Below are 86157 nucleotides of genomic sequence, written 5' to 3' on the forward strand. Positions count from 1 at the left end.
ACACCGGGATCCACAGTGGGAGCTGGCTTGCCAGCGATGGCGGCCTGTCAACCAACCTACCCAAGCCAATTGTAGGAGTGAGCCTGCTCGCGATGGCGGCTTCTCATTCAACAGGTGTGTTGACTGATCCACCGCCATCGCGAGCAAGCTTTGCTCCTACAGAGGATCTTCATTGGTCGAAAATCTCGATCACACCGGGATCCACAGTGGGAGCTGGCTTGCCAGCGATGGCGGCCTGTCAACCAATGGGAACCATTCGGGTGTACAAAAAACTGTTCTCTGGAGATCCCCTAAATGGCAGGCCACCTCACAAAATGGCTTTGATCTCCCGGCCAAACCGCTCCCGATACACCGACGGTGGCACCCCGACCACGCTGCGAAACGCCACCCGAAAGCTTTCCACCGAACGATAACCACAGCGCAGTGCAATCTGCTCGGTGTTGTGGTCGGTACTCTCCAGCAACTCCCGCGCACGGCCCAGACGTTCATGTTGCAGCCAGGTTTTCGGCGATTGGCCGCTGGCCTCGGTGAAGCGCCGCAGGAATGTGCGTTCACTCATGGCTGCTTCGCTGGCCAGGTCGCGGACCTCCAGCGGTTCATGCAAACGCTCGCGTGCCCACTGCATGACGCGGGAAAGATCGCTGCGCGGGGTGGGGCTGACCGGTGTCGGAATGAATTGCGCCTGGCCACCGGTGCGTTGCGGTGACATCACCAGGCGTCGTGCCACCGCGTTGGCCACCTGCGTACCGAAATCCCGCGCCACCAGATGCAGGCAAGCATCGATGCCGGCCGCGCTGCCGGCAGAGGTGATCAACTGGCCCGAGTCGACGTACAACACGTCCGGGTCCACCAGGATATTTGGAAAACGTTCCGCCAGTTCGCGGGTGTAACGCCAGTGCGTGGTAGCGCTGCGGCCGTCGAGCAGGCCGGTGGCCGCCAGTACGAATACGCCTGAACAGATCGACAGCAAGCGAGCGCCCCGGGCGTGGGCCTGGCGCAGCGCGGTGAGCAGTGCATCGGGCACGGTTGCGTTGCGGTCACGCCAGCCGGGGATGATGATCGTCCGCGCCTGCTGCAGCAGTTCCAGGCCGCCATCGGCCAGTACTTGTATGCCCCCCATGGCGCGCATGGGGCCTTGATCGACGGCGGCGATCTGGTGGCTGTACCAGGGGAAATCGAACTCCGGGCGCGCGAGGCCGAATATCTCCACGGCGATACCGAATTCGAAAGTGCAGAGGCCATCGTAGGCCAGGATCGCGACCAATCCAGGGGTGGGCTGCATTTGGCGGAAAGTTCCCGGTGAGTGTCTTGTGCGCCACTTTAGCCGCAAGTGGCCGGCAGATAAAGTCTGCTCACACCCACGACACTCAGGAGCAAACCCATGACCAGCCTGGTCCTCGCAATACCCGCCGCCCCTTCGGCCATTGCCTTCATGCATTTCAGTAACCGCCTGACCTTTGAAACCGATTGCTCTGACGTTCACGGCAGCCTAGCGGCTGGCGAGGTGGATTTTGTGTTGGTCGACGTGAGGGGGCCGCTGGCGTTCGAACGGGGCCACTTGCCTGGGGCGATCAATATTCCGGGGCGACTCCTCAACGCCGAGCACCTTGCGGCCTATCCGAAAACCAGCCTGTTCGTGGTCTATTGCGCAGGCCCGCACTGCAACGGCGCGAACAAGGCAGCAGTGAAGCTGGCGGCGCTGGGCTATCCGGTCAAGGAGATGATTGGCGGCGTGACCGGATGGCTGGATGAAGGGTTTGCGTTGAGTGTTGCGACGTCGCAACCAGTGAACCATGTGCTCGGTTGCGAGTGTTGATCCCATCCAGGAGATCGCAAACCGCGCCAGCGCTTGCAACGCAAAGCTGGCGCGGTCTTTTTCTATATTTATTTGTCGCTTCAAAATAACTGAAGTGGCGGAAGCCGCCATAGACTGCCGGCCACTTCGGTATTTGTCAGTTACAAACTGCGACCGAACGCTGCCAATAAAAGCCTCCGCACACAGGAGTTATAAATGAAGAAGCTAGTGATGTTCGGTGCCCTGGCACTGTCGATGTTGTCCCTGACCGCCGTGGCTGCAGATGCCAAGCCGATCCGCATCGGTATCGAAGCCGGTTACCCGCCATTCTCGATGAAAACCCCTGACGGCAAGCTCACTGGCTTTGACGTGGACATCGGCGACGCGCTGTGCGAGCAGATGAAAGTGAAGTGCACCTGGGTCGAGCAAGAGTTCGACGGCCTGATCCCGGCGCTGAAGGTCAAGAAAATCGACGCAATCCTGTCGTCCATGACCATCACTGACGATCGCAAGAAGAACGTCGATTTCACCATCAAGTACTACCACACCCCGGCGCGCTTCGTGATGAAGGCAGGCACCGACATCAAGGACCCGCTGACCGAACTCAAAGGCAAGAAAGTTGGTGTACTGCGCGCCAGTACCCACGACCGCTTCGCCACCGAAGTACTGGTGCCGGCCGGCATTGAACTGGTGCGTTACGGCTCCCAGCAGGAAGCCAACCTGGACATGGTTTCCGGTCGCGTTGATGCGCTGCTGGCCGACTCGGTCAACCTGGACGACGGTTTCCTGAAGACCGACGCCGGTAAAGGTTTCGCTTTCGTAGGCCCGACCTATGAAGACGCCAAGTACTTCGGCGGCGGCGCCGGTATCGCTGTGCGCAAGGGTGATAAGGAACTGGCCGACAAATTCAACACCGCCATCGCTGAAATTCGCGCCAATGGCAAGTACAAGCAAGTGCAGGACAAGTACTTCGATTTTGACGTTTATGGCCATTAATACGCTGTAGAAAAAAGTGGCCCCGTTGACGCGCGGGCCACTTTTTTTATGCTTTCTTTCCATCGAAACGAGAAACCTGTGGGGGCGGGCTTGCTCCCACAGTGATCTGGTTGTTTCTGACAGCGGAGTTCTCCCATGCAACGCATCGATCACCCACTGCCCTGGAGCCATCTCGGTACCGAGCGCACCCTCAGTGTGTTTCGTTATGGCACGGGTGCGCGCAAGGTCTACATCCAGGCCAGCCTGCACGCAGACGAATTGCCGGGCATGCGCACGGCCTGGGAACTGAAAAAGCGCCTGACCGAACTTGAAAGCCAGGGGCAGCTGCAAGGCGTGATCGAACTGGTGCCAGTGGCCAACCCCATCGGTCTCGACCAGCACCTGCAAGGCAGTCACATGGGCCGCTTCGAACTGGGCAGCGGCAAGAATTTCAACCGTTCCTTCGTCGAACTTAGTGCCCCCGTGGCGCAGTTGATCGGCGACCGTCTGGGCAGTGATGCCCAAGCGAACATCACGCTGATCCGCCAGACCATGGGTCAGGTAATCGATGGCTTGCCGGCGCCGGCGTCACAGTTGCAAGCCATGCATCGTTTGTTGCTGCGCCATGCCTGCGACGCGGACATCACCCTCGATCTGCACTGCGATTTCGAGGCGGCGATTCATCTGTATGCGCTGCCGCAACACTGGCCGCAATGGCGATCCCTGGCCGCGCGTTTGAAGGCGGGCGTGGCGTTGCTGTGCGAAGACTCCGGCGGCAGTTCGTTCGACGAGTCCTGTTCTTCGCCGTGGTTACGCCTGGCCCGGGCATTCCCCGAGGCGGCGATTCCACCGGCCAATCTGGCGACCACCCTGGAGCTGGGCAGCATGGGCGACACCCGGGTTGAGCAGGCACAAGCCAATTGTGAAGCGATTCTGGGCTTTCTCGCCGAACAGGGTTTTATCAAGGGGCAATGGCCGCAAGCGCCGAGCGAATGCTGCGAGGGCATGCCGTTCGAGGGCACACAGTACCTGTTCGCACCGCACCACGGCGTGGTGAGTTTCCTGCGCGAAGCCGGGGAGTGGGTCGAGAAGGGCGATGCGCTTTTTGAAGTGGTCGACCCGTTGAGCGACAAACTCACGACGGTGTGCGCCGGTACCAGCGGCGTGTTGTTTGCGATCGATCGTGGACGTTATACGCAGCCGGGCACGTGGCAGGCGAAGGTGGCGGGGCGAGAGGCCATTCGGGCGGGCAAGTTGATCAACGATTAAAGCGAATGTCATCGCCAGCCACACCCGAGATGCCTCGGTCTGCTTCACAGTGTTAGGCTCTTCCCCGAATCCTGCGCACTGTGAAGGAAGGCTTATGTTGAAGATTCTCGCTCTGCTCACGCTGCTGGCGTCCGCCGCTGTCCACGCTCAAACCCCGTTGCAAACCGATCTGCCGCTCAAATACCTGGAACAGTCCACCGTCGATTCCCGCGATCAACCGCTGGTGATTTTTCTCCACGGTTACGGCAGTAACGAGCACGATCTGTTCGACATCAAGGATCAATTGCCCACGCAATACACCTACCTGTCGGTGCGGGCGCCGATGGTGATGCAGGAAGGCAGTTACCAGTGGTTTCGCAAGAAAGGCGAAGGTGCCTACAACGGCGAGACCGATGATCTGAAGTCCAGCGGCCAGTTGCTGCTGGATTTCGTCGCACAGGCGACGAAGAAATATCAAACAGATCCGGACAAGGTGTTCCTGGTGGGATTCAGCCAGGGCGCGATCATGTCCTATGAGGTTGCCCTGCGCCATCCCGACGCGGTGGGTGGGATTGCCGCGTTGAGTGGGCGAATTCTGCCAGTGTTGCGGTCGGAATTGATACCGGATGAAAAACGCCAGTCGCTGGCGATTTTCATCGGTCATGGCACGGCCGACAAGCGTCTGCCCTACAGCGACGGCACCGAAGCCAACAGCTTGTTGCAGAGCATTTCACTCGAACCGGAGTTTCACGCCTACCAAGGGGTTGGTCACACCATCAGCGCCGAAGAGATCGCGGATTTGAGCGCCTGGTTGCAGCGCCTCAACCCCTGAGGTTTATTTGCCGCTGACGATTTGCTTAATCAGCGTCTCGTGGGCGGCCATGTCGCCAGGGCGGGAAATGACCTGGACCACGGTCATGCGCCCGCCGGATGCAGCCATCAGTGTGGTGTTGAGGGTTTGGCCGCCGCCCTGGGTGGCGGTGCTGTCGACCTGACGAAGGCCCAGGCCGGTACTCTTCAGGGTCAGGCTTTTCTCACTGAGCTTGTTGTAATCCGGCAACGCCTTGCGCTGTGCCGAGTCGAAATCGGCGGCCGTGCCATCCAGAAATTCGCCGTCGTTGTCCTTGACCTTGACGCCTTCCGGCAGGTTGTTTTCTGCGGCGATCACTACCGTCTTGGTGGCTTCGTTGGCGTACATGGTGCCGCTCGCACCGGTAGGGCTGGCCGGTAGCGGATTGGCGACGAAACCCTTGGGCAAGGTGAACGTGAACTTGCCGCCGAGCATCGAGACCTTTTGCACCTGTGCCGCTTCCTTGGCAGGTGCCTTGGCAGCCTGTGCACTCAAAGCCCCCAGGCTGGCAGCTGCTGCCAGCAACAGGACAACGGCTTTTTTACTCAACAGTGACATTCGCAAATCTCCAGGGATGGTCGCGCGGTGGGGGGCGATCATCCCATGGAGGTTGCCAGGTATTCCAGTGCGGGGTAACAGACGGTCGCAGGCCAGGTACCTGGAACTTCTAATCGTTCGAAAGGGTTGACGGTGTCGCGCTGGGCGGCGTTTTGACCAGCAGGCGTCTGGTGACGCCGAGCATGGCCACCGATACGGCAACACCGACGACGAAGCCCATCAGGCCCATGGTGGGCAAGGTCAGCGTCACGACCAGGCAAAACGCCGAAAACGAATACATACCGGTGGCCGTCGCCTGCAGCAACACCGCAGTAAATGCCGGGCCGCGGGTTTGTTGGGAGAACACCGCCATGACACTGCCGAGTACGGGGAACACGGCGAGCAGTCCGCTCCAGCGATCACCGACCGTACTGGCCAGCCACGTAACGGCCAAGGTGAGCAAGGCACCGGCAACCATGCGCAACAGCAGTTTGTCGGACTTCGGTGCCGGGCCCGTCAGGATCGGCTGCACCGATGGAAACAGGTAAGGCGCAACCAAAAGAGCGGTCGCGGCGGCGAGCACCGATAACAACAGCGACGGCGGAATCAGCGAAAGCACCACGGCGATCACCGCCCACACCATCAATGAAACCGTCAATGCCAGCGGCCACCCCGTCCGTTGACAGACCTGCGCATAGGTCACGCAAAAGGCGATCATGGCGAACATGGCCGACAAGGCTGCCATGGCCGACTGAGCGGCAAACGCTTCGCCTTGTTCAAGGGCGAGGAAAAACAGGATCGGCCCAACCACCACCGGCAACCCGGACAACCAACCCGCCACGCTTGGCCCCCAGCGTTTACCGGCCAGGGATATCAGCAGCAGGAAACCAGGGATCACCAGCAGTTTGAGCATCAACACGCGCACATCTCCGACCTGTGTGAGACAGCAACGGTAACATCGCACTGGGCGGATTGCTCTATAGATGTTTGGTTTTTGTATACAAAACACAGGCCGGCCAGAGCGTTTTGTCTACATGTCCACGGGTTATCGGCAAAAAAACGGGATAAAAAAACCCGGTGCGACGTGAATCGCACCGGGTGTGTTGCCAGGCTGCGACGGATCTTCGTGGGTCCCCGTGCAGTCTGATGAACGCTTTAAGCTCGCTCGAGCGCCAAGGCCACGCCCTGACCACCACCGATGCACAGAGTGGCGAGGCCTTTCTTGGCGTCACGCTTGAGCATTTCGTGCAACAGGGTCACCAACACCCGGCAACCCGAGGCACCGATAGGGTGGCCGAGGGCAATGGCGCCGCCGTTGACGTTGACCTTGTTCAAGTCCCATTCCAGGTCCTTGGCCACGGCCAGCGATTGCGCGGCGAAGGCTTCGTTGGCTTCGATCAGGTCCAGTTGCTCGATGGACCATCCGGCCTTGTTCAGGCAACGGCGAGTGGCCGACACCGGGCCGATGCCCATGATCGCCGGGTCGACACCTGCGTTGGCGTAAGCAGCGATTTTCGCCAGTACCGGCAGGCCCAATGCCTTGGCTTTGGCCGCGCTCATCAGGATCACGGCCGCAGCGCCATCGTTCAACGACGAAGCATTACCGGCGGTCACCGAACCGTCCTTCTTGAAGGCCGCCTTGAGTTTGCCCAGGGATTCGGCGGTGGTGCCGGCCCGTGGCTGCTCGTCGGTGGCGAAGGACAGTGGATCACCCTTGCGCTGCGGAATCAGGATCGGCGTGATTTCATCGACGAAGCGCCCGGCTTCGATGGCGGCCACGGCTTTCTGTTGCGAGGCGGCGGCGAACGCGTCCTGCTGCTCGCGGCTGATGTCGTATTTCTCCACCAGGTTCTCGGCGGTGATGCCCATGTGGTAATCGTTGAACGCATCCCACAGGCCGTCGCTGATCATGGTGTCGACGATTTGTGCGTGACCCATGCGCAGGCCGGTGCGCGCACCGGGCATCACGTAGTTGGCCAGGCTCATGTTTTCCTGGCCGCCGGCGATGATCACCTCGGCGTCGCCGCAGCGAATCGCCTGGGCGCCCAGGTGCAGGGCTTTAAGACCCGAGCCGCAGACCTTGTTCAGGGTCATGGCCGGTACGGCGAAGGGCAGGCCGGCCTTGATCGAGGCCTGGCGCGCAGGGTTCTGGCCGGCGCCGGCGGTCAATACCTGGCCCATGATCACTTCATCGACTTGCGCAGGGTCCAGGCCGGTTTGTGCCAGCAACTGACGGATCACCGCAGCGCCCAGGTCGACCGCGGACACATTGGCCAGCGAACCCTGGAAACTGCCGATCGCGGTACGAGTGGCGGCAACAATGACGACTTCTTGCATGGAATGATTCCTCACTGGGCAGCGAACTGCATTTCCGGTACGTGATCCGGGACGATCAGTTTACCAGCGGTTTTGGCGACGATTTCCTCGACGCTGACGCCAGGTGCGCGTTCCTTGAGGACAAATGCGCCATTTTCGATTTCCAGATACGCGAGGTCGGTCAACACGCGCTTGATGCAACCGGCACCGGTCAGCGGCAGGCTGCATTTGGACAACAGCTTGGACTCACCGTCCTTGGACGCATGGGTCATGATGACGATGATGTTGTCTGCGCCAGCCACCAGGTCCATGGCGCCGCCCATGCCCTTGACCAGTTTGCCCGGGATCATCCACGAGGCAATGTTGCCTTCGACGTCTACTTCGAAGGCGCCGAGTACGGTCAGGTCGACATGACCACCGCGGATCATCGCGAACGATTCGGCCGAGGAAAAGATCGAAGCGCCGATACGCGCGGTCACGGTTTGCTTGCCGGCATTGATCATGTCGGCATCGATGGTTTCTTCAGTGGGGAAAGGCCCCATGCCCAGCAGCCCGTTTTCCGACTGCAGCATGACTTCCATGCCTTCGGGAATGTAGTTGGCGACCAGGGTCGGAATGCCGATGCCCAGGTTCACATAGAAGCCGTCCTGCATTTCGCGGGCGACGCGTTGAGCCATTTGTTCGCGGGAAAGTGCCATTGTCGTTATTCCTTCATTCGGTCCGGGGGCTGGGGATCACTTACGCACGGTGCGCTGTTCGATGCGCTTCTCGAACGTGCCGCAGATGATCCGGTCGACGTAGATGCCAGGGGTGTGGATCTGTGCCGGGTCCAGCTCGCCGGGTTCGACGATTTCTTCGACTTCGACCACGGTGATCTTGCCGGCGGTAGCGGCCAGCGGGTTGAAGTTCTGGGCGGTGTGACGGTAGATCACGTTACCGAAATGGTCGGCTTTCCAGCCTTTGACGATGGCGAAGTCACCGGTGATGGACTCTTCCATCAGGTACTTGCGGCCATGGAATTCGCGCACTTCCTTGCCTTCGGCGACCGGGGTGCCGACGCCGGTGGCGGTGAAGAATGCCGGGATGCCAGCGCCACCTGCACGCATTTTCTCGGCGAGGGTGCCTTGCGGAGTCAGGATGACTTCGATTTCGCCTTTGAGCAGTTGCTCTTCAAACAGCTTGTTTTCGCCGACGTAGGACGCCACCACCTTGCTGATCTGGCGGTCGGTCAACAGCACGCCAAGACCGAAACCATCGACGCCGCAATTGTTGGACACCACGGTGAGGTTGCGTGTGCCCTTGCGCTTGATCTCGGCGATCAGGTTTTCAGGGATCCCGCACAGGCCAAAGCCGCCAGCGATCACGGTCATGCCGTCTTCAAGACCTGCCAACGCTTCCTCGTAGGAACTCACACGCTTGTCGAAACCTGCCATATGCACCTCTTTTATTCTTTGTGGGCGGCTGGCTAGCCGAATGGGAAGAGTGTCTCGCTGAAGTATTCATTTGTTAAGTTGATTTTTGCGGTTGATTGATAGATAAAACTCACCAATCAATCCTGTAGGCGCAGGGCTTGCCGGTGATGGCGAACTCCAGGAGGCCATCGCGCGCAAGCCAAGCGCCTACAGAAAGCACTTGCGCTCATCACTGGAGCACTCAGCCTATGACAGTCAAGCAGATCCGCGCTTTCCTGGCGGTAGCCCAGAGCCTCAGTTTCGCCGTGGCCTGTGAACGCCTGCACCTGTCGCAGTCGGCACTGAGCCTGACCATCAAGGCCTTGGAGGAAGGCCTGGGTGGCCGCCTGTTTACGCGCAACACGCGTAATGTCGCGCTGACTGCCGAGGGCGAATCGCTGGTGCCGCTGGCACGCCGCCTGATTGCCGATTGGGACAATGCCGAAGATGAATTGCGCCAGCGATTCACCCTTCAGCGCGGTCGCGTGACCCTGGCAGCCATGCCGTCGTTTGCCGGCAATCTGTTGCCACCGATCCTCAAGACATTCCGCGCCCGTTATCCGAAAGTCAACGTCACGGTCAACGACGTGATCAACGAGCAAGTGCTGGAAATGGTCCGCGACCGCCAGGTGGAACTGGGGGTCGCGTTCGAGCCGCCGCAGAATTCGTCGCTGCAATTCACCCCGTTATACATCGACCGCTTTGTCGCGGTGGTACCCCGTGATTCACCGTTGGTCGAGTTGGACGAAATCGATTGGCAAACGTTGCTCAAGGAACCGTTCATCACCTTGCAACGACCATCGACTGTGCGGGTGATGCTTGAAGAACACTTGCAGGCGCGGGGCATGAAGCTGCCGGTGGAATTTGAGAGCCATCAACTGGCAACGGTCGGGCGGATGGTTGCCAGCGGCTTGGGCGTCAGCGCGGTGCCGGCGTTGTGTGCAGGGCAGATGCGCGAGCTGGGTGCGCATTGCATTACCTTGCGTGATCCGGTGGTGGAACGGGCGCTTGGCGTGCTGACGTTGCCCGGCGGTGAGTTGTCGGCGGCGGCGCAGGCGTTGTTTGATGTGCTCAAGGCACAGGATTATGTGTAGGAGCAAAGCTTGCTCGCGATAGCGTCGTCCCGGTCGATATCGAAGGCGCATGTGCAGGCGCTATCGCGAGCAGCTTTGCTCCTACAGAGGGGCGGGGTGTTTCGGGGACAGACGTTGGGCCAGAAGGGGTAGAAGCTGTTCGCATGAAGCTTCTATTTTCAAGTCGAGGATGTCATCCGCCCGAGTCTTGCCCAGGTTGATCGCAATCAGCGGTTTGCCTTGATCCGCCACCGCCCGGCACAAGCGAAACGCCGAGTACGCCATCAACGACGAGCCGATCACCAGCAATCCCGCTGCCTTTTCCACCGCGGCCATGGCCTTGGCTGCCGTGGCCTGGGCGACATTCTCACCGAAAAACACCACGTCGGGTTTCATCCGCTCACCCTGGCAATGCGGGCAGTGCGGCACCTGAAAACGTGCTTCGAACGCCGGGTCGAGCAGGGTATCGCCGTCCGGAGCCTGAACCGCGTCAACACCGGCGAGATACGGGTTCTGGGTTTCCATCAGATTCTGGATCGAATCCCGTTCGCTGCGCATTCCACAGTCCAGGCACAACACCCGGTGCAGGCTGCCATGCAGTTCGATGACGTCGTGGCTGCCGGCCTGATCGTGCAAGGTATCGACATTCTGCGTGATCAAGCCGCTGATCCGCTGTGTGCTCTGCAAGCGGGCGAGTGTCTCGTGGGCCACATTCGGCTGCGCCTGACGCACCCGCGGCCAGCCGAGCATCGCCCGTGCCCAATAGCGCCGACGGGACTCGGGGGCGGAGAGAAACTCCTGATACATCATCGGCTGGCGGCCACGCCGCACACCCTGGTTGTCGCGATAGTCCGGAATGCCTGAGGGGGTGCTGATGCCGGCACCCGTCAGGACGGCGAACGGCTGGTCGGCCATCAGTTGCTGGAGACGGTCAAGTTGTTCGCGGGTCAGGCTGTCGAGCATGTCGGGAGAACCTGTAGGAGCGAGCATGCTCGCGAAGGTGGGTCAGCTGAGATCAATGTACCTGACGCACTCTCATGAGCAAGCTCACTCCTGCAAAGATTACTTGCGCGCCTCCAGAATCAGGTTGAACGGCGTTTGCGTAGCCCGACGGAAACTCGAGAACCCGGCCTCGGTGAAGACCTTGCGCAACCGCGCTTCACCCGCTTGCGCACCGAGCCCGAGCCCGACCTCCTGGGACAATGAGTTGGGAGTGCAGATAAAGGTCGAGGCTGCATAGAACAACCGGCCGACCGGGTTGATGTTGTCATCGAGCGCATCATTGGCGAACGGCTCTACCAGCAGCACCGTGCCGTCCGGTTTCAATGACTGATAGGCGTGCTTCGCCGCGCCTACGGGGTCACCCATGTCATGCAGGCAGTCGAAGTAGCAGATCAGGTCGTAGTCGTCGCCGGGGTAGCTTTTCGCCGTGCCCTGGAAGAACCGCGCGCGGCCGGACACGCCGCCTTCTTCGGCGCGCTGGGTGGCCACGGTCACGGAGGGCGCGTGGTAGTCGAAGCCGACGAATCGCGAATTCGGAAACGCCTGAGCCATGATCACCGTCGACGCGCCATGGCCGCAACCGACGTCCGCGACTTTGGCGCCTTGCTCCAGTTTGGCGACAACGCCTTCAAGGGCCGGCAGCCATTCGGCGATCAGGTGAGCTTTATAGCCGGGACGGAAGAACCGTTCGGTGCCGCTGAACATGCACGGATGGTGATCGCCCCAGGGCAGGGCGCCGTCACCGCGCATTGCTTTGATCAATTTGTCCTTGTCATGAAAAAACGACGCGACCACGCCGATGCCGCCAGCGATGTACACCGGCGAGTCTTCGATGGCCAGGGCCAAAGCCTGTTCCTCAGGCAGGCGGAATTGGCCGTCGCTGTGTTCCATATAGCCGGAGGCGGCATGGGCGCTGAGCCATTCGCGCACCAGGCGGGGGTTGCAGCCGGTCTTGTCGGCGAGGGTTTCGGGGCTGATCGGCTGGCTGTCGGCCATGGCCCGGTACAGGCCCAGCTCTTCGCCGAGAATGACGTTGGCGAGCATCGCCGCGCCACCCATGTCATTCACCAGTTTGCCCATGAAATCGTTGAGTCTGGCCTCGTCCATCACGTGTGCTCCTTTGACAGGATCACAGTCCGGAAGCGTTGTTGGTCCGGGCGGTGGTCGTGGGAATGAACAGGACATCAAGCAGGTCCTGTGGTGCATTAAGTTTAGTTCGCAGGCCGTATACCGCGGGTTGGAGCGACGAAAGTGCTCTATGGCTTTGCACTGAGCCCTGTGGGAGCGGGCTTGCCCGCGATTGCGGTGTGTCAGCCGCCGAAAATGCAATAGGTGCCGGCCTCATCGCGGGCAAGCCCGCTCCCACAGGGTTTTGCGGCGATCTCATGTATCCCACTGTATCCAAACGGCCTCTCGATACAGTCTCGCGCAATTGCAGACCCCCACCGAACACAGACCAGATACAAACCTGCGCTGAACTGTTGAGCCACTTTCCCTGGCCGCATTCACCCGCGGCCGTTCGCTCCTGACTCTGTTCCGCGCCTGATGCGGTCAAGGGGACCACAATGACAACACGTGTGCCTGAATCCAATCTCAACGCCACACCGGTCGATCGCCTGCGGGTCGATCACTACACCAACGGCATTATCGGCCCGAGCCAGCCGATGCTCGGGCCGCTGGCTGACGGTGGCACCCTGATCACCGGCACGCCGCCGGGCTGTTGGGGACCGATGATCACGCCGGCCTTCGAGGGTGGCCATGAAGTCACACAACCGGTCGCCATCGTCGGTGCACAGATCGGCGATGCCGTGGCGATCAAGATCAAAAGCATGCGCGTGACGTCGCTGGCTACATCCTCCGGCGTGATGAAGTTCGTTGAGGGGCGCTACAACGGCGATCCGTTCGTCGCCAAATTCTGCTCCAAATGCGGCACCGAACACCCGGCCAGCCATGTCGATGGCATTGGCGAAGACGCGATTCGTTGCAACAACTGTGGCGCCGAAGTCAGCGCGTTTCGCTTCAGCCACGGCTATGTAATCGTGTTCGATGCGCAGAACCAGGTCAGCCTCACGGTCAATCAGGACATCGCCAATCAACTGGCCGGCAACGCCAGCGAAATGTCGGCACTGCCGGAGTTCGCTGCGCAGCACTCGATCCTGTCCCTGGCCCGTGCCGATATTCCGGGCGTCGCGGCGCACATGCGGCCGTTCCTCGGCAACATCGGCACGATGCCGTCCCGTGACATTCCCGATTCGCACAACTGCGCTGATTTCGGCCAATACCTGATCAATGCACCGCACCGTTTCGGCATGACCCGCGAAGAACTGCACGCGGCCAAGACCGACGGCCACATGGACACCAATTCGATCCGCGAAGGCTGCGTGTTGATCTGCCCGGTGAAAGTGCCGGGTGCCGGGGTGTACATGGGGGACATGCACGCTCAGCAGGGCAATGGCGAGATCGCCGGGCATGCCACCGATTGCTCCGGGGAAACCGAAGTGGTGGTGCAGGTGGTGAAGAACCTGACCCTGGATGGGCCGATCCTTCTGCAAAACCTCGATGACCTGCCGCCGATGGCGCGCCCGATGAACGCCGAACAGCAGGCAAAAGTCCGGGCGTTAGGTGAACGTTGGGGCCAGCAGGAGATCGAGCAGAGCGGTCCGATCACCTTCATCGGTAGCGGCGAAAACCTCAACCTTGCGGTGGAGAACGGTTTGCAGCGCGCCGCTTCCGTCACCGGCCTGCCTTATGACGAAGTGCTCAACCGCGCCACCATTACCGGTTCCATCGATATCAGTCGCTTGCCGGGCACCGTGCGCGTGACGTTCCTGTGCCCGATGGACGTGCTGGATCGCATCGGCATCGGTCATCTGGTGCGCGAGAAGTACGACCTGGCGTAATGCCGGGCGGCGGGCCTGTACCACAGTGTGTACAGGCCTGCTGACGATACAAGTCCTGCCGTTTTCCGTCGGCACGCAACACAGTTCCGATACACCGCTTCGATTAACTGTGCTTACGTTCTGACAATCTTGAGATCGACACCATGCAGACCCCCCTCACTTCCGCCAAGGCCAGCGCCGGGCTCGGCTTGCGTCGCGGTTTAATGAAAGACCTTCAGGCTGCCCCAGCCGGTCATTTCGACTTTCTTGAAGTCGCTCCGGAAAACTGGATCGGTATCGGCGGCGCCCATGGCGCGGCGTTGCGAAGCCTGGCCGAGCGTTATCCGTTGTCCTGTCACGGCTTGTCGCTGTCGCTGGGCGGGCCGTCGCCGCTGGATGTCGGGTTTCTGCAAGAGGTGCGGGTTTTTCTCGATCACTACAACGTGCCGCTGTACAGCGAGCACCTGAGTTACTGCAGCGATGACGGTCATCTTTATGACCTGTTGCCGCTGCCGTTTACCGAAGAGGCGGTGCATCACGTCGCTGCGCGCATCCGCCAGGCCCAGGACATTCTCGGTCGACGCCTGGCTGTGGAAAACGTCTCGTACTACGCCGCGCCGCAGCAGGACATGGATGAAGTCACGTTCACCAACGCCGTGCTGCGCGAAGCCGATTGCGACCTGTTGCTGGACGTCAACAACGTCTACGTCAATTCGATCAACCACGGCTTCGATCCGCGTACCTTCCTGGCCGGCATCGATGCCAATCGCGTGGTGGCCATGCACATCGCCGGGCACTTCGATGAGTCCGACACCTTGAAAATCGACACCCATGGCGCCTCGGTCAAACCTGCGGTCTGGTCGCTGCTGGCCGAGGCCTATGCACGTTTCGGTGCGCAACCGACGCTGCTGGAACGGGACTTCAACTTCCCGGCGTTTTCCGAACTTGTTGCCGAACTGGACACCATCCGCCGTTTACAGGCCGAGGAGGTGAACCGTGGCTAAGCGTTCGCTGCACCAACAGCAAAACAGCATGGGCCTGTACCTGCGCGACCCCGACCACTGCGCGCCACCCCCCGAGATGGACCCGGCACGGGCGCAGGTTTATCGCGATCTGGTGTTCGCCAACCTGTCGTCGCTGATCAGCGGTACTTTCCCGGTGCTGGTGAAGATCCTCGGTGACCAACAGTGGCGGGCGCTGGTGCGAATCTTCCTGCGCGACTACCGTGCTCACACGCCGAAATTCGGTGAGATCGCGCAAGAGTTCGTCGAGTTTCTCGCGTCAGAGCCTGAGGCATTGGCCAGTGGGGCGTGGCCGCCGTTCATGGTGGAACTTGCGCACTACGAGTGGGTTGAGATGGCGCTGCAACAGTCCGAAGCTGAGCCACTGTCATCCGGCGATAGCGAGTCGTTGCTGGATCGTCCGTTGCAGGTTTCACCCTTGGCGTGGCCACTGGCGTATGCCTGGCCGGTGCAGAGGGTGGGACCGGATTTCCAGCCCGATGTGGCGCCGGATCAGCCGACGTTGCTGTTGGTTCGTCGAGACCCGGATTTCAGCGTGAAATTCTCCGGGTTGAGCCCGTTGGCGTTTCGACTGTTGCAGCGCATCGAGGAATTTCCCGGGCTGACCGGACGGGCGCAGTTGCTGGCATTGGCGGACGAGGCGGGAATGACCGGCTCATCAGAGTTCTTTGATAACGGCTTGGCGTTGTTGCAGCAGTTGCATGACCAATCCGTGGTGGGCGTGAACCTCTGACCGGCGCCAATCTCCAAACCACCACACATCCCCTGTAGGAGCGAGCCTGCTCGCGATGGCGGTCTTTCAATCAGAAATGATGTGACTGACTCACCGCTATCGCGAGCAGGCTCGCTCCTGCAGGGGGGGGTGCTGCGTGAAAATGGGTACTTGCGTGCCAGGTGTCTCACCGCTGAAACAGTACTGACTCTTTGAAATTTATTTGCTGAACCCCCCGCAATAATCCTCAAGCCTGGCCGATACAACCAACAGGCGTACATGAATTCATTACAACAATGGCGCCTGTCTGAAGAAGCGTGCGCCCATGCCCGCCATTTCAGTGATCACGCAAGGATGCTCGCCGCCACACTTTCCCGAGAGTTGTCCTATGTCCTTGCGTCAGCTGAATATCGCGCCTCGCGCTTTCCTGGGTTTTGCCTTCATTGCCTTGCTGGTCATCGTGCTCGGTGTGTTCGCGGTGAACCGCATGACGGTTATCCGCCAGGCCTCCGTCGACATGGAGGCGACGCAACTGCCCAGCGTCGGTTTTCTCGGCAACATGACCGAAAACGTCCTGCGCATGCGCATTCTGTCGTTCCGGATTTTGGTCAACCGCGATCCAGCGGCGTTGCAGGAAGCCCAGACGCGCATCAACGTGCTGATCGACAAGCTGCGCAGTGCGCAAGCCAGTTACGCCGCGCTGCCGGCCGGTGCCGAAGAAGCGCAGCTGTACAAGACGTTCGAGGCCACGCTCAACAACTACATGCAAGCCCAGAACCAGATGATGGAGCTGTCGCGGCAGAACAAACTCGATGAAATGCGCGCGCTGATCAATACGCGGATCAAGGACGGTACCGATCAGATGGGCGAGCAGTTGAACAAATTGGTGGCGCTCAATAACGCCGATGCCAAGCAGGCGTCGACTGTTGCCGGGGACAATTACGACAGTGCCATTACCGGCATCGTCGCAGTAGCGGTAATCGCGTCGTTACTGACCGTGCTGTTGGCCTTGCTGTTGACCCGCAGCATCGTCACGCCGTTGAACCGCGCCGTACTGGCCGCACAGACCATTGCCGAAGGTAACCTGACGAAGACCATCGAGGTCGATGGCAAGGACGAACCGGCGCGGTTGCTCGGCGCCCTGGCCACGATGCAGGCCAGCCTGCGCAAAACCATCGAACAGATTGCCGGTTCCGCCACACAACTGGGCACGGCCGCCGAAGAACTCAGCGCGGTGACTCAAGACGCATCCCGTGGTTTGCAACAACAGAACAATGAAATCGAACAGGCCGCCACCGCCGTCAACGAAATGACCGCCGCCGTGGAAGAAGTGGCGCGTAACGCGGTGTCGACCTCCGAAGCATCGAATCAATCGACCCAGGCCGCTCGTGAAGGCCGTGACCGTGTGGTGGAAACCGTCGATGCCATCCAGACCATGACCCACGACGTGCACAACACCTCGCTGATGATTGAAGGTCTGGCGGCCCAGGGGCGTGATATCGGCAAGGTGCTGGATGTGATCCGTGCCATCGCCGAGCAAACCAATCTGTTGGCGCTCAACGCGGCCATCGAAGCGGCCCGTGCCGGCGAAGCAGGGCGGGGGTTTGCTGTCGTGGCGGACGAAGTTCGGGCGCTGGCCCATCGCACGGCGCAATCGACCCAGGAGATCGAGAAGATGGTCGCCGGCATCCAGAACGGCACCGGCGAAGCCGTGGCATCGATGCAGCAAAGCAATCATCGCACCCAAAGCACTCTGGAATTGGCTCGCGCCGCCGGTGTGGCGCTGGAGCAGATCACCCAGTCGATCCACCTGATCAATGAGCGCAATCTGGTCATCGCCAGTGCCTCGGAGGAGCAGGCGCAGGTGTCCCGCGAAGTCGATCGCAACCTGGTGAACATTCGCGATCTGGCTTCGCAGTCCGCCGCCGGTGCCAACCAGACCAGCACCGCGACCCATGAGCTGTCGCGATTGGCGGTGGATCTGAATGCGCTGGTGGCGCGGTTTGTCATCTGACCGACAAGCCGTGGTTGTCATCGGTTTACAGCACGGAAAAGAAGTACCGGGTCAGGTGAAAGAAGATCGGCGCGGCGAAGCAGATCGAGTCCATGCGATCGAGCATGCCGCCGTGCCCCTTGATCATAGTGCCCCAGTCCTTGGCGCTGAGGCTGCGTTTGATCGCAGACATGACCAGGCCACCGAGAAAACCCATGACCACGATCACCAGCGACATCAACAGCGACTGCCAGAAGTTGAACGGCGTCATCCAGAACATGCAGCCGCCGATCAGCGTGGCGGACAGCCCGCCACCTACCAGCCCTTCCACGGTTTTCGAAGGGCTGACCAACGGCGCGACTTTGTGCTTGCCCAACAGCTTGCCGAAGACGTACTGCAGCACATCACTCAACTGCACGACGAACACCAGATAGAACAACAGCAGCGCGTTCTGGCCGGTGAACCCTTGCAGGTCCAGCAACAAAAGGGCCGGCGCGTGGCTGATGCAGTAAACGCAGATCATCACGCCCCACTGGATCTTGGCTGTTCTTTCCAGAAACGCCTCGGTGTCCTGGCTCAACACCGCGATCGCCGGCAACAACAGAAAGGCATACACCGGAATCAGCAGCGTGAACATCGAGTACCAGTGGCTGCCGATCAGCAGGTATTGCAGGGGTATCAAGATAAAAAACGCCGAGAACAGCGCGTTGTGGTCGCCCAGTGTCGTCGGGGTCAGGGTGATGAACTCCCTGAGGGCGAACAGGGAAATGAAGCCGAACAGCACCACCGTCGCATTCGGCCCCAATAACCAGGAAACGAAGAAGATGATCACCATCCCCCACCAGGCGTTCACGCGCTGGTTGAGGTTTTCGATGGTGGAGATTGCGCCTTCGCTCGTGGCACGCCTGGCCAGCACTCGACCGATCACCGAAGCGAGCGCCAACAAGCAGGCGATCGCGAAAAAGAACCACAGGAATTTTTGCTCAAGACTCATTTCGACAGCCTCACGATGGCGTCACGCGCCCGCTCCAGAAACAGCTGTTTGTCTTCGCCAGCAATCCTTGGAAGCGGATTGCCGATACGGATGGTGCAGATGATCGGCAGGGGCACATGCTTGCCCTTGGGCATGGAGCGATGCAGGTTTTCCAGGTAAATGGGCACCAGGTCGACATCGGGGAAGGTTTCGCTGAGCCGGTAGATTCCTGATTTGAATGGCCCCGGCAAGGCCTGGCTGGAGCGGGTGCCTTCGGGAAAAATGATGATCGAGTGACCGGCCCGTACGACATCGAAAATCGGCTCCAGCACATTGGTGCCGGGCGCAGGGTTGCGCTCGATCAGGACCGCATTCAAGCCTTGTTGGGAGATGTAGGAAAGAAACCGGTTTTTGCCCCAGTAATCCGCCGCAGCGACCGGTTTCACATTGACCCGCGCTTCGGGGGGCAGGGCGGCCATGATTGCCAGGGTGTCCATGTGGCTGCTGTGGTTGGCGAAGTAGATGCGCTGGCGGGTGAGGTCCGGCGGGCCTTCCCAGCGGGCGGTGACGCCGATCAGCAGTCTGAGTACCGCGATCAGGGCATTACTGATCCACATGGCCGGCCTCCTTCAGTTGTCTGGAGATTGCCAGGGTGCGGGTGATGCAGGTGGCAGCGGAGCCGATGGCAATGATGATCAGTGTCAGCAGCAGCACGTAGTGGCTGGCGTAGAGGTGGAATTCGACAGCATTGAGCACAAGGCCGACCGTCATCACAGCCATTCGGTGCTGCTTGGCCAGCGGTCCCATGAAATTCTGCTGCAGGCCGATGGAACCACCGAATACCCGGACATACGCTGTCAGCGCGGCGGCCAGGGCGGCGAACCAGCCGAGTTCCGGCTGCCAGATTGCGTAACCCAGCCCGACGATCAGCAGACTGTCGGCGATACGGTCGGGAAACTCGTTGTACAGGCTGCCAATCGGGGATTGCTTGCCGCCTTCGATGGCCACCATCCCGTCGAACAGATTGCACAACAGGCGCAATTGAATGGCGACGGCGCAGCAGATTGATCCGGCTACACCGTTATCGATGTTCAGCGCAATGGCACCGACGAGCGCAAAGACGATGCTGGTGACGGAGATCTGGTTCGGTGAGATGTCTCTTTTCACCAGCGCGTTGGTGATGTGCTTGGCCCAACCGGTGGAACGCGCGCTGATCGGCCTTCTGTTGTCATCCATCACTCGGTATCCCTGTCGCTGAGGTTTTACTAAGCGTATATGCATTCAGCGGCTTTACAGGGTATTCATCGGTGTTGGGCAATCAACCCCGCAACTTGAGCTCGGCACACAAGCCGCCACCCTCGCGATTGCTCAAGGTCAGCGATCCTCCGATCGCCAACGCCAATTGCTGGGCGATCGCCAGACCCAGCCCGGTACCGCCGGTGCTGCGGTTGCGTGAGTTTTCCACGCGGTAGAACGGTTCCATGACCTGGGCCAGTTCTGCTTCAGCGATGCCTGGGCCGCGGTCCATGACTTTCACCGAGACGCTGCCGTCGGCGTTTTTTTCGACCAGCAATTCGGCGGCGCCGGCGAACTTCAGGGCGTTGTCGGTGAGGTTCACCAGTACCCGGCGCAAGGCGTGGGGGCGGGTATCGATGACCGTTGTGCTCTTGCCGCTCAACTTCACTTGCTTGCCCACGTCCTGATAGTCGAACACCAGGCTGTCGAGGAACGAGTCCAGGTCGGTGCGACGACTCTCTTCGGTGGCGCCATGAACGCTGCGGGCATAGGCAACGCCTTCGCGCACCAGATGCTCCATTTCGCTGAGGTCGTTCCACAGTTTGTCTTTTTCGACGCAGTCATCCATGAACTCGGCGCGCAGTTTCATCCGGGTGATCGGCGTTTGCAGGTCATGGGAAATCGCGGCCAACAGCTGCATGCGCTCCTTCAGGTAGGCGGCGATGCGCGCCTGCATGGCGTTGAAAGCCCTGGCGGCATGGGCTACTTCGGTCGGGCCTTTCTCGTCCAGCAGCACCGGATGGGTGTTGGGATCGAGGGTGTCCACGGCCTCGGCAAGGCGGGTAAGGGGGCGGATGGCGATGCGCACGGCCAGCCAGGTGCAGGCGAGCATCAATGCCAGTTGGCCGAGCAGCACGATGGGCAGCCAGGGCGACAGCGGCACCATTGAAGGCCGCACGTCGATGGTCAGGGGGCTGCCATCCGACAGTTTCAGGTGGACCTGAAAGCGTTTCTGCGGGCCGGGAATGTCGGTTACGGTCATGGGATACTCCATGCCGATGGCATCCTTGATCGAAGTCATCGCGATGGGCGCCTCGGGCATGTTCATGTCCATGGAGGTACCGGGCGAGCCTTCATCCAGCAGGTATCGGTAATTGCGTCGATCCAGTTGCTTGAGCCATCCGGCGCGCTCATGGGCGGGCAAGCGGTCAAGGATGGCGACGGAAGTCGAGACGTCGGTTTCCAGGTTGCCGAGCATGGTGTTTTTTGCGCTTTCGTAGCGCTCGTAATACTGCGCTCCGAAGGACAGCGCCTGGGCGAGGATCAGGCCGATCAGGAAGATCAGCGACAGCCGCGAAGCCAGGGTGCGAGGCCAGCCCATCGACAGCTTCATGCTGGCGCACCGACGATTTCCACCGGCAGCGAGAACACATAGCCCTCGCTGCGCACGGTCTTGATGTAGGCCGGTTCGCGGGCATCGTCCAGCAAGCGTTGGCGCAGGCGGCTCACCAGCAGGTCGATGGAACGATCGAACAGATCGGCGTCACGGCCCTGGGTCAGGTTGAGCAACTGGTCGCGGTTGAGTACCCGCTGCGGATGATCGAGGAACACCCGCAGCAAACGGTATTCGGCGCCGCTCAAGGCGACCATGGTGCCGTCGCCGTCCAGCAGATGACGGGCCGAGGTGTCCAGCTGCCAGCGCCCGAAGGCCAGCAGGCGACTGCTTTCGGTGACCACCAGGTTGGGTGGCAGCATCCGTGTGCGGCGCAACACCGCGTTGATCCGCGCCAGCAATTCGCGGGCGGCGAACGGCTTGACCAGATAGTCGTCGGCGCCCATCTCAAGGCCGATGATGCGGTCGGTTTCATCGTTGCGGGCGGTGAGCATCAACACCGGCGTGGCCTTGTGTTTTCCCGAGCGCAGTTCGCGGCAGAGCATCAGGCCATCGTCGCCCGGCATCATGATGTCGAGCACGATCAGGTCCACCGGTGTGGACTCGAGAAAAGTCCGCATCTGCCGGCCATCGGCGACGACGGTGGTGCGCAGGCCATTCTTCTTCAGGTAGTTGCCCACCAGTTCGCGGATCTCGCGGTCATCATCAACGATGAGAATGTGATCGACGTGCTCCATGGGGACTTGCCTCTGTAAGGGGTGAATGCCGCACAGTCTACCGAGCCTTTTCCTGCTCGCCCGCAGGGGTTTGTATTGCAGTGTATCTGGCTTGTCGGTGGATACACACAGACGTAAAAAAGCGATTTTCCGGGGTTTTGTATCGCTCTGTATCCCGCGCCGGCTCAGATACTTACCGATTTATCCGCGCCTGTTCCCGACACATACGGGATACCTCGCGAGCTTTTAATAGGTTCCATCGAGGCAAGCCTAACGGCCTCTAGCCAACAAACGATTGACCCTATCGAAACCTTGAGGAAAACCGCCATGAACACCAAAGCCGTCTACGCCGCTTGCCTGTTTGCCGCCCTGAACATCTGCACCTTGTCGGCCCGTGCCGAATCCGATGTCAGCGCTAAACCGTACACCTACGGTACACACCTGGACATTCAGAAAGTCGTATCGCTGAAACAGGACGCCACGCCTTCTTGCGGTGTGGTGGATGCGCAACTGACCTACCTCGATTCCCAGAGCAAAACCCACGTCGTGGACTACCGCAAGATTTCCGATAACTGCGGCTCGGATAACTGAGTCCTGCGATCAGCCATTGCCCAGCCCATTTGAAACGAGGAACAACACCATGAACAACGTCAGCCGATTCTTGACCGCCATTGCCTTTTCCGTCGCCGGCGCCGCGGCCCACGCCAATGCCGCTGTTGAACAAAGTGCCTGCGGCAGCAGCACGTGCTTTCAGCTGACGCCGGTGGCGCAGAAGGGCGGTGAGGGGTTCCTCGCCGAGGATGGCTACAACCGCACGCCGCAAGCTCAGGTGGTTGCCGAAAACGGTTATAGCCACACGCCACAGGGCAAGCAACAGGAAAGCCAGAACAGCTGAAGCCCGAACACCACCGTTCCACTGTGGGAGCTGGCAATCAGCTTCCACAGGGGATGTATGTCGCCCTCTGATTCGTAATAGGTGATCCCATGTTTCTCATCGCTTTCCTGGGCGGCATATTGACCGTCCTCAGCCCGTGCATTCTGCCGGTCGTGCCGTTCCTGTTCGCGGGTGCCGACCGCACCCGCTCCTCGATCCTGCTGACGCTCGGCGGCATGGCCGTGACATTTGCCCTGGTCGCCAGCCTGGCGGTGGTCAGCAGCGAGTGGGTCATTCAGGCCAGTAATGCCGGCCGCCATGTGGCCCTGATCGTGATGGTGCTGTTTGCCCTGTCGCTGATTTCCGCTCGGGTCGGCGACTGGCTGGCACGACCGTTCGTGTTGCTGGGCAATCGCCTGGACCCCGACAGCCGAAAGGTTTCCGGTCCGCTGGGCTCGCTGATGATCGGGGTCGCCACCGGTCTGCTGTGGGCACCGTGCGCCGGGCCGATCCTCGGGGTCATCCTGACCGGTGCCATGTTGCAGGGTGCGAACGCCGGGACCAGCCTGTTGCTGGTGGCTTACGGTTTGGGCAGTGCGTTGTCGCTGGGCATCCTGATCTTCGCCGGTCGCGGCCTGGTCAATCGCCTGAAACCATCGATCCCGGTCACTGGCTGGTTGCGTCGTGGTGCCGGTGTCGCCGTGTTGGCCGGGGCGGCGGTGATCTCCACTGGCGCTGATAGCGTGCTGTTGGCCAATACCTCGTCGGAAGGTGTCAGCCGCGTCGAGAAAGGCGTGCTCGAAACCGTGCCCAAGGTCGTCGACTACTTCGTCAGCAAGGTCAAGGCCGATTCCATGGACAATGCCCAGGGCCCCATGCCCTCGCTGAACGGCGCTGTGCAATGGCTCAATTCGCCAGCCCTGACCAACGAATCGCTCAAAGGCAAAGTGGTATTGGTGGATTTCTGGACCTTCGACTGCATCAACTGCAAGCACACCCTGCCGTACGTCAAAGACTGGGCGAAGAAGTACGAAAAGGACGGACTGGTGGTGATCGGCGTGCACACGCCTGAGTACGGCTTCGAACGGATCATCGACAACGTCAAGGACAAGGTGAAGGAGTACGGCATCACCTACCCGGTGGCAATCGACAACAACTACGCGATCTGGCGCAACTTCGACAACCAGTACTGGCCTGCCCACTACTTGATCGATGCCAAGGGCCAGGTGCGTTTCACCCACTTCGGTGAAGGTCGGTATGACACCCAGGAGCAGATGATCCAGCAGCTGCTGGAAGAGGCCAAGGCCGACGCCAAGGCTAGCGCTCCAGCCGTTTGATCCTGCCGTTCAATGGCTCACATGCATTGTGCCGTGGGTCACCGAGCGATTCTCCTGACTGCGCCGCCACGCCGCTGGCGGCGCTCCATACTCTCGACGAAATGCCCGACTGAACGCCGTGTCGGTCTGGTAACCCACTTCTTCGGCGATGCGCATCAAGGAACTGTTACTGCTGCGTAACAGGTTGGCTGCGAGCAACGTGCGCCATTGCGTCAGGTACTGCATCGGCGACACCCCGACCAATTGTTGGAAGCGCTCCGCCAGCACGGATCGGGAGGTGCCGGCCGTTCGTGCCAGTTCCTCCAGGGTCCAGGTGTGGCAGGGCTTTTTGTGCAAGGCATTGAGTGCGGCGCCGACGATCCGGTCGCTGACCCCGGCCAGCCACCCGGTGCGGGCCTTGCCGTGCTCGTGCATGTACAGGCGCAGGACTTCGATGAACAACACTTCGGCCAGTTTGGCCAATACGCCTTCACCGCCAGGCCGCGGCGAGCGGGCTTCGGCCAAGGCATAACGCACCGAAGATTCCAGCCAGACCCCGGCATTCGAACCGCGCACATTGACCCGCACCACGGATGGCAATCCAGTGAGCAACATGCCCGCCAACCGCGTATCGCACGCCAGATAACCACAGACCAGACGCGTGACCGCGCCGCCACCACCGTAGCTCAGTTGCCGTGGCCGTCGCGCCAGCACCTTGTCCAGCCGCGTCCCGCTGGCCGGTGTCAATCCTGGTTGCGAGCTCATGCGATGGGCATCGCCCTGGGGGAACACCACGACATCGCCAGCGCTCAGCTGCAGGGGCGGATCATCCCCCAGTTCGACATAACACTCGCCCTCGGTGATCAGATGGAAGATCACCACCCGCTCGGCGTTCGGCTCCAGAAACGGTGCCGCCGTATCGGCCCTCGGTGATTGATAGCACCACGGTGCAGTGAACCTGGCATTGATGAAAATGGCGCCGACCAGACGGACGACACGCAGGGTCTGTGACAGGGCATCCATGATGACCTTCCCGTGCGGACCGATGTTCTCGATTGTGAGCCTGCCGCAGCGACTTGTGAAACCGCCGGACGATCGGCCAAGGTTGGCCGACGATCGGACAGGACGCCGGAGGCCGGCAGCGCGATAGTTGACGCACAGGGTCAGCCCGGCTCTGTCATCAATAACAAGAATGAGAGGTTGCCATGCCTAAGTTCGTCATAGAACGCGAGATTCCAGGTGCTGGAACACTGTCAGAAAGGGATTTGAAAGCCGCTTCGCAAAAGTCCTGCAGGGCCTTGCGCGATCTGCCGCAGGTGCAGTGGCTGCAGAGTTATGTCACCGGTGACAAGCTCTACTGCGTGTACATCGCGCCAAGCGAAGAACAGATCCAGGAGCATGCACGGCTGAGTGGTTTCCCGGCCAATCGCGTTTCCCAGGTCATGAACATCATCGATCCCACCACGGCGGAATAACGCGCCGGTAGTTGATCTGTGTTCCAACCCAGAGATCGTCTCCATGAGTACACCCATTGATCTTACTGCCTTGAAAAACCGCCAGATGGCCGCCTGGGCCAGTGGTGATTACGCCGTCATCGGCACGACTTTGCAGATCGTCGGCGAGCAACTGGCCGAAGCCTGTGATCTGTTGTGCGATGAGCAAGTGCTCGATGTCGCGGCCGGTAACGGCAACGCGACGCTGGCTGCCGCGCGGCGCGGTTGTCAGGTCACCTCCACTGACTATGTGGCCGCATTGCTCGAACGCGGCGAAGATCGCGCCAGGGCGGAACGCCTGAATGTTACGTTCCAGGTGGCCGATGCCGAAGCGCTGCCGTTTGACGATGGCAGTTTCGATGCCGTGCTTTCCACCTTCGGCGTGATGTTTACCCCGGATCAGGCCAAAGCCGCTTCGGAGCTGGCACGGGTCTGTCGGCCCGGTGGCCGGATCGGTCTGGCCAACTGGACGCCGGAAGGTTTCGTCGGCCAGATGTTCAAGACCCTCGGCCGACACATGCCGCCACCACCGGGCGCGCAACCGCCTTCGCAGTGGGGCACCGAAGCCTGGCTGCACACACACTTCGACGAGCGCAACTTCCTGGTTCAGGTGACGCGCAAGACCTTCAATTTCCGCTATCGCAGCGCGGCGCATTTCATCGACACCTTCCGTATGTGGTACGGCCCGGTGCACAAGGCATTCGCAGCATTGCCACCGGACGGTGCCAAGGGGCTGGAAAACGACCTGACGGAACTGATCAATCGTTCGAATCGGGCGGGGGACAGGTCTTTGGTGATGCCGAGTGAATATCTGGAGGTGGTGATTACCCGGCGTTGAATTTGCTTTGGTCCCTGTGGGGGCTTGCTCTCACAGGGGCTGGAGTTGAGCGGGTGAAGGTGAGTGGTGATTGGTTGAATACCTGTCGCTGCGGCAACGGCGGCTCATGGTTGCGCTTTTACAGCCATCCCTACACCAAACCTGTGGGAGCTGGCTTGCCAGCGATAGCGGCCTGACAGCCAATCAATCCCTAACAGATGTGCCCGATCCCTGCAGGAGCGAGCCTGCTCGCGAAAAACGATGGGCGACACGGACACTCAGATAGCCCGCGTCATCGTTAACGACCATCGCGAGCAGGCTCACTCCTACACAGGTTGGTTTCGTTTGCTGAAATCCCATAGACCACAAAACCTGTGGGAGCTTGGCTTGCCAGCCAACCAATCCCTAACAGATGTACCCGATCCCTGCAGGAGCGAGCCTGCTCGCGAAAAACGATTGGGCGATACGGACATTCAGATAGCCCGCGTCATCGTTAACGACCATCGCGAGCAGGCTCACTCCTACAATGGATGTTTTCGTCTGCTGAATCGGCATAGACCACAAAACCTGTGGGAGCTTGGCCTGCCAGCGATAGCGGCCTGACAGCCAACCAATCCCTACGGCATGTTTAAAAGCGTTCAAGATTGCTTCCTGAAAGCTACGTTGCCTTGCGTCGTTACCTACAACTACGCCAGAATCCGCCGGCTTGTGCGCCTTGGCCCTTGTCTCTATCGTTCTCGTGTCGCTACTTTTCCAGCGATCGGGTTTAGCAGCTCGGTAAATTTCAAGGCTCGCCAGTGTCACCCTTTGATCTGTCTGCGCACTCGGAGTGCAGGCAAGTCTGCGTCATGGTGGCTGTGCGTGGGGCACTTCGGTGCGCCGGGTTCCTTGATCCCTGGTCTGCTAACCCGCGTACAGCCGCCACCTTTTCGTTTAGCAGCGATGTGTGGCGGCTCCATTGATCAAGGAGTTTTACCATGTTCAAACCCACCCCCAATCCCCCTGAAACCGACACCGTTTCGCCCTACGACTCCCCCAACTCCAAAAAACTCCATGAAGCGGCCGACCGGGCGTTGGACTACCACCTCAACCCACCGAAAGCCCCGTCCCCAACTCATCAACCCAGCACCATGTTCACCATCGTCCCGGATATCAACACCGAAACGCTGTTGGCCCATGCCTGTGAATCCCTGGCCTCGGCCAGTGTCATGGCCAGTGACCTCGCCGGGTTCGTCGAAGGCCCGCAGCGCAATGCCCTGCTGGGGATCGCGCAGATCATCATGCTGGGAGAACTGGCGGTAAATCGGGCACTGGATAACCTCGATCCGCAGGTTTGACCTTATAAGTACGCCACCAAAAAAAACCGCGACTCTCCCCCGAGAGCCGCGGTTTTTCACGCCGCGCGATTATTGCTGCAACACAGTTGCCTGGTTGGCCGAGCCAAACTGTTGCACGGTGGCCGTTTGCGTCATGCCGCTCTGATCGACACTGGCGATGTTGCCGGTGCCGCCCTGGGTGACGTAAGCCACGTTCAGGGTGTCGGCCTGTTTGATGGTGATCATGTTGTCGTCGCCATACAGCTGGGCGGTGTATGCCTGGTTGCCGGTGCCTTCCTGGTTGAACTCGGTGCTGTTGCCGGTGCCGTTGGTGCTGCCCTGAGCCAGGTTGGTGGTGCCGCGCTGGTCGGAGATCAGGATGTTGTCGCTGCCGTTTTGATCGAAGTACAACTCGTTGTAGGAGTCGGCCTGGCTGACCGTGGTTTTGTTGCCGGTCCCGGTCTGGTTGGTGGTCATGACGTGGCCGACGCCGTCCTGGGTGAAGTTGGCGACGTTGCCGCTGCCGGCCTGGTTGACGGTGGCGCGCTGGTTGCTGCCGAACTGGCCGCCCGATTGCGGGCCTTTCCAGTTGCTGGCATAGACCTTGTTGTCGCTGCCCACCGACGTGGCATTGAGCACATGGCTGTCGCCGCTCTGGTAGGTGAAGTGCACGTTGCCGGTGCCCTGTTGATAGAGCGCGACAGTGGAACCGAGTGACTCGAACTGATCGGCGTAGATGGCGTTGAGGTCGCCGACCTGTAGCACGGTGGCGACGTTGTTTTCGCCAAAGCTCTGATCGACGATGGTTTCGTTGGCGCCGCCATATTGGTTGATGGTGGCCTGGGCGTTGACCTGAGTGTCTTGCCAGACTTCGGAGCCGTTGCCGTCGCCGTACTGGTTGATGGTCAGATTGCCACCTTCACCATAGCGCTGATCGCCATAGGCATAGTTGGAGCTGCCGGCCTGATTGATGTTGATCTGGCCGTTCATGTGGCCGATCTGTTCGGCGGTCGCGTAGTTGGTGGTGCCGTACTGGATGATGACCGCGTTGTTGGCCATGCCTAACTGGATCTGCTCGATGTTGGCTTCGTTGCCGTCGCCGTACTGGTAGGTTTGCCCGGAGGTGTTTTCCTGACTGTCCTGATAGATGAAGGAGAAGTTGCCGGAGCCTTCCTGCTGTTGCAGTGCTTCGCCATTGCCGACCCCGATCGACTGGCTGGCATGGCTGATGTTGAAGCTGCCGGTCTGGGTTTGTGTGATGGTGCTGTTGTTCTCGAACAGTTGTTCTGCGTACCCGGCGTTGTAGTCGCCGACCTGGGTTTGGGTAATGGTGCTGGTGGCCGTGTCTTGCACGGCGGCCGCATCGTTGCCCTGGCCAACTTGCTGCTGGGTGACGGTACTGAACGGAGCATTGCTCTGTTTCACATCGGCGATGTTGGCGGTACCGGCCTGGTCTTGTATCGACAGGCTGTCATCGGCCATTGCCTGGGCACTGACAATGACCAGTATGGCGGCTGTGAGGGGCGTCAGTTTGAACATTTTGAAACCTCCAAGTGGTGCAGTGCTTTAGCGAAATTGAGTGACCGATACGCTCATGCCATTGCCTGCCTGGGTCACAGCGCTTTGCTGACCCGTGCCGGCCTGGACGATGTTGGCGTCGTTGTTGTTGCCGTTCTGGGAAATCTGCGCACGGTTGTGGCTGCCGGTCTGGGTAATCGATGCGGCGTTGCCGGAACCTTGCTGGTTGATCAATGCCATCAGGTCGCTGCCTTGTTGCAGGATGAATGCTTCCTGATTGCTGCCTGACTGCACGATCTGGCCGAGCAGCGACTGGCCGTGCTGTTGCAGCAATGCGACGTTGGCCTGGCCGTTCTGGTCGATCAACGCTTGCTGGCCCACCGGGGGCGGCAGCTCGCCGAGATCGGCAGCGGGTGCCAGGTCGTCGTTTTCCAGCAAATCGTCGGCGCGCACACCCGCGCTGCTGCAGAGCAGAAGCAGGCAGAGCAGGGCGGCGGTCGGCGTTTTCATGATGCAGTCCTTTGGTTGAGGGCTTGCCCCACCCGCCGCAGCGGCCGGTGGGGCGAGCGCTTACTGCACAGTGACGTTGACGGTTCGCACGGTGCCTTGGGACGAGGTGATGGTGGCTGTCGGGCTCGCCGACGGAATCACCGTGGTCGAGTTGCTGACGGTCAGGCGCCAGCGTCCGGTCAGCGGCACCGTGGTGCTACCCAGGGTTACCAGCCCGGTCGGCGTGGTCACCTGGATGGTGATGGTGTTGCCAGTGGTCACCGACGAAGTCCCCGTGAAGTCCCAGTTGAAGCGATTGTTGGAACGGGCTGTCACCGTGGCTGCCGTGACCGCGAAAGTTTCCGCGGCAGGACGTGGCGAGACCTGCACCGTGACCGTTGCCGGTGACGTCGACTGGGCACCGAAGCTGTCCCGGGCGATGTAGCTGAAGGTCGTAGTGAACGCCGTGGTGACCGTCGCCGGTGGGTTATAGGTCAGGACGGTACCGTTGCTGGTCACCGAGCCGCGATCCGCCGGTGGTTGGGTGAAACTGGCGATTGCGAGCGGCACGTTGCCTTCCGGATCGGTGTCGTTGGCCAGCACGTTGATCGGAATCGACACACCCAGGGTCGCGATGCTGTCGGCGACGGCCACCGGAGGCTGGTTCGGCGCCACGGTGATGGTCACGGTCGCCGCAGCGGTCGAGGCCAGGCCCTTGGCATCTTGAGCCTTGTAGGTGAACGTTGTGGTCAACGGTGCATTGACCACGGCTGGCGGGGTGTAGACCACCGCGGTGGAACCGTTCAACACCACGCTGCCCTGGCCGGCAGCCGGTTGGGTCAACGCGGTGATGCTCAGCGGTGTGTTGCCATCCGGGTCGCTGTCGTTGGTCAGCAGGCTGAGGGTGATCGGCACGCCGAAACTGGTGCTGCCACTGTCGGCGACAGAAAGCGGTGCCTGGTTTTCACCGGTGTCCGGCGCGGTGCCGACCACGACGACCGGCTCGACATCGCTGCCACCTGAGGCCGATTTGATGGTCACGCTGGCCGGAGGCTGAGGCAGGTCGGCGACGGTCAGGCGTTGCAGGGTGCCTGACTTGGTCAACCGTCCGTAGCCCTGGGCAACCATGTCCGGTACCACCACTTCGTCCGACGAGATGGCTTCGATCAGCAGGCTGTGGTCGCTCCAGTTATAGCGAGCGGTTTGTACTTTCACCACGTCAGTGACTTTGCTCGAGACCGCTGTCGGCCGGGTGGTGCCGGTCGGGTCGGTCGCGGTGAGCACGACCACTGGCGGTACGGTGCTGCCGGTCAGGCGGTGGCCAAAGAACTGGCCGGTATTGTCGCCAAGCATGCTGGTGAGGCACGGCGATGGTGGTGGTCCGGGAACCAGGGCAACGGTTTCGCGGAAGCACAGGCTCGAATTGTTCGCCGATTTGCCGAACACCTCGACCCGGGTACTGCTGGTGCCCGGTCCTGTAGAAGTGCGGCGGTAAGTCGCGCGTCCGATTTCCGCAAGGGTCTGCGCACGGCTGTCGAGGACTTTGCCGGACACGGTAAAAAGCGTGGTCTGAATGGTCCCGGGCGGGCCCTGGACGCGCAGGAAGTTGGTGTTGTTGGGGCTGCCGGTGACCGCTTCGGTAAGGTTCGGGTCACCGACGAACGTCTCGATGGCGCCCGTGTCCGGGTTCACTTCGGTATAGGGACCGTTGACGCTGCGCAGGAACGGGCCGACCTCACCGTTCAGAGCACCACTGAAATTGCCTGGTGCGCCGATGCCGATGTCGCGGGTGATGTTGATGGCACGACGGCCGGGTGTGGTGACGTTGACCGTTTCCACGCCGTACGGGTGGGTGATGGTGTAGGTGCCTGCCACCGGTACGTTTATCCGCAGGCGAATGCGGGCGAAGCTTGCCTGGTCACCGTCGACAGGGTTTTCCGCGGCGAATGCCGCTTCGATCCCGGCCACGTAGGCGTCGACGCCATAGCCGCCGACATCGGGGATGGTGGTTTCGGCGAGGAACCAGAAGGTTTCCGGTGGCCAGTTGTCGGGGAATACCATCGGCAAGGTATCGTCATAAACCCCGGGTTCCGGATTCAGGATGCACATGTAGGAAGGTGCGCCAGGAACGCCCGGCGAGCGCGAGCTGGTGGCCCGCGACTGGCACAGTTCCAGCGACAGTGAATTGTTGTCCTGATACCACATGGGGAATTTCCCCGTGGCAAAGGTGTAGGGACCGGGATCGACCGCAGCGAGTTGCGCGAACGCACTGCCGGTCAGCGAAAGAGTCAGCCCGAGCGCGTTGAGCGCAAAGCGTGGCCACTTGTTCATGATGCCTCCTGATGCGGGTCTGGGCATGAGAGCGTTCATTGCACGATGACCACTTCTTCGGTGTCGCTGCCGCCATTGGATGACGCCACGTGAACCTTGGCCGGTGGAATCGGCGAGATGCCGGTCGACAGGGATTTCTCTGCGCCATCGCCACTGAGGGCGCCGATGGCGACCCCGGTACCGGTAGTGACGGTGAGGACCGGAGGCGAGGTTTCATCGCTGGTCGAGGCCACGACAGTGATCTGTCCGCTGTTCAGGCTGTACTCGGCCCGTGAGATCACCACCAGGTCGGTCAGCGGCATGGAGATGGAGGTTGGGGTGCTGGTGGGAATGGCCAGGTGGTTGTCAGCCGTCACCACCAGGTTGCTCGGCAACGTCGGGTTGGTGGCGGACTGGGCGTACCAGTGGCCGGTGGTGTCAGCCTCGGTGAGGTTCAGTACCGGGCTGTTGCTGTCCAGCTTCACGGTGGCCGGTGGCGGCGGTGCCAACACGAAAACGTCTTGTTGCGCCACGGGTGCGCTTTCACCTGCCTTGCGAGAGTAGGTACTGCGCTCGGCGATCAGCGGAGTGGGGCGGGTCACCGTCGACAGTTTGCCGGAAATGGCCATCACCGTTGTCCGCAAGTCCAGGCCGTTCGGGCCCTCGATGCGAATGTAGTTGGTGTTGAACGGACTGCCGGTAAAGGCTTCTGCGAGGTTTGGATCGCCAACGAACTGCTCGGCAGCACCGGTGACCGGGTTGGTCTCGGTGTAGGGGCCATTGACGCTGCGCAGGAACGGGCCAATGTCACTTTTGAGCGCGCCGTCATAGGTTTTCGGTGTACCGATACCGATGTCCCGGGTCATGTTGATGGCGCGGGTCCCGCCCGCGGGAACGTCGAAGATGTCGACGCCGTAGGGGTGGGTGATGGTGTAGACGCCCGCGGTGGGCACGTCGACCCGAATACGGATACGACCGAAACTGACCTGATCACCTTCCTTCGGTTCTTCGGCGGCGAAGGCTGCTTCGACGGCGCTGACGTAGGTCAGGTCGATGCCGCGGGCAGCATCGACGATGGCGCCGTCGCCGGTGAACCAGAACGTTTCATCGGGAAAGTTGCTCGGGAAAACGATGGGTTGGGTGTCGTCGAAAACCCCGGGAGTTGGATTCAAAACACACATGTAGGACGGCGCACCGGGTGCACTGGGAACCCTGGAACTGACAGCCTTTGACAGGCAAAGGTCGAGGGTTCGACCGTGACTGTCTTGGTACCAGGAGGCGAAACCTCCGGTGGCGGGTGTGTAGGGGCCAGGGTCTACGGCAAACAGTGCAGCCTGGGCGACGCCTTGGGCCATGGCACTGACGATCAGAGCGATCGCGGTTTTGGACAGTAAAGGGTGCATGTGTAATCCCTCTATCAGAGTACCTGCCCCTTGGATATGGGTCAGTTGGGAGGGCTTCGGCAACTCCCATGCCAATCGCGAAAAACGGCTATGAGAGGCCCGGTGCACAGGCGTTCGTCTGGCGACAAGCTGCATTTGCCTGCGGAGGGGAACGGGCCTCTTTCCCCAGGATTGGGGGTAGATGGGGGCAACGGAGCAGGGGGAGAACAGGTTGCAGCCGGGCAATCTGCCAGCAGTGGGCTATAAACCTATAGGGGCTTTTGCGGGAACAATATTGATGACCACGCTTGCCAAGACACTGACCACCGACCAGGCCGACATGCGCTTGAGCTCGCGCAAACAGCCGTTCAACCTGCTGCGTTGGTTTTCGCTCATCAGCATGGCGGTGATCGGCACAGTGGCGGTGGCGTTGGGCTCGGTGTCCACCAAGTTCGTGATTACCGAAAGCGTGCAGCGCGATGCGTTGCTGACATCTCAGTTCATTCAGGCGATCGCCGCCGCCGAAGTCCGCCACGTTTCAATCCCCAACGTGCGGACCATGGGCGAGTTGCTCGACCCGCGCAAAGATCGGGATTTCCCTGACGTCGATCCGATGGCCCGTGCCAATGCCCGGGGCGAGTTCCTCGACCACATCGAGCATTTGCCGGACGTGATCCTGGCGAACATCTATGCGCCTGACCGGATGATTATCTGGTCGACCAACCCGGCGCTGATGGGCACCACGATTCATGTCGATGAGGATCTGGATCAGGCCTTCGCCTCGAAGACACCGGTATCGGCCAGTTACCATGATGTCGACCATGGCCGCATGGAACAGAAATTCGTCACACCGCCGGAATACATCTTCATCGAAAACTACATTCCGCTGTTTGACGCCGAAGGCAAAAACGTCACTGCGATGGTCGAGATCTACAAGGAGCCCAAGGATCTGATCAGCCGCATGGAACGTGGCCTGGTCTTGATCTGGCTGGCGACGGCGTTGGGCGGTGGGTTGATCTACCTGGGTCTTTACTGGATCGTGCGGCGGGCGGCGATTTTGCTGGCGACGCAACAAAAGCAACTGATCACCAACGAAACCTACGTGGCCTTGGGCGAAATGTCCTCGGCAGTGGCCCACAGTCTGCGCAACCCTTTGGCGACCATTCGTTCAAGCGCCGAGTTGGCGCTGGAGTTCGACAGCGGTCCGGCGCACAAGAACATCAACGACATCATCGGCCAGGTCGATCGCATGTCGAAGTGGGTCCGGGAGTTGCTGCAATCCTTGCGACCGCTCAACGACGAAGCCGAACCGGTCAACCTGGTCGCGGTGCTGCACGACAGCCTGAACGCGTTCGAGCAGCAGATCGCCAGGGGCCGGGTCACGGTGGTGTTTACCCCCAAAGAGACGCCGATGGTCTTGAGTCAACACGTGCAGCTGACCCAGATTCTCAACAGTTTGCTGGCCAATGCGCTGGAGGCCATGGACGAAGGCGGTACGCTGACGATCAGCCTGGAACCGAGTGCTTCCCAAGGTGTGTGCGTGACCATCGGCGACACCGGCAAAGGTATGAACGAAGAGCAACGGCGCTTGGCTTTCCGACCTTTTTTCACCACCAAGCAAGGTGGGCTGGGGGTCGGGCTGGTGTTGGTCAAGCGAATCATGGAGCGCTTTGGCGGTACGGTGGCGCTCGATAGCCGTGAAGGCGAAGGCACGCGCGTGCGTCTTTCGTTCAAGTTAATCCCCTGAAAACGGGGGGGCAACTTTCCCCGTTAGCGGGTGCCATTCCCCAATTTTTCCCCCGGACATGGCAGATTGATGTTGATAAGCCATTGTTTTGGCGGTGTTAATACTTTTGTATAAATTGGTTACAAAAATGGCGAGCTCCTTGCAAAACGTCCATCACCCCCTTCCCATATTCGAGGCGGTTGGTGATGGACACAAAAGCGCGGTATCCCTTCAAGTGGTTTGGTTTGTTGACGCCGTTGAGCGTCGCACTGACGATGACGATAAGCACAGGGGTATTGCGCGCCAGCCCGATAGATGATGAGCGACAGCCCGAGCCGACGGATCCTTCGGCTTACTACGATGAACCAGAAGACAAGGTTGGGGCGTTGAATGCCATTTTGACCATGCCGCAGGCCAACGAAGACTCCTTCGATCTGCCGGACGGGACCAAAGGCACACGCAATACAACACGAATGGAAAACGTACTGCCGCCGAGCGTGCAGACCAGTTTCAATTACCCCACCAATGGCAAACCCAGTCCGTTGTTTGGCGCTCAGCCGTTCACCCAGCAACTTTTGTTGTTCGAAGAATTCGGCCCGGAAAAACTCGACGCCACCACACCGGCGGCACCGTTGCCGTTTCCGCCAGCAGCCATCGGCCCGTTGCCAGCCCAAGACCCCACCAGCGCAGCCCGCAGTGCGCCGCCCGGCCCGGCGCTCGATGCGTTTCTACGCCAACCGGGCCTGACCCCATTTCCCAGCCAATATTCCAACGTCGTTGACCGCAACCCGTGGCAGGCGCAGATCGAGTACTTTCTCAATCGTCATGTCGGTTCCTCCGCCGAAGGTCGTCCACCGGGAAAAGGCTGGTCACATCAGCGCTGGAACGAGTTCTATCCGCAAGCGGCCTATAAAACCGTGCAGACCGGCGCACGGCTCAACGGCGGCCTGCGTGATGGCCTGCAACGGCATGGCTATGCCTTGGGCGAATTCGGCCCCGGTGGCCTTTATCACAACGTTGCCGGTGTACCGGCAACGGACGGCACCGCCAAAGGCGTCGATCCGCGTTTTCACCCGAGCATGCCGGTACAGAACCACAACTCGGTCTGGACCTTCGATGGCACCCTGCCGCCGAAATTGTTGATGGTGCGTTACGGCCAGCCGATGCTGATGCGTCACTACAACGGTTTGCCCATCGATCCGTCGGCCAACATGGGTTTTGGCCTGCACACAATCAGTACCCACGAACACAACGGTCATGCTCCGGCGGAAAGCGACGGCTATGCCAACGCGTTTTTCTTCCCCGGGCAGTACTACGACTATCGCTGGCCGATCCAGTTGGCCGGTTACGACACCATCAACACCGATGCCCATGACCCGCGTGCCGCGTTCCCTTGCGCGCCGGGTGAGACCCTGTGGACCAACGATATCAATCCAAGCAGGAAAACCTGCGAAAACGGCACGATCAAGATCCGTGGCGACTGGCGTGAAACCATGAGCACTCACTGGTTCCACGATCACATGCTCGATTTCACCGCGCAAAATGTCTACAAGGGCAATGCGGCGATGATGAACTATTACAGCGCCCTGGACCGAGGTAACGAATCGGTGAACGACGGGGTCAACCTGCGTTTTCCCAGCGGCAGTGCCTTGTCATGGGGCAACCGCGATTACGACGTCAACCTGGTGTTCGCCGACAAGGCTTGGGATCAGAACGGCCAACTGTGGTTCAACCCGTTCAACACTGACGGTTTCATCGGCGACCAGTTGCTGGTCAACTGGCAGTGGAAACCGACCCTGGACGTACGTGCTCGCAGCTACCGGTTCCGCATGCTCAACGGTTCGGTATCGCGTTACTTCAAACTGGCACTGGTGCGTGAAATCAAAGGTACCAGCGGCGAGTTCCAGGGACCTAAAGGCTCGGGCGTGTCTTATGCCCGGGTGCCATTTCACATGATCGCCAATGACGGCAACATCATGGAGCACAGCGTGCCATTCGACGGCACCATGGATCTCGACGCTGACGGCGATAAACAGAACCACAACGCCATCCTGCCGACCCAGGGCATTGCCGAGCGCTTCGACATCATCGTCAACTTTGCGAAAAACGGCATCAAGCCGGGGGACAAGATTTTCTTCGTCAACCTGCTGGTGCATGACGACGGCAAAGGCCCGAAAGAGCCGGTGTCGCTTGCGGATGCACTGTCGGAAAATTACAAGGCGGTGATCAAGCAAACCAGTAAAGGCCCAATGTGGGACAAGGGCGACCCGGTGATAGGCAAAGTGCTGCAACTCAACGTCAAGGCGTACACCGGTCAGGACCTGGCCATGGACCCGGCGGCTTATGAACCAGCCAAGCCGGGCAAGGCTGAAGGTTTGGTGATGATCCCGCTGAAGATCCATCGCGACAACGCTACCGACAAGGCGCTGCTGGCCAAGGCTCGTCACCGCACGTTCATCTTCGGTCGTTCCGACGGCACCGATGAGGCACCGTGGACGGTCAAGACCGATGGTGGTTTCGGCTTCCACATGGACCCCCGCCGCCTGAACGCCTCCACCCAATTGGCCAGCGGTCCTACCGATGCCGGTGTTGCCGGATTCGGCACTCTGGAAGTGTGGAGCATCAAGGCAGGAGGTACTGGCTGGAGCCATCCGGTGCACGTGCACTTCGAAGAGGGGATCATCCTCAGCCGCGGTGGCAAGGCGCCGCCGGAGTGGGAGAAGTGGGCACGCAAGGACGTGTATCGCATCGGTTCGGAAAAGGATGGCCTGGACAATGTCGAGGTGGCGATCAACTTTCGTGAGTTCGCCGGGACGTACATGGAGCACTGCCACAACACTCAGCACGAAGACAACTCGATGCTGCTGCGTTGGGACATTGAAAAGCCCGGGCAATTCCAGTTGATGCCGACCCCGTTGCCCAGCTGGGATGGCGTGCACTACGTGAATTCAGCGGCATTGCCGACCTTCCGCTCCGGCGACGGCTTCGGTCCGAAAGTGACGGTCCAGCCATGAACCGGGAGGGTGTCGACATGAGACGCCATACACCACGCTCGCGCGCCTTGGGCATGCACCTTGTGCTGCTGTTGTCGGCCTGTTTGCTGGCCAGCCAGTTGCTGGTCGCCAAACCGGTGCCACCGACACCCGCACCGGCAACAGAAACCGCAGTCGCCGATAGCGCCACTCCGTGGGGTGGCGACTATTTCCCCAACACCCTGCTGACCAATCAGGACGGTCGGCAGGTGCGGTTTTTCGATGACCTGATCAAGGGCAAAGTGGTGGTGATCAATTTCATCTTCACTTCGTGCAGCGACTCCTGCCCACTGGAAACCGCCAGGCTGCGTCAAGTGCAGAAGTTGCTCGGCGACCGGGTCGGCAAAGACGTTTTTTTCTACTCCATCAGCATTGATCCCTTGAGCGATACGCCCGCAGTGCTCAAGGCCTATGCGCAACGCTTCCAGGTCGGTCCGGGCTGGCAGTTTCTCACCGGTGAGTTCGCCGACGTCACCGAGCTGCGGCAGAAACTCGGGTTGTTCATCGAAGGCGTCGACAACGGGCGCAGCAAGGACCACAACCTGAGCCTGATTGTCGGCAACCAGTCCACGGGGCGCTGGATGAAGGCGTCGCCATTCGAAAACCCGTGGATTCTGGCCGATCAGTTGGCCAATACCCTGCAGAACTGGAAGCAACCGAGCGTTGAGCAAAATTACGCCAACGCTCCCGAGATCCGCCCACCGAGCAGCGGCGAGGAATTGTTCCGCACCCGTTGCGCGTCTTGCCACAGCCTGGGGCCAATGGACGGTCAGGGCATCGGCTTGCGCAGCATCGGCCCGGACCTGATCGGCGTGACCCGTCAGCGTGATCCTGCCTGGCTCAGTCGCTGGATCCGCGAACCGGACCGCATGCTGGCGGAAAAGGACCCGATTGCCATGGAGCTGTTCGAGCGCTTCGACCAAATCCCGATGCCCAACCTGCGCATGGACGAACGTGCCGCGCAGTCGATCATCACGTTTTTGCAGGAAGAAACCGATCGCCAGCATCCGCCGTCCAGCGCGTTGGCTGCTGGTAACGAAGCACCCGAACATCAACATTCCATCGCGGTTCCAGACAAAGCGCAGGTGCAATAGTGGCGAAATAGATTCATTGCCCGGGCATTGCGATCAATGCCACCTACACTGATTCGAAACACGGCTGAAAAGGCTTCTAACCCGCGACCAGGACAGTCCCATGCAGACACTGGAAGAACAAAATGCAGCTGTCCCGACAGTACCGGCAGCGGCAGAGGGTAAGGATTGGCGTCCGCCCTTCAATCTGGTGCGCTGGTTTTCCCTGGCGAGCTTTCTCATTATTGCCGCCGTGGCATTGGGGCTCGGTTACGTCTCTACGCGCTTCGTGGTTGAGGAGAGTATCGAGCGCGATTCGATGCTGACTGCGCAGTTCATTCAGGCGATTGGCGATGCGGAAATTCGCCATGCTTCAATTTCTCCCAACCGGACCATGGGCGAGATGCTCGACCCACGGCAAGAAAACGCCTACCCCGATGTCGATCCTGGAACCCGTGCCGCTGCGCGCATTGAGTTTCTCGATCATGTGGAACACCTGCCGGGCATACTGCTGGCGACGGTGTATGCGCTGGATCGCACCGTGGTCTGGTCAACCAACCCGGAGCTGATCGGTGTGCGCATCGAAGATGACGAGGAACTGGACGAGTCCTTCGAAATGAAAGAAGCAGTGTCCACCAGCTACCACGAAATCGATGAGGAACGTCCCGAACAGCGTCTGTTGCGTGAACCCCAATACCTGTTCATCGAAAATTACATTCCGATGTTCAATGCCGACAAAAGCAAAGTGATCGCCATGGTGGAGATCTACAAGGAACCGGTGGACCTGGTTGAACGCATCCAGCGCGGGTTCAAGGCGATCTGGCTGGCGACGTTACTCGGCGGGGCGGTCATCTACCTGGGTCTATTCTGGATCGTACGCCGTGCAGCGATGTTGTTGCAGAGTCAGCAAAAGCAATTGGTGGCCAATGAAACCTTTGTCGCCCTCGGCGAAATGTCTTCGGCAGTGGCGCACAGTCTGCGCAATCCGTTGGCGAATATTCGTTCCAGTGCCGAGCTGGCCCAGGAAATCGCCAGCCAGACTGCGCAGAAGAATATCGGCGACATCATCAACCAGGTCGACCGCATGTCGCGCTGGGTGCGCGAATTGCTGGTGTCGTTGCGACCGGTCAACGACGACTTTGAAAACGTGGACCTGGTGTTGGCCATCGATGACACCTTGAATGCGTTCGAACCGCAGATCAAACGCTCGAACGTCGAGGTGCGTTTCGTCCCGACGACAGTCCCTCCGGTCCTCAGCCAACAGGTGCTGCTTACACAGATTCTCAATAGCCTGTTCGCCAACGCCCTGGAAGCCATGCCCAAGGGCGGCGTGTTGAGCATTGAGATTGAGCAACCGTCGGCCGATCAGGTGAGCATGATCCTCAATGACACCGGCAAGGGCATGAGCAAACAACAGCAGCAAATGGTCTTCAAGCCATTCTTCACCACCAAACAAGGGGGGCTGGGCGTGGGCCTGGCCCTGGTCAAAAGAATAATGGAGCGTTTCCAAGGCTCGGTCGAACTGACCAGCCAGGAGCAGGAAGGAACCCGCGTTTGTCTCAATTTCAAAGTGGCAACGGGAGGGGAATATGGAACACAGCATACTGCTGGTCGAGGATGATGAGCTGCTTGCCGAGAATATTCAGACCTACCTGGAGCGCAAGGACTTCGAGGTAACGGTCTGCCACTCGGCCGAAGACGCACTTGAGCAATTGAAGACGTTCGCACCGGATGTGGTGCTCACCGACAATTCGTTGCCAGGCATGAGCGGTCACGGCTTGATCCAGAAGCTGCGCATCAGCGCGCCGGATATGAAAGTGATCATGATGACAGGCTACGGCAATGTCGAAGACGCCGTGGTGGCGATGAAAGAGGGGGCTTTCCACTACGTTACCAAACCGGTGGCTTTGCCCGAACTCAAGCTGTTGCTGGACAAGGCCCTGGCCACCGACCGGATGGAACGCACGCTGTCGTTCTATCAGGAGCGCGAGGCGCAGAAATCCGGGGTTCAGGCGCTGATCGGTGAGTCCGCGCCCATGGTCTACCTCAAGGGCACCATCGCCCAGTTGCTCGACGCCGAGCGACGCATGGCCAACAGCGACCTGCCTCCGGTGCTGGTGGAAGGCGAAACCGGTACCGGCAAAGAGTTGGTCGCCCGGGCACTGCATTTCGACGGCCCACGCAACAAAGGCCCGTTCATTGAATTCAACTGCGCGTCGATCCCCTCCAACCTGGTGGAGTCCGAGCTGTTCGGGCACGAGAAAGGCGCCTTTACCGATGCCAAGGATCGCCGGCTGGGGCTGGTGGAAGCGGCCGATGGCGGGACATTGTTTCTCGATGAAATCGGCGAGATGGACCTGATCCTGCAGGCCAAGCTGTTGAAGCTGCTCGAAGACCGGACCATCCGCCGGGTCGGTTCGGTGAAGGAACGCAAGGTCGATCTGCGGGTGATCAGCGCTACCAACTGCAACCTCGAACAAATGGTTCAACAGGGCAAATTCCGCCGCGACCTGTTTTTCCGCCTGCGCATCATTTCGATCAAGGTGCCGCGCCTGTACGCCCGTGGCGAAGATATCCTGTTGCTGGCCCGACACTTTCTGGCCGCCCATGGCAAGCGCTACGGCAAGCCGAACCTGCATTTCAGCGACCAGGCCGAAGAGCTGCTGCTCAATTACACCTGGCCGGGCAATGTGCGTGAGTTGCGCAACATGCTGGAACAAACCGTGTTGCTGGCGCAAAGCGACACCATCGCCGCGCATCAATTGAACGTCTGCATGAGCCTGGTGGACGAGCCGGCGATGTTTCAGCATGAACTGCCGCCCAGCGAACCACGCCCGACCTACAACGGCACCGAATCGATGAACCTGCCGGAGGTCGAGCGTGACATGGTGCGCAAGATGCTCGACAAGACCGACTGGAACGTCACCAAGTCCGCGCGACTGCTGGGCCTGAGCCGCGACATGTTGCGCTACCGGATCGAAAAGCTTGGCCTCGCGCGTCCGGACAAACGGCAGTGGTAGGCAGAAGCCGCCGGGTTACAAGGACGGACCCGGAGCGCTCAGGCAAGCCAGCATGCAGGTCGGGTCGATCACTTCATGATTGACGTAGACACCGCGAGCCGCATCGTAGGTGCGGATGAACACGCGCACGGTGGCGTCCGCTACCGTCGGCAACTGCGAGTCGGAAAACACGTGCTCGCTGGACACCGGAATGAAGGTCTGGGGTGAAGTCGGGATGTACGCGCCCGGCGGCACGGTGCTCAGAGAAGGTGGGGCGGGGTGGGCGAAAGGCTGGTCAGCCCCGTAATAGTGGAATTCAGTGTTCGATTGGTCAGTTTGCATCAGGCTGTCGTCCGCCAGCGCGACGCCGGTGGCAGTCAGGCAAAGGGCAAGCAACAGCGTGTGTCCGGTCTTGTTCATGGCAGCACCTGCGAAATCGGTTAATCCGCATTTCCCCCGAGGTCATTAACTATAGCGCTCCCGTGGGCGGGCGTCGGCGTTGCCTGTTTACAAGATCGCAACAAAGCCACGAAGAGGCTTTAAACCGAGATGATCTAGACTCGGGCCGTCAATCATTGACCCGATTCTGGAGTGTGCAATGGAAATGCCGACAAAAGAACAAGCCATCGCCAGCAACCGCGATGCCTGGAATGACTCCGCTCGCCATCACAAGGAATCTGCCGAATGGCAGCAACATTGGATCGCCGTGGCGCACGCGGACTTTACCTGCCTTGATGAGACCCTGACCGGTGTGCTGACGGAAGTCGGTATTGATGGCAAGGAAGTGGTGCAACTGGGCTGCAACAACGGCCGCGAAAGCCTTTCCCTGTTCGCCTTGGGGGCGAGGCATGTGACGGGGGTCGATCAGTCCGCAGCGTTTCTCGGCCAGGCGCGAGAACTGGCATCACGCTCGCCCCACGAGCCTGAGTTCATCAAAGCCGACATTCATCATTTGCCGCTGCAACTGAAGGGGCGCTTCGACGTAGCCCTGATCACCATCGGCGTCTTGAACTGGATGCCGGACATAGCCGAATTCTTCCAACATGCGGCGCAAACCCTCAAGCCGGGCGGGGCCTTGATAATCTACGAAACCCATCCGTTTCTGGAAATGTTCGATCCCGACTCAGCCGATCCCTTTGCCTTGAGTTCCTCGTATTTTCGCCGGGAGCCTTTCGTGCAAAACGAGCCGATCGTCTATGAAGGCAAAGTCGAGCAACCGGCATCCCCGTCCTACTGGTTCGTTCACACCCTGGGCGACATCCTCAATGGTGCCATTGCTGCCGGACTGCAGATCAACCACTTCAAGGAATACCCGCATTCCAACCGCGAAGAGCTTTATGACCTCTATCAGCAACAGGAAGCGCAGTTGCCGATGTGTTTTACGATGGTTGCGGTGAAACGCTGAAGGGCGGGGCACCTGGACTGACGCCATCGCCGGCAAGCCGCGCTCCTACGGATTTTGAGGTGGCCGCAGTTTTTGTGCTGGACGCAAAGCCCCTGTAGGAGCACAGCTTGCTGGCGATGGCGGAATGTCAGTCACCGATCATGTTGAAGGTGCCGCCGTCATCGCCGGCAAGCCGTGCTCCTACAGGTTTTGAGGTGGCCGCATGCTCGCGAATGAAGCGACGCCGTTGGCGCAAGGCTTCAGGTCAAGCCTGAGCCGCCGTGGTCACGGCGACATGCCCCGGTTGCGCGCAAAGCTCAATGCCCAGCGCATGAATGACTTTTAACACCGTATCGAAACGTGGTTTCGCCCCTGGCGCGAAAGCCTTGTACAGGCTTTCGCGCCCCATCCCGGCGTCTTTGGCTATTTGTGTCATGCCGCGGGCTTTTACCACGTAGCCAATTGCTCGAAGAAACTCCTCGTTGTCACCTTCAGCCAGCACTTGGGAGAGGTACTCACTGATGGCTTCATCGCTGTCGAGCAGTGTGGTCATATCGAAGTCAGTCAAAGTCTGGCTCATGGTTAAACCTCCTTTGCCAATTTTTTTGCGTGTCTTATATCAGCGGTTTGAGTTGATTTGTCACCCCCAGCCAACAGGATGATGACGACACCGTTTCTCATCGTGAAGTAAATGCGGTACCCGGCACCAACGTCCACGCGCATTTCGGAGATGCCATTACCCACTGCCTTGATATCGCCAAGGTTGCCCGCGGCGGCTCGATCAATGCGACGGGCTATTGCAACCTTTGCCCGCATATCGCGAACGGAGGTATGCCATGCGGCGAAAATGCCGGTTTGCTGGACAAGATAATTCATCGCTCGAATGTATCCAAATGGATACGGATGAGCAGTCAGACATTTCCGCGCTTGCCTGAGTTTTTTCGGTAATTCGTGTGGGCGGGCCTAACCGCCGATGGAGCCGTAGCGGCCCCATCGGGTCATTCGGTCAAGCCTGAGCCGCTGCCGTCACCACTGGCCGGCCCGGTTTGCGCAACGGGTCGAGGCGCGAGCCGCTGTAGCGGGTTTCGCGGAAGAAGCGCCAGCGGCCAAAGAGGCCGTAGACGTGGGTGACTCGCCCCTGCTCCTGATAGCCCATGCGGATGTGCAGTTTCAGCGCGGGGATGTTGTGGGTTTCGCACACATCCACCACCTTGTTGCAGCCTTGCGCCGCCATCGCTTGCCACAGCGCGATCTGGACGTCCACAGACAGGCTGCTGCCGAAATAGGCGCGGATCATTTCCCCGCCAAACTCGAAGAACTCACCGGGTTTGACCGGAAACCAGCAACCGTAATAGTGGCGGTCGTGGTAATCACGCGTGCTGCCCCAGATAAAGCCTATGGCATGACCGTCTTCGTCCACGTACATGTGCCCGGTGTGACCTTCGGCGGCGAGTTCGGCCATGGTTTGCACGCGGTCACCGAAATGCTTGGCAAACGCCGTGGCGTTTTCCGGGGTGATGATGACCTGGCGCACCCCGGAGTAAGGACGCAACTTGTGCGGCGGTACGGGGCTGACCAGGTCGCGCTCCATCCACAACAACTCCCAGTGGAAAAACACATAGCGTTTCCACAGAGTGCTGAACGTGCGGCTCAAGCCTTTTTGTTTGATTCGTTCGCGCAGTTGCTGGATCAGGCTCATGAAGCCCTCCTTGGCCAGGTTGGCCGTGTGTTGGATGAAGGTATTGACGGACAGTTGCAAGCTTCGCTGTAAGCCACCCTGGGTACCCCGGGCAGGCGTTGTTCGAGCAGGACGCTCAATGACTCCCCCTGATCCAGATAGGCATCGCCGAAATCGGCGCCGAGCTGATTGGGGTGGGCGACAATTTCCAGCAAGCCTTCGCTGGGTGGCGCAGCGTTGCGCAGATCCACCGGGGTGCAGACGTAGTCGGCGGTTGCACCGGCCAGGCTGTTCAAGCGGTGGTTGAGCAATTGTTTGAACAGGCGTTTGGGCAGGCTGAGGTTTTGCCCCAGGTTGCGCGCCAGCCGCACGGGCACGCCTTGCCGGGCCGCGAAACGCGCCACGATCTCGCCGATGGGCCAGATGTTGTGCACGTGTTGATGGGAGTCCAGGTGACTGGGGCGCACGTCGTTATCCAGGCAACGTTGCCATTGGGCCTCGAGCTCTTCCTCGACCGCCAGGCGATCCTGACGCCCTAGCCACAGGCGCGTGCGCGACAGGTTGAGGTCAAACACGCCGGCACTGTCACAGAAGGTCCTGCGCGAGAGAATGCGTCGGCTCAATGGGCGGCCGTAGGTCAGGTTGAAGTGCAGGCCGATGCGCCCTGCCAGCAACGGATGCTGGGCCAGGACACACGCCGCTTCGAAGGCCGGCATGTTGGCCATGGCGGTCGCGGAACTGATGACCCCGGCCTGGAATGCGCCCAGGATCACTGCGTTTTCGCAGGCGCTGAGGCCGAAGTCGTCAGCGTTGACTATGACTTGCTGTGGCATGTTCGCCCTCCATGAGTTTTTCGGTGCAAGCCGGCGCCTTGACCACCGGTGCGGTGACCGGGGCAGGGCTGCTGGCCGCGGTCCTTCGTTTCGCCCGCCACTGCTGCATCAAGGGTTTGACTTGCTGCCAGACACGCAACCCCAGGCCCAGCACCAACCCGCTCGGGCGCCAGGAGTAAAAGCTCCAGCGCCAGTGTTCCATGTGCCCGGTCATGCGTTCATGCAGTTGATGACTGGAATTTTCCAGGCTGACCCGCGACGCATCGATCCAGTACCAGTTATCGTCCAGGCCCCAGCGGATCCATTCTTCGAGCAGCACCCGACCGCTGCCCAGATCGGCATATTGCGGCAGGAACGCGAGGTTGTAGTCGTACAACCGACCCTGTTCCAGCAAACCGAGGCGATAGCTGATGCAACGCCCGTCCAGTTCCAGTGTCACCACGCGCACCAGACCTTGGGCGGCGAGGGCGGTGAAGGCTTTTTCCATCCATTGGCGGCGACGTTCATCGGCAAAAATGCCCACGCCTTCATCACCTTTCCAGCTCACCGCTTCCACCTCGGCGATGGCCTTGAGCAGCGGCCCCATGGTCGTTGCATCGGGGGTAATACGGCGGACCTGTGCGCCACAGGCGGCAATACGCTTGCGTGCCCGGCGCAGTTTGTAGCGCGGGTCGCCGGAAACTTCCTGGCGATCGGCATCGGTGATCAAATGCACTGGCACCCGACAACCGAGGCGGCGCTCGGCGGTCGAGCTGCGCGCGAACCATGACCTCAGTGCATGGTCTTCGCCGGCCAGTTCATTGAGTTGCAGCAGGGCATGGGGCAAGCACCGACGAATCTCGGTCAACGCCTTGCGCAGGCCTTCGGCATCCACGGTCGCCAACAGCGCAAGGCGATCGGCCAGGGGAAAGCCCAAGTGATGCAATACCCGAAACGGCAAGCCGCCGAACCGTTCGACGGATGCGACCAAGGGTAGACACAGCACCAGTTCATCGGCCTGCCAGCCGAGCAAAACATGCAGCCGTTCGCCAGCGGTCAGGGCCTGTTGCGACGCAGCCATCCAGGCCAGTGCGTTGAAAGGTGTGTGGTCCATCACTCGCAGGCGCAGCGCTTCATAGGCCGCAGCGGGAAAGTCTGCGGCGCACAGCGAAGTACGCCATTCAAATCGCACGGTCATAGGCTCAGGCCACCGAAGCAGGGGAAGGTGAACGTTCCGGTTTGCGCAAGGCATCCAGGCGCGAGCCGGTGTAGCGGGTTTCACGGTAAAAACGCCAGCGACCAAACAGTTTATAAATGTTCATGATGCGCCCCTGTTCCTGGTAGCCGGTGCGAATGTGCAGCTTCAGGGCCGGGACGTTGCTCCACTCGCACACGTCCACCACCTTGTCGCAGCCTTGGGCATGCATGGCTTTCCACAGCTCGGTTTGCAGGTCCATCGACAGCGACGTACCCCAGTAGCCCCGGCTCAGTTCACCACCAAATTCGAAGAACTCGCCCTCTTTGACCGGAAACCAGCATCCGTAGTAATGGCGGTCGTGGTAGTTGCGTACGGCACCCCAGATAAACGCCACGGCGTCACCCTTTTCATCCAGATGCATCTGCCCGGTGTGACCTTCGCGGGCCAGCTCGGCCATGGTTTCCACGCGGTCGCCGAAATAGCGGGTGAAAGCCACGGCGTTTTCCGGGGTAATGCTGACCACTTGCAGCGGCGGATAGGATTTGAGTTTGTAAGGTGGAATGGGGCTGACCAGGTCGCGTTCCATCCACAGCAGTTCCTGATGGGAAAACACAAACAGTCTCCACACTTTTTTAACAGTGGCACGCAGGCCTTTTTGTCTGATGTGTTGGCTGAGCTTCTGCAATGCACTCATGTTATTGGCTCCTGGCGGACAGTCCCGCAAGTGGAGTAAACCAGCGCACGGCAAAATGCCGGCGCGGCCAGGCAATCGAGCGACAGTCATGAAGCGTTCCAGCTCAAGGTGAAAAGGGTTTGCCCTGGCAGCTCGAAGCTCACGCGACCGTCGGTGCATTTGAACGGTGCGTCGCGGCTGCGGTTGTCCGCGCCGAAGTAGCGCAATGAGCCAGCGGCTAGTGGGCATGCCGCGCCATTGAGGCTGACATGCTGCAAGCGCGAGCCTTTGTTGACCCCCAGCAAGCTGCGTTTGAGGTCGTCGGCCATGGCCAGCACATCGACCTCGAACGCGTTGTTTTCCAGGCGCACCACACGCTGCAGCCAATGCTGGCCGATGAACTGCTGGGCGAGGGCGACCGGTTTGAGTTCGAAATGGTCGTCGCCCAGCATGCGCAACATGCCCTTGGGGTATTCAGGCTCGTCGGCGGCCTGGAACCAGTTGAGCATCTCCAGCAAACCGTCCTGGGACGCGTTGATCACCACTGAAGTCCACCACAACGAGGTGAAGTGGGTTTCCTGATCATAAGGGCTCAGGCTTGATCCGCTGGACAGGTTGGTCTGGTCCAGCAGCAAGGCCTTGCGGGGCCGGCCGTCGGCATCGAGCCCGACAAGGTCGGCGGCGCGACGCACGCTGTCGCGATAAACCCGGGTGGCCAGCAGATCGCGAATCATCCACTCGTGCCAGGCCAGGGCATCGATCTGATCGCCGGACTCCTTTAGCAGGCGTCTGGCCCAGTCGATACCACGCTTTTCGGCGGCGTTGTCGGCGAACGGGCCGTTGACCAGCCGCGAACTGGCCGGCATGGCGATGCGCACGCCAGCCTTGGCGTTGTCCGGATTGCTGCGCACCTGGCGGGCCATGCTGGTGAAAATGCTTTGGTAGCTGGCGTAGTCCGGGTAGTTGAGGTTCGGCTCATCGGCAAAACCGATGTAATGGGTGCCTTTGCCGCCGAGGGCGCGGGTCGCGGCGAGCCAGGCGTCGAGGCCGGCGTTGCTGGTGGTGTCGGCGCGCAAATCGGCCTGGCGCTGACTGCCGGCGAGCAGGGTGATGTCCTGGGTAATGCCGAAGCGATCCTGATACAGCCGGCGGAAGGCGTCTTCGTAATGCGGCTGTTTGGCCGTGATGTCGACGAAACTGTAGTAAGCGCCGGCCTGGGGCTTGATGGCGTCGAGCACCGCATAACTGGAAGGCGGCGGCATCACGTAGGGCAGGGCGATACCCAGGTTCGGTGTGTTGCCGAGTACGTCCTTGTGCACGGTCAGCCGGGTTTCACCGTCGTCCTCACGCACCGGTTTGAGCTGCTGCGGATTCTGCGCGAACAGGTTGGCCGTACCATCGAGCCAGAACGCTGCCTTACCGCTGCCTTGCAGGCGCAGTCGCCAGACCTGTTCGGTGTCGGCCACGGGCAAGGCGACCTGATCGAATTGCCAGTAGGCACGGTAGGGTTTGAGTGCCAGCGACAATTGTTTGCCGTCGCCGACACGTTGCGCTTGCAGAGCGCCGACGCCGCCGTGGAACTTGCCTGCCAGCACGGCTTGCTCGCCAGCCGCCACCTTGAAAAACAGCTCGTCGCCATCGCGGGTTTCGGCGCTGAAATGCACTTTGGCCGGGGCGAACAATGCCACCGTGCGCTCGTCATGTTCGACTTTGTAGCGACGGAAGCTGTAGCCGGGGATCTCCAGTCGATAACTGCTGGCGCCGGGCAACAGCGGCCAGCTCTGGGTGCCTCGGGTTTCAGTGGCGGCAATCAGTCGCTCGCCCGCCAGACGACCTTTGCCATCGAGCAGGTAAAGGCGTTCTTCGTTGGCATCCGCCTGCCACGCCGGGACCCAGCGCACGGTCACGTTATCGGGACGATCTGCTTGCAGGTACAGGCTGCCGTCACGAATGTCGGCCCAGCGCATCGGCCCGGCATAAGCGTCGAGCGACAGACCCAGACTCACCGCCAGGGCAAAATATCTCATGCCGACTTCCGTTGCAGGATTTGCAGCATCGGGGCGACGTCGCTGGGCAGGATGATCAGAACTTGCCACAACGGCACATGGCTCAGGCGGCAATACATCACCAGCAAGGCGATGGTCACCGCCAGGTAGGCGATGGACGACGCCGCGGCCGCGCCAACGATGCCGTAAGCGGGGATCAGCACCAGGTTCAACGCCAGGTTGAGCAATGCCCCGAGGCCCATCAGCAGTGAAATCGAACCGGGACGATCCTTGCCCAGCAAATCCAGGCGCAGGATGCTCGCGTAGCACAAGCCCAGCAGCCCCGGCAGCAGCGCGAGCAAGGCGGGATAAGCCGGCTGATAGGCAACGCCGAACAGGGTGACGATCAGCCATTCGCCGATCACCGCCATGGTCAGGCATGCGCCGAGCATCACCGTGGCCGTCAGGCGCAGGGCCAAGGGCGTGACTTTCTCAATGCCTTCTTCCTGTTGCAGCAGGCGTTTCATCAACGGCGTGGTCACCGCTTCCGGGACGATCAGCAGCAACTCGGCGGCGGCGCTGGCCATGGCGTAATGACCGAGCGCGGTGCTGCCGAGTAAGGCGCCGATGAACAAATAGTCAGAGCGCAAAATCACTTGCTGGAACAGCAGGTCCGGATGGCTGCGGGCGCTGAAGCGCAGCAGTTCGTTCTGGCTGGCGCGGTCCCATTGCAGGGTCAGCGGTTGATTGCGCTTGAGCCACAGCCAGCCCACCAGCACCACCAGGCTGATGCCCGCCAGCCAACTGATCAGCGCCGCTTCCAGTGCGGCGCTTTTCCACATCCAGAACAACCCCAGAAACAGCAGCAGCGGTGCCAGCGACTCGATCAGGCGCAGGACGTTGAACGCCACCACGCCGCCCGAGGCGTTGTGCAACGTCAGCAGCCCGCTCTTGAGCACGGTCAGCGGCACCGCCAGCAGCAACAGCCAGGCCAGCAGGCCGAGTTGCGTGGTGATGTCCAGTTCGCTGCCGAACTCACGGGTCAGCGCCACCACCAGCAAGGTCAACAAACCGGCGAGCAGACAACCGAACACCAATACCTGGCTGAGCAACAAGCCCATCGGCCGTTGCTTGGCCGCCTGGTAACCCACCGCCGAATTCAGCCCACCACTGGTGGCGGCGCTGATCAGGTCCGGCAGGGTGCTGAGCAAGGCGAACAGGCCGCGTTCGCTCGGCCCGAGAATTCGCGCCAGTAACACATTGCGCAGCAGGCGCAAACCGATCATCGCCAGTTTGGTGCCCATGCTCAGCGCCAGGTGCTTGAGATAATGGCTGCGACTCATGGGCGAGCCCCACGGTAAATGCGCCAGGACAACAAATCCGGGTTGCGCGCGGTGCGCTGACTGACGCCGAAACGCGGCAGGGCCAGCGGATCGCTGACGCCCCGGTAGATTCCGGTGCCGGTGCCCAGGGCAAACGGGAAGTCATGGTCGGCCACGTGTTGCCGCACCCGTTCGTCATTGTCGCCATTGGGATAGCAGTAGACCGGCAACGGCCGGTTGCAGCCGTTGAGCAATGCCTGGCGACTGCGGGTCAGTTCTTCGTCCAGGGTTTGGTCGTCGAGGCCGGTGAGGATCGCGTGACTGGCGCCATGGGGACCGAAACGGATCAGGCCGCTGGCTTCCAGCGAACGCACCTGTTGCCAGTCGAGCGCTTGCGGCAACGACTCTTGCGGACACTCGTCGGTCAGGCGATTGAGGTCGCGAGGAGACAGGGTTTTCAGGTTCTGCAGAAAGTGCAGCAATGCCAGGCTGCGCCGTTGCACGTCCGGGTCATCACACAGCACCGGCAGTGGCCGACCCAGTTGCTGCAAACATTCGATCAGGTGCATGCGGGCTTTTTCACCGTGGCTGTTCCACAGGGTTTCGCCGATGCTTTCCCACCAGAAACGCTGGCGGCTGCCGATGAAGTCCGTGGACAGGAAGATACTCGCTGGCACTTGGTATTTGTGCAGCAGCGGGAACGCGTTCACCGCGTTGTCGCGCCAGCCGTCATCGAAGGTCAGCGCCACTCTCGGCCGCTCGGACCGCAGGCTGCCCGGTTGCAGGATTTCCATCAACGGCACGCAATCGAAGTGTTTTTTCAGCCAGGCCAGCAGGTGCTCGAAAGCCTGCGGCCCGACGCACAGTTCATTGCGGTGGGGCAGGTTGGCGGCGCTGTCGTTGGCCAGCACCCGATGCAGCATCAGGATCACGCCGGCACCCTGCAATTGCTGGCGCCCCACCGAGGAGTTGAGGTAGAGCCAGCCGCTGGTGCGTTTTAGTAATTGTTTGATCGCCATGGCACGTGCCTCTCATCGATTTTGCTCGGGGTTCCATTGCGCATAACGCTGACCGCGCAGGAACTGCCACAGACCGATGCTCATCCCGGCAAGGGTCACCAGGAGGAATGCGGCGAGGCGAAAGGGTTTGGGCAAGCGATGCTGCGAGTCGAGCAAGCCGATGATGGCCGCGGTGTATCCGAGCAATTGCGCAACCAGGGTCCAACGATAGAAAACGTGGTCGTCCCACAGCCAGAAATTGCTCAACAGCAGTGGCAACAACAGGATCGGCGCCAGGCGGCGGATCAATTTGTGGCTGATCAAGGCAATCGCATACAAGCCATGCTTCAGCGGGTTGAGCAGTTCGCGACGCTGGGCCAGGCTCTGCAATCCACCCACGGTGACCCGCTGGCGACGGCGGAATTGCTTGTCCGCCTCATCGACGCCGGTGTCGATCACCCGGGCTTCGGGCACGTAGATGATCCGCTTGAACGCCACCGGCGCGCAGGTGCTGATAAAGAAGTCGTCATTGACCTCCGCCGGCACGTTCTGGAACAACTCACGACGCAGGGCAAGCAGGGCGCCGTCAGCGGAGACCATGCAACCGGTACGGTTTTCCACGTAGCGCAGCCAGCCTTCGTAATGACGATACAGACTGTCGCCGATGCTCAGGCCTTTGCCGGTCACGGGGATCAGCATGTGCCCGGCACACGCGCCTACCTGAGGGTCGGCCAGTGGTGCGAGCAAGTGGCCCAGCGTGTCGTGGGACCATTGATTGTCGGCATCGGTGAACACCAGAATCTCGCCACGGCTCAGCGCTGCGCCGGCATTGAGCGTCGCGGCCTTGCCCTGGCGGGGCAGGTCGAGCACGGTAATACGCGGATCGGCGACCTTGCGCGCGCAGGCCACGGTGTCGTCGGTGGAACCATCGCTGGCCAGAATGATTTGCAGCGAACGCGCCTGATAATCCTGGGCCAGCACGGTGCGCAGTTTTTCTTCGATGTGCCGCGCCTCGTTGTGCGCGGCAATCACGATGCTCACGTCCATTGGCGCCGCCGGACCATGCCGGCGTGCGGCGAAGAGCGGCGCGAGCAGGGTCAGCAGCAATGGGTAACCGAGGTAGGCGTAGACCGGCAACAACAGGCACAACCAGAAAATGAATTCAGCCACGGGCGGGCCTCCTGGCATTCCAATGACAAAGACTGAGAATGAACGCGGCGCCGGCCAGGTGCAGGCGCACCCAGTGCAGGCCCCACAGTTGCACCGTCAGGCACGGATTACGGTGTTTCACGGTCTGACGCACACTCAGTACCAGCGCGGGTACTGTGGTCAGCAGCACCATGATCAATGCATGGTGAGGAAAGCCGTCGAGCAAGGCGGATATCGCCAAAAAGTCCAGTAGCCAGGCACCCAGCGACAGCAGTGGGAAGCGCAGCAGACGCAGGCTCAGGCCGTGGGTGCGCAGCAGTTGCAGATGGCTGCCCTGGCGCCACATTTCCTTGCCCATCCATTCGCGCCAGTTCATTTCGTAACCCCAGTGCAGCGCGACGTTTTCGTTGATCGATATCAGCCGCGCGCCCTTGGCGGCCTGACGCAAGGTGAAGTCCTTGTCCTCGCCCGTGCGCAGGGTCTCGTTGAAGCCGCCGACCTTGTCGAACCACTCGCGGCGCATCAGCAGGTTGGCGCTGGTCAGCCAGTCCACCGATTGCACGGTATGGCGCGAAGGACGCAGGGTGCGCCGTTGCCAGGCGGTGGCGTACCAGGGCGCTTGCGCCGGGGTGTGCAAGTCCAGGCTAAACACATCGGCGACACCGGCGTCCTCGAGTCTCAGCAAATGGGTGAGCCAGTCTTCAGGCATTTCGATATCGGCATCAAGGAAGGCCAGCCATTCCCCCGTGGCAACCTCGGTGCCGCGGTTGCGCAGGGCACCGATCAGCACACCGGGAACGACCAGCACGTGTGCGCCGAACTGCCGGGCGATCTCCGGACCCTGATCCTGTGAGCCGTTGTCGACCACGATCAACTCGCATTCCAGGTCTGCAACGTTGGCGGCACGTTGCGCTGCCAGCAGGGTCCGGGCGATGTGCCGTGCTTCGTTGTACATTGGGATGACGATACTGATGCGGCTCATGCCTTGGCCTCCAGGATTGGACTTTCTTCGGCTTTCAGACGCAGGACGCTGGTCAGGGCAAGCATGATCCAGACGTACTTTTGATTCGGGGCACTGAGGAACATCAAGAACAGCGTCAATGACAGGAAACTCATGCCCAGGTGGGTCATCAGGTCGGCCTGCTGCCAGTTGCGCCGCTGCATCCACGCGCGACGGGCGCGCATCAAGTTGTAGAACCCGAGGGCGAGCATGCCGACGAACAACAGGCCGGCGGGAATCCCCAATTCACTGAAGATCTCCAGATAGGTGTTGTGGGCACGGCGGTACAGATCGCCGACTTTGCGGTTGGCGGAGAACGCCTTGGCGTAACCGGTGGTGGCGTAGTGCAGCGGAAAGGTTCCGGGGCCGGTACCCAGCAACGGATTTTCGCGGATCATCTGGCTGCCGACGACGATGTACGAGGCGCGGCGCCCGAGAGATTCGTCCTGCGCCTTGGCCCCGGAACTGAGGATGCTCAGAGACTGGATGCGCGCGACATAACCGGCGGGCATCGCGTAGATGGCCAACGGAATCACGATGGCCAGCCCCAGCATGGCAAAACCCAGGTGACGCGGGCGAATGCGTGGCAGCTGCGCACGATAGTGCCACGCACCGATCATCAGGCTGAGAAACAACACCACCAGGCCTGAACGGGACTCGGTCTTGGTCATGCCGCCCAGCAGCAGGATGAAGCAGCCCAGCCAGAACAGGCGTTGCAACATTTGCGGGCTGCGGATCATCAGCAACAAGGCCAGCGGCACGGCAAACGCGATCAACATCGCAAAGGCGTTCGGGTCTTCCAGCAGACCGGCGGCGCGGCCCTGATCCTGATACTTGCTGGAAAACATCGCCAGCGCGCAGGTGAGGGTGACACTGAGGGTCACCAGCCTGGCGAACAGATCCAGATTCAATTCACGGCCGATCAACAGCGTGATCACAAACAGAATGAGCCCGACGCTGATTTCCCGCAGGTGCCCCAGCGACATGCCCAGGTCATCGGTGGTCAGCATACTCAGCAGATACAGCGCCATGAAGCCGATCAGCAAGCGCCAGATGTTGCTGCGCAAGCGCTCGGATGGAATGTGGTGCAAGGCCAGTTGCAACATCAGGATCAGCGCCAGTGACGCGCCGATCAGCTTGGTGCCGGACAGCGCGCTGTCCTTGAAGAACCCTTCGAGCGGCACCAGCGCCGCAATGCCCAACAGGCCCCAGGCGGGCTTGCGGAACAGCACGGCAACGCCCACCAGGCCCAACACCGCTCCCGGCGCCAGAAATGGATAAGGGCTGGCCAGCAAAGCGAGGCAGACCAGACCGAAAAAACTGACGATCGAGAGTGGAAAAATCACGCGCGTGCCTCCCGTGCAGTACGGATATAAAGCTGCGACCAGCGTTCGGCCAAGGCCTTGAGGTCGTAGCGATCCAATTGTGTGCGTCGTGCGTTGTCGAGCAGCTTGCGGGCCAGTGCCGGGTCACGCAGCAGGGTACCGATCTGCCGGGCGAGGGCGGCACTGTCGGCGGGTGTTGCCAGCAGGCCGTTGTGCCGGTCTTCCAGCACATCGGGAATCCCGCCGACACCAAATGCAACCACCGGCACCCCGGCTTGCATGGCTTCGAGCAGAATCATTGGCGTGCCCTCGGTTCGCGAGCTGATGACCAGCGCATCGAGTTGTCGCCACCACGCACGCATGTCGTTCTGGTACCCCGGCAGCGTGATGCGCTCCTGCAAACCCGCCTCGTTGATGCGCGCCAACAGGCTGTCCCGTTCCGGGCCGTCGCCGAGCATCACGGCGTCCAGTTGCGGGTACTGCTGGCACAGCGGAATCAGCGCATCGAGGAACAGGTCCGGGCCTTTTTCACTGCTCAGCCGGCCGACGTAACCGGCCAGCCAGCGTGGCCGTTGGGCGTTGTGCGGTTGCAGATCCTTGGCGGCGGGCAAGCCGTTGGGGATCACTTGCAGCTTCTCGGCACAGACACTGGCCTGACGGTGCAGTGCGGCAATGCTTTCGGCGACACAGACCACGCGATTGACCGATGCGGTCCGGCACAGTTGCAGGCTCAGCCAGGTGTAGAACTTCTGCTTGCGACTGCGCGGGGTGAAGCCGTGCTGAGTGATCACCAGCGGCAGGCGCAACAAGGTTGCGCCCACCCAACCGTACAACAGACCCTTGAAATTGTGCGTGTTGATCAGCGGCCGCTCGGTCCGTCGCTCACGCAAATGCGCAAGCAACGCCCCAAGACCGGTGCAACCGCGGCAGTCGACCCCCGCCTCGCGAAACCGGGCAAGCAACTCGTACGGTGCATCGAGAAACAGCACCTGGTGTTGCCCCGGCGTCGCCAGGCAATGATCGAGCAGCATGCGCTCGGCCCCATAGAAGCCGCCACTGCTGAGCAAATGAATGATCGGCAATGATGGCTTGCTGTGGTCAGAGGGCAGGGACATGTTCAATTGCGCACCCAATGGACGAAGCTCGGTACGCTCCAGTTTCTGTGCGGATTGCCTGGCTCCACGTTCTGATCGTTGATCACCAGCAGTACCGGCAGGCCCAGTTCGTGGGTGATCTGCGCTGGATGCTTGAAGCGATGATCGAAGAACTCACGTACGTAGACGAAGGCAATCGCCAGCAACAGCCCGGTGAACAAGCCGAACGGAATGATCAGCAGCGGCTTGGGGAATGCCGCCTCGGTCGGTTCGAACGGTGGGCTGAGCACTCGGGCGTTGGACAGGTCGTTGTCCAGCGAACGGGCAGTGCTGCTCTCGGCAAAGCGCTGGGCGTAGGTGGAGAAGGCCGCGTGCAGAGCGTCGATCTCGGTGTCCTTCTGCCGCAACTTGCTCTGGGTTTCCTGCAACTGGCGGATGCGGTTCTTGAACTCGGCAATGCGTGCGGTTTTCTGGTCGATCACCGAGCTGACAATTGCCAGGTCGTTGGTACGTTCCTGAATCCGGTTGCTCACCACTTTGAGGAACTGCTGGCGGGTGCGGGCGATTTGCTCGCGGGTCAGCAGCATCGGTTCACTGCCGGGCTGGAAGATCGCCAGGTCGTTCATGTAGCGGCTGACCTGGCTGGTCAGCGCCTCACCCATCTGCTTGATCTCGCGATCCTCGAACGCCACGTTGTCCACGGTGGTGGTGAAGGTGTAGGGGAAGGTGTAGTCGTTGAGCTTGGAGTCCTTGGCGGCGGCCAGGCTGGTTTTCAGGTAGTCGAGCCAGCGTTGGCTTTGCAGCAGGCGATCGCGGTACAGGTTGAGCGCTTGCTCTTCGGTGTTGATGGCGTTGAGGCGGAAGGTGATCTCTTCCTTGGGATCGGACGAGCCGACCGCGCCGAGCAAGGTCTGCCGCTCGTCTTCCAAACCGTTGAGGCGCACCTGGTATTGGGTCTTCTTGGTTTCGTAGAAGCTCTGTGGCAGGTCGATCGATTGCAAGGCCTGACGGCTCACCAGGTAGTTTTGCAGCAGCGTCGCGACAAACTTGGTGCCCTGGGTCGGGTCAGGAAAGCTGTAGATGATCGAGATCACGTTGGAGCCCGGCAGGGTTTCGATCTTCAGACTATCGATAGCCTCTTGGGTCAGGGAATCGAGCGCGGTGTCGCGCACCGGATCGGTTTCCATGCCCAGCGCCGACTTCAGCGGGTTGACCACGTTTTCACGCAGCGGCGTGCTGATATATTTCTTGAACGGTTGCGCCAACAGTTTATTGAGCATGCCCGGAGGCGGGGTGTATTCACCCTTGTCGCGCAACTCGCTGATGGTCTGACGGATCAGGGCCGGCGAGCGCAGGATATTGCTCTCGGTTTCCATGTCGGCCAGTGACGGTGGGATGAATTGCGCGTTTTCCTGGGTCAGCGACGTAGTGGCGTCACCCTGGGAAAGTTTTTTCGACTGCACGATCACCTGGGCGGTGATATCGAAGCTCTGTTTGAGCAACAGCGGCAGTACCAGTGCGATCACTGCAAAGACCAGGAATACGCGCTTCACCAGTTGTTTGTTGGCGAAGAAGATCCTGAAGAACTCGTGCAGGTAGTTTTCCTTTGGATTCATGTCGATTCACCTGAGAGTTAGTTGCTGTCACTGTCTTTGTTGTCGACGCGGTAGCCGAAGCTGAAGCCCACACCCTGGAACAGCACCACGTCCGCCAGTTGCCGTGCGAGCTCACCGGCGCTCGCCAGTTTGGTCTTGGGCACATAGAGCATGTCGTCCGGTTGCAGGTAGGCGATCTGTGAGGCATCGCCGGACAGGGCTTTTTCCACGTCGTAACGGCGGGCCTGGACCTGATTGCCGTTGCGACGCATGATCACCACCGAATCGAGGCGCGCCTTGACGTTCGAACCACGGGCCAGGGTCAGGGCTTCAAGCACCGAGACTGGACGGCGGATCGGGTAGGAACCTGGCTGGCCGACTTCACCGAGCACATAGATTTCGTTACCTGCGGTGGACTTGAGCAGCACGTCGACCGTCATCCGGCCCGGCAGTTGTGCGTACCTCTTGTTGAGGAAGTCTTCCAGTTGATTGACGGTCATGCCTTGCAGCGGCACGGCGCCGATTTCCGGGAAACTCGCATAACCGTCGGTACCCACGGTGATCTCGCGGCTCATGCCGGTGGCCGGGTGGTTCAGCGCGCTCTTGAGGTTCGACTCGTTGCTCAGCGGGCTGATGACCTGCACGGTCAGTTGGTTGCGGTTGGGCTGGAACAGTTGTTTGCGCTGGTAGGCACGCTGGATTTCCTGGCGTGCTTCTTCGGACGAAAGCCCGGCGATTTTCACCGAGGTGTTGGCGCCCGGCAGTTCGATGGTGCCATCGGGCAGCACCAGTTGATTGCCGTTGAGCTGACTGGCAGCGGTGAAGTTAAGACCGATCTGGTCACCGGACTGAATGCGGTAGGCATCCGAGCCGCTGGTGCTGATGTGGAAGATCACGTCCAGCACGTCCTGTGGGCGCAAGGTCTGTTCGATCTTGGGCATGTCGGTGGCCTGGGCGTTGGCCGGTGAGGCGGTAAGAATATTGACCGGCATGTTCTGGGTTTCGGAAGTGCTGGTGCAACCTGCAAGCGGCAGCAACAGCAGGACAAGCATCTTGGCGTTCATGGCGTCATCCTTTTTGCGAGGGCTTACAGGTTTTTGTACAGCCACTTGGGCATGTAGTACTTGCGTCGGTTGAACACACTGCCGACCAGTTTCGCCCCGGCCTGGGTCAGGCGTTGAACCGCCGCCTGCGCCACTTCCCAGCGTGTATCTTCCGAGCGCACGACCATGATCACGCCGTCCACCTGGGTACTGATGACCAGCGTGTCGGCGGCCGAATACACCGCGTCACCGTCGATCACCACGAAGCGGTACTGACTGCCGAGCTGATCGAGCAACGGGCTCAGGCGCTCCGGTGTCAGGTGTTCACTGCCCCGGGCGAAGCGCCCGAACGGCAGCACGTGGAAGGGCAGGCTCGACACGTTGACCACACAGTCCTGCAACAGCGGCGGACTTTGCTCGTTGAAGAGCAGGTCGCGAAAGCCGCGCTCCTTGCTCAGCCCCAGTTGTTGGGTGAGGTTGGTCGCGGACTGGCTGGCGTCGACCAGCAGCACTTGGCCGCTGCTCATTTGCGCCAGTTGGCTGGCCAGCGCCAGGGCACTGGTGGTGGTGCCCGCACCGGGGTTGGCCGCGGTCAGGAGCAGGATGCGCAGATCCTGATCCAACACGGCCGACGTCAGGTTGGACTCGCTGGGGTTGGCGATGCTGAGGCTTTTAGCAGTTGAACCGTCCATTAGCTTGCTCCGTGGCCGCTGAATACTTTGAAGGGGGTTTTCAACAGAATCTTCAGATCAAGCAGCAGGCTCTGCTCGGCGATATAGCTGAGATCCAACTCAACGCGCTGGTCGAAGTCGATATTGCTGCGCCCGGAGATCTGCCACAGACCGGTCATGCCGGGGTAGATGCTCAGGCGCGCGAGATGATTGTCCTTGTAGCGATAGGCGTTGAACGAGGTTGGCCGTGGGCCTACCAGGCGCATGTCGCCGGTCACCACATTGATCAGGTTTGGCAGTTCGTCGAGGCTGGTACGGCGCAGGAAACCACCGATGCCGGTGATCCGCGGGTCCTTGTCGATCTTGAAGTCGATGGCGTCGGCACCGTGTTTGTTCAGGTGGCGCAGCGACTCTTTGAGCTCCTCGGCATTGGCGACCATGGTGCGAAATTTGTACATGCCAAACAGACGGCCGCGGTAACCGGTACGTTTTTGCACGAACATCACCGGCCCGGGGCTGGTGAGCTTGATGGCGAGCGCCAACACCAACAGCATTGGCGAGATCAGCACCAGGATCACCAACGCGCCGAAACAGGCGAACACCCGGTTGGTACGCGACAACGTCCATGGCCGACCACCGTCACGCCCCGTCACCCAACCTCGACCCTGCATGTGAATAGCCGCGTCGAGGCGCATTCGGTGCTCGGGGTCAAGGCGCTTGTCACGGCGCATCTGTTGGAGCGGTACTCCTTGTTCATGTCCAGTCATTGAGCATTCCTCCGCTGGAATTCAGCCGCGAGCGGCGCAGGGGCAACAGGCAGTGGGTAGTAGTCGCGAAACCAGGCGATGAAACGCCCGAGTCCTTCATCCAGCTCGATACAGGGCTGGAAACCGGTGGCGCGGGCCAGGTCGCTGGCGTCGGCGCAGGTGTTGAGAACATCGCCGGGCTGCAGTGGCAGCAACTCGACCAGGGCTTTTTGCCCCAAGTGTTTTTCCAGCAATGCCAGGTAGTCCTTGAGCTCCACCGGGTGCTGGCCGCCGATGTTGTAGATCCGCCATGGCGCCATGCTGCTGGCCGGGTCCGGTTGTTCGCGGTCCCAGGCGGCGTTGGCTTGCGGTGCGCGGTCGATCAGCCGGGCGATGCTTTCGATGATGTCGTCGATGTAGGTGAAATCGCGCTGATGCTCGCCGTAGTTGAACAGCTTCAGAGGTTGCCCTTGGGCAATCGCCTGGGCGAACTGAATCGGCGACATGTCCGGCCGACCCCAGGGACCGTACACGGTGAAGAAGCGCAGGCCGGTGCAGGGAATGCCGAACAGGTGGCTGTAACTGTGGGCCATCAGTTCGTTGGCTTTCTTGGTCGCGGCGTACAGCGACAGTGGGTGATTGACGCCGTCCTGCACCGAATACGGCGTGTGCTGGTTGGCGCCGTACACCGAGCTGGATGAGGCGTAGATCAAATGCTTGACCGGGTGCCGGCGGCAGCTTTCGAGAATATTGAGGAAACCATTCAGATTGCTGTCGAGGTAGGCCCGCGGATTTTCCAGCGAGTAGCGCACGCCGGCCTGGGCCGCGAGGTGAATCACCACCTCGGGTTGTTCCTCGGCGAACAGTGACTCGATGGCCGCGACATCGGCCAGGTCAACCGTAGAGAGCTGGAAAGGGCCGACCTGCTCCTGCACCCATTGCACGCGGTCGTGCTTGAGTTGCGGGTCGTAATAATCGTTGAAGTTATCGAGCCCGGATACCTGATGCCCGTCGCGCAATAGCCGCAACACACAATGGGCACCAATGAAGCCGGCGGCTCCGGTCACGAGAATCTTCATGGACGCGGCGCCTCGGGTACGACGTGACGCAGGCCGATACCGCTGTAGTGCAAGCCGGCCGCCGCGACGTGTTCGGGGTTATACAGATTGCGTCCGTCGATGATCACCCGCGAACGCAGCTTGCTCGCCAACAGGTCGAAGTCGACCACACGGAAGTTCTTCCACTCGGTGCAGATCACCAGCGCATCGGCATCTTCCAGAGTGTCGTCGCGGGTAGCACACAGGTGCAGGTCGTTGCGATAGCCATAAATGCGCCGGCATTCGGACATGGCTTCCGGATCATAGGCCTGCACGCTGGCGCCTTCGGCCCACAAGGCTTCCATCAGATAGCGGCTCGGTGCTTCGCGCATGTCATCGGTATTGGGTTTGAACGCCAGGCCCCAGATCGCGATGGACTTGCCGGCCAGCCCCTGCGGGAACTGCGCCTTGAGTTTGCCGAACAGAATGTGCCGCTGGCTGTCATTGACGTCGGTGACGCTGCGCAACAGTCGCAGCGGCATGCCATTGTGTTCGGCGGTATGCAGCAGGGCGCGCAAATCCTTGGGGAAGCACGAACCGCCGAAGCCGCAACCGGGATAAATGAAGTGGTAGCCGATACGTGGGTCCGAACCGATACCCTTGCGCACCGCTTCGATGTCGGCGCCGAGCAATTCGGTGAGGTTGGCCAGTTCGTTCATGAAACTGATGCGGGTGGCGAGCATTGCGTTGGCCGCGTACTTGGTCAGTTCGGCACTGCGGTTGTCCATGAACATCAGCTTTTCACGGTTGCGGCAGAAGGGCGCGTACAGCTCGCTCATCTGATTGCGGGCCTCGTCATCGTCGGTGCCGACGATAATCCGGTCCGGACGCATGCAGTCGGCCAACGCACTGCCTTCCTTGAGAAACTCGGGGTTGGAAACCACCCGCACCGTCAGCGCGCCCTTGTCCCTGCGTTGCAGTTCAGTGCGGGCAGTGGCAGCGACCTGGTCAGCGGTGCCGACCGGCACCGTGGACTTGATGATCAGGGTGCGGTCAGCTTCCATGTGGTTGGCAATCTGCCGGGCCACGTTCAGCACATGGCTGAGGTCGGCGGAACCGTCTTCATCGGCGGGCGTACCGACGGCGATGAAGATCAGCTCGGCGTGCTCGACCGCGTCGCTGGCCTGGGTGGAGAACAGCAACCGGCCGGCCTTGATGTTTTCTTCCAGCGTTCCGGAAAGTCCCGGTTCACTGATCGGCGGTACGGCTTGTTGAAGTTGCTTGATCTTATTGGGATCAATGTCGACACATAAGACGCGATGTCCGACATCGGCCAGTGCCGCTGCTTGTATCAGGCCAACATAGCCCGTACCAAATACGCTCACGTCCATATTGGCGTGCCTCGTAAGACGGTGGAAAGATCAGAAATGAGACTGTCAAAAGGGGTATAGCCCAGCCTTGGAAAAGCGTGTCAGCAAAATGACATGTTAAAAGAGTAAGACATCCCCAGTTTTGGGGGGCCAATTGCCATCAAAGGCTTGTGGCAGTTGGGTTTACCGCGAATTTGAGCGACGGAAACTAATTCAAGGAAAGCGATAAACGGTCGTAAGGCTTGAATTACAAGGCTTGTAGGCACTTGAGTGTGTCAGATTTGAGACGATTTTTTTTTGACGCTTTCATCTCTTTTACGTCATTTCTTGCGCTTTGATGGCCCGGTGCTAGTGTCAAAAAATGGCCGACTACTTATTGACCTTCGGCGTAAATGCAGACCGGAAAGACAATGATTCGATATCTCAAAGAACTACTCATAGCTGTCTATTTGATCACCCATTACGACTATTACTTTGGGCGTATCAGTGCGATCGGAATCAGTTATCCATTAGTTCTGTTCGCGGGAATGTTCGTTGTATTGACAGTTGCACTGTTCATGTCGGCTTATATTCGACAAACAATTATTCGATATTTGTTCGCTCTCGGCCTCTTTGCCTCGGCGCTATTCTTTGATGTGTATACGCAGGTCACTGCGGATTACCTGACATACAGCAGCTTTGTCTCGATGGTGTATTCCGGTGGTTTTATCCAGGAAGCGCTCATCCAGTACCGCGATGCGATCATCAGTGGTGTGCTGGGTGGTTTGCCGCTGCTGCTCGGTATCGGTTTGAAGCCACGTCGGCGCTGGCCTGTTCCCGGGGCGGTGTTGGTGGCGGCACCGTTGATGGCGGTGCTGCTGCTCAGCGCGGTGCTGTTCGTGCGCGCGGGCGAGGGCGCACGGGGGCTGCCACAGATGTACACGCCTCTGGCTTACTTGAACCTGTTTGCCTATGAATCCCTGCACAACACCGTTGGCCCGCGCGAACCGGTGAGCCTGGCGCGCGTCGATCAAGCGGTGAGCCACGACATTGTGCTGATCATCGACGAGAGCATTTCCGGCAATTACCTGGACATCAACGCGCCGTTTGGCGTGCACAGCAACCTCAAGCAGCCGCGACCCGGGGTCGACATCTTCAACTACGGGTACGCAGCCGCGATCGCCAACTGCAGCGCCGACACCAACATCACCTTGCGTTATGGCGGAACCCGCGCCGATTACATGCGCATCAACACCACGCAGCCGTCTATTTGGCAGTATGCGAAAAACGCTGGTTTGCGTACGGTCTACATCGACGCCCAGCGCACCGGCGGCAATCTGCAGAATCTGATGAACGAAACCGAGAAAAAAGACATCGACGAATTCGTGCAATTCGACCAGACCAGTGTGCGCGAGCGCGACATGGCCGCAGCGGCGAAACTGATCGAACTGCTCAACGACGACAAGCCGCAGTTGGTGGTGATGAACAAGGTCGGCGCGCATTTCCCGGTGCACGATAAATACCCGGACGCGTACATGGCCTACCGCCCGACATTGCCTCGCGGACAGTTCACCGAAGTGGCCGACACCGGTGAACGCAATGGCTTTAACGGCCAGCCTGATGACTGGTTGCTGTATCGCAATGCTTACAAAAACACCTTGTTGTGGAACGTCGGCGAGTTTTTCTCACGGGTGTTTGCCCAGGCCAACTTGAACAACGCGCTGCTGATCTACACCTCCGATCACGGACAGGATTTGCATGAACGGGGCAATCCCGGCTTGAACACCCATTGCGGTGGCGACCCGGTGGAAGAGGAAGGGCTGGTTCCGCTGGTGGTGATCCAGGGCAGCGGTTTGAAAACCCTCGATTGGCAGGCACAACTGGCCGCCAACAAGGATCGTTCGAGTCACTACAACATTTTCCCGACCTTGTTGCAGTTGATGGGCTACGACCTGGCGGGCGTGGAGGCGGTGTATGGCAAGCCGCTGAGCGTGGCGACCGGCGATGAGTTCACGTTCAACTATCGGTTCAATGCGCGGCTGGGGGCCAAGCCCGAGTGGAAGCATATCGATCTGAACAGCATTGTGACGCCGGAGCAGGCGGCTACCAGCTTGGCGGCGGGGCAGTAGGATTTGTATTGTTTGGTCTGGCCTCATCGCGGGCTTGCCCATCGGGTTTAACTCAGGTGTTGTGTACACCCGATAACCCTGTGGGAGCGAGCCTGCTCGCGATGGGGCCAGTTCATTCAACCCAGAACTGACGGCGCCCACTTGGCCCGATACACCCCCGGCGCACACCCGAACCAGCGCAGACAGGCACGGTTGAAACTCTGCACATCGCTGTAACCGAGTCGGTCGGAAATCTCCACCAGTTCCAGGTCCGCGCCCTGCAAATAGTCCTCGGCCCGGCAGCGGCGATACTCATCCAGCAATTCTGAAAAACTCCAGCCCAACGCCTTCAAGCGTCGTGCCGCCGTGCGCTCAAGCAAATGCCGAGCACAGCAGAACTGTTGCCAGTTGGCATTGGCGAGGTCGGCGATCAGGTGATCGCTCACTTGCTCCAGCAAGGTCGGTTCGCTGTTGCGACGGGTTTGCTCCAGCAAATCGATCAGGGTGTTTTCCAGTTCATGATTGCCAGGTGTCAGCGCCGTGACGAACAGCTCGGAATCGAGACGGATCCCATGCTGTGGTGCCCCCCAGCCTACCGGTACGCGGAACGCCTGCTCATGCAGTTCAGGGCTGTTCGTGCAGGCACACGCCAGATCGACGCCAAGGATCGGGTCGCGTTCAAGGCCGCTGGCCAAAAATTTGCGCCGCAGCATGCTGCACAGGCTGATGAGGATGTAATCGGCGCTCGGCGCACTGATCCTGACGCTGCCACGTTCGAGCAATTGCAGCTGTACATCGTGTTCGCCGCGCACAATCCGTGCCTCGAAGTGCCCATTGAAAAACGGGAAGAAGCGCACGAAATACTCGCACGCGCTGTCCAGCGTCGCGGCCACGTCGAACAGATAGGTCAGACCATTGGTGGCGGTGGAAACAAAGCGCCGGCCTGCCGCCAGACCGATCAACGGGTCGCCGGTCTGTTCTTGCGCAAACGCCCAGAAACGCCGCGACAGGAAGAGTGGCACGCGCATGAACGGCGTGCGCAATTCGAACAGGCTGCGCCGGAACAGCGCTTCGATACGGTCGCGGGCAACCCCGCGGGCCAGCAACTCCTCGATGGCCGGCAGCAAGGTCGGGGCATAGAACGCATTGGGCAAAGGTTGCTTGCACGATGCCTGATCGCTTTTTGTCATGTAGGGCTCACGGCGTCTGGCGAAACACTGGTTAGGCTGCGCGACGTTAAGCGATTTGCCGGAGCAAGACCATGCTTGATTTACGCCAGCTCGACCTGAACCTGCTGCTCGCCTTCGATGCAATCTACCAGCAGCGCAGTGTCACCCGCGCCGCCGAAGTGATGTGCCTGTCGCAACCGGCCATGAGCAACGCATTGCGCCGCCTGCGCGAGTTATGCGGCGACCCGCTGTTCATCAAGAGTCGCCTGGGCGTGACCCCGACGCTGGTCGCCCATCGCCTGGCCGATTACGTGCGCGCTGCATTGGAATCCCTGCGCGACGGCTTGCGGATGATTCCCGCCGCACGGCAGAACAATCCGCTGTTGCGCATCAGTTGCCTGGATTGCCTGCAACCGGTTTTGCTCGATGCCTTGCTCGAATCGCCCCACGCCGACTGGCAGGTCCGCTACTTCCAGCCACGTCGACGCGATGCCTTGCAGGAACTGTCGAGCGGCAAACTGGACATCCTGATCGACCTCGACCAACCCCTGGCCGGGTTGGCCGGCTTGCATAAACAGGTATTGCCCGCCGATCGTTATGTGTTCGCTTACGGCGCCGCGTTGAAGGAGCCGCCGAGTACCTTGCAAGCCTATTTGCAGCAACCGCAGATCCAGATATCCAGCCGCCGCGACGGGCTCAGCCCGGTGGATTTGCAACTCGGCCTGAAGGGGCTGCGCCGTACACTGGCGGTAAGCACCCAAAGCACGCTGGCGGCGAAAGTGATGGCCGACCGGCATCCGTTCGGCATGAGCCTGCCGAGCCGGGTTGCCGGTGCATTGGGGTTGCAACATGTGCCGTTGCCGTTTGAGGAGCCGGTGGAGTTGAAACTGGCGCTGTACATCGAAGCGCGCTATCGCTTCGAGCGCAGTCGTGAGGAAGCGATGCATTGCCTGCTGCGGGCTCTGGGTGAACCTCGTTCGGTGCAAGCATTGGCACGCCGGGCCTGATGCCGCGCCCCGAAATCCTAGGAGTCAGCCTGCTGGCCCCCACCGGGTTTACATCGAGGTCGCTGCCAGCAAACGCTCATCGACCCGCACTATTGCCTCCATCATTGCCAGCGCTGCGGGTGTCAGGGAATAGCCGACGCGACTGACGATGCCGTAATGCAGAAGCAGACCAGGGTCATCACTGGGCGCATCGACAAATTCCAGAAGCTGTATCAACCCTTGTTCGACCTGTTCGGCGAGCGCTTCCATGGTAGCGATGCCTACCGCATCGGAGCGTCTCACCACGCGGCAGATGGCATCGAATTGAGCGCATTCGACAGTGGGGTTGAAGTCCGGCTCGCCCTGGGCGTCGGCGAGGATTTTGCGGATCATCGGCGGAATGCGGGTGCCCACGACGGCGTAATCGAGCAGGGCGCGCAAGGACAGGTTTTTGCGCTTGGCCAGGGGATGACCGATACGACAGAAAAAACGCCCGCGCCGCGGTCGCAACAGTTGCACGTGGTATTGCGGATCACCGGTGAAATAGCGCGCATCGGCCACCAGGAATTCGATCTGTTGCTCACGCAACCACAACGCCAGTTGTTGCCAATCGCCCTGATGGAAACTGATGCGGATCGCCGGATGGGCCTGGATAAATTCTGCCAGGGCTTCGGGTACCAATAATTGAGCCGGATAGGGGCCGCAACCGAAACGCAACTCGCCGCCGGTCAGGCCGTTGTACTGGGTAAGTTCGTTGTGCAAGGCCTGACTGCCGGCGAGCAAGCGGCGAGCATGTTGCAGCACCAATTCGCCTTGACCGGTCAGACGGAATTCGCGACTGCTGCGTTCCACCAACAGGCAATCGAGGTCCCGTTCGAGGGTCTGGATGCTGCGACTGAAGGCCGGCTGGCTAAGGTTGATCGCCTCGGCTGCGCGGCCAAAGCTGCGGTAGTCGGCCAGTGCAACCAGATGGCGAAGCTGGCGTAGATCCATCATGCGTCTCCTGCATTGCGTAGATACTTTTAATGCATTGGATCGATATCACAGAGGCTGGCATAAGTACACGCCTGTCTTTCGTTGTAGCGTGCCATGACCAGTCAACCGTTCATTTCCAGCGCCTTCACCCGCACCATCCTCAGTCACGCCCAGCAGTCAGGGCTGTGTCGTGATCAGTTGCTCAAGCGGGCCGGTATCTGCCTTTCGTTACTGGACGGGCAAGGTTCACAGGTGCCGGCGCACCTGGTCGAGGAGTTGTGGAGTGAATGCGAGCGGCTGGGTGCAAGCGCAACATTCGGCTGTGAACTGGTCAACGGCATGGCCACCACCACCCTGCAAGGCTTGAACATTCTGCTCGATTCCGCCGCGACCCTGCGCGCCAGTCTGCTGTGCTTCACCGAGTTTCTGCCCCGAGTGACCAATTATGTTCAGGCGCAACTTGAGCAAGTCGATGGGCAGGCCCATCTGCACTTGCGCAGCGTTTACCGGCTACCACATTTTTTTGGGCTGGATGCGGCGACGTTGAGCCTGGTGCGCAACATCGCCCGACGACTGGGGCGGGCACCGGGTGAGGTTTTTTGCGCAGTGACCCTGACGTCCGAGCAGGCGGCTGGCGAGTGGTTGCGCGGTGTCGGGGTTGACGTGAAGCGCGGACCCCATCCGTGCCTGAGCCTGCCGCTGGCCAGTCTCGATGAACCATTGCTGGGGGCTAATCCGTTTTTGCATCAGAGCATGTTGCGCCACTGGCAGACTGAAGCTTCACAGCACGTTCGCGGTGACAGTCTGGAGTTGGCGCGGCATTGGCTGACGGCGGGGGACCAGCCCATCGAGCGGATTGCCGAACGGCTTGGGTATCGGCAACCGAGTAATTTCATTCGGGCGTTTCGCAAGCGGTTCGGGATTACGCCGAAGCAGTTTCGGTTGGGCCTGTGAGGTTTTACTGGCGCACGGCCGAAAAGATCCTTCCAGGTGATGGACTAATCAAACTCTCCACAACTTTACGCGGCACGTTATCGCTGCATTGTCGATGACGTGCCGCCACGCAAGCTCGCGCAGTGATCCTGCTCCGGTTGCGCGGCGGTGTACCACACATAATCCGCGCTTTCTGCTGTCACAGCCTTGCCTGCTTCGGCCAGCACCAGCACCGCGTTACCTTTGCCGGCACCGAGGTCTTTGAGGTGCAATGGCACACCGAGATCCTTGCGCACATGAAACGCGCCGGCCAGTAACAGTGCAGGCGTCGGTGCCGTTGACAGGCGTTCTGCCATGTGACGGTCACGCTGTTGCTGTACCACCAGCATTGCCGGCATCTGTGATTCGGGCAGAAGTCCGCAATGGGATTCCCGGATGTCCTCCAGCAAGGTCGCTTGTACCTGTTGCGTGGTGGACGCTTCGCCGCTGAGCGTCGGTCGCTGTTGGTAAATCTGCATAATCTGCGCGCGGTCAAGGTTGGCCGACAGCAGCGGGTAGGGCTGGCTTAGGGCGTAAGTCACCACGGCACCGTAAACACTCCAATCCCAATTGGCTTGCCAGGAAAGCGCCTGATAGACATTGGCCGGTGGCTGACCGGCGCGGGTATCGGCCTGCGCGGCGTCGACTTTCGCCTGTTGATCGGGGTTGAGCATTTCCATCAGCAGACTGCCTTGCGGACGCCGCGCCGCCAGTTGGCGCAGCAGCCACAGTTGCAGGGCATGGTGATCAGGATTGTCGTGTTGTTCACCGACCAGCACCCGTGGCGCAGCCGCCAGGCGTTCGACCAGCGCTTGCGGGGTGAGGGTGCGGCCGGTGGCGAGTTCACGGATCACCCGGTGGTCAGCGTGATCGCGACCTTGCGGGGCGATCGGCGCGGGTGGGGCAGTGACGGAATGGGATTGGCAGGCAGCCAGCAGACTGACCAGGCATAACAGCAGAATGCGCATCGGTTTTCCTCATCAGACATGGCCTTTCGCACGCCGGGGAATCAGCGCGCGATAATCAAAGGGTGGCCGCGTTCCGGGTGTCGGTGAATCAGCACTTGCAGCCCGTACACCGCTTCCAGCGCTTGAGCGGTCAATACTTCATCCGGTGGGCCGCAGGCGTGTGGACGACCGTCTTGCAACAGCAGCAATTGATCGCAATAACGTGCCGCCAGGTTGAGATCGTGCAGGATCACCAGCACAGCCGCACCGCGTCCGGCAAAATCGCGCACCGCTTGCAGGAGGGTGTGCTGGTGCAGCGGGTCGAGCATCGAGGTCGGCTCGTCGAGTAACAGAATCTGCCCCTCGGCGCCCGGCCACAGTTGCGCGAGCACCCGTGCCAGATGCACACGCTGGCGCTCGCCACCGGACAACGCCAGATAACTGCGCCCGGCCAGGTGCAAGGCGTCGGCGGCACTCAGGGCTTCGGCGACAATTTGCGCATCGCGCACACGTCCGCTGGCATGGGGCAGACGGCCCATGCCCACCACTTCATTGACCGAGAAAGCGAAGTTCAGGCTCGAACTCTGCGGCAACACAGCCAGGCGTCTGGCCCGCTCCTGGCCCGGCCAGTCAGCGAGTTTGCGCCCGTCAAGGCTGACCGTGCCTGCGCTGATCGGCAACTCATCGCAAAGGGCGCCGAGCAGGGTGCTTTTGCCCGCGCCGTTAGGCCCCAATACGCCAAGTACTTGACCCGGACGCAAGTCGATATCGATGTCGGCCAGCACGGTGCGGCTGCCGCGTCGGACCAGCAAATTGTTTGCCCGCAGCATCAGGCACGCCCTCGCACCAGCAGGTAAAGGAAGAAGGGCGCGCCGATGAGCGCCGTGACGATACCGATCGGCAATTCGGCTGGCGCCAGCAGCAGTCGGGCGACCAGATCGGCCAACAACAGCAGGCTGGCACCGGCCAGCAACGAGGCCGGTAACAAAACCCGATGATCCGGGCCGACCAGCAGGCGCATCAGGTGCGGCACCACCAGGCCGATAAAACCGATCAGGCCTGCCGCCGCCACGGCGGCACCCACACCCAGCGCCGTGCACAGCACCAGTTCGAGTTTGATTCGCTCGACATTGAAACCCAGGTGCCGGGCTTCCGATTCGCCGAGCAACATCGCATTGAGTGCTGCCGCGCGCCGTGGCAGCCACAACGCCACGCCCACTGCCACGATCAGCAACGGCCACAAGCGCGGGTAACTGGCGCCGTTGAGGCTGCCCAGGTTCCAGAAGGTCAGGGTGCGTAGCGTGGCGTCGTCGGCCAGGTAAGTGAACAAGCCGACACCTGCACCGGCCATGGCGGTCATCGCCACCCCCGCCAACAACATGGTGGCGACGTTGGTCTGGCCATTGCTGCGGCCGAAGCGATACACCACCGCCGTGACGATCAAGCCACCGGCGAAAGCGCATATCGACAGCAGATACGGTTCGGTGGCCGGCGACAAACCACCCAGCATGCTGCCACCAACGATGGCGAAAGCCGCGCCGAGCGCCGCACCGCCAGACACTCCCACCAGGCCCGGGTCCGCCAACGGATTGCGGAACAACCCCTGCATCGCCACGCCCGACAACGCCAGTACCGAACCGACCGCGATGCCGAGCAAGCTGCGTGGCAGGCGGATCTGACCGAGGATCAGCTGCGCCTGTTGCGTGTCATCGCCATTCACTGGCAGGCCAAGCAGACGCAGGCCGGCAAGCAAGGTATCGCCCAACGGCAGGCTGACCGGCCCGAGGGCCAGCGACAACCAGAACACCAGCAGCAATAACAGTCCCAGGGAAATCAGCATCGGCCTTGGCCGAACGATGGCCGTCATTGGGTGATTCCGGGCGGCTGGCACGGGCGCACATCGGCGCACGCCGGCATTGATTTGGAGTGCATCAGGACGCTTCCTCTGTCGATCTGACGGGGGATGATGCCATCAACGCTCCGTTTGCGTACACGCCGAAGCCCGGTCTCTGGGTCGATATCTTCAACTGTAGCGATAAACCTGCAGGAGCGAGCCTGCTCTCGATTGCCGTGTACCAGTCACCTTTAAAGTGACTGACACTCCGCAATCGCGAGCAGGCTCGCTCCTGCAGGGTCTGGGCTTTACCGGTCGAGTTCGGCCAATGCTCGGGAAACCCCGGCGCCATAAAACGGATCGGCCAGGGTGCAATGGGCGATATGCCGTTGCTGCACTTCCTGAGAGACGCCACTGAGCGAGCGCGCGGTGTTGTCGAACAGCGCTTGTTTCTCCGACTCGGACATCAGACGGAACAGGTTGCCGGGCTGTTCGAAGTGATCTTCGTCCACGCGATGATCCCAATGCCCGGCAGCGCCGGAAATCTTCAGCGGCGGTTCGCGCCAGTCCGGTTGATCGGCCCATTGACCATCGCTGTTGGGTACGTACGCCAATTGACCGCCGTAGTTACCGTCCACGCGCATGGCGCCGTCGCGATGAAAGCTGTGCACCGGGCAACGGGCGGCGTTGACCGGGATCTGGTGGTGATTGACCCCCAGGCGATAACGCGCGGCATCGCCGTAGGCAAACAACCGCGCTTGCAGCATCCGGTCGGGTGAGAAGCCGATGCCGGGTACGACGTTCGACGGCGAGAACGCGGCTTGTTCGACTTCGGCGAAGACGTTTTCCGGGTTGCGGTTGAGCTCGAAGTAACCCACCTCGATCAACGGGTAGTCTTTGTGCGGCCAGACCTTGGTCAGGTCGAACGGGTTGACGCCGTGATCATGGGCCTGGTCCTCGGTCATGACCTGGATGTAGAACGTCCAGCGTGGAAAGTCGCCCGCTTCGATGCTGTCGAACAGATCCCGGTGGTGGCTTTCGCGGTCGCGGCCGATCAGGTCCTGAGCCTGTTCGTCACTCAGATTGTCGATGCCTTGTTGGGATTTGAAGGTGAACTTGACCCAATGCCGTTCGTTGTTGGCGTTGATCAGGCTGAACGTATGGCTACCGAAACCATGCATGTGCCGGTAGCTGCGCGGAATGCCACGCTGGCTCATGACGATGGTCACCTGATGCAAGGCTTCGGGCAATGACGTCCAGAAATCCCAGTTGCTTTGCGCATTGCGCATGCCGGTGCGCGGGTCGCGCTTGACCGCGTGGTTGAGGTCCGGGAAGCGCAATGGGTCGCGAAAGAAAAACACCGGGGTGTTGTTGCCGACCAAATCCCAGTTGCCTTGGTCGGTGTAGAACTTCAGGGCAAAACCACGAATGTCGCGTTCGGCATCCGCCGCGCCGCGCTCACCGGCAACCGTCGAGAAGCGGGTAAAGATCGGCGTTTGTTTGCCCACCTGCGAAAACAGGCGGGCCTTGGTGTAGCGCGTGATGTCGTGGGTTACGGTGAAGGTGCCGTAGGCGCCGGAACCTTTGGCGTGCATACGTCGCTCGGGAATGACTTCGCGGTCGAAGTGGGCGAGTTTTTCCAACAGCCAGACGTCCTGCAGCAACGCTGGGCCGCGAGGGCCGGCGGTCTGGATATTGAAGTTGTCGACGACGGGAGCGCCGTTGATCGAGGTCAGTTTGTTTTTTGGCATGTCACGGTTCTTCACGTTGAGGTTTTAGTTGAGCAGGAAGAATCAAAGTTTTAACTAAACAGAAACTGATAATGAAAATGTTATTTGTTTCGGTGTTGCAGCGCAGCTTTGCAAACGGCAAAAAAGTGCCTGCTTGAGTCTGAGTTTGTTATACCAAGGTGTTAAGAATTATTGGCCAGGCGGTCAGCATCGAACCTGGCGCTTAAGCACCCTGTCGATACACGCCAGCAATGCATCGGTATTGAAAGGCTTGGCAAAATATCCTTCGGGTTTTCGCACGCTGGCGCTGAACTGCGGTGGCAGGCCAGGCTTTCCGGTAATGAAAAGCGTTGGGATATGGGTGTTTCGGGCCGCCAGCGTTTCGTACAGCTGTACCCCGCACATACCGGGCATCTGAATGTCGGAGATCAGGCAGTCGGTCTGCTCGGGGCCGCTGGATTCAAGAAACGCGTAGGCGCTGTTGTAGGTGTTTACCGTGTAACCGTAAGAACGCAATAAACTGTCCAGCGAGATAAGAATTAGTTCGTCATCATCAACAACTGAAATAATAGCTGAGTTGAACATGTGGAAACCTTGCGTCATTGCGAGTGGCGCTAAGTGGCGCCCGCCATACTTGCAAGATACGCGCTCAAAAAAAGCGGAATAGTATACTTGGGTATGTTTGTTGGTTGATTTTAGATAAATACAGCAGCGTTCTCAGTACGGCTGTTCCCGGGCCAGGTTGTCCTCGAGCAGCGACAGGAAACGCGCGTTGTGCCGTGCGCACTCTTCAAAGAATCGTTTGCTGGCGGTGTCCTTGTTTTCGATAGCGCTGTCGCAGCAGTCGCGCAGCAAGGCATCAAAGGCTCGCAGGCGGCGCGTACCCTGACAAATCCCGGTCAGGCAGTCGGCAAAACACTGTGATTCACGACTGTCATTCAGGCTGTAGAGCGCCGCAGTTTCAACGTATCCGCCGAGGTCAGTGATGCCGTCGGCAAGGAATTCGGCGTAATCGGCGTTGACGCGTACCAAGCGATGGAACAGCTGTTGCACCGGCAGGAAACTGACGTTTCGTACTGTCTGCTGACCCCGTTTGAGCTGCGCAAGAATGCCCAGCGTGGTGTTGAGGGTTTGCGTCAACGCGTCGATGATCTCCACTCGCTCGCAAGTGGACAGCGACGTATGCGCACCATAGCGACTGATGCGCAGCGGATGACTGACGATGTACAGCTTTTGCAGTGCGTTCATGACAACCGTCCCCGGGTCAGCGCGTCGGCGCGATGAGTTGATTCATTCAAGGTGCCCAGCGTAAATCGATACACGCCTGACAACACTCCTACCTCAAGACAGTGGCGTAGCACATGGGGCTACAGTCGTCATACCTGGGTATGGGCGTCAGCATTGGAATTGCGATTGCAGCAATGCGCCCCAGTGCTCCTGATTGTCTGGTCGGCGGTAATACACCACCATGTGTCGCGCGACCTGCATCGCGACTTCGCGCCCCCCGTCAGCCTCCACGAGCGCCAAGGCCAGATCGATCCCGGCACTGATGCCGGCGGAGGTCCACACCGACTGTTGCTGCACGAAGATCGCTTCCTGATCCAGTTCGACCTGGGGGTACAGGCGCTCGAACCATTCGGCCATCACCCAATGGGTCGCGGCCCGCCGGCCATCGAGCAAACCGGCCTGGGCCAGCAAGAATGTGCCGCTGCACACCGACGCCGTGCGCGTGGCCGTGGCTGAAGCCTGGCGCAGCCAGTCCACCAGCGCCGTACTTTCGGCAAGGATCTGGCGAATGCTCGGGGAGCCGGGGACGATCAGGGTATCGACCGGATTATTGTCAAAGTCGCTCAGCTTCCGGCTTTGCACCACCAGGCCTTCGGCCGACTGGATTTCGCCACCGGTGAGGCTGGCGGTATGCAGCGCATAGCCGGGGAGCCCGCGTTCAGTCATGGCTTTGTTGGCCACCCAGAACACTGTCTGGGCACCAGTCAGGTCCAGCAGACCCATTTGCGGGTAGGCCACGAACACGATGGTGCGCGGTTGGGCATGATCAGGATGCGAGCTTGTTGCATTGATAGACACAGCGAGTTCTCCAAAGCGCCGCATGGCGGCATGTGTGGATGAAGGTTATTCATCGTGATTCGGGGACGTCAGCGGAATCGCAAACAGAAACTGCGTGCCCACTCCCACTTCGCTGGACACCCAGATGCGCCCACCATGAAATTCAATGATCGAGCGGCAAATCGAGAGGCCCATCCCCAGGCCGGTGGGTTTGGTGGTGAAGAACGGATCGAACAGCGATGGCAGAATGTCTTCGGCAATGCCGGTGCCGGAATCGGCGATTTCAAGCAGCGCTTCGTTATCCTGGACCGACGTTTGAATCCGCAGCGTTCGTGCCCGGTCATGCACATTGGCCATGGCCTGGCAGGCATTGATGATCAGATTGATGATCACTTGCTGCAGTTGTATCCGGTCACCGTGGATGTGCGCGCCGGGGGCACCCAGCTGTGCGAGTGGACGAACCTGATGGTTGCAGATGTCATGTTGCATGAGCGTCAGTGAGTCACTGACTATATCGTCGAACACTTCGGTCTGGCGCTGCACTTCACTCTGGCGCGACAGCGCCCGAATGCAGGTGATGACATCGGACACCCTGGCTGAATTCTGAATGATCCGGTCCAGTGAGCGGCGAGCTTCTTCGAGGTTCGGCTCGGGGCGGTTGATCCAGCGCTTGCAGGATTCACCGCTGGTGATCACCGCCGCCAGCGGTTGATTGATTTCATGGGCAATGGACGCGGCCAATTCACCCATGGAGGTCACCCGCGTCACGTGAGCGAGTTTGGCCTGGGTGTGCAACAGCGCTTCTTCGGAGTGTCTTGACCCGGTCACATCCATCAAGGCACCGACGTACTCAATGCGCCTGCCATGCTTGAACAGTGGGTTGGCGATCATCTGCACATGCTTGATCCGGCCATCGGGCATGACCAGCCGGTGCTCCACTTCAATCAGGCTTTTCTGGCGGGCAGCCTGTTCCAGGACACTGTCGAAAATCGCCAGGTCATCAGGATGTGTGCGCTCGCGGGCCATCGCCAGCGTTGGCGTTTCGCCCAGTGGGTACTCGAAAATGCGCGAGGCTTCATCCGACCACGACACGATCACCTCGTCATCGATGGCAAAACCGACACTGCCGGTGTGACTGAGTTTTTCTGCACCCAGAAAGAACGCTTCTTTGCGACGCAACGTCTCGGTCGCGCGCTTGCTGCGCAGCGCCAGCAAGGTGATGGTGGTCAGTGCGATCAGGCAGCGCACGAACCCGGCGATCATCCGGTGATCGCGGTAGCCTTCTTCGACGACGAAGGTGGCGCTCAGGATGGCCACGCAACCGAAAGCGACGGCGAGGAAAACCGGAACAGGAAAGAAGTTCGCCGACATGAACACCAGCGTGATGTAGAACAGTGTCGGCGCAACATCCAGCTCAAGGTAAGAGTTGGTAATAAAGATCATGCTGCCGACCGCAATGGCAGCCAGCCAGGCCAAGGCATCTGAAAAAAAAAGTTTCTTGCAACGTTTAATGATAGACATTTGTTCTTCCGGGTTTTTGCTATCGAACGGCAACTCGCAGGGCATCAGTGATGCCGGGCAAACTCTTAGTGAGGGGCGTTGGTGTTGTTGTGCAAAAGCACTACTGAAATGGGCTGTTCAGTTGTCCTTTGGAGCAAATGTTCATCGGGAATTGCGGTAGAGCTGACGTGATAAAAAACGCCCGCCAGAAAAACCAGTGGCGGGCGCTTGGGAAATGTCCCGGTCCAGCAAGGAGTGGGCTGGCCGGGATACGGGCGTTTAACTTCACTTCACCCGGTGAAACCCTGCAGCGTTGTCAGCGGGTTTTGTCGCAGCCGATTGAAAGACAGCAAGCGCATGACATAACCCAGCTTGATGGCTGTCGGACCGAGTATCGTCAAGGCATGGGCCATCACCAGGCCGGGCAGTGACAGATACACGTCATAGCCGTAAGCCAGAACGGCGCCGATGAGCAGCGCGAACAACCCACCGATCAGCAGTACATGGGACAGCCTCAGTACCCGATACGGATCTTCGAAAAAAGCATACATATCGATCACCTGCGGCTTGGCGTCAGGCCACTGGAATCAATGGATCAGCCGCGGCCAGCGCGGTGGCACGATCTGCCGCCGGCGGGTAGATCCACACGGAGTTGATCTGGGTCTTGAGTTCCTTGGCTTCCTGTTTCACCAATTTCACCTGGCGATCCCAGCCCTCGGTGAACACCGCACCCCAGGTGCCCAGGTCCAGGCAAGTGACGTACTTGGGTTGGCTGTAGGCCATCGGTTCCACGCCCAGCAGTTCGGCGGCGACGTTGTTGCCGGCGTAGCGACCCAAAGCAATCGCGTGCTGGCAGGACATAGCGGCGAAATTGCCCTGATCATCGGTGGCGGCATAGGCCACGTCACCACTGGCGAAGACATCGGCGTGCCCGCGCACTTTCAGGTTCTGATCCACATGCAGACGACCCTGATGATCGCGGGTGCCTTGCACTTGCTCGGTCAGCGAGTGGGCGCGGAAACCCACGGTCCAGATCACTGTGTTGGACTCGATGCGACGGCCATCGGTGAGGGTCACACCGTTTGCATCGACCGAGGCCGTGGTGGCGCCGACCAGCCATTCGATGCCCAGATGTTCCGACGCCTCGACGATGGATGGGCGAATGCCGTCGCCAAGAGCGGCACCGATTTGCGGGGCGCGTTCGAGAACGACCACACGGATGTCGGCGTCATCACCCAACGCGGCACGCAGGCGTGCCGGCATTTCAGTGGCGGTTTCGATACCGGTGAAACCACCGCCGATCACCACTACGGTATTGCGCGCAGCACTGGCCGGCTGGTTTTTCAGCGCCTTGATGTGCGCTTCCAGTTCGGTGGCGGATTCGATTTCATCGACATCGAACGCATGCTCCAGGCCTTCGAGCGGCGGACGCATCAGCTTGCTGCCGGCAGCCAGCACCAGGCGGTCGTAGCTCAACTTGCCCTGGACACCGGCGACGTTGGTGTAGCCAACCTGTTTGTTTTTCTCGTCGATCACCTCGGCCGAACCCTGAACGAATTTCACGCCCACGGCATCGAACAGATCGTTCAGCGGTGCTTTCATGGTGTGTACATCGGGCTCGTAGAAGCGCGGGCGGATCCGCAGTTCAGCTTGAGGAGCCAGCACGGTGATTTCGATGTCATTTCGATCGTGCTTGTCCAGCAGACGGGCAGCGCTCAATGCGCTCCATACACCACCGAAACCTGCACCGATAATCAAAATTTGCTGTTTCATTGTTTTGCTCCTGAAGAACAATCGAGGGAGAAAGTTGTTGCGATGTAAGCACTACCGCTGTGGCCAATCATTCGCGTAGTGGTAAAAAAAACGCGGCGCAGACGGTTCGGCTTGATCTGCAGCAGATGGTATTCGAGCGGTTTGAATCTGACACTGCTACATTGGGTCAGCGCGAGTATGAGTAAGTATGAGCGGGCTATACCAAGGTATTAACCGGCTGAAGTTAGTTGCGTCGGTTGAGGACTGTTTCGATACAGGCGAGCAACTTGTCGGTGGAAAAAGGCTTGGGGAAAAAGGCAATCGGTTTCTTCGCGCCGAGGCCGGGAGGCCGCTGTGCATAAGGGTTGCCCGTTATGAAAATCACCGGTATATGGATGCCTCGGGCCGCCAGTTGCTCATACATGCTGATGCCGTCCATTTCCGGCATTTGTATGTCGGAGATCAAACAGAACGTCACTAAAAGATCCTCGGAAAAAAGAAACTCCTTTGCTCCCCCGTACGTACGAACCCGATAACCACTGGATCGCAATAAACTGTCTAATGCCATTCGAACGGATTCATCGTTATCGACAACGGCAATCATTGCCTCATTACACATAGTGGTGTCCTGCCTGGTAACGCAGAACACTGAAAAGGCTCTGCGCCATCACTGCAAGATACGCTGTCCCGAAAGGACGCACAGCATACGTGGGTATAGTCACCTGATTGCGGGCTGGGCCGAGATCACCTCAGACATGCGCACCAGATCGGCAAAGGACCGCGCACCCATTTTGCGCATGGCCTGGCCGCGATGGATCTTCACGGTGATTTCGCTCAAGCCGATTTCCCCGGCAATCTGTTTGTTCATCAAGCCCGAGGCGGCCAGCGCCATAACCGTTTGTTCCCGGGCGGTGAGGGTTTGGTGGCGCGCCCGTAGTTCATCGGCATGGCGCTCGGACTCGCGACGTTGTTTATCCCGGCTGTGTGCGGCGCACACGGCGTCGATCAGATCCTGCTCGCGAAACGGCTTGGTCAGAAAATCCACCGCGCCGGCTTTCATCGCGCGCACCGTCATGGCGATATCGCCATGGCCGGTGATGAACACAATGGGCACGTTGATGCCGGCAGTGGCCAGTTCGTTTTGAAAGTCCAGGCCACTGCTGCCTTGTAACCTTACGTCCAGCACCAGGCAACTGACCGTGTCCGGTCGCTGGTACTTCATGAACTCGGCAACCGAACCGAACAACGCGACCCGCAGGCCGATCGATCGCAACAGACTGCCGAGGGATTCGCGCAGCGGCGCATCGTCGTCAACGATGAAAACCATGGACTCGTCTGGGGTAATTTTGTTGAGTGGATGTTGTTCGTTCATTGCTGATTCCCAAGGGGTGGACGCGCAACCGCCGGGGCTGTGTTCCTGGCGAGGGACGCTACATTAATTGTCAGTCCGACAGACGGCACTCATACCTGTGTATTAAATGGCCGCAGCGAAACCCTGATCGTTGGCGACGCGTATCGGCAGGGCAAACAGGAACGAACTGCCCTGGCCGGTTGCGCTGGTGGCCCAGATTCGCCCTTCGTGGAAATCGATGATCGAACGGCAAATGGCAAGGCCCATGCCCAGGCCGTTTGCCTTGGTGGTGAAGAAGGGCGTGAACAACTGCGGCAAGATGTCGGCAGGTATGCCCGGGCCTTGATCGGCTACTTCCAGCAACACTTCGTTGTGCTTGACCCAGGTGCGGATGCAAAGCACCCGTTCGCAAGGACTGACTGCCTCCATGGCCTGGCAGGCGTTGATGATCAGGTTGATGATGACTTGCTGCAGCTGCACGCGGTCGGCACTGACCTGGCCGCCGAATGCGTTCAGTTCGATTTTCGGATTGATCTTGTGATGCGCCAGTTCGCAGCGCACCAGGCTCAGGGTTTCGCTGACGATGTCGTTGAGCGATTCGTTCTGGCGCAACGGGTCGCACTTGCGCGACAGCGCCCTGACCCGACGGGTGATTTCACTCGCGCGGCTCGAACTGGCGATGATGCGTTCGAGTGACTGACGCGCTTCGAGTACATCGGGGTGCGGCCGGCTCAGCCAATTGCGGCAGGCCTCGGCACTGCTGGTGATCGCCGCCAACGGCTGATTGACTTCATGGGCAATGGACGCCGCCAATTCGCCCAGGGTGGTCACGCGGGTGACGTGCGCCAATTCGGTCTGGGCGCGGCACAGCGCCTCTTCGGCTTGTTTGCTGGCAGTCACGTCCATCAGCGCGCCCAGATACTCGAAACAGCCTTTTCGGGTGAAGAGCGGGGTGGCGAACAAATGCAGATGCTTGATTCGACCATCGGGCATCAGCAGGCGGTGTTTGACCTCGATCAGGGTTTCATGACGCGCAGCCTTGTCGAAACCGGCCAGTACCAGCGGCAGGTCATCGGGGTGGGTTCGCTCCAGGAACAACGCCACCGAGGGCGGTGTGCCCGTTGGGTATTCGAGGATCCGGGCCGCCTGTTCCGACCAGCCCATTCTGCCGAGGTCGGCGCGAAAGCCAAAGCAAGCGGTCTGGGTCAGGCGCTGGGCACCGACCATATAGACTTCCTTGTGGCGCAGGTTGTCGGAGACCCGTTTGCTGCGAAGCGCCAGATAGACAATGGCCGCCAGTACAGCCAGGCTGTGCAGCAAATCAGTGACGGTTTCCCAGTGTTGGAACCCGCCCTGATACAAGCACATCGTCGTCAGCACCAACATGCAAAACAACGCAACAACGATCACTGCGCTGATCGACAGCAGGTTGATCGCCATCAACAACAGCGCGATATACAGCGTGGTGGTGGTCAGGTCGGTGCGGGTTTCGCTGTTGATCAATATGCAGGACGCCACGATCAACCCCATCAGCCACACCAGGGGTGCTTCCAGCGGCTTGAGACTGAGACCGAGCAAGAGACGAGAGGTCCTTTGGCCTGTGTTGAACAGCATCTTGCTGCAGGTTCCTTTTGCAAAGGGCGGCGTGCGCTCAGGGGCAGGCTTTTGTGTGGGCGTTTCGATCATGCGCGCCTCGGTTTCTTGTTCGGGCTGGGGCGGAGAATCGGTTCAGTATCCTAGAAGCACGGGCGTGCCACACGTTAGGACAAAAAACCCGTGAAACCTGCCACGGCGTCATGTGGCGCTTATATTGGGCATAGGCAAGTCATTCATTTAAATGCGCTTTTTACAGGGCGCTATACCGAAGTATCAGCACACTCACCTAATGCATGATTGTTTTGTCCCCATGTACGACAGACGTTCCGCCACCACACTCATAACCTGTACAGGCACCTTCCCGAACTCAATGGCCGTGTGCCGGGTAGCGAACCTCATGAACAGAAATGACCTGCGTCGTGCCGACATCAACCTGCTGGTGGTTTTCGAAACGATGATGCATGAGCGAAATGTCAGTCGCGTCGGCGAAAAGCTTTTCCTTGGGCAACCCACCATCAGCGGTGCCCTGGGCCGTTTGCGCGTGTTGTTCGATGACCCGCTGTTCATTCGTTGCGGGCGGGTGATGGAGCCGACTGCGCGGGCCGAGGAAATCTTTGCCAACCTGGCGCCGGCGCTGGACGGCATCGCCGCTGCGCTGAGCCGTTGCCAGTCGTTCGATCCACGCACCAGCGATACGACGTTTCACATCGGACTGTCCGACGATGTCGAATATGCGTTGCTGCCACGGCTGTTGCGCCAGCTGCGTATCGAGGCACCGAACATCAAATTGATCATGCTTCGGGTCGATCAACAGCAGATGTCGCAGAGGCTGGTGAACGGCGACATCTCCATGGGCATCAGCCATACCCTCGACCTGCCGGCCAGTGCGCGACGCAAGGGGCTGCGACAGATTCGCCCGACGCTGCTGCGTTTTGACACTCGGCCTGGACCGTTGGCCCTGGACGAGTTCTGTCGGCGCCCGCATGTCGTGGTGTCGTCCATGGGCAATGCCACGGATGATACCGACCACGCCCTGAGCCTGCTGGGCCGACAGCGCAAGGTGGTGTTGACCGTTGCACAGTTCAGTGCGTTGCCGGGGTTGCTGGCGCAAAGCGACATGCTGGCCATCGTGCCGGATTACGTGGCCAAGGCGATGGCATCGGTGGCGGGCATGCGGGCTGAGCCGGCACCGCTGCACCTGCCGGTACATGAGTTGTCGATGGTCTGGCGCGCAGCAGCGCACGCGGATTCAGGCCAGCGCTGGTTACGTTCGCGCTGCAGTGCGTTTCTCTGTGAGCCGGTCGAGTTGCAGGTGGTGCCCAAGGCCCGACCGGCGTTGCGCAGCGATCAGGCCTTGCTGGCGGCCAGATAGGCACCGAGGCGTCGGCCCATTTCTTCACCCAGTGCCTGCAAGCCGCTGAGCGGACGAACCATCACTTCGAAATCGACGATTTTCCCCTGCTCGTTGAAGCGGATCATGTCGATGCCCTTGAGCTGTTTCTCGCCGACCCTGGCGCTGAACTCGAGGATGACATTCAAGCCGTCGGCGGTCGCCAGTTCACGGTGATAGGTAAAGTCTTCGAACACCTGGGACACCGTGTTGAGGATCATCGATACCACCGGCGCGCCCGGATACGGTGTGTGCGCCATCGGTGAACGGAACACCGCTTGCGGATCCAGCAACGTTGGCAAGGATTTCAAATCGCCAGTGCGGATCATCGCGTGCCACAGGCTCAAGGACTCCGCGGCTTTGGGGTGCAGTTGCAGTTCAGACATATTCAACTCCTGTTTTTTTGTTGTTGTTCAAAGCTTGCCTGATGCGGGTTTACCCAGTTGGCGGGCAATGACCTGCGCGGCGTCATCTGCCCAGAGGCTGTAGATGGCCGGCCCCGGATGGAAACCATCCCGCGCCATCGAACCGGCCACGGGGGCCAGGTCGGTTGTCAGCATCGTACAGTGATCTTCGCGGCTTGCCAGTTGCGCCAGGCGTGTATTGAAACGCGCCGCCCGATTGCCCAGATACCAGCGCAGCGGTTGCGGCAGCGCAGGAAACAGATGCATGGGCGGGACAGGGGACATCACGATCTGCCTGGCTGCGAATCGGCCGCGCAGCACAGCCAATAACTGTTGTTGCCGGGCGATCCACTGATCAACCGTCAGTGTACTGGTGACATCGTTGACCCCAATCGACAGCAGCACTACATCAAAGACCTGCGGTGGCTGCTGCTCAAGCATTTCAAGTAACGCCTGCGAGTCCAGACCCGAACGTGCCCAGAGGCTCCATCTCACCTGGTAATCCCTGGCCAAGCGACTGACCAGTTGCCCGCTCAAGGCCTCGGCCTGGGTCGACGCCCCGACACCCGCGGCGGCACTGTCGCCCAGTATCAACAGGCGCAGGACCTCACCACTGCCCGCCATACCCTGGCGCTCCCCCTCGGCTTCGGGCAGTTTCGGCGTAACCCGCCGCGTGTACGCACCCTGCATCAGCAACACGGGGCCGAGCATGATTTTGGCCAGCGCTTCGGTCTTGCTCATGGGAGAGATCCGCAGAAAGGAGGCATAGGTTCGCTTAAAAACCGCCCACGAAAAAGCCCCGAATCAATCGAGGCTTGGTGTTTTTTGCTGGTGTTCGGCGTTATTTGAACAGTTCGGAGTGACTGCCGAGGTCGACAAATGTGAGCAGGTCGGGGCGTGTGTGCTGATAGATCAGCAAGAAGTCACCACCCATATGGCATTCTCGAAAACCGCTCCAATCTCCCGACAACGCGTGATCAAGGTAGTTTGCTGGTAACGGCTCTCCCAAGAAAAGCATGACCATTACCTGACGAACCTCATTCATATTGCGTCGGCCGGCACGCTTGTAGCGTTCCCACGACTTCTTGAACTCCGAGGTCTGTGCACACTGCTTTGGCAGTTCAGCGCGTTTTTGTTTTTTCTCCGGTTTCGCCATCAACATCCCTCAGCATTTCGTCTATCGAGTCGAACCGCTGACGAATTTCGCGTGCTTCCATCATGGCGCGAGCCGTTTTCTCGGAAGGGACGCGAACTTCAAACGGTAGTCCCTGAGTCGCGACAACCTGACGAAGAAAAAGACGCATGGCGTCACTGATGCTCAAGCCGCACGCACTCAAAACTTCGGTAGCGCGTGCTTTCAAATCCTCATCAATACGGCAACGCACGTCAGTCGTTTTCAGTAATGCACCCATGGCAGTAACCTCATTATTAATTTGTAGCTACATCAGCGCTACCTCCGGCATTCTGGTTGAGGAGGGGGTTCAGGGTCAACTGCAGCATGATGGGTGGTTGAAAGCGTGTCTCCCGGCTGAGTTCCCAAACCGATATTTCAACGGTTACCGCTCGTTTTGAATATCAGCCTGATCCTTGTTTTGTATGGGATGGGGCTCGATCTCGTGCAGGAAATTGCCATGGGCGAAAGTCCCTTTTTCAACGTGCACGAAAAAGCCCGGCTGATCAGGCCGGGCTTTTTTGGCTGTTGCGGTGTAGCTATTTATTTAGGCGACGGTGTTGCCATTCAGGCGGTCGGAACCATCGGCAGCGACGGTGTTGCCTTGCAGGCGGTCGGAGCCATCGGCAGCGACGG

83 protein-coding genes and 1 pseudogene are annotated in these 86157 nt (G+C 60.1%); 26 read left to right on the forward strand and 58 right to left on the reverse strand.

Translation table 11 applies throughout. The features are described from left to right. Positions 1-307 precede the first annotated feature (307 nt). Complete coding sequence (gene ftrA, locus D8V06_RS24350; protein ID WP_130907793.1) at positions 308-1282, reverse strand: transcriptional regulator FtrA; 975 nt, start codon at positions 1280-1282, stop codon at positions 308-310. Positions 1283-1381: 99 nt separating this feature from the next. Here ftrA and D8V06_RS24355 point away from each other — a divergent pair, with 99 nt between their 5' ends. The 4 genes from D8V06_RS24355 (at position 1382) to D8V06_RS24370 (ending at position 4850) form a co-directional block, all read left to right on the forward strand. Then, positions 1382-1816 carry a rhodanese-like domain-containing protein gene (locus tag D8V06_RS24355; RefSeq protein ID WP_130931974.1) on the forward strand — a complete coding sequence of 145 codons (435 nt, stop codon included), beginning with the start codon at positions 1382-1384 and terminating at the stop codon, positions 1814-1816. Positions 1817-2011: 195 nt separating this feature from the next. Beyond that, a complete protein-coding gene (locus D8V06_RS24360) occupies positions 2012-2791 on the forward strand; it encodes an ABC transporter substrate-binding protein (protein WP_056854528.1) in 780 nt (259 codons plus the stop codon). Between the two features lie 135 nt (positions 2792-2926). Then, positions 2927-4039, forward strand: coding sequence for a succinylglutamate desuccinylase/aspartoacylase family protein (locus D8V06_RS24365; RefSeq protein ID WP_130931975.1), 1113 nt, complete (start codon positions 2927-2929; stop codon positions 4037-4039). A gap of 94 nt (positions 4040-4133) precedes the next feature. Further along, positions 4134-4850, forward strand: a complete 717-nt coding sequence (locus tag D8V06_RS24370; protein ID WP_056854526.1) for a dienelactone hydrolase family protein — start codon at positions 4134-4136, stop codon at positions 4848-4850. A gap of 3 nt (positions 4851-4853) precedes the next feature. Here D8V06_RS24370 and D8V06_RS24375 read toward each other — a convergent pair whose 3' ends face one another. The 5 genes from D8V06_RS24375 to D8V06_RS24395 all read right to left on the reverse strand — a co-directional run bounded on the left by D8V06_RS24375 (position 4854) and on the right by D8V06_RS24395 (position 9154). Then, entirely contained in the window at positions 4854-5426 is a 573-nt protein-coding gene (locus tag D8V06_RS24375) for a hypothetical protein (RefSeq protein WP_056854525.1), read from the reverse strand. Positions 5427-5535: 109 nt separating this feature from the next. Then, positions 5536-6324, reverse strand: coding sequence for a hypothetical protein (locus D8V06_RS24380; RefSeq protein ID WP_056854524.1), 789 nt, complete (start codon positions 6322-6324; stop codon positions 5536-5538). A 236-nt stretch (positions 6325-6560) separates the two neighbouring features. After that, positions 6561-7742: an acetyl-CoA C-acetyltransferase gene (locus D8V06_RS24385; RefSeq protein WP_130931976.1), complete on the reverse strand. Its 1182-nt coding sequence runs from the start codon at positions 7740-7742 to the stop codon at positions 6561-6563. A gap of 11 nt (positions 7743-7753) precedes the next feature. Then, a complete protein-coding gene (locus tag D8V06_RS24390; RefSeq protein WP_008153883.1) occupies positions 7754-8419 on the reverse strand; it encodes a CoA transferase subunit B in 666 nt (221 codons plus the stop codon). A 36-nt stretch (positions 8420-8455) separates the two neighbouring features. Next, entirely contained in the window at positions 8456-9154 is a 699-nt protein-coding gene (locus D8V06_RS24395) for a CoA transferase subunit A (protein WP_056854522.1), read from the reverse strand. Between the two features lie 227 nt (positions 9155-9381). Here D8V06_RS24395 and D8V06_RS24400 point away from each other — a divergent pair, with 227 nt between their 5' ends. Next, entirely contained in the window at positions 9382-10266 is an 885-nt protein-coding gene (locus D8V06_RS24400) for a LysR family transcriptional regulator (RefSeq protein ID WP_056854521.1), read from the forward strand. An 81-nt stretch (positions 10267-10347) separates the two neighbouring features. Here the strand turns inward: D8V06_RS24400 and D8V06_RS24405 are convergent, their stop codons facing one another. Both D8V06_RS24405 and D8V06_RS24410 read right to left on the reverse strand, forming a co-directional pair. Continuing rightward, the gene (locus tag D8V06_RS24405) at positions 10348-11208 is read right to left on the reverse strand and encodes an NAD-dependent protein deacetylase (RefSeq protein WP_056854520.1); all 861 of its coding nucleotides are present in this window, start codon (positions 11206-11208) and stop codon (positions 10348-10350) included. A 99-nt stretch (positions 11209-11307) separates the two neighbouring features. Further along, positions 11308-12354, reverse strand: a complete 1047-nt coding sequence (locus tag D8V06_RS24410; protein ID WP_130908528.1) for a class I SAM-dependent methyltransferase — start codon at positions 12352-12354, stop codon at positions 11308-11310. A 458-nt stretch (positions 12355-12812) separates the two neighbouring features. Here D8V06_RS24410 and D8V06_RS24415 point away from each other — a divergent pair, with 458 nt between their 5' ends. The 4 genes from D8V06_RS24415 (at position 12813) to D8V06_RS24430 (ending at position 17874) form a co-directional block, all read left to right on the forward strand. Next, entirely contained in the window at positions 12813-14147 is a 1335-nt protein-coding gene (locus tag D8V06_RS24415) for an acetamidase/formamidase family protein (RefSeq protein WP_130908527.1), read from the forward strand. A 143-nt stretch (positions 14148-14290) separates the two neighbouring features. Then, complete coding sequence (locus tag D8V06_RS24420) at positions 14291-15130, forward strand: DUF692 domain-containing protein (protein WP_130908526.1); 840 nt, start codon at positions 14291-14293, stop codon at positions 15128-15130. Next, positions 15123-15881, forward strand: a complete 759-nt coding sequence (locus D8V06_RS24425) for a putative DNA-binding domain-containing protein (protein WP_130931977.1) — start codon at positions 15123-15125, stop codon at positions 15879-15881. The genes D8V06_RS24420 and D8V06_RS24425 overlap by 8 nt, the downstream gene beginning before the upstream one ends. A gap of 367 nt (positions 15882-16248) precedes the next feature. Beyond that, positions 16249-17874, forward strand: coding sequence for a methyl-accepting chemotaxis protein (locus D8V06_RS24430; protein ID WP_130931978.1), 1626 nt, complete (start codon positions 16249-16251; stop codon positions 17872-17874). Between the two features lie 25 nt (positions 17875-17899). On the opposite strand, the gene D8V06_RS24435 is transcribed toward D8V06_RS24430, so the two are convergent. The 5 genes from D8V06_RS24435 to D8V06_RS24455 all read right to left on the reverse strand — a co-directional run bounded on the left by D8V06_RS24435 (position 17900) and on the right by D8V06_RS24455 (position 22192). Beyond that, positions 17900-18847 (reverse strand): phosphatidate cytidylyltransferase, encoded by a 948-nt coding sequence (locus D8V06_RS24435; protein WP_056856880.1) that lies wholly within the window; start codon positions 18845-18847, stop codon positions 17900-17902. Beyond that, positions 18844-19443: a lysophospholipid acyltransferase family protein gene (locus D8V06_RS24440; protein ID WP_056856879.1), complete on the reverse strand. Its 600-nt coding sequence runs from the start codon at positions 19441-19443 to the stop codon at positions 18844-18846. Before D8V06_RS24440 ends, D8V06_RS24435 begins: the two co-directional genes overlap by 4 nt. Next, complete coding sequence (locus tag D8V06_RS24445; protein ID WP_130931979.1) at positions 19430-20062, reverse strand: CDP-alcohol phosphatidyltransferase family protein; 633 nt, start codon at positions 20060-20062, stop codon at positions 19430-19432. The genes D8V06_RS24440 and D8V06_RS24445 overlap by 14 nt, the downstream gene beginning before the upstream one ends. An 82-nt stretch (positions 20063-20144) precedes the next feature. Next, entirely contained in the window at positions 20145-21455 is a 1311-nt protein-coding gene (locus D8V06_RS24450; RefSeq protein ID WP_130931980.1) for a HAMP domain-containing sensor histidine kinase, read from the reverse strand. Next, positions 21452-22192, reverse strand: coding sequence for a response regulator (locus D8V06_RS24455; RefSeq protein ID WP_056856876.1), 741 nt, complete (start codon positions 22190-22192; stop codon positions 21452-21454). Before D8V06_RS24455 ends, D8V06_RS24450 begins: the two co-directional genes overlap by 4 nt. Before the next feature lie 306 nt (positions 22193-22498). Here D8V06_RS24455 and D8V06_RS24460 point away from each other — a divergent pair, with 306 nt between their 5' ends. The 3 genes from D8V06_RS24460 (at position 22499) to D8V06_RS24470 (ending at position 24382) form a co-directional block, all read left to right on the forward strand. Next, positions 22499-22762, forward strand: a complete 264-nt coding sequence (locus D8V06_RS24460) for a DUF2790 domain-containing protein (RefSeq protein WP_056856875.1) — start codon at positions 22499-22501, stop codon at positions 22760-22762. A gap of 49 nt (positions 22763-22811) precedes the next feature. Next, positions 22812-23066 carry a hypothetical protein gene (locus D8V06_RS24465; RefSeq protein ID WP_056856874.1) on the forward strand — a complete coding sequence of 85 codons (255 nt, stop codon included), beginning with the start codon at positions 22812-22814 and terminating at the stop codon, positions 23064-23066. 89 nt (positions 23067-23155) lie between these two features. Further along, positions 23156-24382 (forward strand): cytochrome c biogenesis protein DipZ, encoded by a 1227-nt coding sequence (locus D8V06_RS24470; RefSeq protein ID WP_130931981.1) that lies wholly within the window; start codon positions 23156-23158, stop codon positions 24380-24382. A gap of 9 nt (positions 24383-24391) precedes the next feature. On the opposite strand, the gene D8V06_RS24475 is transcribed toward D8V06_RS24470, so the two are convergent. Further along, the gene (locus D8V06_RS24475; protein WP_130931982.1) at positions 24392-25384 is read right to left on the reverse strand and encodes an AraC family transcriptional regulator; all 993 of its coding nucleotides are present in this window, start codon (positions 25382-25384) and stop codon (positions 24392-24394) included. Positions 25385-25566: 182 nt separating this feature from the next. Here D8V06_RS24475 and D8V06_RS24480 point away from each other — a divergent pair, with 182 nt between their 5' ends. Both D8V06_RS24480 and D8V06_RS24485 read left to right on the forward strand, forming a co-directional pair. Beyond that, positions 25567-25836: a DUF4242 domain-containing protein gene (locus D8V06_RS24480; protein ID WP_130905112.1), complete on the forward strand. Its 270-nt coding sequence runs from the start codon at positions 25567-25569 to the stop codon at positions 25834-25836. A 43-nt stretch (positions 25837-25879) separates the two neighbouring features. Continuing rightward, positions 25880-26692, forward strand: a complete 813-nt coding sequence (locus D8V06_RS24485; RefSeq protein WP_130931983.1) for a class I SAM-dependent methyltransferase — start codon at positions 25880-25882, stop codon at positions 26690-26692. 384 nt (positions 26693-27076) lie between these two features. On the opposite strand, the gene D8V06_RS24490 is transcribed toward D8V06_RS24485, so the two are convergent. Further along, positions 27077-27313: a hypothetical protein gene (locus D8V06_RS24490; RefSeq protein ID WP_130931984.1), complete on the reverse strand. Its 237-nt coding sequence runs from the start codon at positions 27311-27313 to the stop codon at positions 27077-27079. 335 nt (positions 27314-27648) lie between these two features. On the opposite strand from D8V06_RS24490, the gene D8V06_RS24495 reads away from it, so the two are divergent. Continuing rightward, positions 27649-28008: a DUF6124 family protein gene (locus D8V06_RS24495; RefSeq protein WP_130905109.1), complete on the forward strand. Its 360-nt coding sequence runs from the start codon at positions 27649-27651 to the stop codon at positions 28006-28008. A gap of 69 nt (positions 28009-28077) precedes the next feature. Here the strand turns inward: D8V06_RS24495 and D8V06_RS24500 are convergent, their stop codons facing one another. Genes D8V06_RS24500 through D8V06_RS24515 form a run of 4 tightly spaced genes read right to left on the reverse strand, consistent with a single transcriptional unit; the run spans position 28078 to position 33707 of the window. Continuing rightward, entirely contained in the window at positions 28078-29526 is a 1449-nt protein-coding gene (locus tag D8V06_RS24500) for a curlin (RefSeq protein WP_130931985.1), read from the reverse strand. 27 nt (positions 29527-29553) lie between these two features. Continuing rightward, a complete protein-coding gene (locus tag D8V06_RS24505; protein WP_056856864.1) occupies positions 29554-30015 on the reverse strand; it encodes a curlin in 462 nt (153 codons plus the stop codon). Positions 30016-30075: 60 nt separating this feature from the next. Beyond that, positions 30076-32325 carry an Ig-like domain-containing protein gene (locus tag D8V06_RS24510; RefSeq protein WP_130905108.1) on the reverse strand — a complete coding sequence of 750 codons (2250 nt, stop codon included), beginning with the start codon at positions 32323-32325 and terminating at the stop codon, positions 30076-30078. Positions 32326-32360: 35 nt separating this feature from the next. Beyond that, on the reverse strand, positions 32361-33707 hold the full coding sequence (locus D8V06_RS24515) for a hypothetical protein (RefSeq protein ID WP_130931986.1): 1347 nt from the start codon (positions 33705-33707) through the stop codon (positions 32361-32363). A gap of 277 nt (positions 33708-33984) precedes the next feature. Here D8V06_RS24515 and D8V06_RS24520 point away from each other — a divergent pair, with 277 nt between their 5' ends. The 5 genes from D8V06_RS24520 to D8V06_RS24540 all read left to right on the forward strand — a co-directional run bounded on the left by D8V06_RS24520 (position 33985) and on the right by D8V06_RS24540 (position 42534). Beyond that, positions 33985-35433: an ATP-binding protein gene (locus D8V06_RS24520; RefSeq protein WP_130906501.1), complete on the forward strand. Its 1449-nt coding sequence runs from the start codon at positions 33985-33987 to the stop codon at positions 35431-35433. Between the two features lie 185 nt (positions 35434-35618). Continuing rightward, complete coding sequence (locus tag D8V06_RS24525; protein ID WP_130931987.1) at positions 35619-38426, forward strand: multicopper oxidase domain-containing protein; 2808 nt, start codon at positions 35619-35621, stop codon at positions 38424-38426. Continuing rightward, on the forward strand, positions 38423-39538 hold the full coding sequence (locus D8V06_RS24530) for an SCO family protein (protein ID WP_130931988.1): 1116 nt from the start codon (positions 38423-38425) through the stop codon (positions 39536-39538). Before D8V06_RS24525 ends, D8V06_RS24530 begins: the two co-directional genes overlap by 4 nt. Before the next feature lie 100 nt (positions 39539-39638). Continuing rightward, positions 39639-41135 carry an ATP-binding protein gene (locus D8V06_RS24535; RefSeq protein WP_130906498.1) on the forward strand — a complete coding sequence of 499 codons (1497 nt, stop codon included), beginning with the start codon at positions 39639-39641 and terminating at the stop codon, positions 41133-41135. Beyond that, positions 41104-42534 carry a sigma-54 dependent transcriptional regulator gene (locus D8V06_RS24540; protein WP_056856858.1) on the forward strand — a complete coding sequence of 477 codons (1431 nt, stop codon included), beginning with the start codon at positions 41104-41106 and terminating at the stop codon, positions 42532-42534. The genes D8V06_RS24535 and D8V06_RS24540 overlap by 32 nt, the downstream gene beginning before the upstream one ends. Before the next feature lie 15 nt (positions 42535-42549). Here D8V06_RS24540 and D8V06_RS24545 read toward each other — a convergent pair whose 3' ends face one another. Then, positions 42550-42933: a hypothetical protein gene (locus D8V06_RS24545; protein ID WP_056856857.1), complete on the reverse strand. Its 384-nt coding sequence runs from the start codon at positions 42931-42933 to the stop codon at positions 42550-42552. Between the two features lie 178 nt (positions 42934-43111). Here D8V06_RS24545 and D8V06_RS24550 point away from each other — a divergent pair, with 178 nt between their 5' ends. Further along, on the forward strand, positions 43112-43918 hold the full coding sequence (locus D8V06_RS24550; protein ID WP_130931989.1) for a class I SAM-dependent methyltransferase: 807 nt from the start codon (positions 43112-43114) through the stop codon (positions 43916-43918). Positions 43919-44162: 244 nt separating this feature from the next. Here D8V06_RS24550 and D8V06_RS24555 read toward each other — a convergent pair whose 3' ends face one another. The 19 genes from D8V06_RS24555 to D8V06_RS24645 all read right to left on the reverse strand — a co-directional run bounded on the left by D8V06_RS24555 (position 44163) and on the right by D8V06_RS24645 (position 63614). Beyond that, the gene (locus D8V06_RS24555; protein WP_056856855.1) at positions 44163-44477 is read right to left on the reverse strand and encodes an addiction module antidote protein; all 315 of its coding nucleotides are present in this window, start codon (positions 44475-44477) and stop codon (positions 44163-44165) included. Between the two features lie 2 nt (positions 44478-44479). Beyond that, complete coding sequence (locus D8V06_RS24560; protein WP_056856854.1) at positions 44480-44773, reverse strand: type II toxin-antitoxin system RelE/ParE family toxin; 294 nt, start codon at positions 44771-44773, stop codon at positions 44480-44482. A gap of 130 nt (positions 44774-44903) precedes the next feature. Next, positions 44904-45596, reverse strand: coding sequence for an N-acetyltransferase (locus D8V06_RS24565; protein WP_130931990.1), 693 nt, complete (start codon positions 45594-45596; stop codon positions 44904-44906). Further along, on the reverse strand, positions 45593-46408 hold the full coding sequence (locus D8V06_RS24570) for a ChbG/HpnK family deacetylase (RefSeq protein WP_056856922.1): 816 nt from the start codon (positions 46406-46408) through the stop codon (positions 45593-45595). Before D8V06_RS24570 ends, D8V06_RS24565 begins: the two co-directional genes overlap by 4 nt. Beyond that, entirely contained in the window at positions 46380-47585 is a 1206-nt protein-coding gene (locus D8V06_RS24575; protein WP_056856852.1) for a GNAT family N-acetyltransferase, read from the reverse strand. Before D8V06_RS24575 ends, D8V06_RS24570 begins: the two co-directional genes overlap by 29 nt. A gap of 4 nt (positions 47586-47589) precedes the next feature. Next, complete coding sequence (locus D8V06_RS24580; protein WP_056856851.1) at positions 47590-48279, reverse strand: hypothetical protein; 690 nt, start codon at positions 48277-48279, stop codon at positions 47590-47592. Between the two features lie 86 nt (positions 48280-48365). Further along, on the reverse strand, positions 48366-50285 hold the full coding sequence (locus D8V06_RS24585) for a hypothetical protein (RefSeq protein ID WP_130931991.1): 1920 nt from the start codon (positions 50283-50285) through the stop codon (positions 48366-48368). Further along, positions 50282-51586 carry an oligosaccharide flippase family protein gene (locus D8V06_RS24590; protein ID WP_130905100.1) on the reverse strand — a complete coding sequence of 435 codons (1305 nt, stop codon included), beginning with the start codon at positions 51584-51586 and terminating at the stop codon, positions 50282-50284. The genes D8V06_RS24585 and D8V06_RS24590 overlap by 4 nt, the downstream gene beginning before the upstream one ends. Continuing rightward, positions 51583-52584 (reverse strand): polysaccharide deacetylase family protein, encoded by a 1002-nt coding sequence (locus tag D8V06_RS24595; protein ID WP_056856848.1) that lies wholly within the window; start codon positions 52582-52584, stop codon positions 51583-51585. Before D8V06_RS24595 ends, D8V06_RS24590 begins: the two co-directional genes overlap by 4 nt. Positions 52585-52596: 12 nt before the next feature. After that, positions 52597-53733 (reverse strand): glycosyltransferase, encoded by a 1137-nt coding sequence (locus D8V06_RS24600; RefSeq protein WP_056856847.1) that lies wholly within the window; start codon positions 53731-53733, stop codon positions 52597-52599. Beyond that, complete coding sequence (locus D8V06_RS24605) at positions 53726-54694, reverse strand: glycosyltransferase (RefSeq protein ID WP_130905098.1); 969 nt, start codon at positions 54692-54694, stop codon at positions 53726-53728. Before D8V06_RS24605 ends, D8V06_RS24600 begins: the two co-directional genes overlap by 8 nt. Then, positions 54691-56058, reverse strand: a complete 1368-nt coding sequence (locus D8V06_RS24610) for an O-antigen ligase family protein (protein ID WP_056856845.1) — start codon at positions 56056-56058, stop codon at positions 54691-54693. Before D8V06_RS24610 ends, D8V06_RS24605 begins: the two co-directional genes overlap by 4 nt. Then, positions 56055-57152, reverse strand: coding sequence for a glycosyltransferase family 4 protein (locus D8V06_RS24615; protein ID WP_130906490.1), 1098 nt, complete (start codon positions 57150-57152; stop codon positions 56055-56057). The genes D8V06_RS24610 and D8V06_RS24615 overlap by 4 nt, the downstream gene beginning before the upstream one ends. 2 nt (positions 57153-57154) lie before the next feature. Then, the gene (locus D8V06_RS24620) at positions 57155-58747 is read right to left on the reverse strand and encodes a Wzz/FepE/Etk N-terminal domain-containing protein (RefSeq protein WP_130931992.1); all 1593 of its coding nucleotides are present in this window, start codon (positions 58745-58747) and stop codon (positions 57155-57157) included. Between the two features lie 17 nt (positions 58748-58764). After that, entirely contained in the window at positions 58765-59790 is a 1026-nt protein-coding gene (locus tag D8V06_RS24625) for a polysaccharide biosynthesis/export family protein (protein WP_130906489.1), read from the reverse strand. 23 nt (positions 59791-59813) lie between these two features. Further along, positions 59814-60461 carry a CpsD/CapB family tyrosine-protein kinase gene (locus tag D8V06_RS24630; protein ID WP_056856842.1) on the reverse strand — a complete coding sequence of 216 codons (648 nt, stop codon included), beginning with the start codon at positions 60459-60461 and terminating at the stop codon, positions 59814-59816. After that, the gene (locus tag D8V06_RS24635) at positions 60461-61207 is read right to left on the reverse strand and encodes a sugar transferase (protein WP_130905095.1); all 747 of its coding nucleotides are present in this window, start codon (positions 61205-61207) and stop codon (positions 60461-60463) included. Before D8V06_RS24635 ends, D8V06_RS24630 begins: the two co-directional genes overlap by 1 nt. Continuing rightward, a complete protein-coding gene (locus D8V06_RS24640) occupies positions 61204-62265 on the reverse strand; it encodes an NAD-dependent epimerase (RefSeq protein WP_130931993.1) in 1062 nt (353 codons plus the stop codon). The genes D8V06_RS24635 and D8V06_RS24640 overlap by 4 nt, the downstream gene beginning before the upstream one ends. Continuing rightward, complete coding sequence (locus D8V06_RS24645; protein WP_056856839.1) at positions 62262-63614, reverse strand: UDP-glucose/GDP-mannose dehydrogenase family protein; 1353 nt, start codon at positions 63612-63614, stop codon at positions 62262-62264. The genes D8V06_RS24640 and D8V06_RS24645 overlap by 4 nt, the downstream gene beginning before the upstream one ends. A 389-nt stretch (positions 63615-64003) precedes the next feature. Between D8V06_RS24645 and D8V06_RS24650 the strand changes: the two genes are divergently transcribed. After that, positions 64004-65701 (forward strand): sulfatase-like hydrolase/transferase, encoded by a 1698-nt coding sequence (locus D8V06_RS24650; RefSeq protein WP_130931994.1) that lies wholly within the window; start codon positions 64004-64006, stop codon positions 65699-65701. A 116-nt stretch (positions 65702-65817) separates the two neighbouring features. Here the strand turns inward: D8V06_RS24650 and D8V06_RS24655 are convergent, their stop codons facing one another. Beyond that, positions 65818-66870, reverse strand: a complete 1053-nt coding sequence (locus D8V06_RS24655) for an AraC family transcriptional regulator ligand-binding domain-containing protein (protein WP_130931995.1) — start codon at positions 66868-66870, stop codon at positions 65818-65820. Between the two features lie 71 nt (positions 66871-66941). On the opposite strand from D8V06_RS24655, the gene D8V06_RS24660 reads away from it, so the two are divergent. Beyond that, entirely contained in the window at positions 66942-67856 is a 915-nt protein-coding gene (locus tag D8V06_RS24660; RefSeq protein ID WP_130905091.1) for a LysR family transcriptional regulator, read from the forward strand. Between the two features lie 48 nt (positions 67857-67904). On the opposite strand, the gene D8V06_RS24665 is transcribed toward D8V06_RS24660, so the two are convergent. After that, entirely contained in the window at positions 67905-68831 is a 927-nt protein-coding gene (locus tag D8V06_RS24665; protein ID WP_241664347.1) for a LysR family transcriptional regulator, read from the reverse strand. Positions 68832-68924: 93 nt separating this feature from the next. On the opposite strand from D8V06_RS24665, the gene D8V06_RS24670 reads away from it, so the two are divergent. Then, positions 68925-69764: an AraC family transcriptional regulator gene (locus D8V06_RS24670; RefSeq protein ID WP_130906487.1), complete on the forward strand. Its 840-nt coding sequence runs from the start codon at positions 68925-68927 to the stop codon at positions 69762-69764. 77 nt (positions 69765-69841) lie between these two features. Here D8V06_RS24670 and D8V06_RS24675 read toward each other — a convergent pair whose 3' ends face one another. The 13 genes and pseudogenes from D8V06_RS24675 to D8V06_RS24735 all read right to left on the reverse strand — a co-directional run bounded on the left by D8V06_RS24675 (position 69842) and on the right by D8V06_RS24735 (position 82538). Further along, entirely contained in the window at positions 69842-70750 is a 909-nt protein-coding gene (locus D8V06_RS24675; RefSeq protein WP_130931996.1) for a ChaN family lipoprotein, read from the reverse strand. 41 nt (positions 70751-70791) lie between these two features. Then, on the reverse strand, positions 70792-71559 hold the full coding sequence (locus D8V06_RS24680; protein ID WP_130931997.1) for a heme ABC transporter ATP-binding protein: 768 nt from the start codon (positions 71557-71559) through the stop codon (positions 70792-70794). Further along, entirely contained in the window at positions 71559-72542 is a 984-nt protein-coding gene (locus D8V06_RS24685; RefSeq protein ID WP_177434488.1) for an iron ABC transporter permease, read from the reverse strand. The genes D8V06_RS24680 and D8V06_RS24685 overlap by 1 nt, the downstream gene beginning before the upstream one ends. 329 nt (positions 72543-72871) lie before the next feature. Next, positions 72872-74314, reverse strand: coding sequence for a catalase (locus D8V06_RS24690; protein WP_056856830.1), 1443 nt, complete (start codon positions 74312-74314; stop codon positions 72872-72874). Between the two features lie 183 nt (positions 74315-74497). After that, entirely contained in the window at positions 74498-74878 is a 381-nt protein-coding gene (locus D8V06_RS24695) for a response regulator (RefSeq protein WP_056856920.1), read from the reverse strand. A gap of 132 nt (positions 74879-75010) precedes the next feature. After that, the gene (locus tag D8V06_RS24700; RefSeq protein WP_056856829.1) at positions 75011-75541 is read right to left on the reverse strand and encodes a hypothetical protein; all 531 of its coding nucleotides are present in this window, start codon (positions 75539-75541) and stop codon (positions 75011-75013) included. 159 nt (positions 75542-75700) lie between these two features. After that, positions 75701-76303 (reverse strand): annotated as a pseudogene (locus D8V06_RS24705) (AraC family transcriptional regulator); the annotation flags it as partial. A gap of 120 nt (positions 76304-76423) precedes the next feature. After that, complete coding sequence (locus D8V06_RS24710; RefSeq protein ID WP_130931998.1) at positions 76424-77878, reverse strand: ATP-binding protein; 1455 nt, start codon at positions 77876-77878, stop codon at positions 76424-76426. Between the two features lie 269 nt (positions 77879-78147). Then, entirely contained in the window at positions 78148-78408 is a 261-nt protein-coding gene (locus D8V06_RS24715) for a transmembrane sensor/regulator PpyR (RefSeq protein WP_130931999.1), read from the reverse strand. Between the two features lie 22 nt (positions 78409-78430). After that, positions 78431-79630: an NAD(P)/FAD-dependent oxidoreductase gene (locus D8V06_RS24720; RefSeq protein ID WP_130932000.1), complete on the reverse strand. Its 1200-nt coding sequence runs from the start codon at positions 79628-79630 to the stop codon at positions 78431-78433. A gap of 223 nt (positions 79631-79853) precedes the next feature. After that, positions 79854-80228: a response regulator gene (locus tag D8V06_RS24725; protein WP_056856826.1), complete on the reverse strand. Its 375-nt coding sequence runs from the start codon at positions 80226-80228 to the stop codon at positions 79854-79856. Positions 80229-80327: 99 nt separating this feature from the next. Next, the gene (locus D8V06_RS24730) at positions 80328-80981 is read right to left on the reverse strand and encodes a response regulator (RefSeq protein ID WP_130905087.1); all 654 of its coding nucleotides are present in this window, start codon (positions 80979-80981) and stop codon (positions 80328-80330) included. Between the two features lie 102 nt (positions 80982-81083). Then, positions 81084-82538, reverse strand: a complete 1455-nt coding sequence (locus D8V06_RS24735) for an ATP-binding protein (protein WP_347238643.1) — start codon at positions 82536-82538, stop codon at positions 81084-81086. 415 nt (positions 82539-82953) lie between these two features. Between D8V06_RS24735 and D8V06_RS24740 the strand changes: the two genes are divergently transcribed. Beyond that, positions 82954-83928, forward strand: coding sequence for a LysR family transcriptional regulator (locus tag D8V06_RS24740; protein ID WP_130905085.1), 975 nt, complete (start codon positions 82954-82956; stop codon positions 83926-83928). Here D8V06_RS24740 and D8V06_RS24745 read toward each other — a convergent pair. The 4 genes from D8V06_RS24745 to D8V06_RS24760 all read right to left on the reverse strand — a co-directional run bounded on the left by D8V06_RS24745 (position 83904) and on the right by D8V06_RS24760 (position 85762). Further along, entirely contained in the window at positions 83904-84332 is a 429-nt protein-coding gene (locus D8V06_RS24745; protein ID WP_056856822.1) for a nuclear transport factor 2 family protein, read from the reverse strand. The genes D8V06_RS24740 and D8V06_RS24745 overlap by 25 nt on opposite strands. 27 nt (positions 84333-84359) lie before the next feature. Next, the gene (locus tag D8V06_RS24750) at positions 84360-85091 is read right to left on the reverse strand and encodes an SGNH/GDSL hydrolase family protein (RefSeq protein WP_130906481.1); all 732 of its coding nucleotides are present in this window, start codon (positions 85089-85091) and stop codon (positions 84360-84362) included. 100 nt (positions 85092-85191) lie between these two features. Then, positions 85192-85512, reverse strand: a complete 321-nt coding sequence (locus tag D8V06_RS24755) for a type II toxin-antitoxin system YafQ family toxin (protein WP_347238645.1) — start codon at positions 85510-85512, stop codon at positions 85192-85194. Further along, entirely contained in the window at positions 85472-85762 is a 291-nt protein-coding gene (locus D8V06_RS24760; RefSeq protein WP_056856819.1) for a type II toxin-antitoxin system RelB/DinJ family antitoxin, read from the reverse strand. The genes D8V06_RS24755 and D8V06_RS24760 overlap by 41 nt, the downstream gene beginning before the upstream one ends. 156 nt (positions 85763-85918) lie before the next feature. Between D8V06_RS24760 and D8V06_RS24765 the strand changes: the two genes are divergently transcribed. Next, positions 85919-86157: hypothetical protein (locus tag D8V06_RS24765; protein WP_130932002.1), on the forward strand; the 239-nt coding region annotated here is incomplete at its 3' end.

Source organism: Pseudomonas sp. Sample_24 (assembly GCF_004307605.1).
In the GTDB taxonomy this organism is placed as follows: Bacteria; Pseudomonadota; Gammaproteobacteria; order Pseudomonadales; family Pseudomonadaceae; genus Aquipseudomonas.

Excerpts from the sequence above, each read along its gene's own strand:
- D8V06_RS24700 (WP_056856829.1), bottom strand. The coding sequence starts at position 75,541 with ATGAACGCACTGCAAAAGCTGTACATCGTCAGTCATCCGCTGCGCATC.
- D8V06_RS24555 (WP_056856855.1), bottom strand. The coding sequence starts at position 44,477 with ATGAGCCAGACTTTGACTGACTTCGATATGACCACACTGCTCGACAGC.
- D8V06_RS24750 (WP_130906481.1), bottom strand. The coding sequence starts at position 85,091 with ATGAGCAAGACCGAAGCGCTGGCCAAAATCATGCTCGGCCCCGTGTTG.
- D8V06_RS24510 (WP_130905108.1), bottom strand. The coding sequence starts at position 32,325 with ATGAACAAGTGGCCACGCTTTGCGCTCAACGCGCTCGGGCTGACTCTT.
- D8V06_RS24535 (WP_130906498.1), top strand. The coding sequence starts at position 39,639 with ATGCAGACACTGGAAGAACAAAATGCAGCTGTCCCGACAGTACCGGCA.
- D8V06_RS24720 (WP_130932000.1), bottom strand. The coding sequence starts at position 79,630 with ATGAAACAGCAAATTTTGATTATCGGTGCAGGTTTCGGTGGTGTATGG.
- D8V06_RS24675 (WP_130931996.1), bottom strand. The coding sequence starts at position 70,750 with ATGCGCATTCTGCTGTTATGCCTGGTCAGTCTGCTGGCTGCCTGCCAA.
- D8V06_RS24540 (WP_056856858.1), top strand. The coding sequence starts at position 41,104 with ATGGAACACAGCATACTGCTGGTCGAGGATGATGAGCTGCTTGCCGAG.
- D8V06_RS24585 (WP_130931991.1), bottom strand. The coding sequence starts at position 50,285 with ATGAGATATTTTGCCCTGGCGGTGAGTCTGGGTCTGTCGCTCGACGCT.
- D8V06_RS24405 (WP_056854520.1), bottom strand. The coding sequence starts at position 11,208 with ATGCTCGACAGCCTGACCCGCGAACAACTTGACCGTCTCCAGCAACTG.
- D8V06_RS24660 (WP_130905091.1), top strand. The coding sequence starts at position 66,942 with ATGCTTGATTTACGCCAGCTCGACCTGAACCTGCTGCTCGCCTTCGAT.
- D8V06_RS24420 (WP_130908526.1), top strand. The coding sequence starts at position 14,291 with ATGCAGACCCCCCTCACTTCCGCCAAGGCCAGCGCCGGGCTCGGCTTG.
- D8V06_RS24530 (WP_130931988.1), top strand. The coding sequence starts at position 38,423 with ATGAACCGGGAGGGTGTCGACATGAGACGCCATACACCACGCTCGCGC.
- D8V06_RS24650 (WP_130931994.1), top strand. The coding sequence starts at position 64,004 with ATGATTCGATATCTCAAAGAACTACTCATAGCTGTCTATTTGATCACC.
- D8V06_RS24580 (WP_056856851.1), bottom strand. The coding sequence starts at position 48,279 with ATGAGTGCATTGCAGAAGCTCAGCCAACACATCAGACAAAAAGGCCTG.
- D8V06_RS24620 (WP_130931992.1), bottom strand. The coding sequence starts at position 58,747 with ATGAATCCAAAGGAAAACTACCTGCACGAGTTCTTCAGGATCTTCTTC.
- D8V06_RS24710 (WP_130931998.1), bottom strand. The coding sequence starts at position 77,878 with ATGTCTATCATTAAACGTTGCAAGAAACTTTTTTTTTCAGATGCCTTG.
- D8V06_RS24390 (WP_008153883.1), bottom strand. The coding sequence starts at position 8,419 with ATGGCACTTTCCCGCGAACAAATGGCTCAACGCGTCGCCCGCGAAATG.
- D8V06_RS24500 (WP_130931985.1), bottom strand. The coding sequence starts at position 29,526 with ATGTTCAAACTGACGCCCCTCACAGCCGCCATACTGGTCATTGTCAGT.
- D8V06_RS24680 (WP_130931997.1), bottom strand. The coding sequence starts at position 71,559 with ATGCTGCGGGCAAACAATTTGCTGGTCCGACGCGGCAGCCGCACCGTG.
- D8V06_RS24745 (WP_056856822.1), bottom strand. The coding sequence starts at position 84,332 with ATGTCTGAACTGCAACTGCACCCCAAAGCCGCGGAGTCCTTGAGCCTG.
- D8V06_RS24635 (WP_130905095.1), bottom strand. The coding sequence starts at position 61,207 with ATGACTGGACATGAACAAGGAGTACCGCTCCAACAGATGCGCCGTGAC.
- D8V06_RS24725 (WP_056856826.1), bottom strand. The coding sequence starts at position 80,228 with ATGTGTAATGAGGCAATGATTGCCGTTGTCGATAACGATGAATCCGTT.
- D8V06_RS24415 (WP_130908527.1), top strand. The coding sequence starts at position 12,813 with ATGACAACACGTGTGCCTGAATCCAATCTCAACGCCACACCGGTCGAT.
- D8V06_RS24695 (WP_056856920.1), bottom strand. The coding sequence starts at position 74,878 with ATGTTCAACTCAGCTATTATTTCAGTTGTTGATGATGACGAACTAATT.
- D8V06_RS24470 (WP_130931981.1), top strand. The coding sequence starts at position 23,156 with ATGTTTCTCATCGCTTTCCTGGGCGGCATATTGACCGTCCTCAGCCCG.
- D8V06_RS24475 (WP_130931982.1), bottom strand. The coding sequence starts at position 25,384 with ATGGATGCCCTGTCACAGACCCTGCGTGTCGTCCGTCTGGTCGGCGCC.
- D8V06_RS24485 (WP_130931983.1), top strand. The coding sequence starts at position 25,880 with ATGAGTACACCCATTGATCTTACTGCCTTGAAAAACCGCCAGATGGCC.
- D8V06_RS24560 (WP_056856854.1), bottom strand. The coding sequence starts at position 44,773 with ATGAATTATCTTGTCCAGCAAACCGGCATTTTCGCCGCATGGCATACC.
- D8V06_RS24515 (WP_130931986.1), bottom strand. The coding sequence starts at position 33,707 with ATGCACCCTTTACTGTCCAAAACCGCGATCGCTCTGATCGTCAGTGCC.
- D8V06_RS24525 (WP_130931987.1), top strand. The coding sequence starts at position 35,619 with ATGGACACAAAAGCGCGGTATCCCTTCAAGTGGTTTGGTTTGTTGACG.
- D8V06_RS24665 (WP_241664347.1), bottom strand. The coding sequence starts at position 68,831 with ATGATGGATCTACGCCAGCTTCGCCATCTGGTTGCACTGGCCGACTAC.
- ftrA (WP_130907793.1), bottom strand. The coding sequence starts at position 1,282 with ATGCAGCCCACCCCTGGATTGGTCGCGATCCTGGCCTACGATGGCCTC.
- D8V06_RS24465 (WP_056856874.1), top strand. The coding sequence starts at position 22,812 with ATGAACAACGTCAGCCGATTCTTGACCGCCATTGCCTTTTCCGTCGCC.
- D8V06_RS24550 (WP_130931989.1), top strand. The coding sequence starts at position 43,112 with ATGGAAATGCCGACAAAAGAACAAGCCATCGCCAGCAACCGCGATGCC.
- D8V06_RS24575 (WP_056856852.1), bottom strand. The coding sequence starts at position 47,585 with ATGACCGTGCGATTTGAATGGCGTACTTCGCTGTGCGCCGCAGACTTT.
- D8V06_RS24615 (WP_130906490.1), bottom strand. The coding sequence starts at position 57,152 with ATGTCCCTGCCCTCTGACCACAGCAAGCCATCATTGCCGATCATTCAT.
- D8V06_RS24730 (WP_130905087.1), bottom strand. The coding sequence starts at position 80,981 with ATGAACGAACAACATCCACTCAACAAAATTACCCCAGACGAGTCCATG.
- D8V06_RS24760 (WP_056856819.1), bottom strand. The coding sequence starts at position 85,762 with ATGGGTGCATTACTGAAAACGACTGACGTGCGTTGCCGTATTGATGAG.
- D8V06_RS24430 (WP_130931978.1), top strand. The coding sequence starts at position 16,249 with ATGTCCTTGCGTCAGCTGAATATCGCGCCTCGCGCTTTCCTGGGTTTT.
- D8V06_RS24445 (WP_130931979.1), bottom strand. The coding sequence starts at position 20,062 with ATGGATGACAACAGAAGGCCGATCAGCGCGCGTTCCACCGGTTGGGCC.
- D8V06_RS24740 (WP_130905085.1), top strand. The coding sequence starts at position 82,954 with ATGAACAGAAATGACCTGCGTCGTGCCGACATCAACCTGCTGGTGGTT.
- D8V06_RS24410 (WP_130908528.1), bottom strand. The coding sequence starts at position 12,354 with ATGGACGAGGCCAGACTCAACGATTTCATGGGCAAACTGGTGAATGAC.
- D8V06_RS24385 (WP_130931976.1), bottom strand. The coding sequence starts at position 7,742 with ATGCAAGAAGTCGTCATTGTTGCCGCCACTCGTACCGCGATCGGCAGT.
- D8V06_RS24545 (WP_056856857.1), bottom strand. The coding sequence starts at position 42,933 with ATGAACAAGACCGGACACACGCTGTTGCTTGCCCTTTGCCTGACTGCC.
- D8V06_RS24375 (WP_056854525.1), bottom strand. The coding sequence starts at position 5,426 with ATGTCACTGTTGAGTAAAAAAGCCGTTGTCCTGTTGCTGGCAGCAGCT.
- D8V06_RS24715 (WP_130931999.1), bottom strand. The coding sequence starts at position 78,408 with ATGTATGCTTTTTTCGAAGATCCGTATCGGGTACTGAGGCTGTCCCAT.
- D8V06_RS24505 (WP_056856864.1), bottom strand. The coding sequence starts at position 30,015 with ATGAAAACGCCGACCGCCGCCCTGCTCTGCCTGCTTCTGCTCTGCAGC.
- D8V06_RS24495 (WP_130905109.1), top strand. The coding sequence starts at position 27,649 with ATGTTCAAACCCACCCCCAATCCCCCTGAAACCGACACCGTTTCGCCC.
- D8V06_RS24690 (WP_056856830.1), bottom strand. The coding sequence starts at position 74,314 with ATGCCAAAAAACAAACTGACCTCGATCAACGGCGCTCCCGTCGTCGAC.
- D8V06_RS24450 (WP_130931980.1), bottom strand. The coding sequence starts at position 21,455 with ATGAAGCTGTCGATGGGCTGGCCTCGCACCCTGGCTTCGCGGCTGTCG.
- D8V06_RS24480 (WP_130905112.1), top strand. The coding sequence starts at position 25,567 with ATGCCTAAGTTCGTCATAGAACGCGAGATTCCAGGTGCTGGAACACTG.
- D8V06_RS24355 (WP_130931974.1), top strand. The coding sequence starts at position 1,382 with ATGACCAGCCTGGTCCTCGCAATACCCGCCGCCCCTTCGGCCATTGCC.
- D8V06_RS24755 (WP_347238645.1), bottom strand. The coding sequence starts at position 85,512 with ATGTTGATGGCGAAACCGGAGAAAAAACAAAAACGCGCTGAACTGCCA.
- D8V06_RS24570 (WP_056856922.1), bottom strand. The coding sequence starts at position 46,408 with ATGCCACAGCAAGTCATAGTCAACGCTGACGACTTCGGCCTCAGCGCC.
- D8V06_RS24360 (WP_056854528.1), top strand. The coding sequence starts at position 2,012 with ATGAAGAAGCTAGTGATGTTCGGTGCCCTGGCACTGTCGATGTTGTCC.
- D8V06_RS24565 (WP_130931990.1), bottom strand. The coding sequence starts at position 45,596 with ATGAGCCTGATCCAGCAACTGCGCGAACGAATCAAACAAAAAGGCTTG.
- D8V06_RS24625 (WP_130906489.1), bottom strand. The coding sequence starts at position 59,790 with ATGAACGCCAAGATGCTTGTCCTGCTGTTGCTGCCGCTTGCAGGTTGC.
- D8V06_RS24640 (WP_130931993.1), bottom strand. The coding sequence starts at position 62,265 with ATGAAGATTCTCGTGACCGGAGCCGCCGGCTTCATTGGTGCCCATTGT.
- D8V06_RS24370 (WP_056854526.1), top strand. The coding sequence starts at position 4,134 with ATGTTGAAGATTCTCGCTCTGCTCACGCTGCTGGCGTCCGCCGCTGTC.
- D8V06_RS24460 (WP_056856875.1), top strand. The coding sequence starts at position 22,499 with ATGAACACCAAAGCCGTCTACGCCGCTTGCCTGTTTGCCGCCCTGAAC.
- D8V06_RS24440 (WP_056856879.1), bottom strand. The coding sequence starts at position 19,443 with ATGTGGATCAGTAATGCCCTGATCGCGGTACTCAGACTGCTGATCGGC.
- D8V06_RS24630 (WP_056856842.1), bottom strand. The coding sequence starts at position 60,461 with ATGGACGGTTCAACTGCTAAAAGCCTCAGCATCGCCAACCCCAGCGAG.
- D8V06_RS24595 (WP_056856848.1), bottom strand. The coding sequence starts at position 52,584 with ATGGCGATCAAACAATTACTAAAACGCACCAGCGGCTGGCTCTACCTC.
- D8V06_RS24395 (WP_056854522.1), bottom strand. The coding sequence starts at position 9,154 with ATGGCAGGTTTCGACAAGCGTGTGAGTTCCTACGAGGAAGCGTTGGCA.
- D8V06_RS24400 (WP_056854521.1), top strand. The coding sequence starts at position 9,382 with ATGACAGTCAAGCAGATCCGCGCTTTCCTGGCGGTAGCCCAGAGCCTC.
- D8V06_RS24520 (WP_130906501.1), top strand. The coding sequence starts at position 33,985 with ATGACCACGCTTGCCAAGACACTGACCACCGACCAGGCCGACATGCGC.
- D8V06_RS24670 (WP_130906487.1), top strand. The coding sequence starts at position 68,925 with ATGACCAGTCAACCGTTCATTTCCAGCGCCTTCACCCGCACCATCCTC.
- D8V06_RS24645 (WP_056856839.1), bottom strand. The coding sequence starts at position 63,614 with ATGGACGTGAGCGTATTTGGTACGGGCTATGTTGGCCTGATACAAGCA.
- D8V06_RS24605 (WP_130905098.1), bottom strand. The coding sequence starts at position 54,694 with ATGAGCCGCATCAGTATCGTCATCCCAATGTACAACGAAGCACGGCAC.
- D8V06_RS24365 (WP_130931975.1), top strand. The coding sequence starts at position 2,927 with ATGCAACGCATCGATCACCCACTGCCCTGGAGCCATCTCGGTACCGAG.
- D8V06_RS24655 (WP_130931995.1), bottom strand. The coding sequence starts at position 66,870 with ATGACAAAAAGCGATCAGGCATCGTGCAAGCAACCTTTGCCCAATGCG.
- D8V06_RS24455 (WP_056856876.1), bottom strand. The coding sequence starts at position 22,192 with ATGGAGCACGTCGATCACATTCTCATCGTTGATGATGACCGCGAGATC.
- D8V06_RS24590 (WP_130905100.1), bottom strand. The coding sequence starts at position 51,586 with ATGAGTCGCAGCCATTATCTCAAGCACCTGGCGCTGAGCATGGGCACC.
- D8V06_RS24435 (WP_056856880.1), bottom strand. The coding sequence starts at position 18,847 with ATGAGTCTTGAGCAAAAATTCCTGTGGTTCTTTTTCGCGATCGCCTGC.